The organism is Shinella sp. GW821-FHT10F02, assembly GCF_058809275.1.
In genome coordinates this window covers 110,961-222,859 of the sequence record NZ_JBXASL010000003.1, presented here as the reverse complement: position 1 = coordinate 222,859, position 111,899 = coordinate 110,961, and the positions used below count along the sequence as shown (strand labels likewise).

Here is a 111,899-nt window from a genome sequence, read left to right as displayed (position 1 = left end):
GACATCCACGCGCGCTTTGCAGCACTGCTGGCCGCCGATTTCCCCGATGCCGAAATCCAGCGCGAGGAACTGCCGGACATCGACTGGATCGCCAAATCGCTGGAAGGGCTGAAGCCCGTGCGCGCCGCCCGCTTCGTGGTGCACGGCTCGCATGACCGCGGCAAGGTGCGCGCCGGCGAGATCGCCATCGAGATCGACGCCGGCCAGGCCTTCGGCACCGGCCATCACGGCACCACGGCGGGCTGCCTGGAAGTCATCTCCGACGTGATGCGGTCCCGCAGAGTCAGGCGTGTGCTTGACCTTGGGACAGGCAGCGGCGTGCTGGCGATCGCCGCGCGCAAGCTCGGCCCCGTCCAGGTGCTCGCCACCGACATCGACCCGATCGCCACCCGCGTCGCGCGCGAAAACGTCCGCCTCAATGGCATCGCTTCCGGCATCGCGCTGGAAACCGCGCCGGGCTTCCACTCCACCGCCTTCGGCCGCCACGGCCCCTTCGACCTGATCATCGCCAACATCCTCGCCCGCCCGCTGATGCGCATGGCGCCGCAGCTTGCGGCCCAGCTTGCGCCGGGCGGCGACGTCATCCTGTCGGGCATCTTGGCCTCGCAGCGCTGGAAGGTGCTGGCCGCCTATAATGGTGCCGGCCTGCGCCATGTGCGCACCATCTGGCGCGAAGGCTGGGTGACGATCCATCTCGATCGCCGCTGAAGCGGGAAAAAATAAAGGCGGTGCCAGAGGCACCGCCTATGGACCGGCGAACCGGCCATGCCCGCGAGCTTGAGGAGGAGGAGCGCTCAAGCGGGCCTATGTGTTCCGAGCGCCTTCCCGGAGGAGGGAGGAGGAGTGACCGGCAAGACGCCTGATCGGAACACCTAGCTTTTTGCGATTCGAAGGACTGGAGGAACTTTCACTTCGTTTCGCTTGAAGCGCGTTTTAAGTTCGCTTCGTTGGCGCTGCTTATAATCGATTCAGAAAATCGCGACAGAGCCTTTGTGGAATAGGTGCCATGCGCAAGATGCATAAGTCCAATCCAAGACCTCTTCAAACCACGGCCGGACCCCTCTGACCATGGCTGCGACCATCATCCCGCTCATCGCGCTCGCCATCATCGTCTTCGTGCTCTGGGTCGCGATCCGCGCCACCATCCAGGCCCGCCGCAACCCGCAGGCCATCGAAAGCACGACACGCTCGGAGGAAGACCGCCGCCGCGTTTCGGAATCGCTTCGCGATGCGCTGGACAAAAGGCCGCTCGGTGCGCCGCTGGCCGAGCGCATCTGGCGCAAGCTGATGGCGGAAGAGCCGAACCACGGCGTGATCTACGATTTTCACCGCGATTTCTGCGGCCAGGGCCTCATCCGCACCGAGGGCGGCGTGATGCTGGCGGATGTGCAGGATGGCGGCGTCTATTTCGGCACGCCGATCGCCGAATGGGCGACGGAAGCGGAGTTCGTCGCCTTCTTCGCCCGCCAGTCGGATTTCTCGATGAGCGGCTGGGATGCGGGCGAACCCGTCTTCTTCACCGATGACGACTGGTATCGCAACAACCAGCGCCTCACCCGCGCCGTGCTGGAACGATACCTTTCCCGCCTTTGACGCGGGGGAACGATCGGCTAGATTGCCGGCACGATTCATCGCCTTACCGGAAGTCCCCCATGTTCCAGAGTTTCGACGTCACCTCCACGCCCCAGTATGGCCGCGAACGCGCGGATGCGCTGCGCGCCTCCTTCGACGCGCTCGGCATCGACGGTTTCCTCGTGCCGCGCGCCGACGAATACCAGGGCGAATACGTGCCGGCCTCGGCCGAGCGTCTGTCTTGGCTGACGGGCTTTACCGGCTCGGCCGGCGTCGCCCTTGTCATGCGCGGCCAGGCGATCGTCTTCGTCGACGGACGCTACGTCACCCAGCTTGCCGAACAGGTGGACGGCAGCGTCTTCACCGGCGGCGACCTCGTCGGCGAGCCGCCGCATCTCTGGCTGCAAAACCATGCGCCGAAGGGTTTTCGTCTCGGGATCGACCCGTGGCTGCACACCGGCGCGGACGTGCGCCGGCTGGAAAAGGCGCTCGCCGGCCTCGGCGGCGCGCTCGTCTTCCTGCCGCACAATCCGCTCGACAAGGCCTGGACCGGCCGCCCGGCCGAACCGCTCGGCCGCGTCACCATCCAGGCCATCGACCAGGCCGGCGAACTCGCCCGCGATAAACTCGTGAAGATGGCGGAAGCCACCGCCAAGGCGGGCGCCGACGCACTGGCCGTCACCGACCCCTCCTCCATCGCCTGGATCTTCAACATCCGCGGCAGCGACGTGCCGCACACGCCGCATCCGCTCGCCCGCGCCATCATCCTGGCAGAGGGCCGCCCGCAGCTCTTCCTCGACAAGCGCAAGACCGGCATCGAGCAGGAAGCCTATCTCACCCAGCTCGCCGACCTCGTGGCGCCCTCGCAGTTCGACGAGCGCATCGCGGCACTGGCGGCAGAGGGAAAACGCATCCTCATCGATCCCGACCAGGCGCCCTTCGCGCTCGCCGAGATCGTGCGCGCCAAGGGCGGCACGCTGGTCGAGGCGGTCGATCCCGCCCGCCTGCCCCGCGCCTGCAAGAATGCCGTCGAGCTTCAGGGCTCGGCGCGCGCGCATCTGCAGGACGGTGCGGCCATGGTCGAGTTCCTGGCATGGCTGGACAGCACGACGCCAGGCTCGCAGACCGAAATCGCCGTGACCAAGAAGCTGGAAGAGGTGCGCCGCAATGTCGGCGAGCGCCAGCAGAACCCGCTGAAGGACGTGTCCTTCGACACGATCGCCGGTGCCGGCGCACATGCCGCCATCATGCACTATCGCGTGACGACCGAAACGGACTCGACCCTCGAGCCAGGCACCCTGTTCCTCATCGATTCCGGCGCGCAATATATCAACGGCACCACGGACATCACCCGCACGGTGGCGATCGGCGCGGTGCCGCAGGAACAGAAGCGCTTCTTCACGCTGGTGCTGAAGGGCATGATCGCGATCAGCACGGCACGTTTCCCGAAGGGCTCGCGCGGCTGCGACCTCGATCCCCTCGCCCGCATCGCACTGTGGAAGGCGGGCGCCGATTTCGCCCATGGCACCGGCCACGGCGTCGGCTCCTACCTCTCGGTGCACGAAGGCCCGCAGCGCATCGCGCGGCTTTCGACGCAGGAGCTTCTTGCCGGCATGATCCTGTCGAACGAGCCCGGCTACTACCGCCCCGGCGCCTTCGGCATCCGCATCGAGAACCTGATCCACGTTCTGCCGGCAGCCCCCGTCGAGGGCGGCGATCTCGAAATGCTCAGCTTCGAGACGCTGACCTTCTGCCCGATCGACCGCCGCCTCGTCGTGGCCTCCCTGCTGACGGACGAGGAACTCGCCTGGCTCAACGCCTATCACATCGAGACGCGCGAAAAGCTCCTGCCGCTGTTGTCGGATGACGCGACGAAACGCTGGCTTGAACAGGCGACGGCGGTGATCAGCCGATGACGTGACGCAGAGTCATCACGACGATCCAGCCGATCGCCAGCATCGGCAGTACGGAGAGGCGCAGGCCCACCACCAGCGCGACGAGCAGGGTGAGGCTCACGTCGAGTCCACCCGTTACGGCAGCCGGCGCCACCAGCGTGGTGAGCACGGCCGCCGGAACGGCATTCAGCGCTGCCTCGACGCGCGGCGGGATACGCTTCATGCGCGTGATGAAGACATAACCGCCGATGCGCGTGAGATAGGTCGCGATGGCGCCGGCGGCGATGATCAGCAGCGTCTGCGTGTGAAAGAACGTTTCCATGCTCACGCCTCCCCTTCCACGGTCTCGCCGAGGGGCGCGGCCTCCTTGCCGTCGAGCGGCAGCACGGCCGCAACGAGGATACCGGCCAGCGCCCCGAGGCTGACATGCCAGGGCGAGCCGACAAAATGCAGCGCCAGGATCGAGCCCGCGCCCGAGGCGAGCACCACCGGCAGCCAGTTCGCCCGGCTGCGGAAGCCGAGCACGAGGCCCATGAAATAGATGGGCAGCAGCACGTCGATGCCGATCGCCTTGGGGTCACCAATCAGGTTGCCGAGGAAGCCGCCGATAATGGTGAGGCACAGCCAGGGCACATAGACGCTGAGGCCGAGCACCATCGACCAGATATAGCTGACGCGGATGCCGGAATCCGCCCGCCGCTCGGTTTCGGCGAATTGCGGATCGGTCAGCAGGAACAGCGAGGTCGCCTTCTGCCAGAAGGTGAGATGCCGTATATGCGCGGCGATCGCGGCCGAATAGAGCACATGGCGGAAGTTGACGGCGAAGATCGACAGCACCACCAGCCACGGCGCCACATGATGGTTGAAGAGCTCCACGCCGACGAGCTGGCTCGCCCCGGCATAAAGCGTGGCGCTCATCAGCGCCGCTTCCGCGATCGTCACGCCGTTATCGACGGCGACGGCGCCGAACAGCACGGCGAACGGCGCGGCAGCAATCGCGACGGCACTGCCACGCCGGAAGGCGTCGCGGATTTCTTCTTTCGTGGCGGGGGTCATGGGTCTGCTCTATGTTGCAATGGCGAAGCCATAGAGCAGCAACGGCCCACCCGCAAACCAATATGGCTGATGGACCGTTCAGCGCCGTTGATCATTCAACGCCGTTTTTAGCCCGGCGCTGATGGATGCCGCCTCACTCTCCTCCGTCATCCTCGGGCTTGACCCGAGGATCCACGCCACGAATTCAGGGTGCCGCGGGGTATGGATCCTCGGGTCAAGCCCGAGGATGACGGAGGAGAGATTTTACCAAGCGGCGCTGAGGTCAGCTCTTCTTGAGCTGGAACGTGTGCTCGGGACCGGGGAAGCTGCGCGCCTTCACCTCTTCAGCATAGGTCGCGAAGGCCTCGCTCATGACCGGGGCCAGGTTGGCGAAATGCTTGACGAAGCGCGGCTTGAAATCGGTGAAGATGCCGAGCACGTCATCGACCACCAGCACCTGACCGTCACATTCCGGCGACGCGCCGATGCCGATGGTCGGCGCCTTGACCTTGCCGGTGATTTCGCGCGCCAGCGGCTCCACGGTGCCCTCGATGACGATGGCGAAGGCGCCGGCATCGTCGATGGCCGCGGCATCCCGGCGGATCTTCTCGACTTCCTTGTCATTGCGGCCGAGCGAGCGATAGCCGCCGGTCGTGTTGATGAGCTGTGGCATCAGCCCGACATGGCCGAGCACCGGAATGCCGCGCTGCGTGAGGAAATCCACCGTCTCGGCCATTTCCGCGCCGCCTTCCAGCTTGATCGCCGAACAGCCGGTCTCCTTCAGCACGCGGGCGGCGGTGGCGAAGGCCTGCTCCTTCGACTGCTGGTAGGAGCCGAACGGCAGGTCGACGACGACGCAGGCATTGGACGAGCCGCGCATGACGGCCTGGCCGTGGGCGATCATCATCTCGATCGTCACGCCGACAGTCGAATCCAAGCCGTATAGCACCATGCCGAGGCTGTCGCCGACCAGCATGAAATCGACATGCGGATCCATGAGCTTGGCGACCGGCGTCGTATAGGCGGTGAGGCTGACGATGGGCCGGTCACCCTTGAGGGCGCGGATGTCGGCGGGCGCCAGACGGCGTTTCGCAGTGTGTACGCTCATGTCACGCTACCTTTGCAATTTTCACGTTTTTCGGGTCGATGACCCGGTTGTCGAGAAGTTTCGTGCTCCCGAAGCGCACGAAAAGCAACAAAAGAACCGGCTTTTCACCGATTCCGTCTATATCGGCCAGCGTTTCCGGGTCGCGTAGCGCAACCACTTCAGGCCTGGCCAAGGGTTCGGCGCGCAGGAAGGCGGTGACACCCTCCTCCACCTTCGCCGCATCCGTTTCGCCGGCGGCGATCAGCCGTTCGGCCTCGTCGAGCGCGCGCGGCACGATGGCGGCGGCGGCGCGTTCTTCCGGGGAAAGATAGACATTGCGCGACGAACAGGCGAGCCCGTCGGCCTCGCGCACCGTCGGCACGCCGACCACCTCGACGGGCTGGGCGAGGTCCTCGGCCATGCGGCGGATGATGGTGAGCTGCTGGAAATCCTTCTCGCCGAAATAGGCGCGGTCAGGGCCGGCAATGTTGAAGAGTTTCGTCACGACCGTCGCGACGCCCGCGAAATGGCCGGGGCGCACGGAGCCTTCCAGCTCGGCTCCGAGCTTCGGCACGTCGACCACCGTCTCCATCGGCCGCGGATACATCTCCGCCACGCCGGGCGCGAAGAGATAGTGCACGCCTTCGGCTTCCAGCATCGCCTGGTCGCGGGCGAGATCGCGCGGATAACGCGCCAAATCCTCGTTGGCGCCGAACTGCAGAGGATTGACGAAAATGGTGGCGACGACGATATCGTTTTCGGCGCGCGCCCGGCGGGCAAGCTCCATATGGCCGACATGAAGATAGCCCATGGTGGGCACGAGGCCGATGGTGCGGCCGTCGAGCCGATGCGGCGCAAGGGCCGCGCGCAAATCCGCGATGGTGGTGAACGTCTGCATCGGCGGCTCCTCCTTGCTCTCGCCCTCTCCCGCAGGCGATGCCCCGCGCGGTCTCTTCCGGACCATATTGAGGGGGCGCCGTTTTCTATCTTGTGCAGCGCAAAAAGACAATCGGCAAACACCTTTGCCGGCGATCGGCCGGCCCGCTGGGCAGCGTTGCGTTTTGCGCACTGTACATTTCGGCCAATCGCCGGTAGAGAGCGCACCACATGCCCGTCACGGATGGGCTGAGAGTGCGACGCCAGTCCGTCGCGGAACCCGAATTCCGAAAGACCCTAGATGACAAGTTTTGAAGGCCTCGCTCCGGCGATGGCAAAGGCGTTGGAAAAACGCGGCTACACCACGTTGACGCCCGTCCAGATCGCCGTCTCCGACCCCAAGCTCAGTGACGCCGACGCGCTGGTCTCCGCGCAGACCGGCTCCGGCAAGACCGTGGCCTTCGGCCTGGCGCTCGCGCCCACGCTGCTCGGCGGCGCGGAACGCTTCGAGCGCGCCGCAAGCCCGCTCGCCCTCGTCATCGCGCCGACCCGCGAACTCGCCATGCAGGTCAACCGCGAACTGGACTGGCTCTATGAGATGACCGGCGCCGTGATGGCCTCCTGCGTCGGCGGCATGGACATGCGCACCGAACGCCGCGTGCTCGAGCGCGGCGCGCACATCATCGTCGGCACGCCCGGCCGCCTGCGCGACCACATCACCCGCGGCAACCTCGACTTGAGCGCCATCCGCGCCGTCGTGCTCGACGAGGCCGACGAGATGCTCGACCTCGGTTTCCGCGAAGATCTCGAATTCATCCTCGAAGCAGCACCCGAAGACCGCCGCACGCTGATGTTCTCGGCCACGGTGCCGAAGGAAATCGCCGCCCTTGCGAAAAACTACCAGCGCAATGCGATGCGCATCTCGACCGCCGCCGAGCGCGAGCAGCATGTCGACATCGATTACCGCGCGCTGCTCGTGGCGCCCTCCGACCGCGAGAACGCCATCATCAACGTGCTGCGCTTCTACGACGCGCAGAACGCCATCGTCTTCTGTTCGACGCGCGCTGCGGTGAACCACCTCACCGCCCGCTTCAACAATCGCGGCTTCTCGGTCGTGGCGCTGTCGGGCGAACTCAGCCAGAACGAACGCACCCACGCGCTCCAGGCGATGCGCGACGGCCGCGCTCGCGTCTGCATCGCGACCGACGTCGCGGCCCGTGGCATCGACCTGCCGAACCTCGAACTGGTCATCCATGCGGACCTGCCGACCAATCCGGACACGCTGCTGCACCGCTCGGGCCGCACCGGCCGCGCCGGCCGCAAGGGCGTCAGCGCCCTCATCGTGCCGCTGAGCGCGCGCCGCAAGGCCGAACGCCTGCTCCAGATCGCCAACCTCAAGGCGAACTGGGCAACCCCGCCGTCGGCCGAGGACATCCTGCGCCGTGATGACGAGCGCCTGCTCGCCGACCCGACGCTGACCGACAAGATCGGTGAAGACGAGGTCGAGACCATCGACGCCCTCGTCGCGCGTTACGATGCCAAGCAGCTCGCCGCCGCCGTCGCCCGCTTCTTCAAGGCCGGCCGTTCGGCGCCGGAAGACCTGATCGAGGTCTCGCTCGAACAGCGCAAGCCGCGCGAGCGCGGCAACGACTTCATCCCGGCCGAAACCAAGCGCCCGCGCGACGGTTTCGGCTCCAGCGTCTGGATTTCCGTTTCGGTCGGCCGCAAGCAGCGCGCCGAGCCGCGCTGGCTGATCCCGATGCTTTGCCGCAACGGCAACATCACCAAGAACGAGATCGGCGCGATCAAGATGCAGCCGGAGGAGACCTTCGTGGAACTCTCCGCCGCCGCCGCCGATGGTTTCCTCGGCCATCTCGGCCCGACCAGCATGCTGGAGCGCGGCATTCGCGTGACGAGGCTCGACGGCCAGCCGGACCTCACCCCGCAGCCCTATGAGCGCATGCCGGGCGAGAAGAACCCGCGCTACGACAAGCCGGAGCGCCGCCCCGACTGGAAGCCCAAGGGCGAATTCGACAAGAAGCCGCGTTTCGAGAAGCGCGACGGCGACAAGCCGGCGGGTGCCGCTGCCAAGCCGCACTGGAAGGACCGCGACGGCGACAGCAAGAAGCCGGCAAAACCCTTCGCCGGCGCAAAGCCCTTCAAGGGCAAGCGCGACGAGAAATTCGCCAAGCCGGACGGCGCCCCGCGCAAGCCGAAGGCGAAGAAGCCGGATTACTCCTGACGGCCTTCGGCGGCGCGGAACTATCATGACCGCGCCGCGTTACCCTCGCGCTTTTGCGAGGGGATTTTGAATGGCAGGCGAAGCGGCATCCGCCCGGGACGAGAGAAGTGAATTCAGCCGCTTCGTGACCGGCCTCGGCCGGGGCGTCGCCGGCGCGCTGTTCCTGGCGCTGCCCATGCTGATGACCATGGAAATGTGGTATCTCGGCTTCTATATGGCGCGCGAACGCCTGCTGCTGCTTCTGATCATCAACATTCCCCTGCTCGTGCTGCTTGCCCATCGCATCGGCTTCGAGGAGACCTTCACCTGGCGCGAGGCGGTCCGCGACGCGATCATCGCCTACGGTATCGGCATTCTCACCAGCCTCGTGGTGCTGTCGGCACTCGGCCTGCTGAAAGGCGGCATGCCGGCAAGCGAACTCGTCGGCAAGGTTGCGCTGCAATCGGTGCCGGCCAGCATCGGTGCCATGCTCGGCCGCAGCCAGCTCGGTCATGACGACGACAAGGACAGCGACGACGCGAAGGAAACGCGCTACCCCGCCGAACTCCTGATGATGGGAGCAGGCGCGCTCTTCCTGTCGCTCAACATCGCCCCCACCGACGAGATGATGGTGCTCGCCTACAAGATGACGATCTGGCACGCCATCGTCGTCACCGTCCTCTCCATCGCGCTCATGCACGGCTTCGTCTATGCGGTGTCCTTTACCGGCGGGCACGAACTCTCGCCGGAAACCCCCTGGTGGCACGCCTTCGTGCGCTTCACCTTACCGGGCTACGTCATCGCGCTGTCGATCAGTGTCTTCACGCTGTGGATCTTCGAGCGCCTCGGCGACAGTTCCGCCGTCGAGATCATGCTTTCCGTCATCGTGCTCGGCTTCCCCGCTTCGCTCGGCGCCGCCGCCGCGCGGCTCATCCTGTGAGGCGACCATGACGAAGACTGAAAAGGGCCGCCACCGCGAACGCCACGATCCGCACTGGATCGAATGGGTGACCGGCCTCGTCTCCGCCGTGCTGATCGCCGGCATGCTCGGCTGGCTCGGCTGGGAGGCCTTTACCCGCGAGGCGACGCCGCCGGACCTCTCCATCACCGTGGTGACGACGGAAAAGGCCGCGACTGGCCACCGCGTCACCTTCGACATCTACAACACCGCGACCACCACCGCCGCGGCCGTCACCGTCATCGGCCGGCTGACGGAGGGCGACAGGGTGATCGAGGAAAATCACGTCGTCTTCGACTATGTCGCGGCGGAATCGAAGGCGACCGGCGCCATCCTGTTCCAGGCCGATCCGGCCGGCCGCACGCTCGATATCCGTCCGGCGGGATATACCGATCCGTAAATCAACGACAAGCTGTGGACGGCGGCCGGCAAGGTGGAACCAATTTCGCCCCGATGGATTGAGCAGGAGGCAACCGTCCGTGTCCGCCGACGAGAAAAGGGCATGGCAGATCCCGCAAGGCTCGAACCATGGAAATGCCCCTTCTCATCCTGCTGACGACGCAGGTCCTCCTGCCAGCCTTCTTTCTTTTATGGCTATGGCTGCCGCGCCCGCCCGACAGGCTGGGCTGGATCATGCGCGTGCTCTACGGCGCATCCTATTTCGCCTTCATCGCCGTCATCGGCCGGTGGGATTTTCTGAGCACCACGCTGGCGATCCTGCTGCCGGTCGCCTACGTCGCCTGCGCCGTCCTCTCCTACCAGCGCCTGCGCGGCCGCGCCTGGAACCGCTCGCCCTCGACGATGCGCGCGCACGGCTTTACCGCGGCGATGGCGGTGTTTTTCCTGGCGCTCACCGCCCGCGCGCTGTCGGGCTACGGCTATCAGGATAGCGCCGTGGAGCTCGCCTTCCCCTTCGCCGCCGGCCACTACTATATCGGCCAGGGCGGCAGCGCGACGGCGATCAACAATCACCATGCCGACCAGAGCCAGCGCTTCGCGCTCGACATCGTCGCGCTCAACAGCTTTGGCGCCCGCGCCGACGGGCTGATGCCGAAAGAGCTGTCCGACTACGAGATCTTCGACCGGGAGGTGAAAAGCCCGTGCACCGGCGTCGCCATCTCGATCCATGACGGCGTCGACGACAACCGCATCTTCGAAACCAACACCGAGCAGCCGGCCGGCAACCACGTCATCCTCGCCTGCGGCACGGCGCGCATCCTGCTCGCGCATTTCCGCAAGGGCTCGATTGCGGTCGCGGCCGGTTCCATCGTCAGCGAAGGCGAAACGCTCGGCCGCGTCGGCAATTCCGGCAATTCAACCGAGCCGCACCTGCACATGCACGCCTATCTCGGCGGCACGCTCGACTACAATGCCGGCCAGGGCGTGCCAATGACGTTCGACGGCCGCTTCCTCGTGCGCGGCTCGACCGTCACTGTCCCCCAGAATTAGGATTTGATCCGCTCGAACCAGCCATCCTCGTCGATCACCTCGACATTGAATTCCTTCGCCTTGTCGAGCTTGGAGCCAGCGCCCGGTCCGGCCACCACGAGATCGGTCTTCTTGGAGACCGAGCCCGCCACCTTGGCGCCCAGCCGCTCGGCCATGGCCTTCGCCTCGTCGCGCGTCATCTTCTCCAGCGAGCCGGTGAACACCACCGTCTTGCCGGCAACCGGGCTCGACGTCACCACCACCGCTTCGGCAGCCTCCGGCGTCACCTCCTGCAACAGCCGGCCGATCACGTCGAGATTGCGCGGCTCCTTGTAGAACTCCACCATCGCCCGCGCGACGACCTCGCCGATGCCGTCGATGCTGTTGAGCTCGCTCCAGGCCTCGCCCGAGAGCGAGACGGACGCCGTCATCGCCTCCGCGAAGGCCGCATAGGTGCCGTAGGCGCGCGCGAGAAGCTTGGCATTCGTCTCGCCGACATGGCGGATGCCGAGCGCATAGATGAAGCGGTTGAGGGAAATCGACCGGCGCGCATCGATGGCGTCGTAGAGTTTGCGCACGCTCACCTTGCCGAAGCCGTCGATGTTTTCGAGCTTCGTCAGCGAATCCGCCTGCCGCTTTTCCAGCGTGAAAATATCAGGCGCCGTGCGGATCGTCAGCGACGGGTCTTCCGCTTCGAAGAAGAAGTCGATCTGTTTCGAACCCAGCCCCTCGATGTCGAAGGCGTTGCGTGAAACGAAATGTTTGAGATGCTCCACCGCCTGCGCGCGGCAGACGAACCCGCCGGTGCAGCGCGTGACCGAATCGAGCCGGCCGGTCTTCTCGTTGCGCTCGCGCACGGCATGGCTGCCGCAGACCGGGCAGGTCTTCGGGAATTCATAGGCAACCGCATCCGCCGGCCGCTTTTCCATCACCACGTCCAGCACCTGCGGGATCACGTCGCCAGCACGCTGCACGATGACGGTATCGCCGATACGGATATCGTGCTCCTCGGCGCGGATGCGCTCGCCGTTATTGCCGATGCCCTCGATATAATCGGCATTGTGCAGCGTCGCATTGGTGACGACCACGCCGCCGACCGTGACGGGCGTGAGCCGCGCGACGGGCGTCAGCGCGCCGGTCCGGCCCACCTGGATGTCGATCTTCTCCACGGTCGTGAAGGCCTGCTCGGCCGGAAACTTATGTGCGGTCGCCCAGCGCGGCGAGCGCGAGCGGAAGCCGAGGCGCTCCTGCAGCGCCAGTTCGTCCACCTTGTAGACGACGCCGTCGATGTCGTAGTCGAGATCCGGGCGGGCAAGGCCGATCTCTCGGTAATGCGCGATGATATCGTCGACGCGGGAAAGCCGCTTGGTCATCGGATTGACGGGAAAACCCCAGGATTTCAGCACCTCGATCATGCCGTATTGCGTGTCGGCCGGCATCGCGGACATCTCGCCCCAGGCATAGGCGAAGAAGCGCAGCTTGCGGCTCGCCGTCACCGTGGCATCGAGCTGGCGCAGCGAGCCCGCTGCCGTGTTGCGTGGGTTGACGTAGGTCTGCTTGCCGTCCGCCGCCATCTTCTCGTTCAGCGCCAGGAAGTCGCTCTTGGCCATATAGACTTCGCCGCGCACCTCCACGACGTCAGGCGCGCCGGCCGGCAGGCGGTTGGGGATTTCGCCGATCGTCAGCACGTTGGCCGTGACGTTTTCGCCCGTCGTGCCGTCGCCGCGCGTCGCCGCACTGACCAGCCGACCGTTCTCGTAGCGGATCGACATGGAAAGCCCGTCGATCTTCGGCTCGGCGGTAAAGGCGATCGATTCGTCCGGCAGGCGGCCAAGGAAGCGGTAGACCGAATTGACGAAATCGCGCACGTCCTCGTCGGAAAACGTGTTGTCGAGCGACAGCATCTGGCGGGAATGGGTGATCGGCGCGAAGGTCGGCAGCGGCGCGGAGCCCACCCGGCGCGACGGGCTGTCAGCGCGCACCAGTGCGGGAAACCGCGCCTCGATCTCCTCGTTGCGCCGCTTCAGCGCATCATAGTCGGCGTCCGAAATCTCGGGCGCATCCTGCCCGTGATAGAGCTCGTCATTGCGCGCGATCTCCGCCGCCAGAAAGGCCAGCTCGGCCGCAGCCTCTTCTTCGGTGAGATTCTCGACGGGGGTTTTCGCGTTCGCCATGGCATGCTCCGGATTCTGCCACCGGTTTTAGAGGAAATGGGATGAAAGAAAAGGTGGGAGCGCCGTGAGATACGGCTCTACTGTCCGCTCTTGGCCTACCCCCCTCTGCCCTGCCGGGCATCTCCCCCTCAAGGGGGGAGATTGGATGGGGCGCCGTTTCGTCCTTCTTTGACGATGCAGTGTGAGCAATGTCCCCGCCTCTTGCCGATCTCCGTCCTTGAGGGGGAGATGCCCGGCAGGGCAGAGGGGGGGTGCCTGCTACACCCCACCCGACAATAGCCGGGCCGCTGCTGCCCTCGCCTCGTCGGTCACCGAGGCGCCGGCGAGCATGCGGGCGATTTCTTCCGTGCGGGCGCTGTCGTCCATGCGGGCGACGCGGGTGGCGACGGTCTCGCTGCCCTCGACAGGGCCTTTGGAGATGAGCAGATGCGTCGCGGCGCGGGCGGCGACCTGGGGGGCGTGGGTGACGGAGAGCACCTGCACCGTCGCGGAGAGACGCTTCAGGCGCTGGCCGATCGCGTCTGCGACGGCGCCGCCGACACCGGTGTCGATTTCGTCGAAGACGAGCGTGGGCGCCGAGCCTCGGTCGGCAAGCGCCACCTTCAGCGCCAGCAGGAAACGCGACAGTTCGCCGCCCGACGCGACCTTCATGATCGGGCCGGGACGCGTGCCGGGGTTGGTCTGGACGTGGAACTCGACCGTGTCGATCCCCTCCTCCGCGCCGCCCTCCGGATCGGTGGCGATCTGGACGGTGAAGCGCGCGCGCTCCAGCTTCAGCGCCGGCAGTTCCGCCATCACGGCGGCGGCAAGCGCCTCGGCCGTGTGATGCCGCTTTTCAGAAAGCGAACGGGCGGCGAGCTCGAAGGCGGCGCGCATCTCGGTGAGCCGCGCCTGGAGCTGCACCAGCTTCTCCTCGCCGGCGTCGAGATCGGCCAGATCGGCGATCATCTTCGCCGCAAGCGCCGGCAGGCCGGTGACGGGAACGGAATATTTGCGGGCGGCGGCGCGCAGCGCAAAGAGGCGTTCTTCCGTGCGCTCCAGTTCCTTGGGATCGTATTCCGTCTTGCGCAGCGCCGCCTCGACGGCCATCTGCGCGTCGGAAAGCTGGCCCAGCGCCTGGTCGAGCAGCTCGACGGTTTCTTCCAGCAGGCCCGGCGCCTCGTGGCTCTTGCGCTCCAGCCGGCGCACAAGGGCGGCGATCAGCGGCACGGGCGAGGCATGGCCGTTCAGGAATTCGCTCGCCTCGTTGATGTCGCCGGCAATGCGCTCGGCCTTCATCATGCGGGCGCGCACTTCCGCCAGCGCATCCTCCTCGCCGTCCTGCGGCGAGAGCGCTTCCAGCTCGTCGACGGAGGAGCGCAGGTAATCGGCCTCGCGGGCCGCCGCCTCGACCTTGTCGCGGTGACGCCGCAGCGTGCGCTCGGCCTCCTTCCAGCGGTGATAGAGCGTGCCGACCTCGGTCGCCGCCTCGCCAAGACCGCCGAAGGCGTCGAGCAGCAGGCGGTGCGCGTCCGTATCGACGAGCGCGCGATCGTCGTGCTGGCCGTGGATTTCGACGAGAAGCTGGCCGGCCTGGCGCATGAGCTGCACAGAGACCGGCTGGTCGTTGACATAGGCCTTGGTGCGGCCATCGGCGGATTGCTGGCGGCGGAAGATCAGGTCGCCATCGTCGTCGATGCCGTTGTCGCGCAAAAGCGCCCGGGCGGCATGGGCGTTCGGCACGTCGAACACGGCCGTCACCTGGCCGCGCTCCGTGCCGTGGCGCACCAGCGAACCATCGCCGCGCCCGCCGAGCGCCAGCGAAAGGCTGTCGAGGAGGATGGATTTACCCGCGCCCGTCTCGCCCGTCAGCACGGAGAGACCGGGCTCGAACGCAAGGTCGAGCCGTTCGATCAGGACGATATCGCGGATCGATAGCTGCGCCAGCATGGCCCTGTCATATCTCTTTTGCGTCAGACGCCGAGCAGATTCTTGCCTGCACGCGAAATCCAGGACCCACTGTTTTCACGCGGCTCCAGACCCTTGGACTGAAGCAGCTTGTAGCTGTCGGCATACCACTGGCTATCGGGATAGTTATGGCCGAGCACCGCGGCGGCGGTCTGCGCCTCGGTCTCGACGCCCATTGCATAATAGGTCTCGACGAGACGGGCGAGCGCTTCCTCGATCTGGTTGGTCATCGGGTACTTTTCGACGACCACGCGGAAGCGGCTGGCAGCCGCGATGAATTCCTTGCGTTCAAGATAGTAGCGGCCGACCTGCATTTCCTTGCCGGCGAGCTGGTCGCGGGCGAAACGGATCTTGGTCTGCGCGTCCTCGACATATTCCGAATCGGGGTAGTTCTCGACGACGGCCTGCATGGCTTCCAGCGTCTGCGCGGAGGCGCGCTGGTCCTGCGTCACGCTCGGGATCTGCTTCCAGTAGGCGAGGCCAACGATGTATTGCGCGTAGGCCGCATCCGAGGAACCCGGATAGAGGTTGAGGTAACGCTTGCCGGCGGCGATCGCCTCTTCGTTGCGGCCCTGGCGATAATTCGTGAAGGCCGACATGACGAGCGCCTTGCGCGCCTGTTCGGAGAACGGATGCTGGCGGTCGACGGCCTCGAACTTGCGGCCCGCCTCCGTCACCTTGCCGGCGTTAAGGTTGGCAAGGCCCTGATTGTAGAGCGTATCGGAAGATTCGGTCTCAGCCGAAAGCTTCGTGATGTCGATGTCCGGATCCGACTGGCATGCGGAAAGAGCGACGGAGGATCCCGCCGCGAAAAGCGTAAGATAGACAATGCGCGCCGTCTTCTTCACACCAACAGACCCTGCAACAACCATGTGATAATCCCAGTTCAACGGCGCCCCATGCGGTCAGCCCGACACACGCGCGCCCCGCGTTCTATCTCCAAATGCCTGAAGACCGCAACGCCATGCCGGCGCATTAACGCATTTTTATGGCGGAGGTGTCGGGAAAGCGGCAACCGGAACCGGCCACTGGCTTCAAAGAGACCAGGGGGCGAATTCCGGGGCGTTGACGGCGATCAGTTCGCGCTGTCCGGCGCGCGAGCGCGGGACAGCCGCTTCGACCACTTCATAGGCGGTGCGGTCGCTGAGCAGCGCCTTCAGCGCATAGGCGTTCATCTTGTGGCCGCCGCGATAGGAGCGGTAGCAGCCGATGAACTGTGCGCCGGCAAGTGCGAGGTCGCCCACGGCGTCGAGCGTCTTGTGGCGTACAAACTCGTCCTTGGCGTAGCGCAGGCCCTCGACGTTGATGACCGTGTTGTCGTCGGAGATGACGACGGAATTTTCCAGCGACGAGCCGAGCGCATGGCCGGAGGCCCAGAGCTTTTCCACATCGCGCATGAAGCCGAAGGTGCGGGCGCGCGACAATTCGTTGCGGAAGGTCAGCGGCGTCAGGTCGCCCTTCCAGGCCTGCCGGCCGATCAGCGGGCAGTCGAAATCGATCTCGACTTCGAATCGCGTGCCGTCATAGGGCGAGAACTCGGCCCAGGAGGCGCCTGCCTCGACGCGGACCGGCTTGATGATTCGGATGTAGCGGCGCTTGACCGAAAGCGGGATGAGGCCGACCTGGTCGATCGCATCGATAAAGGGTGCGGAGCTGCCGTCCATAATCGGCATTTCGGCGCCGTGCACCTCGATCAGCACATTGTCGAGGCCAAGCGCATAGAGCGCGGCCATGACGTGCTCGACCGTGGCGATCGACGTCGTCGGCGAGAAGCCGAGAACGGTGCAGAGATCGGTGTTGCCGACCTGCGAGGAGACCGCACGATATTCGCTGACCGTGCCGTCGTCATGCTGGCGCTGGAAGACGATGCCGAAGTCGGCTTCGGCCGGGTTGAAGGTGATCGATACGGCTGCGCCGGAATGGACGCCCGTCCCGGCAATCGTCACCGGGTGGGAAATCGTCGTCTGGAAACCGAGCATACCGATCGTCATGTGCATTCGCCTCGTCTTACTATCGGCTGATTCTTCGCCGACATCTTATTTCACGGCCCAAGGATACCCTTGGCCGGGCGCGTTGCGCCCACCGACAAAGTTCGCCCGAAAGTCTGGAGTGATTTGGTGCGTCCCGGCTTGCGCCGACGATCCGATTCCTGACTGGCCCCTGTGCCCACGCTGAATGTAGTAGGTCCCTCAGTGTCAGACAAATCACTGTTTCTTTCGCTTTGTTACGCTTGCTTCAGCACTCAAGCCCTTGAAGATAAAGCACAATAGAAAATGCCCGGACCTGGATCCGGGCATTCTGTAACACGACCCTGCGGGCGACCTCAGTTCGACTGGCGACGGAGGAACGCCGGGATCTCCAGCTGGTCGTCCTCGCCGAGCGCACGCGGCTGCGGGTTGGCGCGGCCGTGGTCGTCGAGCTGACCGCGACGCGGGGCGTAGAGGCTGGCTTCCGGCGAGAGCGGGCGGCGCTGCTGCTGGGCGGGTGCCGCGGGCTCCTGGGCGGCCTGCGTTTCCTCATGACGGCCGAGCGACGAGGTCAGGCGCTTCAGAAGGCCCATCGGACCACGCTCTTCGTGGTGCGAGGCGACCGGCTGCTGGGCCGAACGGTGGTCCATCTCTGCCTGCACGACCGGCGGAAAATCCTCGATCTTCGGCATGCGCATGGTCTGCGGCTCCTGGCGGATGATCGGAGCAGCAGGCTCGACGCGCTGCTGCATGACCGGAGCCTGCTGCACCGGCTGCTGCTGGACAGGGCGCTGTACCGGCGTTTCGGCCGGGGCGGAGAACAGGCGGTTCTGCAGGCGCGGCTCTTCCTGGATGGAAGCAACCGGCTGCTGCATCTGCGCCGGGCGGCTCACCGGAATGGCAAGCTCGCGTTCGAGGCTCTCTTCCGAGGCGCGGATGGCTTCGGCGATCGGATCGACCATCGGCTGCTGGACGACCGGCTGCTGCATGACGGGCTGCTGGGCGACCGGTTGGGGAGCCGGTGCGACGGCCTGGACCGGAACGGCGGCGGACGGGCGGACTACCGGCTTGCTGAGGTTGCGAAAGTCAGCATTACGTGCAGCCACCTCCGAGGCCGCGCGGTCGATACCGGTTGCAACAACGGAAACGCGGATCAGGCCTTCGAGCTCTTCATCGAAGGTAGCGCCGAGTATGATGTTTGCGTCCGGATCGACTTCCTCGCGGATACGGGTTGCGGCTTCGTCGACTTCGAAGAGGGTAAGGTCACGGCCGCCGGTGATCGAGATCAGCAGGCCCTGCGCGCCCTTCATCGAGGTTTCGTCGAGCAGCGGGTTGGCGATTGCGGCTTCGGCGGCGGCCATGGCGCGGCCTTCGCCCGAAGCTTCGCCCGTGCCCATCATGGCGCGGCCCATCTCGCGCATCACCGAACGGACGTCGGCGAAGTCAAGGTTGATCAGGCCTTCCTTGACCATCAGGTCGGTGATGCAGGCGACGCCCGAATAAAGCACCTGGTCGGCCATCGCGAAGGCGTCGGCGAAGGTGGTCTTGTCGTTGGCGATGCGGAACAGGTTCTGGTTCGGGATGACGATCAGGGTGTCGACCGACTTCTGCAGTTCCTGGATGCCCTCTTCGGCAAGACGCATGCGGCGGCCGCCTTCGAAGTGGAACGGCTTGGTGACGACGCCGACGGTCAGGATGCCCTTGTTGCGGGCGGCCTGGGCGACGACCGGTGCTGCACCCGTACCCGTGCCGCCGCCCATGCCGGCGGTGACGAAGCACATGTGGGTGCCGTTCAGGTGGTCGATGATCTCATCGATGCACTCTTCGGCGGCAGCGCGGCCGACTTCCGGCTGCGAGCCGGCGCCGAGACCTTCGGTCACGGCGACACCCATCTGGATGATCCGCGTCGCCTTGGTCATGGTGAGCGCCTGGGCGTCGGTGTTGGCAACGACGAAATCGACGCCTTCCAGGCCCGCGGTGATCATGTTGTTGACGGCGTTGCCGCCGCCGCCCCCGACGCCGAAGACGGTGATGCGGGGCTTCAGCTCGGTGATGTCCGGCTTCTGGAGCTTGATAGTCATTGCAGTGTTCCTTTCGTTTCCGGCCGCTTCGCCCAGCCGGTCTATTCCCAAAACTCAGATGTCGGTCTTTCCCGGCACTACGCCGCCGGGAAACCCGTCAGAAACTTTCCTTCAGCCACTGGCCCATGCGGGCGATGCGGCCGTTGCCACCCGTGAGCTGCGAGAGCATGCCACCCTGCACAGCGTGTTCTTCCAGTTCCGCCACCTGCGGATAGATCATCAGCCCGACCGCCGTCGAAAAGGCCGGTCCCTTCGCCGCCGTCGGCAGGCCGGACACGCCGAGCGGGCGGCCGATGCGGACGTTGCGGGCGAGGATGCGGCGGGCCACTTCCGGAAGCCCGGTGAGCTGGCTGGCGCCACCCGTCAGCACGATGCGTTTTCCGACGATCGGCGAGAAGCCGGAGCGCTGGATGCGGTCGCGGATGAGCTCGATGGTCTCTTCGATGCGGGCCCGCACGATGCGGGACAGCAGCGCGCGCGGCACATGGGTCGGCTGGTCGCGGTCGTCATCGCCGATCGGCGGGACGGTGACGATATCGCGGTCGTCGCTGGCGTTCGGCAACGCCGAGCCATGCACGACCTTGAGGCGTTCGGCATCCTCGATGCGGGTCGAAAGGCCGCGCGCGAGGTCCGTGGTGACGTGGTGGCCGCCGAGCGAGACCGCGTCTGAATGCACCAGCTTGCCTTCGGCGAACACCGAGATCGTCGTCGTGCCGCCGCCCATGTCGATGCAGGCGCAGCCGAGTTCGACTTCGTCGTCGACGAGCGCCGAAAGGCCGCTCGCATAGGGCGTCGCAACCATGCCCTCGACGGAGAGGTGCGCGCGATTGATGCAGAGTTCGAGGTTCTTCAGCGATGCACGTTCGGCGGTCAGCACATGCATGTCGACGCCGAGCACGTCGCCGAACATGGAGAGCGGATCGCGGATGCCGCGTTCGCCGTCGAGCGAAAAGCCCGTCGGCAGCGAGTGGAGGATAGCGCGGTCCTGGCGCAGCGACTGCTGGCCGGCGACGGCGAGCACCTTGCGCAGGTCGTTCGCGTCGACCTCCTGGCCGCCGAGATCGATCGTCGCGGTGTAGACGTCGCTCTGCAGGCGGCCGGCGGAGACGTTGACGATCAGGCTCTCGATGGTGAGGCCGGCCATGCGCTCGGCCGCATCGACGGCGAGCCGCACGACGCTTTCAGCGGCGTCGAGATCGGTGATGACGCCGTTCTTCACGCCGCGGGATTTCTGGTGGCCGATGCCGATGACTTCGACATTGTGCGTGCGGCCGGGCAGGATCTCGCTCTCGGCGCGCGGCGTCAGCCGGCCGATCATGCAGACGACCTTGGTGGAGCCGATGTCGAGGACCGAAACGACATGCGCCCGCTTGGAGGAAAGCGGCTTCAGGCGCGGCAGGCCAAAATGGGACGAACCGAAAATGCTCATGTGCGCTTCGCTGCCTTCTTCAGGTCCTTTGCCCTCTGCTCGACCGCCGCATTGCGACGTTCCAGCGCCCCTTCCGTCAGACGGACCGTCGTGCGGTCTTCCAACCGCAGGTCGACCGCCGCGATATCCCGCTCCAACAGCCCCTGCTCCGCTTCCAGCGTCGCCAGCACGTCCATGGCGCGCGGCACATTGTGTTCCGGCAGTTTCACGACGATGCCGTTGTCGAGGCGCAGGTCCCAGCGGCGACCGGCAACCCGCACATAGGCCTTCACCCGCGCCTTGATTTCCGGCCAGCTGTCGAACTCGGCGGCGAAATCGGCGGCCGCCGTCTCGGCATCGCGGCCGACGAACAGCGGCAGCGTGGAAAACTTGTTGTCGCGCAGCGGCGCGATCACGCTGCCGTTCTTCTCGATCAGCGACAGGTCGGTGCCGTGCTGCCAGATGGCGAAGGCGTCCCGTTCCTTGAGCGCGATCTCGATGGTGCCCGGATAGACCTTGCGGACCGAGGCATCCTCGACCCAGGGCAATTCGATGAGCTGCTTGCGCGCTTCGTTGACGTCGAGCGCGACCAGCGAGGTCGTGCCGTCGAGGCCGAGGCGCTCCAGGATGTCGATTTCCGAGGTCTCGCTGTTGCCCGAAACCTTGACGTCCTCGATCGCAAAGCCGATCGCCGTCGTCGAAGCCTGGGCGACATCCTGCGAGTGACCGCCGAGCGACATGCCGTAGAGGCCCGTGGCGCCGAGGAAGAGCGCGGTCGCGACGCTGCCGGTGTGGCTGGGGATATAGATGCGGCCGGCCGCGAGGCTGACCAGGAAACGCACGATCCGGCGCAGCGGGCGCGGCAGCACGCGACCGGCTTCCGTATCCGGAAGTCCGACGGGGCGCACCCTGCTCTTCTTGACGCTCAACGCAAACACGACGCGTCCTCCACCATCCACCGCAAGAATTCACCAAAGGAATGGCCGGCATGAACGGCCATTTCGGGCACCAGGGAGGTAGGGGTCATGCCTGGCTGGGTGTTGATCTCCAGCCATACAAGCTCGCCATTCTCGGAGAATCGATCGTCGTAGCGGAAGTCGGAACGGCTGACGCCACGGCACCCGATCGCTTGATGCGCCTTAAGGGAGAGTGTTTGTACTTTTTGGTAAATATTCGGTGAAATTTGCGCCGGGATGACGTGTTTCGAGCCGCCTTTCACATATTTGGAATCATAGTCATAGAAGGCGTGGCCCTGCGGCACCACTTCCGTGACGCCCAGCGCCACACCGCCCATGACGCCGCAGGTGAGCTCGCGGCCATAGATGTAGCGCTCGACCATGACGCTGTCGCCATAGCGCCACTCCGAGGACGTGATGATCTGCGGCGGGTGCGACTGGTCTTCCTTGACCATGACGACGCCGAAGGACGAGCCCTCGCGCACCGGCTTCACCACATAGGGCGGCTTCATCGGGTGGGCGGAGGTGAAATCGAAGCGGTTCATCAGCCGCTGTTCGGCGATCGGAACGCCGGCCGCCTTGGCGATGATCTTCGCCTGCGCCTTGTCCATGGCAAGTGCAGAGGCGAGCACGCCGGAATGGGTATAGGGGATTTCGAGAAATTCGAGGATGCCCTGGATGGTGCCGTCCTCGCCGAAGGGACCGTGCAGCGCATTGAAGGCGACGTCCGGCTTCAGTTCGCCCAGCACGCTTGCAATGTCGTGGCCGACATCGACACGGGTCACCTGGTAGCCCTCGGCCTCAAGCGCGTCGGCGCAGGCGTTGCCCGACGAAAGGCTCACCGGCCGTTCCGACGAAAAACCACCCATCAGCATCGCGACATGCTTCACGCTCATAGAACCCCCAACTTAAGTCCCAACACTGCCCCTCGTCGCTTGTGCGGACCTGATTTGCGTCTGCGATCCGACTCGGCGAACGAGATGGGATCACTAGAGCGTCATTAAGGTTAATGAAGCGTTTACTTTCGTTAACCGGACGCGACCGTGAGAAAATTTTCCTCGGGCCGAATCAAGTCACGCTTCGATTCTCTCTCTGGAATCAGAGAGTTGCGAAGTGTGCAAGAGGATGGCCGAAACCGGGACGCGAGAGCGGCCGGTAAACGCGGCCGCGAAGCCTTGGTAAATAAGGCGGGTGGGCGGACGCACGAAAAGTACGATTTTCCGCTCTTTCGGGCACATTTATTGTTTCATCGACCAGTCGGTTGGCGTATGAGCCCCCTGCTGCCTCCCAAGACGGCAAGGAAAAACAATCAAAAAGGCACCCACGATGAGCGATTCACTCGCATCCGGGTCGCCGACCGCGACGCATGCCAACCGCGCTGGGCTTAACTCCCCGGCGCGTGTTCTCTTTGCAAGCCTGGTCGGAACGACCATCGAATTCTTCGATTTCTACGTCTACGCCACGGCCGCCGTGCTGGTCTTCCCGACGCTGTTCTTCCCGAACAGCGATCCGACGACCGCACTTCTCGCGTCCTTCGCGACCTTCTCCATCGCCTTCTTCGCCCGCCCGCTCGGCGCCATCGTCTTCGGGCATTACGGCGACCGCGTTGGCCGCAAGACGACGCTTGTCGCGGCGCTTCTGACCATGGGCGTCTCGACCGTCATCATCGGCCTGCTGCCGTCCTACGAGACGATCGGCGTTCTGGCGCCGCTGCTGCTGGCACTCTGCCGCTTCGGCCAGGGCTTCGGGCTTGGCGGCGAATGGGGCGGCGCTGTGCTGCTCGCAACCGAAAACGCCCCTCCGGGCAAGCGCAGCTGGTACGGCATGTTCCCGCAGCTCGGCGCGCCGGTCGGCCTGTTCCTCTCCTCCGGCGTCTTCTGGCTGCTGCTGCATGTCATGTCGCAGGAATCGCTGCTCGCCTGGGGCTGGCGCGTGCCCTTCATCGCCTCGATCGTGCTGATCGCCGTCGGCCTCTGGGTGCGCCTGTCGATCACCGAGACGCCGGCCTTCCAGAAGGCCATCGAGAAGCAGGAGCGCGTCGAAGTGCCGGTCGTGGAGCTCTTCCGCAACCACAAGCGCAGCCTCGTGCTCGGCACCTTCGTGGCGCTGGCGACCTTCGTGCTGTTCTATATCGGCTCGGCCTACCTTCTGTCCTACAACATCAAGGTGCTCGGCATCCCCTTCGTCGAGGCACTGGAAATCCAGCTCGTCGGCTCGGTGCTCTTCGGCATCTTCATCCCCATCGCCGGCAAGCTTGCGGAACGGTTCGGCCGCCGCGAAGTGCTGATCGCCACGACGGTCCTGATCGGCATCTTCTCGTTCTTCCTGCCCGGCCTGATGACGAGCGGTGAAACGGCGATCTTCGTCTTCGTGATTCTCGCCATGGCGCTGATGGGCATGACCTACGGCCTGATCGGCACCGCGCTTGCCGCACCCTTCCCCACGAAGGTGCGCTACACCGGCTCCTCGATCACCTTCAACTTCGCCGGCATCTTCGGTGCGTCGCTCGCGCCTTACATCGCGACGTGGCTGCAGGCGAATTACGGCATGACCTATGTCGGCTATTACCTCGGCATCGCGGCACTCATCACGCTCGCCTGCATCCTGCTTTCGGGCAAGGAAGAGGTCTGAGCCTGCGACAATCGAAAAACCCGCCGCGGCACCGCGGCGGGTCTTTTTTTGCCCTGCGATCAGTCGTCTTCGCCGACGATCTTCCAGGCGACCGCGCCGATCACCGCGCCGACGATCGGCGCGAGCCAGAACAGCCACAGCTGCGACAATGCCCCCGTCTCGGCGAAGAGCGCCACGCCCGTGGAACGCGCCGGGTTGACCGAGGTGTTCGTCACCGGGATCGACACGAGATGGATCAGCGTCAGGCCGAGGCCGATGGCGATCGGCGCGAAGCCCACCGGCGCGCGGCCATGCGTCGAGCCGAGGATGATGATGAGGAAGAACGCCGTCAGCACCACTTCGGCAACGAGCGCCGCCGTCAGCGAATAACCGCCCGGCGAAAGCTCGCCGTACCCGTTCGAAGCAAAACCGCCCGCCTGGAAATCGGTCTTGCCGGAGGCGATGAGGTAAAGCACGCCGGCGGCGACGACCGCGCCGACGACCTGCGCCACGATATAGGGCACGAGGCTTGCGGCCGGGAATTTGCCGGCGACCGTCAGGCCCACGGAAACCGCCGGGTTGAAGTGCCCGCCGGAAATGCCGCCGACCGTATAGGCCATGGTGAGAACGGTCAGGCCGAAGGCGAAGGAGACGCCGACATAGCCGATACCGAGGCCCGGGAACGCGGCGGCGAGAACGGCACTGCCGCAGCCGCCGAAGACGAGCCAGAACGTGCCGAGAAATTCGGCAGAAAGTTTTTTAAACATGAAAGCCCCCTATTCCGAGCGCCGCTGGAGCAGCGCCAATCGCGCAACCAACGCGCGATTGGAATAGGTGTCGCTAAACTTCCCTGAACGGAAGCTGAATGAAAATGGAAATCTGCACGATTTCTAATAATCATACAATTCCCGTCATGCGGTCGTTTCTCACTTGCGCTCAACCGTCCTCGCCAACCACCTTCCAGACCACCGCGCCGATGACGGCGCCGAGCATTGGGGCGAGCCAGAACAGCCAAAGCTGCGACAGCGCCGCCGTTTCGGCGAAGAACGCGACGCCCGTCGAGCGGGCCGGGTTCAGCGAGGTGTTGGTGATCGGGATCGAGACGAGGATGATCACCGTCAAACTTAGACCGATGACGACGGGCGCAATGTCCGTCGGCGCACGGCGATGGGTCGAGCCGAGGATGATGAAGAGGAAGAGCGCCATCAGCACCACTTCGGCGACGAAGCCCGCCACCAGCGAATAACCGCCCGGCGAGAGATCGCCATAGCCGTTCGAGGCGAAACCGCCCGGCTGGAAGCTCGCCTTGCCGGACGCGACGAGGTAGAGCACGGCCGCCGCCGCAGTCGCCCCCGCGACCTGCGCCAGGATATAGGGCAGGATGTGGCGGGCAGGAAACTTGCCGGCGACCGCCAGGCCCACGGAAACGGCCGGGTTCATATGCCCGCCGGAAACGCCGCCGATCGCATAGATCATCGCCATCAGCGCAAGGCCGGCGGCAAGCGAAACGCCGAGCAGGCCAGTGCCGACCTCCGGAACCGCGGCAGCCAGCACGCCGCTGCCGCAGCCGCAAAAGATCAGCCAGAACGTGCCGATGAACTCGGCGGAGAGTTTTTTGAACAAGAAATGCCCCCATCCACCCCGCACATGCAGGGCGCGTCGCGCAACGGATGCGCGACCTCACACAGTTTTTGAGACACTTGCCTGATGGGGGAGAGGGAGTGGCGCGACGTCAAAAAAACGCCCGCGAACTCCCCAGCAAGGGTACGACGTATCAGGCCGTTGCGCGGCCCAGGAATTCCTTTACCTCATAGCCCGGCATGAACCTGCCGAGGCGCTTGATTTCCCATTGCAGCAGGATGCCGGAATGCTCCTGCACGCGGCTGCGCACGGTCTCGCCGAGATATTCGAGCTCGTAGCCCGTCGCCTGCCCGGTATTGATCATGAAGTTGCAATGCATCGGCGACATCTGCGCGCCGCCGATCATCATGCCGCGGCAGCCGGCCTCGTCGATCAGCTTCCAGGCGGAATGGCCTTCCGGGTTCTTGAAGGTCGAGCCACCGGTCTTTTCACGGATCGGCTGCACCGTCTCGCGGTGCTGGCGCACCGCATCCATCTTGGCGCGGATCTCGGTCTTGTCACCCGCCTCGCCCTGGAAGACGGCGTGCGTGAAGATCAGGTCGGGGGAGGCTGCGGAATGGCGGTAGGTATAGCCCATATCCGCATTGCTCAGCACATGCTGGTTGCCCTTGCGGTCGACGGCGTGCACCTCGACGACGACATCCTTCGTCTCGCCGCCATTGGCGCCCGCGTTCATGCGCAGCGCGCCGCCGATGGCGCCGGGAATGCCGTAATAGAACTCGAAGCCGGCAAGGCCGTGGTCGAGCGCCATGGCGGCCAGGTTCTTGTCCGGGCAGATGCAGCCTGCCTTGATGCGGTTTTCGCCCGCAAGCTCCACATCGCCGAAACCCTTGGCCGAAAGCCGGATGACGATGCCCGGAATGCCGCCGTCGCGCACCAGCAGGTTCGAGCCGACGCCGATGACGGTGAGCGGAACTTCTTCCGGCACGATCTTCAGGAAGGTGACGAGATCGTCGACATCATGCGGATGGAACATCAGCTCGGCGAGACCGCCGGCGCGGAACCAGGTCACGCGGTCCATCGGTGCATCCGGCGTCAGGCGGCCGCGGACTTGCCCGATCCCCTCGCCCAGCGACGCCAGTAGTTTTGCACCATCCACCTGCTTCATGCCACCTGTCCCGAAATGTCTGCCAGTTCCTTCGGCAGCGCCTGCGCCCAATATGTAATGCTGCCAGCCCCCAAGAGAACCACAAAGTCGCCCGGCTTTGCAATGGTGGCGACGATCGGCGCCAATGCTTCCGGTGATTGCAGGAAGCGGGCATCGCGGTGGCCGCCGGATTTGATGCGCGAAACCAGCTCTTCCGCGCTCACGCCCTCGATCGGATCCTCGCCCGCCGCATAGACCGGCGCGATCATCACGGTGTCGGCATCGTTGAAGCAGCCGGCGAATTCCTCGAACAGGCTCGCCACGCGGCTGTAGCGGTGTGGCTGATGGATCGCGATGATGCGGCCGGCACAGGCCTCGCGCGCGGCGCGCAGCACGGCCTTGATCTCGACCGGATGGTGGCCGTAATCGTCATAGACGCTGACGCCGTTCCAGTTGCCGGTCAGTGTGAAGCGACGCTTGACGCCGCCGAAACTTGCCAGCCCCTTGGCGATCGCCTCCGGCGACATGCCGAGGCGCTGGGCGACGGCAATCGCGGCCGTGGCGTTGGAAACGTTGTGGCGGCCCGGCATCGGCAGGCGCAGATCCTTCAGCGAAATCACCTGCCCCGTGCGGCGGCGGCGGATTTCCACGTCGAAGACCGAGGTCGCGCCGTCCATGCGGATATTGCCGAAGCGCACGTCCGCCTGCGGGTTCTCGCCATAGGTGATGACCTTGCGGTCCTCGATGCGGCTGACCATCGCCTGCACTTCCGGATGGTCGAGGCACATGACGCCGAAACCGTAGAACGGCACGTTCTCGACGAACTGGCGGAAGGCCGCGCGCACGGCATCGAAATTGCCGTAGTGGTCGAGATGTTCCGGGTCGATATTGGTGACGACGGCGATGTCGGCGGGCAGCTTCAGGAAGGTGCCGTCCGATTCGTCGGCCTCGACGACCATCCACTCGCCCTCGCCCATCCGGGCGTTGGTGCCATAGGCATTAATGATGCCGCCATTGATGACCGTCGGGTCGAGCCCGCCGGCTTCGAGCAGCGTCGCGACCATCGAGGTCGTCGTCGTCTTGCCATGCGTGCCGCCGATGGCGATGGCATTGCGGAAGCGCATCAGCTCGGCGAGCATTTCGGCACGGCGCACGACCGGCAGCAGCTTTTCGCGCGCCGCGACGAGTTCCGGATTGTTCTTGCGAATGGCGGTCGAGACGACGACCACTTCGGCTTCGCCGAGATTTTCCGGCTTGTGGCCGACGAAGACCTCGATGCCCTTTTCGCGCAGGCGCTGCACGTTGGCGCTCTCCGCCTGGTCGGAGCCCTGAACCTTGTGGCCGAGATTGTGCAGCACCTCGGCAATGCCGCTCATGCCGATGCCGCCAATGCCGATGAAATGAACGAGCCCTATGCTCTGCGGCATCTTCATGGCCGTTCTCCCTTGAATTGTGCGATCGTCCTGCCGCCCGCAATAGCCTCAACCATCGATGCGAGCAAGCGCGCGGCGTCCGGTTTTCCGGCCTTTCTGGCGCTCTCGGCCATGGCCGTCATGCGGGCCGGGTCATGCATCGCCTTGGTAACGATGCTGGCAAGCCGCTCCGTGGAAAGCTCCGCCTGCGCAATGACCTTCGCACCACCACCCGAAGCAAGGGCCGCCGCATTCGCCGCCTGGTCATGATCCAATGCATAGGGATAGGGCACGAGCACGGCCGGGCGGCCGATGACCGAGACTTCCGAAACCGTCGAGGCGCCCGAGCGGCTGATGATGAGATGCGCCCGCCCGATGCGCGCCGCCATGTCGTTGAAGAAGGGCGAAACGTCCGCCGGAATGCCGAGCTCGGCATAGGTGCGCACGACCTCGTCGCGGTCTTCCGTCCGCGCCTGCTGGGTGATTCTCAGCCGGGCACGGTCGGTGGGTTCCATGGCGGCAATCGCCGAGGGGATGGCCTTGGAGAAGAACTGCGCGCCCTGGCTGCCGCCGAAGACGACGAGACGGAATTCGCCGTCCGTCGAGGGCTCGTAGGGAATGGCCGCGGCTTCAAGCACGGCGGGGCGGACCGGGTTGCCCGTCGTCACCGTCTTGTCGGCATATTGACCGCCGGTCTCCGGCAGGAACCCACCGGCAATCGCCTTGACGCGATTGGCGAGCGCCTTGTTGGCGCGGCCCATCACGGCGTTCTGCTCGTGGATCATCGAGGGGATGCCCATGCCGGTCGCAGCAAGCAGCGGCGGCACGGTGGGATAGCCGCCGAAACCCACGACGACCTTCGGCCTCAACCGCGCCATCAGTTTTCGCGCGGCGCGCATGCCCTTCCACAGCGTGAAGAGCGAGCGGGCGACGCTGATCGGGTTCTTCGAGCCGATCGTCGCGGAGGGCACGACATGGATCGCATCCGCCGGGAACTTCCCCGCAAAGCGCTCCGCGCGGCTGTCGGTCACGAGATGCACCGACCAGCCGCCGGCCTTCAGCTCATGCGCCAGCGCCTCTGCGGGAAAGAGATGACCGCCGGTGCCACCCGCGGCGAGAAGAACGATGCCTTTGTCCATGCAAAACCCTTATTCGGCCGGCGCCACGATGCCACCGCGGAAGAGGCTGCGCTCGGAGGCGCGCTTTTCCGGGCGGTGGCGGGTCAGCGCCAGGATGAAGCCGGCCGTCACGCAGATCGCGATCATCGACGAGCCGCCATAGGAAATCAGCGGCAGCGTCATGCCCTTGGCCGGCAGCAGTTCGAGGTTCACGCCGATATTGATCATCGACTGCGTGCCCATCTGCAAGACGAGACCGGCGACGGCAAAGCGCGTGAAATCGTTGCGTTCCTTGAAGGCATGGTTGAGGCCGCGCATCACCACGAAGGCGAAGATCAGCACGATGACCATGCAGAAGAGGATGCCGAACTCTTCGGCCGCAACGGAGAAGATGAAGTCGGTGTGGCTGTCCGGGATGATGCGCTTGACGGTGCCCTCGCCCGGCCCCTGGCCGAACCAGTCACCGCGAATGATGGCTTCGCGTGCCGTATCCATCTGGAACGTGTCGCCCTCGCCGGTCATGAACTTGTCGATACGGCCCGCGACGTGCGGCAGGAACGTATAGGCCGTCAGAAGCCCGCCGACGGCCGCCCCGCCGAGCACGATGATCCACAGCCAGGGCATGCCGGCCATGAAGAACATGCCGCCCCAGACGGCCGCCGTCAGGATGGTCTGGCCAAGGTCCGGCTGCGCGACGAGCAGGGCCGCGACGATGCCGAAGAGAATGATGGCGAAGAGATTGCCGGGGATTTCCGGCTGGCGGGCATGTTCGGCAAACAGCCAGGCGCAGATGACGACGAAGGCCGGCTTCATGAACTCCGAAGGCTGGATGGAGAAGCTGCCGATGGAAATCCAGCGCCGCGAACCCTTGACCTCGACGCCGAAGAACAGCGCGAGCACCATGGCCGCAAGCGAAATGACGAGGAGGATCATCGCCGCGCGCCGCACCTGGCGCGGCGACATGAAGGAGATGCCGAACATCACGGCGATCGCCGGCAGCAGGAACACCGCATGGCGCTTGACGAAGTGGAAGCTGTCGAGCCCGAGACGCTCGGCCACCGGCGGGCTTGCCGCAAAGGACAGCATGAAGCCGAGGCCCATCAAAAGGATGAAGGCCGCGAGGAAGAACCGGTCAATCGTCCAGAACCAGTCCGCCAATGCACCACGTTCGGCACGACTAACCATGTCTCTTTCCTCTGTTGCAAAACAATTCCAAACGCCGCCGCCGCACACGTTTACGGGAATTGCTTCCGTTCAAACTTCAATAAGCATGGACACACCGGGGAGCGCCGCGACATGTTTCACGAAGGCATCGCCTCTGACTTCAAAGTTCTTGTACTGGTCGAAGCTTGCGCAAGCCGGGGATAGAAGAACGACGACGGGGCCGCTCCCATCCCGCCCGGCATCCGCCGCCGCGCCCTCGACCGCCCGCTCCAGCGTACCGGATATCTCGAACGGCACCGCCTCGCCGAGCGTCGCCGCAAAGGCGGGCGCCGCCTCGCCGATCAGATAGGCCTTAGCGATCTTCGGGAAGAAGTCGCCGAGCGTGGAAATGCCGCCCTCTTTCGGGACACCACCGGCAATCCAGTAGATGCGCTCGAAGCTCGACAGTGCCGGGGCCGCGGCATCGGCATTGGTCGCCTTGGAGTCGTTCACGAACAGCGTGTCGCCCTTGCGCCCGACGGGCTGCATGCGGTGCTTCAGCCCCGGGAACGAGGCAAGGCCGGCGCGGATCTCATCCTCGCTGACACCGACCGCAAGGCAGGCGCCGACGGCAGCGGCGGCGTTCTGGGCATTGTGGGCGCCGCGCAGCGTCTGGATCGGCGAGAGATCGGCGACTTCATGCGTCGCGCCGCCGCGGGCGAGGACCAGACGAGCGCCATCGGCATAGATGCCATCGGCGAGCACGCTGCGCTTGGAAATGCGCACGACCTTGGTGCCGGCCCGCTCGACGCGGTCGGCGATGCGTTCGCAATAGCTGTCGTCGACGCCGATAATCGCGGTCTTGCTGCCGGCGACGAGACGTTCCTTGACGTCGGCATAGTGCTCGATCGAGCCGTGGCGATCGAGATGATCGGGCGTTACGTTGAGCAGGATGCCGGCGGACGGGTTCAGCGTCGGCGCGAGGTCGATCTGGTAGGACGAGCACTCGACCACATAGAAACGGCCGGCCTTCGGCGGATCGAGCGTCAGCACGGCCGTGCCGATATTGCCGCCGAGCTGCGTGTCGCGGCCGCTCGATTTCAGGATATGAGCGATCAGCGCCGTGGTGGTCGACTTGCCGTTCGTGCCGGTAATAGCGATGAAGGGGCAATCCGGCGCATGCGCCCGGCGCTCGCGCACGAAAAGCTCGATGTCGCCGATCACTTCCACGCCGGTGGCGCGCGCGAGATCGGCGCTCCAGTGGGGCTTGGGATGGGTCAGCGGCACGCCGGGCGAGAGCACCAGTGCGGAGATGGTGGTCCAGTCGAGATTGCGCAGGTCACCGGTCTTCACGCCGGCAGCGGCGGCATTCTCGACGCTCGCCGCGCTGTCGTCCCAGGCGGTGACATCCGCGCCGCCGGCGGCGAGCGCCAGCGCCGTCGCAAGGCCGGAGCCGCCGAGCCCGAAAAGCGCGACCGCCTTGCCCTTGAAGGTGGTGACCGGGATCATCGAAGCCTCACCGCAGCTTGAGCGTGGAGAGGCCGACCAGGCCGAGCACCACGGCGATGATCCAGAAGCGCACGACGACCTGGCTTTCCGTCCAGCCCTTCTTCTCGAAATGGTGGTGGATCGGTGCCATGAGGAAGACGCGCTTTCCCGTGAGCTTGAACGAGGCGACCTGGATGATGACCGACAGCGTCTCCATGACGAAGAGGCCGCCGATGATCGCCATGACGATCTCGTGCTTGGTGGCAACCGCCACGGTGCCGATGAGGCCGCCAAGCGCCAGCGACCCGGTATCGCCCATGAAGATGGCGGCGGGCGGCGCGTTGAACCACAGGAAGCCGAGGCCCGCGCCGATGACCGCGCCGAGCACGACGGCAAGTTCCCCCGTGCCGGGCACGAAATGGATCTGCAGGTAGTTCGCGAACACCGCGTTGCCGGCGAGATAGGCAATGACGCCGAAGGAAGCGGCCGAGATCATCACCGGAACCGTGGCGAGGCCGTCGAGGCCGTCCGTCAGGTTCACCGCATTGCCGGCAGCGACGATGACGAAGCCGCCGAACAGCACGAAGAAGATGCCAAGATTGACCATGAAATCCTTGGCGAAGGGGAAGGCGATCGAGGAGCCGAAGGTCGAGCCGGCGGGGCCTGTCGCGAGCGAGGCCCGCATCATGAAATAGGTGGCGGCACCCGCGATGATGAACTCCAGGGCGAGGCGCGCCTTGCCGGAAAAGCCCTTGTCGGTCTGCTTGGTGACCTTCAGGTAGTCGTCGTAGAAGCCGATGGCGCCGAAGCCGAGCGTCACGAGCAGCGTGGCGACCACATAGACGTTGGAGAGATCCGCCCAGAGCAGCGCGCTGCCGACGATGCCGGCGAGGATCATCAGGCCGCCCATGGTGGGGGTGCCGGCCTTCTTGAAGTGGGTCTGCGGCCCGTCGGCGCGGATCGGCTGGCCCTTGCCCTGGCGGATGCGCAGCGAGGCGATGATCATCGGCCCGAACAGGAAGACGATGGTGGCCGAGGTGAACAGCGCAGCGCCCGTCCGGAAGGTAATGTAGCGGAACAGGTTGAACACCTGAACGGTGTCAGCCAGCTCGACGAGCCAAAGCAGCATTGTCACCCTTTCCCCAAAAGGTTCCCCGAATCATCCCGGCGTGACCGGCCGAGATGGGAAAATCACATAAAAAGCGAGGTCCGGCGGACGTCTGCCCGGCCGAACCCCCTCAACTCTCGCGTCCCCTCTCGGAGAACGCCGGATATTTGTCAAGCAGGGCCGCCACGATGCGGCTGAATCCCGTGCCCTTCGACGATTTGACGACCAGAACGTCACCCGCCCGCACTGCGCCAAGCGCGAAGGCGGCGAGGTCGTCGGCGGTGTCGCGATAGTCCCTCTGCACGCCCTCCGGCAGCGCATCCCTCAGCGCCGCCATGTCGGGACCTGCGAGCCAGACATCGCCGATGCCGGCTTCGGCCAGCGGTTCGGCAAGGCCGGCATGGACGGAGGGCGAGTGCTCGCCCATTTCCAGCATGTCGCCGAGCACGGCGATACGTCGCCCGCCCTCATGCGGCTCCGCATCGCGCAAGAGCGCGATTGCGGCGCGCATCGAAGCGGGGTTTGCATTGTAGCTTTCGTCGATCAGCGTGAACCAGCCGCCATCTTTGGCAAGCTGGTAACGGCGCCCGCGACCCTTTTCGGCCTGCATGGTGGCAAGGCCCGCCATCGCCTTCTCGATATCGCCGCCGGTGAGGTGCACGGCGCCGAGCACGGCCACGGCATTTTCGGCGATGTGCCGGCCGGGTGCGCCCATCGGCACTTCCAACGTCTGCCCGCCGATGGCCGCGCGAAGCAGGCCGCCCTCGGCGCTCGGCATGAAATCGAGCAGGCGGAATTCCGCCTTTGGATCGGCGCCGAAACTGTGGATATGCGAAACGCTGGCGGCCTTCGCCGCCTTTTCAAGGAAGGCGAACTGCTCGTTGTCGCGGTTGAGGATGGCATGGCCGCCCGGCACGACGCCTTCGAAGATTTCGGCCTTGGCGGCAGCGATCTCTTCGAGGTCGCGGAAATTGCCGAGATGGGCCGGCGCGATCGTGGTGATCATCGCCACATGCGGGCGCACCATGGCGACCAGCGGGCGGATCTCGTCGGCATGGTTCATGCCGATTTCGAAAATGCCGAAATCCGTGGTTTCCGGCATGCGGGCGAGCGTCAGCGGCACGCCCCAGTGATTGTTGAAGGAGGCAACGGAGGCATGCACGCTGCCGGACGGCGACAGCGCCTGGCGCAGCATCTCCTTGCTGGTCGTCTTGCCGACGGAACCGGTAACGGCGATGATCCGGGCCGCGGTGCGATCGCGCGCAGCGCAGCCGAGATCGACCAGTGCCTGGAGAACGTCCGGCACCACGATCATCGGCGTCACGAGCCGGCCGAGCGCCGGCAGCTTGCCCTCGCTGACGACGAGCAGGGCCGCGCCATTGGCGACGGCGAAACTTGCGAAATCATGGCCGTCGACGCGGTCGCCCTTGATGGCGAAGAAGGCTTCGCCGGCCCCGATCGCGCGGCTGTCGATGGAAATGCCGGTCACGCCCTGCGGCAGGTTGCCGATGGGACGGCCATGCATGGCCGCGACGAGATCAGCGCTGGTCCAGAGCCATTTCACCGGTCGAGCTCCTCCAAGGCCTTGCGCAATTCGGCATGGTCGGAGAATGGCAGCGTCACAGTGCCGACGGTCTGCCCCTCCTCATGCCCCTTGCCCGCGACGATCAGCGTATCGCCCGACTGCAACATGCGCACGGCGCTGCGGATCGCCTCCGCCCGGTCGCCGATCTCGGTGGCGCCCTTGGCGGCGTCCATGATCTCGGCGCGGATGGTGGCCGGCACTTCGGAGCGCGGATTGTCGTCGGTGACGATGACCACGTCGGCCAGCCGCGTGGCGATTTCGCCCATGATCGGCCGCTTGCCCTTGTCGCGGTCGCCACCGCAGCCGAAGACCACGATGACGCGGCCGGTCGTGAAGGGGCGCACGGAGGTCAGCACGTTTTCCAGCGCATCCGGCTTATGGGCGTAGTCGACATAGGCGAGCGCGCCGTTCTTCGCATGGCCGACCAGTTCGAGGCGGCCGGAGGCGCCGATGAGCTTTTCGAGTGCTGCCATCGCGACGGGTGCGGGAACGCCGGTCGACATGGCAAGGCCCGCCGCGACCAATGCGTTCGCCACCTGGAAATCGCCGGCGAGCGGAATGTGCACTTCATAGATATCGTCGCCGACATGCACTTCGGCGGTCTGCTTGTGGCGGAAATGCTCGACGCGCTTCAGCGCCAGATAGTCGCCCTTGCGGCCGACCGTGCGCACGTCGAGCCCGGCCTTGCGCGCGGCATCGGTCGCAACGCCCGACCACTCGTCGTCGGCATAGATGATGGCGGGAAAACCCTTCGGCAGCAGCGTATCGAACAGCCGCATCTTCGAGGCCATGTAGTGCTCGACCGTCGGGTGATAATCCATGTGGTCGCGGCCAAGATTGGTGAAGGCGGCGGCGGCGAGCTTCACGCCATCGAGGCGCGCCTGGTCGAGGCCATGGCTTGAGGCTTCCATCGCGGCATGGGTGACGCCGGCATCGGCCAGTTCGGCGAGCAGCTCATGCAGCGACACCGGATCAGGCGTCGTCAGAGAACCGTAATCGTTGCGGCCGGGGGCCACGACGCCGGTCGTGCCGATCATCGCCGCCGCATGGCCGGCATGCGCCCAGATCTGGCGGGTGAAAGAGGCGACGGAGGTCTTTCCCGCCGTGCCGGTGACGGCGACCATGGTCTCCGGCTGGCGGCCATGGAAACGGGCGGCGGCCAGCGCGAGGAAACGGCGCGGCTCGGCAACGGCAATGACGGGAACGGCGGCTTCGACGGCCGCACCTGTGGACACCACGACGGCAGCGGCACCCCGGGAAACCGCATCGGCAACGAAGGTGCTGCCATCGGCCTTAGTGCCCGAAAGGGCGACGAAGAGGTCGCCCGGCTTCACCTTCCGGCTGTCGCTGGTTATGCCGCTGATGTCTATCGCGGCGGCGGCGCCCAGGTCGTTGGTTTCGGGTCCGGCGAGGTCACTGATCTTCATTGTCTGCTCTGTTGCTTTCCATGGGCCGCCGTTTCGCTTCCGAATCGGCGTCCCGTCTTCTCCATTCAATAAGACACAAGCAAGGCAGACCCGTCCTCACCAAATTTCGGCTTTACACCGAGAAGGGCTGCCGAGCGGCGGATGATCTCGCCGACCATCGGGGCGGCGTTGAGGCCTGCGGTGCGGCCCCCGCCCTCGCCCGTCTGCGGCGCGTCGATGAAGGTCAGGACCACGTATTTCGGGTCGTCGATCGGGAAGGCCGAGAGGAAGGCGTTGAAGTTCTGCGTGTTGGAATACCGCCCGCCGACGACCTTGTTGGCCGTGCCCGTCTTGCCGCCGACATTGAAGCCCGGAACGAGCGCACGGCGGCCGGAACCGTCGTTTGCGTTGAGCTTGAAGAGGTAGCGCATCTGCTCGCCGGTTTCCGGCTTGACGACCACCTTGGCCACCTCGTTCGCCTCTTCGGCGGTGCGCGGCAGGAAGGTCGGGTTGATGAGCAGGCCGCCGTTCATCAGCGCTGCCGCCGCCACCGCCGTCTGCAGCGGCGTCGTCGAGACGCCGTGGCCGAAGGAGATGGTGATCGAGTTGATCTTCTTCCATTCGCGCGGCTGCGACGGCGTCTTCACCTCCGGCAGTTCCGTATCGAGCTTGGTGAGCAAGCCCATGCGGGTCAGGAATTCCTTGTGCCCGGCGATGCCGACGACGTCGGCCATCTTCGCCGTGCCGATGTTCGAGGAATACTGGAAGATTTCCGGCACGGTCAAAACACGGTGCTTTCCGTGGAAGTCCTTGATGGTGAAGCCGCCGATGCGGATCGGCGCGCGCGCGTCAAAACTGTCGGTGAGCTTCACCTTGCCCGAATCGAGCGCCATGGCGGTGGTGAAGCTCTTGAAGGTCGAGCCCATCTCGAACGTGCCGTTCGACATGCGGTTCATCCAGCCGTCCTTGGCGCCCGCGGCCGGGTTGTTCGGGTCGTAATCCGGCACGGAGGCCATGGCGAGGATCTCGCCGGTATGCACGTCCATCACGACGGCGCCGGCAGCCAGCGCCTTGTATTTCTCCATGCCCGTCGCAACCACATCGCGCACGATGGCCTGGACGCGCAGGTCGATCGAAAGCCGCACCGGCTCCAGCTTGGCGTCGCTCGTCATGCCGATGGCGGCAAGGTCGGCGAGACCCTGGCTGTCGATGTAGCGCTCCATGCCGGCAATGCCGCGGTTGTCGATATTGACGTGGCCGACAATGTGCGAGGCGGTGACGCCGCCCGGATAGAATCGGCGCTTTTCCGGCCGGAAGCCGACGCCGGGAATACCGAGGGCAAGAATGCGGCTCTGCTGCTTGGGCGTGAGCTGGCGCTTCAGCCACTGGAAGCGGGATTTCGAGGTGAGCTTGCGGTAGATGCCGCGCCGGTCGAGTTCCGGCAGCACGGTGGCGAGCATTTCGACCGCCTCGTCCGCATCGACGATCTTGTGCGGTTCGGCATAGAGCGAGACGGTGCGGATGTCGGTCGCGAGGATTTCGCCGTTGCGGTCGACGATGTCGGGGCGCGAGGCCATCAGGTGGTCGGCCGGGCCGATCGAGGACACGGTCTCCGGCGAGGCCATGCCATATTGCACCAGGCGCCCGCCGATCACGGCATAGACCATGCCGAAGCAGCAGATGATGACCGCCACGCGGCTGCGGGCCTGCGAGCCCGTGCGCTTGCGCGTGCCCTCGAAGGCCTGGCCGCCATTGCCGCCGGTCCTATTGTTGTTGTTGCCGCCGGCGTTGAAATGCGCCTTGCTCTTGACGTCCATGATGCGGGAAAGAAACGACATCAGTTGGCCACCGATCCGGTTTGGATTGCGTCCGTGGTCTTCTTCTTGGTCTTCTTGCCGTCCTGAGCGACCTTTTCATCCTTCTCCGGCTCCAGCGCCGGCAGTTCGGCCGTCGCCATGGGCAGCTCGCTCGGCTGCGCAAGCTGGGTCGATTCGGTCGGCACGAGCTTCAGGTCGGTCTCGTAGGCTTTCACCAGGCGATTGAGGCGGTTCGGCTGGGTCAGCAGCGCCCAATCGGCCTTCAGCAGGTCGATCGTGTCTTCTTCCAGCTTGATCTCGGCATCGAGCTTGCGCACCTGCTCGAGCTTGTTCTCGGCTTGGTGCTTGATCGAGTAGGTGACGGTGGCTGCTGCGGTCATGACGGCGATCATCACGACATCAAGGGTACGGAACATCACTCAGCTTCCCATCTTCTCAAGGCTGGCAAGGTTGGGCAGGTTGAAAATGGACAGATCATCCGTCCCGGCAGGAGCGCTGGTGCGCTCGCCTGCCCTAAGCTTCGCGGATCTTGCGCGCGGATTGACCGCACTCTCCTCGTCGCTGGCCGCCACCATAGGGCGCCCGACTGGTGCGAAGGTTGCGGCTTTGTCGTGAACTTCGGGCAAATGCCTGGATCCGGCAGCCTTTCCGGCGCGATCCTGGAAGAATTTCTTGACGATCCGGTCTTCCAGCGAGTGGAAGCTGACGACGACGAGGCGTCCGCCCGGCTTCAAGGCACGCTCGGCGGCAAACAGCGCCTCGGCGAGTTCGCCGAGCTCGTCATTGACGAAGACGCGCAGCGCCTGGAAGACGCGCGTCGCCGGATGGATCTTGTCCTTGGCCTTGCGCGGCGTCGTCAGCTCGATGAGGTTCGCAAGCTGGCGCGTCGTGGTGAAAGGTTCTTTTTCGCGTGCCTTCTCGATGGCGCGGGCGATGCGGCCCGCCTGCTTTTCCTCGCCGAGGAAACCGAAGATGCGGATGAGGTCGGAGACCTTGGCCCGGTTGACGACATCGGCCGCCGAAACGCCCGATGCGGACATGCGCATGTCGAGCGGGCCGTTCTTCTGGAAGGAGAAACCGCGTTCGGCCTCGTCGATCTGCATGGAGGAGACGCCGATATCGAGCACGACGCCGTCGAGACCGCCCGCGGGCGCATGGTCTGCAAGCTCGGAAAAACGGGAATGGATGAGGGAAAGCCGTCCGCCCGAAGCTTCTACCAGCGGCTGGCCGCCGGCAATCGCGTTCGGATCGCGGTCGAGCCCGATGACGTTTGCGCCTTCGGCCAGGATGGCGGAGGTGTAGCCGCCGGCACCGAACGTGCCGTCGAGAATGACCTGGCCGGGTTTGGGCGCGAGCGCCGCGATGACCTCGGAGAGAAGAACCGGAATGTGACGGACCGGTCCGTCATCGGCTTCAGTAAAACCTCCGCCAAGATCCGCCGTCATTCCGATTCTCCGTCTTACCCCGAGCCCAGACCTCGCAACCTGAACTCTTCCCGGGCGGCCGCCTGCGTCTCTTCGAATGCTTGCGGTGCCCAGAGCTGAAAATGATCCGCCCGACCGACAAAGGTCACGTCCGTGGTGATGCCCGTATAGTCCCGGATGAAATCCGTGACCGGCAGGCGCCCCTCCGAATCGAGCTTCATGAAGACGCCGCCCCCGTGAATGAGGAGCGACATCCGATTGGCTTTCGGCGAAAAAACATCCTCGCTGGCGATCTGGCGCTCCAAACGATCGAGCAAATCCAGCCCACCGACGCTGATGGCCGGAAAGGTGAAATCCTGAAAGCAGTACAGCTCCCGGATGTCGCGCTGCGACAGAACGGAACGGAATGCCGAGGGGACGGAAACCCTCCCCTTTGCATCGATCCTGTTTGTCGCATTCGACAGGAATCGGTTCATGACACGCTACAGCCGCTTCCCCTACCGGAACGCTGTGCATCCGCCCCGGCATAACCAACACAACACCACGCGCATGGACCAGCCCAGATGCAACGCATTCGCGTCGCACCGTCCCCAGCCGGTTAGCCTCAAAGCTTTGCGATGGTCGGACGCTCATGCGTCCTCGTGCAGTGTGATTTTGGGATACCATGGGACCATATGGGCGTCAATGGGAAGGAACCTCTTTCCCGGTCATCGGACCGTCAAACGTTTATAAGGCGTTAAGTTTAACAAATGGTTAGAAAACGCCGCCCAAGGCCTTGTATTTACACATTCTGAAACACCGGTCGCGTGCGTTTCAACGCGCAGCAAGGCATGCGCGAACCCCAAGGATTTCAGCGCATTAGCACGTCATAAAAAATCATCGTCCGGAGGAGGTTTTTTGCCAGTTGGCCTGTAAGCCGGGTTCTGTATGGCTCCGGCCGAAACCGGAACGTGGCAGCCATTCATCTGGGACCGGACTTGCGCCCGGCCTCTTGCAACCCACCCGGATGACCGGCCCGGAAACGGGCTGAAACGCTTGCGCGCTTCGCGTCATCCCTATTCGGTTTTGCTCCCGGTGGGGTTTGCCTTGCCAGCCCTGTCGCCAGGACCGCGGTGGGCTCTTACCCCACCCTTTCACCCTTACCTTCCGAGGAAGGCGGTTTGCTTTCTGTGGCACTTTCCCTGGGGTCGCCCCCGCCGGACGTTATCCGGCACCGTGTTTCCGTGGAGCCCGGACTTTCCTCACCCTGCGGCCTTTCGGCACTTGCAAGGCGCGGCTGCCCGGCCAACTGGCAGGCGCTGACTAGCCCATGCGGAACGGAAAGACCAGAGAGAAACCGCACTTAGCGGAAATGAACGGCGAAATCCGTCTTGTAGTCCGGCTCGTCCATCCGGCCGCGAATCACGAGATCCGCGCCGATGCGGCCGATCTCGTCGGAGCTTTTCGCCGCCGCCCCGTTGCCGCCCGTCAGAAGCGCCACGCGCTCGCCCCCGACGAAGCCGGCATAGGGATAGCCATGCACCGTGTAGGTCGTGACGCAGGGAACGGAAATCAGCCGCACCGGATCGAGGTCCGGAATGGAACGGGCCAGCAGCCGCTTGAGATGGGCGGCCGCTTCGGAGCCACCCTCGCCGCGGAACCAGTCGCGGATCGCCTGTTCTTCCTCGATCTCGATGTCCGTGGGGTCACCACCGATCTTCAGGTAGGACTGGCCGTCCGGATAGACGATCGGGGGCAGGAAGTAGAAATGCTCCGAGGGGATGGTGCTCTCGTCGATCCAGGACGGCATGTCATTGTAAGCCGCCGCCTGCTCCGGCGAAAGCTGCGCCAGCACGACGGTGCGCGCCTTGATCGTCAGCGCCGGCACCTTCGGCAGCAGCCCCGGTGCACGCGAAAAACCGCCGGTCGCCACCAGCGCGCGCCCGCCCGTCACGACCTCGCCCGACTTCAGCGTGACCGTCGCCCAGTCACCCGCATCGGTCACTGAGACCACATCGTCCAAGATGGAAACGCCGCCCGCCTTCTCGAAGCAGACGATCTGCGCGGCAACAAACTTGCGCGGGTCGATGTAACCGGCCCCCTTCGCCTCGAAGACGCCCGCCGAGGTTTCCGGAAGGTCGAACCAGGGGAAACGCGCCCGCAGTTCCGCGCGGTCGAGCACGGGTGCGTCGAGCCCATGCCGCTTCGCCACCACCTCGACCGAATTGACGAAATCGCCGCCGGCCGGACCGCTGATCAGGCAGCCGGTCTCGCCGTAGAAGGCGATGCCGCTCTCGGCCTCGATCTCGCGGTAGCGCGCAATGGAGCGGTTGGCGAGCAGCGCCCAGTCCGGGTCCTCGTCGATCGTGCGGGTGATGCGGCCGCTGTCGTAATGGCTGGAGAAAACGCCGTCATGGTTTTGCCAGTCGGTCGGCTCGCCCCGGCCGACGAGCGCCACGGAGGCACCTGTTCTGGAAAGGTGCCGCGCTGCCGCAGCCCCCATCATGCCCCTGCCGACGACGACGAAATCGAAATGCCGATCCATGCTGCACCCTCACCTGAATGCTCACGGCATAGCATGCTCGCGGGCCGATTCCAGCCCGCGAAACCTCGCTCGTCGACATTAGTCGATGATGCTCTGGACCTTGCCGCAATAGCGCTTGGAGACCGGGTTCATACGCTTGGCGCCATGGCCGGCATTGTATTTCAGAATCGTGCCGCAGGTCGTGCCGCCGCCAAGCTCATGGGCCATGGCGAGATACTTCATGCCGAACTTGATGTTGGTTTCCGGATCGTAGAGCCCCTTGGCGCCACCGCTATAGCCCATGGCGCGTGCCGTCGCCGGCTTGATCTGCATGAGGCCGATTTCGCCGGCACTGCCGCGCGCCCGCGGGTTGAAATTGCTTTCGACGCGAACGACAGCATGGGCGAGATCCACCGGCACGCCATAGGTCTTCGCATAGGTCTGGATCAGGCTGGAATAGCTCGCCGACTTGAGGTCCGCCGTCAGCGGGTTTTCGGCCTTGGGGTAACCGGTCGTGCTGTTGAAGGTCTTCAGCTTGCCGACGACCACGCCGTCCTTGTCGACGACCGTCGTGCGCTTGGAGCGCTTGCTCACCACTTTGCGGGATTTCGTCTTGCTGGCTACTTTCTGGGATTTCGCCTTGCTGGAAACCTTCTGGGGCTTCGCCTTGCTGCCCGCATCTTCCTTGGCGGAGGGCTGGAAGAGATATTGTTTTTTCGTCGGCCCATGGGTGGCCTCGGCATGCGCCATTCCGGCGGAAAAAACGGACACACAAAAGCAGGCCGCGCTAAGGGCAGCAAGAAGTCTTCTCATCTAGTTTTCGTCTCCAAAAGGCGCAAAGGCAGAGCCCTGGCCGGCGGCATCTCAAGCCGCACAGACCGCGCAAACGTCTCGATCCTCGTTGATAGCGATCAGGCCCTGACCGCATGTTGCGCTGCACTGAACGCAGCCGGAAAAGACATGGCCAATCGGGTCAGGATGTGGCGAAGCGGTAAACTTCTGTTACAGCCTGTAATATTCGAATATTCGGAAAGGCTGTCAGGCGGCCAGCCGCGGCAGGGCGGAAAGCAGCCTGTGCAGCGTGTCGATGGTCGAAAAATCGGCGATGCCATCGACCCGTTCCGGCCGGAAATGGCGCTGGAAAGCGGCGACGTCACCTTCGGTTTTTTCCGAATAAAAACCATTGATTTCAGTGCCATAGCCGTAGAGCGACAGCATCGTCTGCAAGGCTTCGACGGGCTGGCCCGAATCGCCGCGCTGGAAGAAGCGCCCGCCGGCGATCGGCGACGGCGTCACCCAGTGCCCGACACCGGCGGCATGGAGGCGCATCCAGGGGAATTTTTCACCCGGATCAACCTTGCGAATGGGGGCCACATCGCTGTGTGCCAGCACCCGCTCGGGAGCGATTTCCCACCTTCTGCCACAATCGAGACACAGTTCGACGACCGCTTTCACCTGCATTTCGGGGAAATCCGGCAGCCCGCCGGGATGGCCGGCATTGGCGATCTCGATGCCGATGGAGGCCGAATTGATGTCGGCCTCGCCTTTCCAGATGCTCTTGCCCGCGTGCCAGGCGCGGTCCGCCTCGCGCACGAGCTGCTCGACGCGCCCGTCCTCATGCACGAAGTAATGACAGGAGACCTGGCTTTCCGGCGCACGAAGCCACTTCAGCGCGCCGTCTGCCGTTGCCATGCCGGTATAATGCAGGAGGAGGATGTCCGGGGAGCGCCCGCCCGCCCGTTCGCCAAAGTTCGGCGACGGCGCGGCGGTCGCACCGGAATAGTCACATGTGAATGCGCTCATGCAGCGCAGCGTTCCTTCTCGATCGCCTCATAGGCAGCGTTGAGCGCGGCCATGCGGTCGTTCGCGATCTGATGGAACTCGGCCGGCACGCCACGCGCCACCAGCCTATCAGGATGGTTCTCCGAGGCAAGCACCCGGTAGCGCTTGCGGATCTCGGCAAAATCGTCGCTCGGCTTGACGCCCAGCACCTTGTAGGGGTCGCGGCCGCTGACATGGACGTGGCGCGCCGTGATCTGCTCGAAGCGCTCGTCGGCCATGCCGAAGATTTCGGCGACACGGCCAAGGAAGGCCATCTCATTCTCGTGGATCAGCCCATCGGCCTTGGCGATATGGAACAGGCCGTCGACGATGTCTTCCAGGATCGGGCAGTTCTTCTCGCAGGAGACGCAGAGCGCCTTCATCTTCTCCGCATAGGCCTCGTAGCCGGCAACATCCTGGCGCGCGAGGTTATAGAGCCGGGCGACATTGGCCGCCTGGTTGTCGGGATATTTGAAGATGTCCTTGAAGGCATCCACCTCTGCCGTCGTGACGATGCCGTCGGCCTTCGCCATCTTGGCGGAAAGCGCGATCATCGCGATGGAGAAGGCAACCTGCTTGCGCGTTTCCGGATCCCCCTCGAAGAGGGTACGCACGGCTTCCACCACGCCGGACAGCACGTTGCTGGCGGCATCCGAGACCATGCCGACGAGGCGATCCCATACGGCACTGATGAAGCAACTGGGCGAATTCTGGAACATAAGGTGATCTTGATCAGACAATTGCAGGGAAAGCAAGGCACGGAACCCGCATTTCTTGTCCGGATGACGAAATTTTGATGGCCCTCATGAAGTGGAGGCATCGGAAATCCGGCGCTGCGGGATTTTCGCCTGTGGAGCACGAAAGACAATCCGTCATGGAGTGCGGATAAGTTCACCGCGCCGTTTCCCTTGAGTGGGATTCTGCGCTAGACAACGCCCACCCATCCAGACGTGCTGAAGCCGAGGAGGAATTATGGCCAAGCAGAAAGTCGCAATGCTGACCGCCGGCGGGCTCGCGCCCTGCCTGTCGTCCGCCGTCGGAGGCCTCATCGAGCGTTACAGCGACGTCGCACCGGAGATCGAGCTGGTCGCCTATCGCTCGGGCTACCAGGGCGTGCTGCTTGGCGACCGCATCGAAATCACCAAGGACATGCGCGAAAAGGCGCCGCTCTTGCACCGCTACGGCGGCTCGCCGATCGGCAACAGCCGCGTCAAGCTGACCAACGCCGCCGACTGCGTGAAGCGCGGCCTCGTCAAGGAAGGCGAGAATCCGTTGCGCGTGGCCGCCGAACGCCTCGCCAAGGACGGCATCACCATACTGCACACGATCGGCGGCGACGACACCAACACGACGGCCGCCGACCTTGCCGCCTATCTCGGCGCCAACGGCTACAACCTCACCGTCGTCGGCCTGCCGAAGACCGTCGACAATGACGTCGTGCCGATCCGGCAGTCGCTCGGCGCCTGGACGGCGGCCGAAGTCGGTGCCGGCTTCTTCGACCATGTCAGCAACGAACAGAGTGCCGCCCCGAAGACGCTCGTCGTGCATGAAGTGATGGGCCGCCATTGCGGCTGGCTCACCGCCGCCACCGCGCGCGCCTATATCCAGAAGACCGGCGCCAACGAATATGTCGACGGCTTCATGATGAACAAGCAGCTGAAGAACATCGACGGCCTCTACCTGCCGGAGCTGGACTTCAATCTGGAGGCCGAGGCCGAGCGCCTGAAGGCCACCATGGACCGCGCCGGCTTCGTCACGCTCTTCGTTTCGGAAGGCGCCTGCCTCGACGCCATCGTCGCCGAGCGCGAAGCTGCCGGTGAAACCGTCAAGCGCGACGCCTTCGGCCATGTGAAGATCGACACGATCAATGTCGGCAACTGGTTCTCCAAGCAGTTTGCGGCCCTTCTCGGCGCAGAACGCTCCATGGTGCAGAAGTCCGGCTACTACGCCCGCTCGGCACCAGCCAACCGCGACGACCTGCGCCTGATCCAGAGCATGACCGACCTCGCCGTCGAAAGCGCGCTGAACAAGGTCTCCGGCGTCACCGGCCATGACGAAGGCCAGGGCGGGAAGCTCCGCACCATCGAATTCCCGCGCATCAAGGGCGGCAAGCACTTCGACACCTCGGCCAAATGGTTCGGCGACGTCATGGATGTCATCGGTCAGAAGTGGAAGCCGGCGGACTGATGATTGTTCTTGACGCCGAAAGTGCGTGATGGCTTGCTCCCCGGATCGGTACCGATCCGGGGAGTTTTTTATGTCGTTTGAACATTGGCTGGCCTTCGCCGCAGCCTCCGCCGTCATGCTGGCCATTCCAGGCCCGACGATCCTCCTCGTGATCTCCTATGCGCTCGGCCATGGCCGCCGCACGGCGGGCGCCACCGTCGCGGGCGTGGCACTCGGCGATTTCACCGCCATGACCGCCTCCATGCTCGGCCTCGGCGCGCTGCTCGCGACCTCCGCCGCCGTCTTCACCGTGTTGAAATGGGTGGGCGCCGCCTACCTCATCTGGCTCGGCATCAAGCTGTGGCGGGCACCCGTCTCCAGCGGTGCCGAAGGCGAGGCGCCGGCGGAGGAAAAGCCGTTCCGCATCTTCGCCCATGCCTATGTGGTGACGGCGCTGAACCCCAAGAGCATCATCTTCTTCGTGGCCTTCCTGCCGCAGTTCCTCGACCTTACGCAGCCGGTGCTGCCGCAGATGGTGATCTTCGAAATCACCTTCCTCGTGCTCGCCACGCTGAACGCCTTTTCCTACGCCCTGCTCGCCTCCGCCGCCCGCAAGACCATCCGCAAACCATCGGTCCAGAAGGTCGTCAACCGCACCGGCGGCACGCTCTTGATCGGCGCCGGATTGCTCACCGCCGGCCTCAAGCGGGCGACCACCTGAGACGTCGGTAAGCCTACGGGTTGCCGCTTCGCGCCTGATCGGCTATGGACGGGGACGGCCACGGCCGATTGATTTGCAAAACGTGCGGGCGTTCCAGCGCCCGCGCATCCCGGCAAACCGAGAGCGACGACCATGGCTGATACTTCCGTTTCCCGTCCGGCACGCATTGCCACGCTTGCCTGCGCAGGCCTTCTTGTTACGCTTGCCGGCTGCGCCAGCGTCGCCGACGATGCGACCTCGGCGAAAACCGTGTCGCCCACGTCGACCACGGAAATTGCCGCTGCGGACGGCACGACGACCGAAGTTGCCTATGCCGCCCTGCCCGCCGCCAAGCCCGGCACGGAAAACACGGCGCAAGCCCTACCGACGCCGATCATGGTCGCCGTTGCGACCGATGCCGAAGGCGGCGCCGTTCCGGTCTCGGCCCTTACGGAATCGAAATCCATGACGGGTGCCGCCGCCGCGACGGCCGCCCTTGCCGGCAACACGGCGAGCGATGTTCAGCCCATGGACACGGTGATCGGCGTCTCGGTGATGGAGCCGGGCTTCGACAGCGGCGAGCCGGAAGGCCTCGAACAGCTTGTCGCGAGCCGCAAGATCGTGCCGATGGCCAAGCCCGCGCTCATCAGCAACGCCGTGCTGACCACCGAGACCCGTCTCGTCGTGCCGCAGGGCGATCAGCCGTTCAAGAAGTCCGGCACGCCGATCGACGCGATCATCAGCAAATATGCGGCACTCTACGGCATACCGGAATCGCTGCTGCATCGCGTCGTCAAGCGCGAGAGCACCTACAATCCCAAGGCCTATAATCGCGGCCATTACGGGCTGATGCAGATCAAATATGCGACGGCCAAGAGCATGGGCTTCGACGGCCCGGCCGAAGGCCTGTTCGACGCCGAGACGAACATCAAATATGCCGGCAAGTACCTGCGCGGCGCCTGGATGGTCGCGGACGACAAGAACGACGGCGCGGTGCGCCTTTACGCGGCCGGCTATTATTACCACGCCAAGCGCAAGGGCCTGCTCGACGAGACCGGCCTGAGATAAGCCGCTACCGCGCGGCCTTCAGCCAGAACGACATCGGCTTCTCCGTCTCGTTTTCCTCCCCGATATCCTGCCAGGCCAGCATCGTGCGCAAGTCGGCGCGGTGCTCGTAGCCGCGCTTGCTCCAGAATGCATCGAGCGGCACATAGTCCGCCGGGCGCAGCGGATGGTCCTGCGGCCGTTCGACGGCGCAGAAGGTGCACCAGTCGAAGCGGCCGAGGCGGCGCGCATAGGCTTCGCGCTCCTCGAAGAAGCGCACGCCGAGCCCCCTGCCCCGGTAGGTCGAGAGCAGCACCGATTCGCCGAAATAGAAGATCTTTTCCGGAGCGATGCCGGCGGCGATGAACGGCGCTTGAAATACGTCGGACGCATCCGGCATCGGCACGCCGGTCGAGGCGCCGACGATGCGCTCGCCGTCAAGCGCCAGCACGAACAGGCTTTCGGGCGATCTCGCATAGGTCGCGAGATAGGAGGCCTCGTAGTCCTCGTTGCCCTCATAGAGATACGGAAACGCGCGGAAAACGTGCGTGCGCAGCCGCGCGAGGTCCGCGATATGCGGCGTCACGGCTTCTCCCTGGACGATCTTGATCTGCATGATCCGTGAATGTTCCCAAAGGCTTGAACAATGCTATAAGGCGATCTGGTTCCGCCTGACGCCATTGATATGAGGGATGACATGCCAGCAAAAGAGACGATCCGCGCCTATTACGATGCTTTCAACAGGCAGGATATGGAGGCCTTCCTCGATCTCTTGCACGACGACGTCGTCCACGACATCAACCAGGGCGGCCGACAGGTCGGCAAGCAGGCATTTCGCGACTTCATGGCGCATATGAACCGCAGCTACCGCGAGACGCTGACCGACATCGTCATCATGTCGAGCGACGACGGCAAACGCGGTGCGGCGGAATTCGTCGTCAACGGCCAGTATCTCGCCACCGACGAGGGCCTGCCGGAGGCGAACGGTCAGACCTATGTGCTGCCCGCCGGCGCCTTCTTCGAGATCCGCGACGGCAAGGTCGCGCGCATCTCCAACACCTACAATCTCAACGACTGGATCGCTCAGGTCGGCGCCTGAGCGGTTTTCGCATCCAGCACATCGAGGATGCGCTTGATCAGGACCTGGGGCCGATAGCCGCGTTTCGACGGCGTCAGCCCCAGCCGGATCACCGCCAGCTTGCGCGACGGGATGATGGCGGCCGACTGGCCGTCATGGCCGAGTATCCAGAACGTCTCGTCCGGCAGGCCGTAATCCGTGTCGCTTTCCCGGCCCGGCCCCATGGTCCAGGTCTGCATCTGGCTATAGGCACCGCCCGAGGCCTTGGTCGGCGTCGCCATGGCGCCGACGAACCCTGCCGGCAGCAGCCGGCTCCCCTTCCAGACGCCGTCGTTCAAAAGAAACAGCGAGAACCGCGCCCAGTCGCGCGCCGTCGCATACATGTAGGACGAACCGACGAAGATGCCGGTCTCGTCCGGCTCCATCACCGCGCTCGCCATGCCGAGCGGCGCAAACAGCGCCTTTGCCGGGAAGGACAGCGCCTGGCTGCGCCCGCCGAGCGCGCCCATCCACAGGCGTGAGAGCAGCATCGCGGTGCCGCTCGAATAGTTGAACTTTTCGCCCGGGTTGGCCTCCGGCGGCAGCGACAGCACGAAGCGCGTCATGTCCGGCTCCAGGAAGAGCATGCGCGTGACATCGGCGACATCGCCGTAACTCTCGTTGAAGGCGAGCCCGCTTTCCATGGCGAGAAGCTGGGCGAGCGTGATCTGCGAGCGCGCATCCTCCCGCCATTCCGGAAACAGGCCCTTCATCTCCGGCGAAAGCGCCCCGGCCTGCATCAGCCGTCCGACGATCGCCGCATTGACCGACTTGGTCATCGACCAGCCGAGCAGCGGCGTCTTGGCGTCAAAACCGTCACCATAGGCTTCAGCGATGATGCGCCCGTCATGCACCACCACGGTCGCGCGCATGCCCGGCCCGGTGAGGCTCGCATCGGCAAGCAGCGCCGACAGGTCTGCGTCCAGCGTCACCGCCTCGCCGTCCGGCCAGGCCACGGCCGGGTCCGCCGCCGGCAGTTTCGGCAGCGCGATATCGGAAACGGCCTGGTGTGCGGCGCGGAAATCGCCGTCGGGCACGCTGGAGCAGCCGAAGCCCTCGTGCCAGGCGGCATAACCGGGCGCGAAGAGGCCGAGCAGATGGGTCGTCACGGTCTTGCCGGCGAGATCGACGTCCTGCCGCATCAGCTTCAACAGCGGATGGCCGGGCGCCTGCACGTCCTCGGCAAGCACTTGCGACGGATCGCGGCCGGAAACGAAGACGCTGGAGCAGACGATTTTTGCGGCATAACCGGAGCCGACGCTGAGCAGCGCGGGCGGCGATACGATAAGCCAGCTCGCCCCCACCAGGACGACGAGGGCAAGGAGGGAAAGTACCCAAGCGGCCAGCCTGTAGAATCGTCTCATAACGGCCTCTCCTTCCAGTCGCGAGACAAGCAGGATTCCACTGTCATGAAAAGGCTTTTCGCGCTTGTGACAACGTCAGGCCGAACGACGATTTTCCGTGTGTAGAAGGAAGCGCATCACATCCTGCGCGGCCACCGGCCCGGAAATCAGGAAACCCTGTGCCTCGGAAGCACCGCGCTGGCGGATGAAATCGAGCTGGCCTTCCGATTCGATGCCCTCCACCGTGGTCGTCACCTGGAATGTCTGGCCGAGCTTCAGGATGATATCGACCAGGTCGGCGTCCCGCTTGCTCTCCATCATCGCGCGCGCAAAGGAGCGGTCGATCTTCAGCTGGTCGATCGGGAAGGCGCGCAGGTTGTTGATCGAGGAAAAGCCGATGCCGAAATCGTCGAGGGCGACGCGAACGCCATGGTCGCGCAGCTCGCAGAGGCTCTCGCGGATCACCGTCTCGTCGACCGAGAAGACCGATTCCGTCACCTCGATCGTCAGGCGTCCCGGCGCAAGCCCGGCCTCGGCCAGGCACGTCTTCACATAATCGACGAAGGCGCGGTCCTTGAACTGGTCGCCGACGACATTGACGGCGACGCCGGCCGGTGCGGGCCATTTCGCCGCCTCCCGGCAGGCCTCGCGTACCACCCAGTTGCCAAGCGGCAGGATGAGGCCGGTCTTTTCCGCCGCCGGAATGAAAAGGTCCGGCATGATCCGCCCCTTTTCGGGATGCCGCCAGCGCAGCAACGCCTCGAAGGAGCGCACGACGCGGCTCTCGACGCCGACGATCGGCTGGTATTCGAGGAAGAATTCGTCCGCACCCATGGCGCGGGCAAGATCGTGCTCGATGGCCGCGCGTGCCAGGACGGCGGCGGCGAGCGCCGCATCGAAGAAGCGGAAGCCGCTGCCCGGCATATCCTTCGCCTCGTAAAGCGCGACATCGGCGCGCTTCAGAAGCTCTGACATCGAGTTGTCGCCCGCCTCCATATAGGTCACGCCGATACTGCAGCCGCTGGAAACCCGGTGGCGCTTCAGTTCGAACGGGTCCTGGAACAGATCGCAGATCGTGCGGCAGACATTCTCGATCTTGCCCTCGGAGGGCCGCCCAGCGATCGTCACGACGAATTCGTCGCCGCCGAGCCGGTAGACGCGCGCCGTTGCCGAAAGCGCGCGCTGGAGGCGCACGGCAATGGCCGCAAGCAGCGCATCGCCCACGTCGTGGCCGAGGCTGTCATTGACGAATTTGAAACGGTCGAGATCGAGCAGCAGCAGCGCCGGACGGTCGTCCTCGTCGCTGCCCTCCACGACCGCCTGGATATCCCGCTCCAGGCAGAAGCGGTTGGCAAGCCCGGTCAGCCGGTCGTGATAGGCATCGTGCGTCAGCCGCTGCTCGGTCTTGCGGCGCTGGCAGAGTTCGGCGATGAGCGCGGCCTTCGACCGGCCGATCTGGTAGAAGCCGACGCCGAAGAAGACGGGCATCAGCGCCAGCGCGGTGGCGGTCGGGGCGGAAAAGCCGAATAGGCTCGCCTGCGCCTGGTCGCGCAGGACCTGGTCGGCGGCAATGCAGAGGGTTGGCAGAAAGGCTCCGAAAACCGAGCCCGTCAGCGCATAGCGATGCTCGATTCTCGGCAACAAGGTTTTCAACATCATGTAACCCTAAACCGTTGTTATCATGACAACAGGGTGCGTCCGGCCGGGCATCGGCCTGTCGATGTTTCTAGAGGACAAAGAATGACAGAGTGTTAAGGGAGCGTTGGCATTCGCCCCCAAGATTCAACGGGATTCTGTCTCCACGGAACCATGGCCGGTTTCAGACGTTTGAGGCCTTGTTGTCATTCGTGCGTGGGGCTTCGCGCGACTATCGAGTGGGAAGGACCATCAGATGAAATCCATGATCTTCGGTGCCGCCGGCATCCTCGTTTCCGCCGGTGCGCTTCCGGTCTTCGCGGCCGACATGGCCGTTGCCGAACCCCCGATCGAAACACCGATCGTCGAGACGGCCGGCATCTACGATTGGGGCGGCTTCTATGTCGGTGTGAACGGCGGTTACGGCTGGACGAATGCCGATTCGGGCGGCCCGGCGCCTGCCATCGACCAGGACCTCGGCGGCTTCGCGCTGGGCGCCTTCGCCGGCTACAACTTCTTCAACAACGGTTGGGTTTATGGTCTCGAAGCCGACGTCAAACACGACTTCAACAACGAGCGCTTCTCGTCCGGCGGCACGCGCTACGAGGCGGAGACGAACTGGGGCGGATCGGTCCGCGCCCGTCTCGGTTACGCCTTCGACCGCACGCTGATCTACGGCACCGGCGGCTGGGCCTTTACCCGCGCCGAGCTCCGGGACCGCGATGCCGGCGTGACGGAGAAGGACACGGCGCATGGCTGGACGGTCGGCGCCGGCGTCGAGCAGGCCTTCACCGACACGGTGGCGGGCCGCGTCGAGTATCGCTATACCGATTACGGCAATTCCGACATCTTCGATGCGGCAGGCCGCCGGGGCGACCTCGATTCGCATTCGATCATGCTCGGCGTCAGCATGAAGTTCTGACATTGATCCGGGCGGCGGTGTCAGCCGCCGCCCCAGTTTAACGTCCCGCTAACCGTAATTTTACGAAAATACGCGATAGGTCATGGGACCTGCTCGCGCGCTCCCCTTTACGGCCCGCCCCATTCGAGGCAGGATTGGTAAACGCGCGAAACACGGGACCTCCATGCGTCGGCTCATTCTGGCTCTCCTGCCCCTCGCCTTCCTCGCCACGTCCTGTTCCACCACCGACTACGATCTCGTGGCGACGGCCTCCGTGCCGCCGCGCTTCGAGGACAAGGATCCGCAGGATTTTGGCGCCCGCACGCCGCATCGTCATCAGGTGCACGGTATCGACGTTTCGAAGTGGAACGGCGACATCGACTGGCACGCGGTGAAGAAGGGTGGCGTCTCCTTCGCCTTCCTGAAGGCGACCGAAGGCACGGACCGTCTGGACAGCCGGTTCAACGAATACTGGAGCGGTGCCCGCGCCGCAGGCGTCGCGCATGCGCCCTATCACTTCTATTATTTCTGCTCGACGGCGGATGCGCAGGCCGACTGGTTCATCGCCAATGTGCCCAAGCAGGCGGTACAGCTCCCGCCGGTGCTGGATGCCGAATGGAACCCCGCCTCGCCGACCTGCAAGACCCGCCCGCCGGCCGACGAGGTGCGCGTCGCGCTCAAGCGCTTCATGGACCGCCTCGAAGCGCACTACGGCAAGCGGCCGATCATCTACACGACCGTCGACTTCCACCGCGAAAATCTCGTCGGCCATTTCGAGAACTATCCCTTCTGGCTGCGCGCGGTGGCCGAGCATCCGGAAAACATCTATTCGTCGCGCAAGTGGGCGTTCTGGCAATATACCTCGACGGGCGTGGTTCCGGGCATTTCCGGCGACACGGATATCAACGTCTTCGCGGGTTCCGCCAAGAACTGGAACACCTGGGTGGCGACGGTTTCCCGCTGATTCCAGCACAATTGCGTGACAAAAAGCGGCAGCACGCCGAGGTTGCCTTTTTCTTCTTGCTTCCGTCACATTCATCTGAGACAGCCGGGCCAATCTGAGATAGCAGGGCAACGGACCCAAGGAGCATTCAAGATGCGGCAAAACCTGAAGACGATACTCGCGGCAAGCCTCACGGCGCTTCTTCTCGCCGGCGGCGCCCATGCCCAGACGGCGGCAGGCACGGCAGCAGAGCCGGCCGCGGCCTGTGGTGGCGATATCAGCGCCTTCCTTCAGGGCGTGAAGGCCGAGGCGCTGACGCGCGGCGTTTCCGCCGAGATCGCCGACCGCGCGCTTGCCGGTGCCGCGATCGACCCGAAAGTGCTGTCGCGCGACCGCGCCCAGGGCGTCTTCCGCCAGACCTTCCTCGAATTTTCCAAGCGCACGGTTAGCCAGTCGCGCCTCGACATCGGCCGCAAGAAGCTGACGGACCTCTCCTCCGTCTTCGCCCGCTCCGAGCAGGAATTCGGCGTGCCCGGCGCGGTCATCGCAGCCTTCTGGGCAATGGAAACCGACTTTGGCGCCGTGCAGGGCGATTTCAACACCCGCAACGCGCTGGTGACGCTGTCGCATGACTGCCGCCGCCCGGAACTGTTCCGTCCGCAGCTTCTCGCCGCCGTCGAAATGGTCGGTCATGGCGACCTCGACCCGAACGGCACGACGGGCGCCTGGGCCGGCGAAATCGGCCAGGTGCAGATGCTGCCGAAGGACATCATCGAATTCGGCGTGGACGGCGACGGCGACGGCCATATCGACGTCAAGAAGAGCTCGCCGGACGCCATCCTGACGGCTGCGAAATTCATCCAGCACCTCGGCTTCGTGAAGGGCCAGCCCTGGATCCAGGAGGTCTCCGTGCCGGACGTGCTGCCCTTCGAAAAGACCGGCCTGCAGCCGGGCATGAAGGCCGCCGACTGGTTCGCGCTCGGCGTGACGCCGCGCGACGGCGACACCTCCTTCGGCAATCTCGAAGCCTCGCTGGTGATCCCGCAGGGCCGCAAGGGCCCGGCCTTCATCACCTATCCGAACTTCAACATCTATCTCGAATGGAACCAGTCCTTCATCTACACGACGTCAGCCGCCTATTTCGCGACGCGTCTTGCCGGCGCCCCGCCCTATGAGCGCGGCACGCCGGAAGAGGGCCTTTCCGAAGACGGCATGAAGCAGCTCCAGACCAAGCTGCAGGGCCTCGGCCACGACGTCGGCAAGGTCGACGGCATCCTCGGCTCCGGCACGCGCGCCGCGATCCAGAAGGAACAGCTCCGCCTCGGCCTGCCGGCCGATGGCTGGGCGACGCAGGCCCTGCTCTCCGCTCTCTGACGAAATCGGGTGGCCCCGCGCCGCCCGGTATTATAGGACAGGACGAGACCAAGAACGCAGCCCGGTCATGCCGGGCTGTTTCTGTTTTGACGACATGCCCTGGGAGGGGATGATGGAACAGCGCGCCGCCCCGGCAGAAACGGGCATGAGCATCCAGACCTGGGGCCTGCTGGCCCTCCTCGGCATGATCTGGGGCGGCTCCTTCTTCTTTGCCCGCGTGGCCGTCGCCTATATACCGCCGGCGACCCTGGTGCTGCTGCGCGTCGGCATCGCCGCCCTCGCCCTCCATATCTATATTGCCGGCCGTTTCGGCATCTACCCGACGCTGCGCGCCCGCTGGCGTGAATTCCTCCTGCTCGGCCTCATCAACAATGCCGTGCCGCACATGCTGATCTTCCTCGGCCAGACGCAGATCGGCGCCGGCCTTGCCGCGATCTTGAACGCCACGACGCCGATCTTCACCGTGCTCATTGCTAACAAGATGACGGAGGACGAAAAGCTCTCCTCGCAGAAGATCGCCGGCTGCCTCATCGGCCTCGTCGGCACCGCGGTGCTGATCGGTCCGCGCGCGCTGGCCCCCTTCACGGGTGATAGCGGACCGCCGCTCTGGGCCGTCCTCCTGCCGGTGCTCGCCGCCGTCTCCTACGGACTTGCCGCGACCTACGGCAAACGCTTCCGCGGCGTCGCCCCGCCGGTCACGGCCGCCGGCCAGCTTACCGCCTCGACGCTGCTGATGCTGCCGGTCTCCTTCGCGCTCGATACGCCCTGGCAGCTTTCCCTGCCGCCGCTGACCGCCATCCTCGCCGTACTGGCGCTGGCGCTCATCTCGACTGCCTATGGCTACATCCTGTTCTTCCGAATCATGGCGGCGGCCGGCGCGACCAATACGTCGCTCGTCACCCTGCTCGTGCCGCCGAGCGCCATCCTCGCCGGCATGCTCTTCCTGGGGGAGGAACTGACGCCGCTGGGCATGCTTGGCATGGCCCTGGTGCTGTTCGGCCTGGTGGTGCTTGACGGGCGCGTTTTCGCCCGTTTCCGGCGCGCTTGAAAAAGCCGGGAACAAAGCGCGCTGCCGGCCGTTTCATGGCAATCCGCCGGATCGTCGGCCCGACTTGCGCCACAATGGTAAATGCACAATGTCGGCATTCGTCATCTGGTAGGGATTGTGAATTTTTTGTGGCATCCACATTAAGGGAGGAAATTCAGCAGGTTAGCGCTGTGAATAACCGACCGCCATTGGCCGTATGTTGCAGCGCAGCAACAAAACACCTTTCCAACACGCTTTTTTCGGTCGTAATATCAGGCCGCAAACGCAAGGAGGTAAGCCATGGGACTCACACATTCCTTGAATGTTCTGATGATCAGTGCAGCGTTCCTCTTCATCGCAACGATGATCTTCATCTGAAGCGAACCAAGCGCAGTCCGGGAGGTCAGGGACGAAAAATAACAAAAGACCCTGCCGAAACGAATTCATGAAAGATGCATGGCCCCGGAGACGGCGCCATGCATTTTCATTTCAGGCAGTGTTTGACGAATTAGGCCGCAGCGCCGGCCGCGGGCCGGCGGTCGATCTTGGCGAAGCCGACACGGTCGCAGACGGCCGAGACCAGCGTGGCGCGGTTCATCGTATAGAAGTGGAACTCGCCGATGCCGCGGGCGATGAGATCCTCGATCTGCCTGGCCGCAAGGTCGATCGCCACGGGCGCGCGCTCCTGCGGCCGGTCGTCGACCGGCGCCAGCCGATCGGCAAGCCATCCCGGCACCGAGGCGCCGCACATGCCGGCGAATTTCTGCACCTGGGAGAGGTTGTGCACCGGCAGGATGCCCGGCACGACGGGGATCGTGATGCCGGCCTTGCGCACGCGCTCCAGGTAACGCTCGAAATCGTCGTTCTCGAAGAAGAACTGGGTGAGCGCGCGTGTGGCGCCGCCATCCACCTTGCGCTTCAGCATGTCGATATCGGCCGCGACATCCGGGCTCTGCGGGTGTTTTTCCGGATAGGCGGACACCGAGATCTCGAAATCGGCGAGACCGCGCAGGCCGGCGGCGAGCTCCGCGGCATTGGCATAGCCGCCCGGATGTGGATGATAGGCCGTGCCCACGCCGCCCGGCGGATCGCCACGCAGGGCCACGAAGTGCCGGATCCCGACCGCCTGGAAATCGGCGACCACGGCATGCACCTCTTCCTTCGTCGCGCCGACGCAGGTGAGGTGCGAGGCGGCCGGCAGGCCCATCTTCAGAAGCTGGCGCACGGTCGACAGCGTCGGCACCTTGGTGGAGCCGCCGGCGCCGTAGGTCACCGACATGAAACCCGGATCATAGGCCGAAAGCTCGGCGGCCGTTTCCCAGAGCTGGCCTTCGGCCTCCGCCGATTTCGGCGGGAAGAACTCGAAAGACAGGCGGATGTCCTTGCGGGCTGGGCTTAGGGTCGCCGGTTTCATGTCAACTCCTCCTGCGGATCGCGATAGGGTCGGCCGCCCGTACGCGCTGGTCGCGGGCAAGCCAGATGGTAACGGTCAGCGCATCGTTGGCCGAATGCGCGGGGTTGAGGTCGACGACCTGCTCGACGGCGAGCCCCGCCTTCTCCAGCCATTCGGACATCGTCTGGTGCGAAAAGCCGAGGCGGATATGGGCGTGTTCGTCGCGCAGGTGTTCAAGCGCGTGCGGCGCGAGGTCGATGATGGCGAGGCGCCCGCCGGGGGCCAGCATGCGCGCCGCCTCGCCGATCGCCGCCTCGGGCTCGTCGAGGAAGTGCAGCACCTGGTGGATCGTCACGACGTCGAACTCGTCGCGCTCCAGGGGCAGGTTGAAAATGTCGCCGTGGCGGATCGAGGCCTTGGTGATGCCGGCACGGTCGAGATTGGCGCGGGCGACCGCGAGCATGTCGCGGCTGGCATCGACGCCGACGCCGCGTCGGTAAAGCCCCTCGAAGAGCTGGAGGATGCGCCCCGTGCCGGTGCCGAGATCGAGGAAGGCATCGACTGGCTCGGTGCCGATCAACTCGGCGAGCTTCGCCTCGACTTCCGCCTCGCTGACATGCAGGCGGCGCACCGCGTCCCACTCCGCCGCGTTGCGGCTGAAATAGGCCTGCGCCTTGTCGGAGCGGATCTTCTTCAGCGCCCGAAGCCGCTCGTCGTCGCGGGCGAAAACCGCGTCCGCCGGGTCGCTGGCTTCGAGGAGCTGGCGGGCGAGCGCCACGGCGGGGCCACCCTGGCTCAGCCGGAAGAACGCCCAGGCGCCCTCCTGGTAGCGATCGATCAGGGCCGCTTCCGCAAGGAGCTTCAGGTGGCGCGAAATACGCGGCTGGGACTGGCCGAGGATGTCTGTGAGATCCGTCACGGTGAGATCGCCATGCGCGAGCAGCGCGATGAGGCGAAGGCGCGTCGGCTCGCCCGCCGCCTTCAGGATCTCCACGATGTCGTCCAGTCCGAGTTTCTGCATGTCGCCCATGACCAATCCAATCAAGACATAAAGATATGTTTATGTGATTAACCCGCGTCGCGCAAGGGCAAATCCGTGTCGCTGATCTTCCCACCAACGGCCCCAAAGAAAAACCCCGGCAAGCCGGGGTTTCTCAAAGCCTGTGATGGCGTTCGGCTCAGCGCGTCAAGCGCTTGTAGGCCTGGCTGCCGGGATTGAGGGCATCGGGGCCGAGACGGCGGACCTTGTCCTCTTCGTAGTCCTCGAAGTTGCCTTCGAACCATTCGACATGACCGTCGCCTTCGAACGCCAGGATGTGCGTCGCGAGGCGGTCGAGGAACATGCGATCGTGGCTGATGATGATCGCGCAACCGGCAAAGCTCTCAAGCGCGCTTTCCAGCGCACCGAGCGTTTCCGTGTCGAGGTCGTTGGTCGGTTCGTCGAGCAGCAGCACGTTGCCGCCGGCCTTCAGCATCTTGGCAAGGTGCACGCGGTTGCGCTGGCCGCCCGAAAGATTGCCGACCTTCTGCTGCTGGTCGCCGCCCTTAAAGTTGAAGGCACCGCAATAGGCGCGCGAATTCATCTCGAACTTGCCGAGCTTGACGACTTCAGCGCCGCCCGAGATTTCCTCCCAGACCGTCTTGTTGCCGTCGAGCGCGTCGCGGCTCTGGTCGACATAGCCGAGGTGCACGGTATCGCCGATACGGATCGAGCCGCTATCGGGCGTTTCCTGGCCGGTGATCATCTTGAACAGCGTCGACTTGCCGGCGCCGTTCGGGCCGATAATGCCGACGATGCCGCCCGGCGGCAGCTTGATCGACAGGTCGTTGATCAGCGTGCGGCCGTCAAAACCCTTGGTGATGCCTTCCAGCTCGATGACCACGTTGCCGAGACGCTCGGAGACCGGGATGATGATCTGGGCGTCGCCGGGCCGGATGTTTTCCGCCGCATCGACCAGCTGTTCGTAGGCCTTGATACGGGCCTTGGACTTCGCCTGACGCGCCTTCGGGCTGGAAGCGATCCACTCCTGTTCGCGCGACAGCGCCTTCTGGCGGCCGGCTTCTTCGCGGCTTTCCTGCTTCATGCGTTTGGCCTTGGCCTGCAGATAGGCAGAATAGTTGCCTTCGTAGGGAATGCCGCGGCCGCGGTCGAGCTCGAGGATCCAGCCCGTCACGTTGTCGAGGAAGTAGCGATCGTGGGTGATCATCATCACGGCGCCCGGATAGTCGCGCAGGTGCTTTTCCAGCCAGGCGATGGTTTCGGCGTCGAGATGGTTGGTCGGTTCGTCGAGCAGCAGCAGGTCCGGCTGCGACAGGAGCAGGCGGCAGAGCGCGATACGGCGGCGTTCGCCACCCGACAGCAGCGTGACGTCGGAATCCTTCGGCGGGCAGCGCAGCGCTTCCATCGCCATCTCGACCTGCTGTTCCAGGTCCCAGAGGTTCTGGCTGTCGATGATATCCTGGAGCTTGGCGCCCTCGTCCGCCGTCTCGTCGGAATAGTTCATCATCAGCTCGTTGTAGCGGTCGATGATGGCGGTCTTGTCGGCGACGCCGACCATGACGTTCTCGAAGGCGGTCTTGGTCGGGTCGAGATGCGGTTCCTGCTCCAGGTAGCCGACCGTCGCGCCATCGGCGAGCCAGGCTTCACCGGTATATTCCTTGTCCTGGCCGGCGATGATACGCAGCACCGTCGATTTACCGGCGCCGTTCGGGCCGAGGATACCGATCTTGGCATCCGGGTAGAAGGACAGATTGACGTTTTCGAGGATCTTCTTGGCGCCGTAGGACTTGTTGAGCCCCGACATGTGGTAGATGAATTGACGTGCCATGCAAACGTGCTCCGGGTCGGACGAATTTGCCCGCTATGTAGGCGAATTCTCTGCCCGCGGCAATGTAAGAAAGCCGCGTTATCGGTACTTGCGCGCGTGGACCGCCCGTTCGCTCCCGGCGATCAGCCTGCCTGCGCACCCCCCGTGATACCCTCGACGCAGCGCGACTTCGTCGGCGACGCGCCGCCGATCAGCGCTGCCAGCTTGCCGTCGTCCCCGGCAATGCCGATGGTGAGGCCGATCACCACGGTCTTGTCGCCCGTCTTGCGGCAGCTGAGGCGCACCCGCTCCCCGGCACCGGCGCCAAAAGCCTTGTCGAAGGCCGTGCGGACGTCGGCGAGTTTGATGGTCCCGCCCGCCTTTTCCGTGAAGAGCGTGCGCACCGTCGAGGCATTCAGCTGGTCGAGCAGGTCCAGCGACCGGCTGTAATAGGCCTCTGCGGAGGCTGCGACGCAACTGCCGCTTCTCAGCCATTGCTGGCGGTCGAGACCGAGGCGCGCGGCGGGCATGGCGGCGAGCAGGCGCTGCTTGGTGCCGGAAGCGAGCACGATATCCGGCAGCTCCGTCCACTTGCCCTTGCGCGCCCGCTGTTTCAGGTCGGCCTCGATGCCGCAATAGCTCTTGCGCACCTGGAAGAGGCTCACCAGCGAGAATTGCCGGGCGGCCGGCGACGTGGCGGAGAAATCCGCGCAGCCGCGGCTCTTCGGCCGCGCCGCGCAATAGCCGGGCTGCCAGCTGATCGAGAGGACCTCGCGCACCGACTCCCCGGCCGGCACCGACTGGGCGCTCGCGAGACCAGAGCCTGCGAAGAACGACAGACATAGGACGAGAAAGGACAATGCGGCTTTGAAAGTCAGTGCAGCTTGCGTCTTCATGACCGGCCCCTGATGAGAACAAAACAAGATCATATGCAACCAAAAATCCGGAAATTGCAACCCTGAATCGGAAAAATCCCGAAATGCGCGAGGATTTCCAAAAATACACGCCGCATCCCATTGTCTTTGCATGGCAAATCGCGTTGACCTTGCGCAAACGGGAGGAATGGCAGTGTTTTCTGAAGCCGGGACGCTGAAAAGCCCCAGTGGGGCGACGCTGGCGCTGCGCCACGAGCCCGCCCGCGGGGCGGCGCGGGGCATCCTGCTTCTAAGCCACGGCCTTGCCGAACACAGCCTGCGTTATGCGGATTTTGCCGCGCGCATGGCGTCCGAAGGCTTTCAGGTCTACGCCCACGATCATCGCGGCCACGGCTTCACCACGGCACCCGATGCGCCACGCGGGCAGTTTGCGCCGCGGGGTGGCATTGCCCGCGTGATCGAGGATATGCGGGCGGTGCGCGATCATGCAGCAGGCCGCCATCCGGACCTGCCGATCGTGCTGTTCGGCCATTCGATGGGCGGCCTGCTGGCGCTCGCCTTCGCGCAAAACCATGCCGCGGATATCGACGCGCTCGCCGTCTGGAATTCCAACTTCGAACCCGGATTTGCGGGCCGCGTGGCGCAGATCGTGCTGGCGGCGGAGCGCATGCTGAAGGGATCGGACGTGCCGAGCGGCGTCCTGCCGCGCCTCACCTTCGGCGCCTGGGGCAAATCGATCGCCGGCCGTCGGACGGGGTTCGACTGGCTGTCGCACGACGCGGCCGAGGTGGATGCTTATATCGCCGATCCGCTCTGCGGCTTCGACGTCAATGTCTCGATGTGGATCGACATCTTTGCCGTCACCTTCACCGACGCATCCGCGGACGGCCTTGCGCGCCTGCCAAAAGGCTTGCCGATTCATCTTGCCGGCGGCGACGAGGACCCGGCGACCGATTGCGGCCGGGCGACGCTCGCCTTTGCCGAACGACTGAAAAAATCGCGGCTTGAGGACGTTACGACGATCGTCTATCGCGGTCTGCGTCACGAAACACTGAAGGAGAGCCGGGCTCTGCGCGAGCCCGCCATCGACGCCTTCGCCGGCTGGTGCCGGCGGGTGGTGGCGGAACGGCGCCGCGCACCGGAACACGCATGACCACAACAGCCATCACGCCGCTGCGCAACGAGGTCAGCCTCGGGCTCGTCCTCATGGTGCTCTCGGTGCTCATCTCGCCGATCATCGATATTTTCGCAAAACTCGCCGTCACCTCCGTGCCGGCGACCGAGATCACCTTCGTGCGCCTGCTCTTCCAGATGACGGTGCTGGGGCCGATCTGTCTGATGCGCGGCACGCTGTTCGACGTGACCTGGAGGAAGACCGGGCTGCATGCGGCGCGCGGCCTGCTGATGGCCATCACCATGATCACCTTCGTGACACCGCTCGCCGTCATGGAAGTGGCGGATGCGATCGCCATCTTCTTCGTCGAGCCGATCATCCTGACGATCCTCGGCTCGATCGTGCTGAAGGAGACCATCGGCTGGCGGCGCTACACGGCCTGCGGCGTCGGCTTCTTCGGCTCGCTGCTGGTCATCCAGCCGAGCCTGCAGGAGGTCGGCCCGATCGCGCTCCTGCCTGTCGTCTCGGCCTTTTCGCTGGCGCTGTTCTTCCTCCTGACGCGGCTCGTCTCGCAGAAGGAAGACCCCTGGTCGATGCAATTCTATGCAGGGCTTTGGGGCGGCCTGTTCTCCGGACTGCTACTGGTTTTCGGCAGCGCCACCGGCATCGCCTTCCTGACGCCCGTCATGCCGGACATGGCGAACACGCTCTATATCGCAGCGGCCGCCGTCGCGGCCACCATTGCCGGCGTGCTCGGCGTCTATGCCTATCGCGCGGCCCCCGCCTCCACGCTGGCGCCGCTGCAATATCTGGAGATCGTCTCGGCCACCATTCTCGGCTGGTGGGTGTTCGGCGACCTGCCGGATGCCGTGAAATGGCTCGGCATCGCCATCATCATCGCGTCCGGCCTCTATGTCATCTGGCGCGAGCGCAAGCTCAACAAGACGGCGACGATCCCGCCGGTTTCTACGCCCATCTGACTGAGCCGCACGCGAAAAACATCATGTCAGTCTCAGCCGTCATGATGTCCCGCCGGCCCGCGGCTATCGTGCCTGCCGGCTTTTTGTTATCCAGAGCAAAACGGGCGAAAAGCCCGGCGGTCGGCCGTATCGCGGCCGTCGAAGAGGGAGTGCACGATGGAGAAGTCGAACCTGCCGCTTTCCGGCATCCGGGTCATCGAGCTGGCGCGGGTTCTCGCCGGTCCCTGGGCCGGGCAGATGCTGGCCGATCTCGGCGCGGACGTCATCAAGATCGAAAATCCGGACGGCGGCGACGACACGCGCGCCTGGGGTCCGCCCTTCGTGACGGGCAAGGACGGCGAAAACCTGTCGGCCGCCTATTACCACTCCACCAACCGGGGAAAACGCTCGATCGCCGTCGATCTCAGGACCGAGGAAGGCCGGGAGACCGCGCACCGCCTGATCGCGACCGCCGACGTGGTGATCGAGAATTTCAAGGTCGGCGGCCTCGTCAAATACGGGCTCGACTACCGGAGCCTCGCCGAGAAACACCCGAAGCTCGTCTATTGCTCGATCACCGGCTTCGGCCAGGATGGTCCCTATGCCGCGCGCGCCGGCTACGATTATATCGTGCAGGGCATGTCCGGCTTCATGTCGGTGACGGGTGCGCCGGATGGTGAGCCGATGAAGGCGGGCGTAGCGATCGCCGATATCTTCACCGGCATCTATGCCGTCACCGCCATCCAGGCGGCGCTCATCCATGTCATGAAGACCGGCCATGGCCAGCATGTCGACATGGCGCTGCTCGACGTGCAGTCGGCCGTCATGGCGAACCAGAACATGAATTTTCTGGCCTCCGGCACGGCACCCAAACGGCTTGGCAATGCGCATCCCAACATCTCGCCTTACGAGGTCGTGCCGACTTCCGACGGCTATATCATCCTCGCCGTCGGCAATGACGGGCAGTTCCGCAAGCTCTGCGGGCTCCTGAAGCTCGATGGCATGGCCGACGACGAGCGTTTCGCCACCAACCGCGCCCGCGTCGCCAACCGCGACGAGGTTCGCCGCCGCGTTACGGGTGCGACGGCCAATGTCACCAAGGCCGAGCTGCTCGATGCCTGCGAGCGCGAGGGCGTGCCGGCTGGGCCGATCAACTCCATCGCCGAGACCTTCGACGACCCGCAGGTCAAGGCGCGCGGGCTGCGCGTCGACCTGCCGGATGCCGACGGCAACCTCATTCCGGGCGTGCGCACCCCGATCGTCTTTTCCGAGACGCCGCTTGTCTACGACCGGCCGAGCCCGCGGCTTGGCGAACATACCGATGCCGTGATGGCAGAACTGCAATACCTCGAAGCAGGAAAGAAAAGCGCATGAAGACCGGTGGCCAGTTGATCGTCGACGCCCTCGTTGCCAACGGCGTCAAACGCGTCGCCTGCGTGCCGGGCGAAAGCTATCTCGCGGTGCTCGATGCGCTGCATGACACGGATATCGACGTGCTCGTCTGCCGCCAGGAAGGCGGCGCGGCGATGATGGCGGATTGCTGGGGTCGGCTCACCGGCCAGCCCGGCATCTGCATGGTCACCCGCGGCCCCGGCGCCACCAATGCTTCGGCCGGCCTGCACATCGCGCGGCAGGATTCGATCCCGATGATCCTGTTCATCGGCCAGGTGCAGCGCGATGCGCGCGAGCGCGAGGCCTTCCAGGAAGTGGAATACCGCCGCGCCTTCACCGAAGTCGCCAAATGGGTGGCTGACATCGACGATGCGCGGCGCATCCCGGAATTCATCACCCGCGCCTTCGCCGTCGCCACGTCGGGACGGCCCGGCCCGGTCGTGCTGGCGCTGCCGGAGGACATGCTGACCGACGAAGTCGAGACCGTCGAGGCGAGGCCTTACATGCCCGTCGAGGCCCATCCGGGCCGCAGGCAGGTGGAGGAACTGGCGCGGCTTCTGGAGGCGGCAGAACGTCCGCTCGTCATTCTCGGCGGCACGCGCTGGTCCGAGGCCAGCGTTTCAGCCTTCGCCGCCTTTGCCGAGCGCTGGTCGCTGCCGGTCGCCTGTTCGTTCCGCCGGCAGATGCTGTTCGATCACCTGCACCCGAATTATGCCGGCGATTCCGGCATCGGCATCAATCCGGCGCTGGGCAAGGAAATCCGCGAGGCGGATCTCGTCGTGCTGCTCGGCGGGCGCTATTCCGAAATGCCGTCCTCGACCTACAGCCTGATCCAGAGCCCCTACCCGCAGCAGAAGCTGGTGCACGTCTATCCCGATCCGTCCGAGCTCGGCCGCGTCTACCGCCCGGACCTCGCGATCTCCGCCGCGCCCGAGGATTTTGTCGCCGCTCTCGAAGATCTCGCGCCGAAAACCGCGCCCCGCTGGGCGGCGCGTACTGCTGCCATGCACCAGGCCTATCTCGCCTGGTCGACGCCGCCGCAAAGCGGCCCCGGCGATGTGCAGATGGGACCGATCGTCGCCTGGCTGGAGGAGAACACGCCGGAAGACACGATCTTCACCAACGGTGCCGGCAACTATGCCACCTGGGTGCACCGCTTCCACCGGTTCCGCCGGTTTGCGACGCAGGCCGCCCCCACCTCCGGCTCGATGGGCTATGGCCTGCCGGCGGCCGTGGCGGCAAAACGGCTGTTTCCCGAGCGCGAGGTCATCTGCTTTGCCGGCGACGGCTGCTTCCTCATGCACGGCCAGGAATTCGCGACCGCCGTCCGCTATAACCTCCCGATCATCACCGTCGTCGTCAACAACGGCATCTACGGCACGATCCGCATGCACCAGGAGCGGGATTATCCCGGCCGCGTCAGCGCCACGGACCTCACCAATCCGGATTTTGCAGCGCTCGCCGTCGCCTATGGCGGGCATGGCGAGACGGTGGAGAAGACGGAAGAGTTCGCAGCCGCCTTCCTGCGGGCCCGCGCCAGCGGCAAGCCGGCGATCATCGAGGTGAAGCTCGACCCCGAAGCGATCACGCCGACGCGCACGCTGTCGGATATTCGTAGCGGGAAATAACGCTGTATGAGGGGCGTGGACCGCCCCTCACCGTCTCAGCCGCGAATGTGCTGCGTCTGCTCGTAAATCTTCGTGGAGCGCGCGCCAGAGCGGCAATAGCCGAGCATCGGACGGGGCAATTCGTCGAGCGCGTCGACCATGCCGTGCACGGCTTCGGCCGTCACACCCATCGAGCCGACCGGCACATGCGCCACCTCGATGCCGAGTTCCTTCGCGCGCGCGGCGATGGCGGAAAACTCCGGCTGGTCCGGCTGCTCGTGGTCGGGGCGGTGGCAGACGATGGATTTGAACCCCAGGTTGGCGATCGTGTCGAGGTCTTCGACTTCGATCTGGCCGGAGACGGAATATTCGTCGTTGATCGCGCGGATATCCATGGGTGGTTCCTTTTCGAAAATGGGGCGCTCACCGTTTACGCCCGCGGCGCGGGAGCGTCAATCATGCGAAATCTAGCGTGGCGGCGGCACGGGCGCGAAGCGCTTTTGTGTCCGCAATCGCATGGAAACAAAAAGCGTTTTCGCTTTTCGGGCAAATGAAGAAACGCTCTACCGAACCTCGAAGGCCAGCCCGTAACCGACGCTTTCACCGGGCGCGAAATCCGGCGCATCGCCGGCGGCGATCAGTTCTTCGCGCGCGGCAAGGCGATGCGACACCGGCTCGATGCCGAGCACGGCACAGCCCGGCGACTGGTTCCGCCAGACCTGGAGGTAGGGCAAGGTGTCGGTGCGGAAGCGGATATGTACGCTGCGCCCGCCAAGCGCTGCGATCGGGCCGACCGCGATCTCCGCCCAGCCGTGTTTCGCCGTCTCCGCCGCCGGCACGCAGAAGATCTTCATGTCGCCCTCGTCGAACCGCCACGGCAGGCTGCCGCCGGGCAGCATCGCGCCGGTCAGCCGCGTGTTCTCGTCGAAGAGGCCGGTGCCGAAATTGATGTGGTACATGCCGAAGGGCGGCCAGGAGGTCTCGCCGCTGTTGGTGACGACATCCTCCAGCGTGATATGGCCGGTGCCCCGGTCGACGCGCCAGCGGCGGGCGAGATCGGCAGCACCGCCATGCGCAAGCGAGACGGCGACCCGCCCCTCGCACACCAGTTCGCCCTCGTCCTCCTCGATCAGGATGTCGCGCGCCGGGCTGGACGACAGCGAACCGTGCAACGGGTAGCGCCGCCCGTCGGCAGCCCCTTCGATCGGCACCGGATGGCGGATATGATCCGGCCCGCAGGTGAACATGAAACCCGGCAGCGCCTTGTCGATGCGCGGATCGCCATCCGAGGGAACCGCGGAGCCCGGAGCGAGTTCCACCCCATGAAAGACCGCGCTGCCGACATCGAGCGCCGATTGCGGCGTCAGCGCGAGGCGGAACGACTGGTCGGGCGTGTCGGCGGTCAGGGCAAAGGTCATCCGGGGCTCCGGTGAAAGGGACAATGAAAGCGGGCATGCTAGGATCAAAGGCGTCGCGAGGCTATGGGGCGCGCGATCTTTCCGCGGGAACCAACGCGGCCGATCACAAGTTTTTGCCATGCGCGTTGACCTTACGTTCACCATCGATTCAGATTTTCCATATTAAGGTCTGAATTGAAGTGTTCCGTCCGCGCGTTATGTGCAAGCTGGCAGGTCTAGAGTCGTGAATTCTATTTTTAAAACAAGCGTTTCGCTTCTTACTGCGGCATCCGTGCTCGGATTCGCGCTGGCCCCTGCCAATGCGCAGACCTATCTCTCGAACGATACGGTGCTGGTTTCGCCGGAAGGCGACCTGCTCGACTACATTCCCGACGATGCGCGCGTGATGCGCGACAATCGCGGACGCACCGTCTATGTCGACGGCTGGGGCAATATCATCGCCACGGCGCAGTCCGCTGATCGCTATTTCGCCCGCGGCGATTCCCGCCCGCGGCGCGATCGCTACCGCGCGGTGCAGGGCTACCCGGAAACCAACCCCGACTATTTTCCGCCGGCACCCGAATCCGAGTTCGGCGACGAGCTGACGACCAGCTCCGTGCCCGAGATGCGCGAAGCGCTGCCGGGCGATATCGAGCGCCAGGAACTGCCGGATGCCGATTTCGGCGGCTCGCAGCCCCTGCCCGACTTCGACGGCAATGGCGACAACGCGGCCCTGCCGGAAAACGGCGTCGACCCCAATGCGGAATTCGTGCCTGGCCCGAAATTCGAGCCGGCCATCGCCATCGGCAAGATGTCCTCCGCCGAGATCACAGCCCTTCAGGTCTTTCTCGACCGCGAGGGTTTTTCTCCGGGCGTGATCGACGGCAAGAAGGGCTCCAACGTCACCAAGGCGATCGAGGCCTGGCAGAGCGTGTCGGGCGAGACGCTCGACCCGAACAATGCCGACGACATCCTGGAGCGCCTGCGCCTGTCGGGCGGCATGGCGTTCACCACCTACGAGATCACCGCCGCCGATGCCGCCGGCCCCTATGTCGCCGCCATCCCGGAAGACTACGCCCAGAAGGCTGCCCTGCCGCACCTCTCCTTCACGTCGACGACGGAGATGCTGGCGGAAAAGTTCCACATGGACGAGGCCTATCTCAAGGAGATCAATCCGGGCGTCGACTTCACCATCCCCGGAACGATCGTCAAGGTCATCGACACCGGCGTGGCGAAGACCGGCAAGGTGGCGAAGATCCTCGCCGACAAGGGCCGCAAGCAGATTCTCGCCTATGCCGCGGACGGCACGCTGATCGCCGCCTACCCGGCCAGCATCGGCTCCGCCGACACGCCCTCGCCCTCGGGCCTGGTCACGGTCGAGCGCATCGCGCTCAATCCGGGTTACACCTACAATCCGAAGATCAACTTCCAGCAGGGCGAAAACAACAAGGTGCTGACGCTGCAACCCGGCCCGAACGGCCCGGTCGGCACCGTTTGGATCGCGCTGTCGAAGCCGACCTATGGCATCCACGGCACGCCGGAACCCTCGAAGATCGGCAAGACGCAGAGCCACGGCTGCATCCGCATGACCAACTGGGACGCGACCGAGCTCGCCAAGATGACGAGCGCAGGCGTCACGGTGGAATTCGTCGACTGACACACTCCGCGGCATGATCCAAAGCCGGCCCATTGAGCCGGCTTTTGTTTGCGTATTGGAAAGGCGCGGTTCCGCCACGAAGCGAACCGGAAAATGCCTATTTTTGCGGCGAAGCATCCGGCCGTCCTCCGGCTCCCTGACGGGCCGCATTCACGCATTCGGTGTCCCATGCTCGCAAAATTCCGCCCCGCCCTCCTCTGCCTCGCGCTGGCCTGCACCCCGGCCTCCGCCGCCGATCTCATGACCTTCTGGGACAGCCCGCAAAAGGGCGGCAACAGTTTTAATGCCGGCGAGCCGGATGCCGCCTATTTCGAGGCGCTGGCGGCGACGGGCGCCTCCTGGGTGCGCCTCACCTTCAGCAAATGGAAGGGTGAAGGCCGCGATTTTCTCATCGGCAACGCCGATCACTATGAGGGTCTTCCGGTGAAGGATTTGGAGAGGCTGAAGAAAGCACTCGATGCCGCGCATGCCGCCGGGCTCAAGGTCGTGGTGACGCCGCTGAGCCTGCCCGGCGCCCGCTGGAAACAGCAGAACGGCAGAAAATTCGACGACCGGCTATGGTCGGATCCGGCCTTTGCCGACCAGGCCGTCAAATTCTGGGGCGATCTCGCCGGCGCGCTGAAAGATCATCCGGCGATCGCCGCCTATAACCTGCTCAACGAGCCGGCGCCGGAAAAGACGACCGGGCTGGCGGAAAACGCCGCCATGGCGGACATCGCTGCCTGGCAGCAGAAGAACGCCGGCAGCACCCGCGACCTGCCGCAGCTCTATGCGCGCATGATCGAGGCGATCCGCGCCGTCGATCCGGTGACGCCGGTCATGGTGGATGGCGGCTACTATGCCAATCCGCGCGCACTCGCCGCCTGGCCGAAGCGGCTTGCCGACGACAAGGTGCTCTACGCCTTCCACATGTACGAACCCTATGACGCGACCAGCGCGCCGAACATGAAGCGCGAAACGCCGTTCTCCTATCCCGGCATCACGACGGACTATGCCGGCGGCAAGACGACGTGGGACCGCAAGGCCGTCGCACAGCATATCGGCACGGCCTTCGACTGGGCGAAGGCGCAGGGCCTGTCGCCGACGCGTGTGGTTGCCGCCGAATTCGGCTGCATGCGGCTCTGGGCCGATTGCGGCACCTATCTCACCGACGTGATGGACGCGGTGGAGAAAAAAGGCGGTCACTGGGCCTTCTATTCCTTTCGTGAGGACGAATGGGAAGGCATGGACTACGAACTGTCGGCAAAGGTGAAGCCCGGCCAGTTCTACTGGCTGAAGGACCAGGGCAAGGTGGGCAAGCTGCCGCGTGACGGCAAGCTGATGGACCTGCTGAAGGCGCGCATGCAGAAGTAGAGCGGCGCACCACGCCGCTCTGATGCCGATGGTTCAGGCGGCGCGCGTGTAACCGGAGCCCTGCGCCGGCTGGGCGGTACCGCCGGTGCGGAAGGCGCTGAGCTGGGCGGCGATGGACGCCGCCTCCTGCGTCAGCGCCTGGCTGGCGGCATTGGCCTCCTCGACCATGGCGGCATTCTGCTGGGTGATCTGGTCCATGGCGTTGACCGCCTGGTTGACCGCCTGAAGGCCCGTCGCCTGCTCCGCCGTGCTGGAGCGGATGGTGTTGAAGACCGCGCTGACATCCACCACCTGCGACACGATCTGGCGCAGCGACTGGGCGACCTCATTGACCGACCGCACGCCATCCTCGACCTGGCCATGCGACTTGACGATGAGGTTCTGGATGTCCTTGGCGGCATCCGCACAGCGCTGGGCAAGGGCGCGCACTTCCGAGGCAACGACCGCAAAGCCGCGCCCCGCCTCGCCCGCCCGCGCAGCCTCGATGCCGGCATTGAGCGCCAGCAGGTTGGTCTGGAAGGCGATCTCGTCGATCACCTCGACGATATTGGCGATGGCCGAGGACGAGGCCTGGATCTCGCCCATGGCGACGATCGCATGTTCCACCACCTCACCGCCGCGCTGCGCATTGTCGCGCGCAGCCATCACGAGCGCATTCGCCTCGTTGGCGCTCTGTGCGGTCTGGCGCACGGTGGTCGTGACCTGTTCGACAGCCGCCGCCGTCTCCTCAAGGTTCGCCGCCTGCCGCTCCGTGCGCTTGGCGAGATCGTCGGAGGCGGCCGCGATCTCCTGGGCGCTGAGATGGATCGAGCCGGCACCGACGCCGATATTGCCGATCGCCTGTGCCAGCGTCGACATGGCATGGTTGAAGTCGTCGCGCAGTGCCTCATAGGCCTGCGGCAGCGGGCCGCTGATGCGCGCCGTCAGGTCGCCATCGGAAATGCGCTTCAGCGCCGCGCCAAAACTGTCGCCGACGATCTTGCGCTCTTCGGCCACGACCTGCGCCTGCACCGCCTGCTGCTTGGTGACGTCGGACGTATCCATATAGACCGAGATCGAAAGGTCCATGTCGAGGAACATCGCCTTGAGCAGGCTGGAGAACTTTGCGGCGAACTCTTCCGGCGTGATCTCCTGGCGGCTGAAGAGGCCCGGCTTCGGCCAGAGCGACTTCACGGCCTCGGCGAGCAGATGTTCGACGATCAGCGCATAACCGCCGATATACCAGCGCGGCTCCAGCCCGATGCGCGCATGCACATGGCCGATCGTCTGCACCTTGGTAGCATAATCGCCGGTGAAATCGCCGGCGGCGATGTTTGCCCAATGGCCGATCTGCGCCTTCTTGGCGCGGTCGATATGGGCGTCGGAGGAAAACAGGTGGTTGACCTCCGGGCTCTTGCGCACGATCGCGTAGAACTTGTCGAGCGCCGGGCCGAGTTCCTTCTCGATGAAGGGTTTCAGGCTGCGCAGCCGCTTCAGGGCCGGCTCGTCGAGGCCGAGATAATCCAGACGGCGCGCGATGTCGTGGTTCTGGCTGGCGGTCGCAGGGGTCGGCTTCATTCTTGCGGGTATCCTGACGGCTATGGAAATGGAAAAACAATATCCATCGGGGCGGCGATGCCGGTCCCGCGACCCGTCATGGGTCCTGCCGGAGGCGCCGGGCCTCCGCGGATCAAGCTTTCTGTTGCGATATCACTAGGTTAGCCGTGGTAAATTGTTCATTACCAGCGGGCGTGCAATCTTGGGAAACGGCTGCGCAATTGGTCGCAGCCGTTTTTGTCTTTCGTCAAGTCCTGGGATCAGGCCGCCCGCTGGATCGTGCGGAAGAAGCCGCGCTCGGTCGACGTGCGCTTGCGCACCGGCATGAGGCGCAGCACTTCTTCGGCGAAGAGCCGCGCGTTCTCGCGCGCCTTGTCGAGGTTGCTCACCTTGGCCGGGTCCATCGAGTAGAGCGTGCCGCCACAGTCGAAAATGTCGCGGAAAGCCGTGCGCTCGCCGATCGGCGTATCAAGCACGGTAACACCGCGGGCCGACAGCAGCCCCTTGATGGTGGTCATGGCGCGGGTTGTCACCATGGCGTTCATGCGGGTGAGCACGACCGAATGGTTGATGCGGATGCCCGCCTTCTCGTCGAGCTGCTTCAGGAGTTCAAGGATCTGCGCGGCGCCGCGCGCATCCATCGCACAGCCCTGCACCGGGATCATCACATGATCCGACAGGCCGATGGCGGTGGCGACGAGCGCGTCACGCGCACCGGCGAGGTCGATGATGAAATAGTCCGTCGTGTCGCGGTTCTCGCGGATATGGCACTGGATGGAGGCCATCGAGACTTCCGAGATCACGGCGATGTTGCGCTGGCGGCCGGAAATCTCGTGCCAGTGGCTGATCCAGCGCTGCGGGTCGGCGTCGAGAATGGTGACGCGATGGCCCTGGCTTGCAAGCTCCGTTGCAAGGATGAGGGCAGCGGTGGTCTTGCCCGCGCCGCCCTTGGCATTGGCAAATGTGATGACTGGCATGTCTTACCTCAAAAAATGCTGCGAGCTTGGTCATCGCTCTCGTCAGGCGACCCTCATGCAAATGGCGCCCGCTTCCTCAAATCTTTCAAAACATGGTTAACGAAGTGGAAATTTCCGCATCGCGAAGATTAATGAGATGACGGCGCGAATTTGCGGCCTGAAAGGAAAAAGCCCGGAAAACCTGTGGTTTCCGGGCTTTTGTCAATAATTAACGGTAAGAATTGAGGGGTGCCTACCACGCCGCCGCCGACTGTCCATCCGACGCGGCGGCGCGAATCTCCGCCCTCACCCGCGGCTTCCAGCTTTCCTCCGCGCCGACGAGCCGCAGCACGTCGCTGGCAAAGGCCTGCATGTTGGCGACGGCCTTGTCGAGATTGCTGATCCGGCCGCCCTGCATCGAATGGAGCGTGCCGCCAGTCTCGAACATGTCGCGAAACGCGCTGCGCTCGATGATCGGCGTCGAGACCACCGGGATCTTCGCCGCATCCAGCACCGACTTCACATTGCGCAGCGCCCGGGTGGTGACGAGCGGATTGACGCGCGACAGCACGACGGCCCGGTTGATCGGCTTGTGTGCATTGGCGCTGACGAGATCGATGAGTTCGAGCACATGGGCAGCACCCCGGCTGTCCATGGCACAGCCCTGCACGGGCACCAAAACGAGATCGGAAAGCCCAACGGCCAGCGCCACCAGCGCATCGCGCGCGCCGGAAAGATCGATGATGACATGGTGGTGGCTGCTGCGCATGGCCCTGAGCGGGCTGGCAAGATTGGAGGCGGCAACGTTTTCGACGAGCATCAGGCCCTCGCCGAGCCTTGCGGCCCGCGCCCAGGTGGCAGCCAGTTTCAAGTCGTCGCAATCGAGAAGGCAGATGCGTGCGCCACGCTCAACGAGTTCACTCGCCAGCAGCACCGCCGCTGTAGTCTTGCCCGAACCGCCCTTGGCGTTCGCTATGGATATGACCGCCATCACTTTACCGCCGCATCAGACCGTCACGCCGCGCCGGAAAAAGCGGCTCGCAAATCATGACAGTAGAATGACATTTTGATGACAACCGGTGCGCGATGCAATCCGTAATATTGAGGGAGTAGAAATCGGGGCGGCGATCCTGCGACCGCCGCCCTTTTTGATTGTCAGATGCACTCGACGAAGAGGCGCTTTGCGGCGTCCAGCGTCAGTTCCACCGGGTTGCCACCGGCCGTCGGGTCGACGATCGCCATGGCGGACATCTCGTCGATGCGGTCCGTGCCGACGCCGAGCGCCGACAGCTTGTCCGGCACGCCGAGCTCTTCGCGCAGGCGCAGCACATAGTCGAAGAAGCCGTCGAAGCCGCCGGCAATGCCGAGATAGGCGGCAGCGCTTGCGATCTTCGCCTCGATCGCCGGGCGGTTGAAGGTCAGCACCGGCGGCATCACGACGGCATTGGTCATGCCATGGTGCGTGTTGTAGATGGCGCCGACCGGGTGCGACAGCGAGTGGATTGCGCCGAGGCCCTTCTGGAAGGCGACAGCACCCATGGCGGCAGCCGACATCATGTTGGCGCGGGCCTCGATATCCGTGCCGTCCTTGTAGGCGCGCGGCAGGTATTCCTTGACGAGACGCAGGCCTTCAAGCGCGATTCCCTGGCTCATCGGGTGGTAGAACGGCGAGCAATAGGCTTCCAGGCAATGGGCGAACGCGTCCATGCCGGTGCCGGCCGTGACGACCTTCGGCATGCCGACCGTCAGTTCCGGGTCGCAGATCGTCACCGAAGGCAGGAACTTCGGGTGGAAGATCACCTTCTTGGTGTGCGTCTCGGAATTGGTGACGACGGAAGCGCGGCCGACTTCCGAGCCGGTGCCGGCCGTCGTCGGCACGGCGACGATCGGCGCGATGCCGTCGGAATTGGCGCGCGTCCACCAGTCGCCGATATCCTCGAAGTCCCAGACCGGGCGCGTCTGGCCCGACATGAAGGCGACCGCCTTGCCGAGATCGAGGCCGGAGCCGCCGCCGAATGCGACGACGCCGTCATGGCCGCCGTCCTTGAAGGCCTTGACGCCGGCGTCAAGATTCTCGTCGTTCGGATTCGGATCGACATCGGCGAACATCGCGCGGCCGAGGCCGGCGGCGTCCAGGATATCGAGCGCGTTCTGCGTGATCGGCATCGTGGACAGGCCGCGATCGGTGACGAGCAGCGGCTTCTTCATGCCGACCGCCTTGCAATGATCGGCCAGTTCCTTGATGCGCCCTGCCCCGAACTTGATGGCGGTCGGGTAGCTCCAGTTGGCGGTGATGGTCATGCTCTTCAAGCTTTCCTGAAGTGATAGGATTTCGGTCGGGTGAGATTGTGGAAGCCGATGACGGAGAGCGAGCCGCCGCGGCCCGTTTCCTTGACGCCCGTCCAGCAGAGCGCCGGGTCGAGATAGTCGGCGCGGTTCTGGAACACGGTGCCGGTCTCCAGATCGCGGGCGATGCGGGCGGCGCGGTCAGAATCCTTCGTCCACAGCGAGACGGTAAGGCCGTACTTGCAGTCGTTCATCAGCGCGAGCGCCTCTTCGTCGCTCTTCACCTTCATGATGCCGACGGCCGGGCCGAAGGTTTCTTCCGTCATGAACTCCATCGAATGATCGACATCGACGAGCACCTGCGGGGCTACATAGGCGCCACCGTCATCGGCCGGGAAGAGTTTCGGATCGACCAGCGCCTTGGCGCCCTTCGAAACGGCATCGGCAATCTGCGACCGCACGGTCGCAGCAAAACGCTTGTGCGCCATCGGGCCGAGCGTCGTTTCGGGATCGAGCGGGTTGCCAAGCTTGTAGTTCGACACCCAGGCGACCGACTTTTCCACGAAGGCGTCGTAGAGCTTCTCGTTGACGTAGACGCGCTCGATGCCGCAGCAGCACTGGCCGGAATTGTAGGTCGCGCCGTCCATCAGCGTATCGACGGCCGCATCCAGGTCCGCGTCTTCCATGACGTAGCCCGGGTCCTTGCCGCCGAGCTCCAGGCCGACCGGCGTGAAGGTGCCGGCAGCGGCGCGCTCGATGGAGCGGCCGCCTTCGACGGAGCCGGTGAAGTTGATGAAATCGAACGCATTGCCGGCGATCAGCGCCGAGGTCGTGTCATGGTCTAGGAAGACGTTCTGGAAGACATCTTCCGGCACGCCGGCCTCGTTGAAGGCGCGCACGAGCCGCTCGCCAACGAGCAGCGTCTGCGCGGCATGCTTGATGATGACCGTGTTGCCGGCCATCAGCGCCGGGGCGATCGTGTTGATCGCGGTCATGTAGGGATAGTTCCACGGCGCGATGACGAAGACGACGCCATGCGGCTCGCGCTCGATGCGGCGCTCGAAGCGCTCGCTGTTCTCGATGACGATCGGCGCCAGCGACGAGCCGGCGATCTCGGCCACATAGTTGGAGCGTTCGTTGAAGCCCTTGAACTCGCCGCCATAGCGCACCGGGCGGCCCATCTGCCAGGCGATTTCCGGCACGATCTCGTCCGCCATCTCGTTGACGCGGGCGACACCCTTCAGGACAAGCTGGATACGGTCTTCCAGCGGGCGCTTCGCCCAGGATTTCTGCGCCTTCTTTGCGCGGGCGACGACGTCCTGCGCCGCTGCCAGCGGCAGGGACTCACGCTCGGCGTAAACCGAGCCATCCACGGGGGATATGCATTTGATCACAGTCATGATCGACTTCCTGTTGGTTCTTTCGGAATTCTGGTTTTGACGCTCCGGTTGCCCCTCATCCGCCTGCCGGCACCTTCTCCCCGCAAGCGGGGCGAAGGGGTATGCCGCACGGTTTTACCCGACCAATACCCGTCCTCAGGGCACGTCCCCTCTCCCCGCTTGCGGGGAGAGGGTTAGGGTGAGGGGCAATTCCCGAAACGCTTCTACGCTCTCTCGAAGCCCCGCGCCACCTCCCAGTCGGTGATGCGGCGATCGTACTCTTCCTGCTCCCATTCGGCCGCGCGGACATAGTGTTCGATGACGTCGTCGCCGAACGCGTCACGCAGCATCTTGGAATCCTTCAGCGCCGCGGTGGCGCCGCGCAGGGTCTTCGGGATCTCGCGGGCATCCTTGCCGCCATAGGCATCGCCGACGAAGGGTGCTTCCAGCTCCAGCTTCTCCTCGATGCCCGCAATGCCGGCGGCAAGCAGCGCGGCCATTGCGAGATAGGGATTGAGGTCCGAGCCGCCGACGCGGCATTCGATGCGGATGCCCTTGGTGCCCTCGCCGCACAGGCGATAGCCGGCCGTGCGGTTGTCCTTGCTCCAGATCGCCTTGGTCGGCGCGAAAGTGCCGGCGACGAAGCGCTTGTAGGAATTGATGTAAGGCGCGAGGAAATAGGTGATTTCGCTGGCATGCGCCAAGAGGCCCGCCACATAGTTCCGCATCAGCTCCGACATGCCATACTTGGCTTCCTTATCGAAGAACTTCGCTTCCTTGCCGTCCACGCTCCACAGCGACTGGTGGATATGCGACGAGGAGCCCGCGGAATTGTAGTTCCACTTGGCAAGGAAGGTGACGGACTTGCCACGCTGCCAGGCGATTTCCTTGGTGGCGTTCTTGATGATCGAATGCCGGTCGGCCATCGTGACGGCCTCCGCATACCGCACGTTGATCTCTTCCTGGCCGGGCGAGGCCTCGCCCTTGGAATTCTCCACCGGAATACCGGCGCCCTGCAACCCGTTGCGCAGCGCCCGCATCACGTCCTCTTCCTTGGTGGTCTGGAAGATGTGGTAGTCCTCGTTATAGCCCGATGCAGGGCGCAGGTCGCGGTAGCCGCTTTCGCGCGCATCGTCGAAGGTCTGGTCGAAGAGGAAGAATTCGAGCTCGCTCGCCATGAAGGGTTTCAGGCCCATGGCTTCCAGCCGCTTCACCTGCTTCTTGAGGATGGCGCGCGGCGAATGCGGCACTTCCTCATGGGTGTGGTGGTCGAGCACGTCGCAGAGAACCAGCGCCGTGCCTTCGAGCCAGGGCAGCTTGCGCAGCGTCGAGAGGTCCGGCTTCATCGTATAGTCGCCGTAGCCCGCTTCCCAGCTCGTCGACTTGTAGCCGGCAACGGTCTCCATCTCGATGTCGGTGGCGAGCAGGTAGTTGCAGCTATGCGTCTCCTCGAAGGCGCTTTCCACGAAATAGACCGCGTGAAAACGCTTGCCCATGAGACGGCCCTGCATGTCGACGAGGCAGGCGAGAACGGTGTCGATGCGGCCGTCGGCAACATCCTTCTTCAGATCATCGAATGTGTAAGTCATGCTCATGGGATGTCCGATCGTTTGAATGAAAAACGGCCCCGCCGCAAAGGCGCGGGGCCGCTGTTGAAGGTTTGGCTCAGGCTTTCAAGGCAGCCGCCGTGGTCGCAGCAGCCTTTTCGCCGTGCTCCATCGCGAATTCTTCTTCCGGCGAGAGGATCAGGCGATGGCGGCCGACGAAGGCGAAGTAGGCGATGGCGATCGCGAACCACACGGCAACCCAGATCACGCCCTTGGAGAAGTTCGGGTCCTGGACCTGGTAGAGCAGCGTGATGACCGCGATGACGATCGTCAGCACAGCGCCGGGAATGCCGAGCGGCGAGCGGAACGGCCGTTCGATGTTCGGCAGCTTCTTGCGCAGCATGATGAACGAGATCGCCTGCATGATGTAGGAGAACATCGCGCCGAAGACGGCCATGTTGAGCAGAACGCTGCCGATGATGCTGCCGCCCTGTTCGGCGCCGAGCGAGAACCAGATGATCAGCATGACGGCGAGGCCGACGATCGCACCCGTGAGCATCGCCACATGCGGCGTGCGATACTTGGAATGGGTGAGCGAAAGCACGGTCGGGAAGTAGCCGGCGCGCGACAGCGAGTAGACCTGGCGACCCTGTGCGTAAAGGATCGTGTGGAAGCTCGCGATCAGGCCGGTAAGGGCCACGAGGCCGAGGATGACCACGCCGCTGTCGCCGTAGATCGACTTGAAGCCGTCGAGCAGGGGCTCCAGCGAGGTGCTGAGCTGGAAGGCGCCGACGCCCGGAAGCGACGGGTTGAGCAGCACGATCATGAAGGCCGAGACCATCAGCGTGATGATGCCGAGGATGATGCCCTTCGGCATGTCGCGCTTCGGATCGACGGATTCTTCAGCCGCCAGCGGCAGCTGCTCGATGGCGAGGAACAGCCAGACGGCGAAGGGAAGCGTTGCGAGCACGCCCGAGAAGCCGAAGGGGAACCAGTCGCCGCCGCCTTCCGGCAGTTCGACGGCAGCACCGTCCGGGCCGACGCCGATGTTCAGCGCGTAACGCGAGAAGTCCATGTTCGGGATGGCGCTGACCCAGAAGAACACCAGAACCGCGAGCGAAATCAGGGTGATGATCAGCGTCACCTTGAAGGAAAGTTCCAGGCCGAAGATGTTGAGCGCCAGAAACAGCGCGTAGAACAATATCCACAATAAAGGTGAATAGACGGGATCGAGCCCGAGGATCGAGTTCACATAGGCCGTGATGAAGGTCACGATGACGGCCGGCGTGAGCACGTATTCGACGTTTTCGCACAACCCCGTGATGAAGCCGCCCCACGGCCCCATCGCGGTACGCGCGAAGGAATAGGCCGCGCCCGTATGCGGCAGTGCCGGGCTCATCTCAGCAATCGAGAAGGTGAGGCCCAGATACATGATGGCGATGATGATGCCGGCAACCAGCATGCCGCCCCAGCCGCCGGTGGCGAAACCGAAATTCCAGCCGGAAAAATGGCCGGAGACGACCGCGCCGACGCCGAGCGCCCAGAGCGACCACACGCCGGCATAGCGCGAAAGCCCGCGCTTTTCGAAATAGGAGGCGTCAGCGCGCTTGTAGCTGACCCCCGTCTGTGAATTATCCATTACCCTTCTCTCCTGTTTGCCGCCGGCCTGCCGCTGCGTGGCGGAAGGCTCCCGACGTGTGCATTCGGCGAGGCCAGGGCCAATTCCCCGGTCCGCCGCGGTCTCCGCGGACATGCCGCTCCCCGGGTCTTTTTATTGTATGGCGGGCAGGCTCTTGAGGAGCAGTCCCGTCAGATAGTCGGCCACGACCCCTTGGCCGGCTTCGTCTTTTATGAGGTCGTTGCGGACCTCGATCATCACATTGGGCAGGCCGTTTGCGAGGCCGTGCTCTTTCAAAGTATGCGTCACGCCGTCTTCCGGCCCGTAGGGCTCGTTGCGGCGGGTGTCGTAAAGGCTTTTTTCGCCGGCCGCGGCCAGCATGGCATCGGCAAGCCGCGTATCGGCATCGTGCAGGATGCCGATCTCGACGGCACGCGGCTTGCCGAAATAGACCGGCGTGAAACTGTGCATGGTCACGATGACCGGCGGCCGCCCCTCGGCGATCCGGTTTTCAACAAGGCGGCCGAGCCCCTTGCGGAACGGCAGGTAGAGCGCCTCGGTGCGGGCGTCGCGCGCCGCCTGGTCGAGGCCTGCATTGCCCGGCACCTCGAAGACCTCGCTCTTTTCCGGCATGGCGGCCGGCGATTCGGGCGGGCGGTTGCAATCATAGACGAGGCGCGAGAAACGCTGGAAAACCAGCGTCGCGTCAAGGCTTCTCGCCATGAGGCGCGACACGGCGAGCGCGCCGGGATCCCAGGCGATGTGGCTTGCGAGCGCTTCCTCCGTAAGGCCCAGCGTACCGAGCGCCTTCGGAAGCAAGCGGGAGGCATGCTCGCAGACGAGGATCACCCGGCCACGCGCAGCACTGTTTTCAAGGGCGACGGGGTCGCCCTCCTCTCCAGTCAGAATTCCCATCAGGCCTGATCCCCTCGACCGGCTCTTGTCATTTCTGAAGAGAATTCTTCACAGTTTTGTCCATGTCAACGGTCCAATGAAAAAATCTCTTCAAAAAAACATTTGACTTGAATTGTGACAGTGCGTTTTATCTTCAAAAGCCCGGCGAAAGACCGGGCCGCAGGGGAAGAATTTGACGCTTAACCAAGCATCCATGACGGTGTCGGATGTGATCCATGCTCATTTCGCCACGCTCACTCGTGCCGAAAAACAGCTGGCCGCATCGCTGCTCGACAATTATCCCGTCTCCGGCCTCGGTTCCATCACGACGGTCGCGGAAAACGCCGGCGTGTCGACCCCGACGGTCGCCCGCATGGTGCAGAAGCTTGGTTTCCGCGGCTTTCCGGATTTCCAGGCCCGCCTGCACCATGAGCTGGAAGCAACGCTTTCCAGCCCGATCAGCAAACACGACCGCTGGGCGGCCAACGCGCCGGGCACGCATATCCTGAACCGCTTTGCCGATGCGATCATGAACAACCTGCGCCAGACCCTGTCGCAGGTCGAGACCGCCGAGTTCAACGGGGCGAGCGCCCTCCTCGCCGACCGCCAGCGCAGCATCTACATCATCGGCGGGCGCATCACCAAGGCGCTTGCCGACTACCTCTTCACCCATTTGCAGGTCATCCGCCCGCACGTCACCCAGATCGCCTCCAATCCGAGTTCATGGCCGCATTACGTGCTGAACATGAAGGCGGGCGACGTGCTCGTCATCTTCGACATCCGCCGCTACGAGCAGGAAATGGAGACGCTCGGCCGGATCGCCCGCGAGCGAGGCGTCGAGATCGTGCTCTTCACCGACCAGTGGGCCTCGCCCGTCGCCAAGGTCGCCGCGAAGGTTTTTCGCGTCCATATCGAGGCGCCGTCGGCCTGGGATTCGTCTGTCGTGACGCTTTTTATCGTCGAGGCGCTCATCGAAGCGGTGCAGAGTTCGGGCTGGGAAGAGACCAGCGATCGCATGAAGACGCTGGAGGGCCTCTTCGAGGCCAGCCGGCTTTTTCGAAAACCCCGGCCGGAGGTCTCTGGCAAATCCTGACAGGCATACGAAAAAACCGAAACAAAACTGTCACATAAGCTTCATCTGTCGCCAGTATCAGCTTCGCCGAAGTTGACTGACTCACAACAAGGAGAACACCCGTGATGTCACATACGAGACGCCTGCTTTCGCTCTCCACCGCAATGGTGGTTGCGTCCTCCTCGTTTGCCTTTGCCGAGCCGAGCGCCGAGCTCGTCGCCGCCGCCAAGGCCGAAGGCAAGCTGACGACCATCGCGCTTCCGCATTCCTGGTGCGGCTACGGCGACATCATTGCCGGCTTCAAGGCCAAGTACCCGGAAATCACGGTCAACGAACTGAACCCGGACGCAGGCTCGGGCGACGAAATCGAAGCCATCAAGGCCAACAAGGGCAACACCGGCGACCAGGCTCCGGACGTCATCGACGTCGGCCTGTCCTTCGGCCCGTCGTCCAAGGCCGAAGGCCTGATCCAGCCCTACAAGGTCGAAACCTGGGATTCGATCCCGGACAGCGCCAAGGATGCTGACGGCCACTGGTACGGCGACTATTACGGCGTTCTCTCGTTCGTCGTGAACACCGACATCGTCAAGGAAGTTCCGAAGGACTGGAAGGACCTGACCAAGGCCGACTACGCCAACGCCGTAGCACTCGCCGGCGACCCGCGCACGTCGAACCAGGCCGTTCAGGCCGCCTACGCTGCCGGTCTCGCCACCGGTGAAAAGGACGCGGCGAAGATCGGTGAAGCCGGTCTGGCGCTGTTTGCCGAAGTCAACAAGGCCGGCAACTTCGTTCCGGTCATCGGCAAGTCCGCTTCGCTCGCCCAGGGCTCGACCCCGATCGTCATCGCCTGGGACTATAACGGCCTGTCCTGGCGCGACACGCTCGGCGGCAACCCGCCGCTCGAAGTCGTCGTCCCGGCAACCGGCGTCGTCGCCGGCGTCTACGTCCAGGCGATCTCGGCCTTCGCACCGCACCCGAACGCTGCCAAGCTTTGGATGGAATACCTCTATTCCGACGAAGGCCAGCTCGGTTACCTGAAGGGCTATTGCCACCCGATCCGCTTCAACGATCTCGCCAAGAACGGCAAGATCCCGCAGGAAATGCTCGACAAGCTGCCGCCGGCAGAAGCCTATGAAAAGGCTGTCTTCCCGACGCTCGAAGAGCAGGAAGCCGGCAAGGGCGTGATCACCACGAAGTGGGACAGCGTCGTCGGCGCCAACGTCCAGTAACATCGTGCAGATACCCCTTTCCCGCCGTCCGCGGCGGGAAGGGCCTGGCATTCCCGGCTGGTGTGCGTCACGATTGCGCGCCAGCCGTTTCCGTCTGAAATTCTTTTCTCTGAAATTCTTTCCTCGCCTCGCACCCGGGACCCGCCGCCCCTATGAGCACCGCAACCCTGATAGACCGTCGCAAGGTCATCGATTGGCTCGGTATCGCGCCCTTCATGATCTTTGCGCTGATGTTCCTCATCCTGCCGACGCTCTACCTGGTGGCCGGCGCCTTCTTCAACCCGCAGGGCGAATTCACCTTCCAGAACATCAAGGACCTGACGCATCCGACGATCCTTAGCGCCTACTGGATCTCGATCAAGGTATCCGTCGCCTCCTCGCTCGGCGGCGCGCTCATCGGTTTCTTCCTCGCCTGGGCCATCGTGCTCGGCGGGCTGCCGAGCTGGATCCGCTCGGGCATGCTGACCTTCTCCGGCGTCGCCTCCAATTTCGCCGGCGTGCCGCTCGCCTTCGCCTTCATCGCCACGCTCGGCCGCACCGGCCTCGTGACGGTGTTTCTCAACGAGTGGTTCGGCTTCAACCTTTATTCGACCGGCTTCAACCTCCTCTCCTTCTTCGGCCTCACCATCACCTACATGTTCTTCCAGATCCCGCTGATGGTGCTGATCCTGACGCCGGCGCTGGACGGCCTGAAGAAGGAATGGCGCGAAGCTTCCGAAATCCTCGGTGCCTCGAACTGGCAATATTGGCGCCTGGTCGCCTTGCCGATTCTCTGGCCGAGCCTGATGGGCACGACGCTCTTGCTGTTCGCCAATGCCTTCGGCGCCATCGCCACGGCCTATGCGCTGACCGGCTCCTCGCTCAACATCGTGCCGATCCTGCTCTACGCGCAGATCCGCGGCGACGTGCTGCACAATCCAAACCTCGGCTATGCGCTGGCGCTCGGCATGATCGTCATCACCGGCGCCTCCAATATCCTCTACATCTGGCTGCGCTCGCGCGCTGAACGGTGGCAGAAATGAAGTCGTCCCGCCTCCTCGCCTGGATCGCCATCGCCATCGGCGTCATCTATTTCATCGTGCCGCTCATCGGCACCTTCGAATTCTCGTTGCGCATGCGGCGCGGCGAGTACACGTTCGACGCCTACCAGTCGGTGTTTTCCGACCTGCAGTTCCGCGCCACCTTCGGCTATTCCATGCTGATGGCGCTCTTGACGATCGTCTTCGGCATGCTGCTCGTGGTGCCGACCGCCTATTGGGTGCGCCTGCGCCTGCCGCAGATCCGCCCGGTGATCGAGTTCATCACGCTGCTGCCGCTCGTCATCCCGGCCATCGTCATCGTCTTCGGTTACCTGCGCCTCTACAATTCGTCGTCCTGGCTGCCGCTCACCAACACGACCAGCGGCACCAACGTGCTTTTGATGTTCTCCTACATGACGCTGTCGCTGCCCTACATGTACCGGGCGGTCGACACGGCGATGCGCGCCATCGACGTCGCGACCTTGACCGAGGCCGCCGAAAGCCTCGGCGCGAAGTGGCCGACCATCATGTTCCGCTGCATCTTCCCGAATGTCATGAGCGGCGTGCTCTCCGGCGCCTTCATCACCTTCGCCATCGTCATGGGCGAGTTCACCATGGCCGCCCTGCTGAACCGGCCGGCTTTCGGTCCCTATCTCCAGCTCGTCGGCGCCAACAAGGCCTATGAGCCCTCCGCGCTCGCCATCATCGCGTTTGCGATCACGTGGCTGAGCATGGGCTTCCTGCAACTCGTCTCCCGCTTCCAGAAAACCGCGCCGCTCAAGGCCTGAGGATCTCCATGTCGTTTCTCAATCTCAGCAACATCCAGAAGGCCTTCGGCCCGGTGCAGGTCGTCAAGGATTTCAACATGGCCATCGAGAAGGGCGAATTCGTCTCCTTTCTCGGCCCGTCGGGCTGCGGCAAGACGACGGTTCTGCGCATGATCGCCGGCTTCGAGACGCCGACCGGCGGCTCGATCACCGTCAACGGCAAGAGCCAGGCGAACCTGAAGCCCAACCAGCGCAATATCGGCATGGTCTTCCAGGCCTACGCCCTCTTCCCGAACATGAACGTGGCGGAAAACGTCGCCTTCGGCCTCAAGATCGCCGGCAAGCCGAAAGCCGAGATCGACGCGCGCGTCAAGGAAATGCTCGGCCTCATCAAGCTCGACCACCTCGCCGAACGCTACCCTTACCAGATGTCCGGCGGCCAGCAGCAGCGCGTGGCGCTCGCCCGCGCGCTGGCACCAAAGCCGCAGGTGCTGCTGCTCGACGAGCCGCTCTCCGCGCTCGACGCCAAGATCCGCGTGTCGCTGCGCGAAGAAATCCGCATGATCCAGCAGCAGCTCGGCATCACCACGGTCTTCGTCACGCATGACCAGGAAGAGGCGCTGTCGATCTCCGACCGCATCGTCGTCATGAATGCCGGCAAGGCCGACCAGATCGGTAAGCCCGCGGAGATCTACAATCGCCCCGCAACCCGCTTCGTCGCAAACTTCGTCGGCACGCTGAACCTGATCGAGGCCAAGGTCGTCGACCCTGTCGCGAACCGCATCACCATCGGCGACCAGGGCGTGACGCTGCGCGAGCCGCTCGGCAATGTGAAGGTCGGCGACACGGTCTCGCTGGCGCTGCGCCCGGAAGCGGGCTCGACGGCGCCGGATGCCAAGGGCGACACGGCGCTGACCGGCGAGGTCATCTCCTCCAACTTCCTCGGCTCGGTCATCCGCACCCGCATGAAGGTCGGCCCCGCCGTCATCTCCTTCGACATGTTCAACAGCCCCGGCCTCGTGCCGCCGGCCGTCGGCGAGACCGCCACGCTGCGATTCACCGCCGGCGATCTTCTGATCATCCGCGACTGAGCTAGAGCATTTCCAGCCGAAGCGGCATCGCGTCGGCGTCGGATAATGCGGCGAGAACAAAAACCTGGAGCGTTCCCGGTGAACCGGAGTTCACCGGGAACGCTTCAATCATTCTATTTTTCCGCCGCGGCGTGGAAAAATCTGTCGTGATTTGCGTGTTTTCCGTCGCCTCGGGATTTGATCTCCGGGCGACGGCCGGCTAATCTTCCATCGTTCTCAGGGCGGGGTGAAACTCCCCACCGGCGGTATCTGGAGCGATCCAGGAGCCCGCGAGCGCCTTCCGCCCCAAACGGAAGGGTCAGCAGATCCGGTGCGATGCCGGAGCCGACGGTCATAGTCCGGATGGAAGAGGGCAAGCAGGAGGCACCCGGTTTCGGTCGGGTTTCAAACCTCGTGCGTGTTCGCCCAAGGGGATCATTGAAAAATGGCTCAACCCTTGAAAGGCCTAGACATGAATGCGAATGCAACCCCCGTCTCCCGGATCGCCGTCATCCGTGCCCGCTGGCACGCAGGCATCGTCGATCAGGCAGTCGATTCTTTTGTTGCCGAATGGGCAGCACTCGGCGGCCGCGCGGAAGACGTCGACATCATCGACGTGCCCGGCGCACTCGAAATCCCGCTGCACGCCCAGCTCCTCGCCCGCACCGGCCGCTATTCGGCGATCCTCGGCGTGGCGCTCGTCGTTGACGGCGGCATTTACCGCCACGATTTCGTCGCCGGCACCGTGGTCGACGCCATCGTGCGCGTCGGCCTCGACACCAACGTGCCCGTGCTTTCGGCCGTGCTGACGCCGCACAATTTCCAGGAATCCGAAGCCCACATCGCCTTCTTCCGCGACCACTTCGTCCTGAAGGGCAAGGAAGCTGCGAACGCCGCGCGCCAGATCATCGATGCGCGGGCGCAGGTGGCGCTGGCGACCGTTTCCTGAATCGACGTCTCAACGACCGGAATCATTCCGGCAGCTTGAGACGGCAAATCATTGAAAAGACTCGAAGGAGCCCGGCAGCAATGCCGGGCTTTTTTGTTTGTCGGCAAAGCCCCCTCATCCGACCCTTCGGGCCACCTTCTCCCCGCGGGGGAGAAGGGAAGGAAAGGATGCTACGTCTCGTTTTCCCCTTCTCCCCCGCGGGGAGAAGGTGCCGGCAGGCGGATGAGGGGGTGTCCACCACCGTTGCTACGACTGAAGGTTCTTCAAATAGATCGACAGCAACTGGATCTGCGACGAAATCCCGAGCTTGCGGTAGACGTTGCGGCGGTGGACCTTCACCGTGCCGGTGGAAATGTCGAGTTTCAGGCCGATCGATTCCGACGAATGGCCCTGCAACACCAGCTCGATGATCGAGGCCTCCCGGTCCGTGAGGTTGAGCTTGCGCCAGACGCGGTCCGCCTCGCTCACCGGCTCCGCCCGCCGCCCTCGTCCCGGTCCGGCAAAGCGCCCGGCAAGATCGCCCCAGGCACGGCGCACGAAGGCGGCGACGAAGGGTTCGGCGTCGTGGAGCAAGGCAAGCTCCGGCGCCGGGAAGACGCCGGTCTTTTCCCGGCGCATCAGCGACACGACCACCGTCACGCCATCCGCCGTCGGCACGAAGAAACCGAGCTCTTCGGCAAGCCGGGTCTGCGAATAATAGGTGCGAAAATATTCGCTGGAGAAGAACCGGTCCGGCGCCAGCTCCCGCATGCGAAAGACGCCGGCCTTCTCCGCGCGGGTCGTGTGGTAGAACGGATCGAGCAGGTAGGGGCCGGCCTGGTAGAGCGTGACGTAGATGTGGTGGTCATCCGCATCGAAGGTGCTGAACAGGTCGATCGGCCGGGCCTTGTCGCGATAGGCGAAGATGACGATATCGTCGAAGCGCACCAGGGCGCGCATCATGGCGAGCAGGGTTTCGCCGGTCTGCCGGTCGGAAACCTCCGTCTCGCCGGCCCAGCCGGCAAGCGCGCGGAAAAGGCCCGTGAAATCGACTCGCATGGCGCCGACGCTCCTCCGATTCCCCAATGGCGGCCGTTTTTCACCGCTCGTGGGATATACTCCTCCCACAGCCGATTTACGGATAAAATACCTCTCTCGGGGTATATACCGCCCACCGGCGGCTGACTAGCATTCCTCCCGACGGTGGCCAAAGCGGCAGAGATCGCTGAGAGACCAACAACCGCAGGGAACAGACGTGACATCCGCCCCAACGAACGACATCGAGTTCCGTTCGGTGACCAAGCGCTATGGCGCGGTGACCGCGGTCTCCGACATCAATCTCGCCGTGCCCAAGGGCGCCTTCGTCGCCCTTCTCGGGCCGTCCGGCTGCGGCAAGACGACGTGCCTGCGCATGATCGGCGGCTTCGAGCAGCCGACGGAGGGCGAGGTGCTGATCGCCAGCAATGTGGCCAATGGCGTGCCGGCCTATCGCCGCCCGGTCAACATGGTCTTCCAGCAATATGCACTCTTCCCGCATTTCGACGTCGAGCAGAACGTCGCCTACGGGCTGAAGCAACTGCGGCCGAGACTGCCGGCCGCCGAAATCTCCCGCCGTGTCGGCCAGGCGCTGGAAATGGTCCGCCTTTCCGGCTTTTCAAAGCGCCGCATCCATGAAATGTCCGGCGGCCAGCAGCAGCGCGTGGCGCTCGCCCGCGCGCTGGTCAACAAGCCCTCCGTGCTGCTGCTCGACGAGCCGCTCGCCGCCCTCGACAAGAAGCTGCGCACCGCCATGCAGATCGAGCTGCAAACGCTGCAACGCGACCTCGGCATCACCTTCGTGCTCGTCACCCACGACCAGGAGGAAGCGCTGTCGATGAGCGACCTCGTCTGCGTGATGAGCGCCGGTAGCATCCGCCAGCTCGCCACCCCGCAGGAAGTCTATGATCGCCCTGCCGACCTCTTCGTCGCCGATTTCGTCGGCAAGACGAACCGCTTCGAAGGCACGATGGAAGCCGGCGGCATGGTGCGCCTCGGCAATGGTTCGGCGCTCGCCTCCGGGCGGACGGACCTCACCCCCGGCGCTGTCACCGTGGCGCTCCGGCCGGAGGCGATCCGCCTTTCCCGCAATGCGAGCGCCACCACGCTGGAAGGCATCGTCACACACCGCATCTTCCTCGGCTCGGCCGCCGAATATTCCGTCGCCGTCGATGGTCTCGGCGACTTCCTCATCACGGCCGAACGCCAGAGCCAATCAGAAAACGACCTCGTCGCACCGGGCGAGCGGGTCGCAATAAGCTTCGATCCCGGTACAGCGCATATCTTTCCGGCCTGAGGGAAACAGGCCCGTCACGACAACAAGGGAACAGTGTGATGTCCAAATGGTTCAGAGAGAATGCCCCGATCAGTGCCCGTGATCTGACGGAAGAATTCATGCGCCTGAAGCGCGGCTCGGTCACCCGCCGCCACTTCCTCGGCGTCACCGGCCTCGGCCTCGCCGCCGCCGTGCTGGCCCGCCAGCCCGGCCTCTTCACGTCGGAAGCCTATGCGGCAGAAGACCTTGGCTCCGCCATGTCGCTCGCCACCTGGCCGAACTATCACGACCCGGCAACCTTCGAGGCCTTCACCGCCGCGACCGGCGTTGCCGTCGAGGTCAACGTCTTCGGCTCGAACGAGGAGATGCTGGCAAAGCTCCAGGCCGGCGGCACCGGGTGGGACCTGTTCGTGCCCACCAACTACACGATCTCCACCTATGTGAGCCTCGGCCTGATCGACCCGATCGACCTCGCCAAAGTGCCGAATTTCGATCCGAAGACGCAGAACACCCGCTTCACCAACGAAGGCACCGTCGACGGCAAGGTTTTCGCCCTGCCGAAGAACTGGGGCACGACGGGCATCGCGTTCAACTCCGACAAGGTGAAATCGCCGGTCACCAGCTGGAAGGAATTCTTCGAGGTCGCCATGACCGAGGCCGACGGCCGCGCCATGGTGCACGACTACCAGCTCACCACCATCGGCAACGCGCTCGTCTCGCTCGGCTTCTCCTTCAATTCGGTGAAGCCGGAGGAATTGGCCAAGGCCGAGGAACTGCTGATCAAGGTCAAGCCGCACCTCTACGCCATCAACAGCGACTACCAGCCCTCCATGCGCGCCTCGGATGCCTGGATGACCATGTGCTGGACCAATGACGGCGCGCAGCTCAACCGCGACATTCCCGAAATCCAGTTCGTGCTCGGCACGGATGGCGGCGAGATCTGGTCGGATTTCTACGCCGTGCCGACGAGCGCCGCCAACAAGCCGGCCGGCTATGCGCTGCTCAACTTCCTGATGGACCCGCAAAACGCCGTGAAGGAACACGTCGCCAACGGTGCGCCCACCACCGACAGCCGCGTGCTTTCCCTGCTGCCCGCCGAGATCACCGGCAACAAGATCGTCTATCCGGACGAGGCCGCGCTGACCCCGTTGGAATTCGGCGCGGCGGTGACGCTGACCGACCCGGCGCGTGCGGAGCTGATGGCACGGTTCAAGTCGGCTTAGCGGAAAGCCCCTCATCCGGCTGCCGGCACCTTCTCCCCGCAAGCGGGGCGAAGGGATCAGCGGCGCCGTATCATTCCTTTCAAGAGGGAACGGGACGCAGCCACACATTTCCTTCTCCCCGCTTGCGGGGAGAAGGTGGCCGGCAGGCCGGATGAGGGGCAACCCTCTATGCGCAACAGGACTCGAAACAATGCCCCTGACGATGACGACAAAGAGACGGCTGGTGACGACGGCGCTGCTGGCGCCGGCGTCCGTCTGGCTGTTCGTCTTCCTCGTGCTGCCCTTCATCGCCATGATGGTGTTTTCCGTCGGCGAGCGCGGACCGGCGGGCGGTTACCAGGCGGCATTCACCTTCGCGCAATATGCCAACCTGCCGGCCCGGTCCGCCGCCTATTGGAACACGCTGATGCTGGCGCCGGTCGGGGCCTTCGTCTGCCTCATCGTCGCCTATCCGACCGCCTATTACCTCGCCGTAAAGGCGAACCCGCGCTACCGGCTGCTGCTCGTCTCGCTGGTCGTCGTCCCCTTCTGGACGAGCCTGCTGGTGCGCACCTATGCCTGGATGTATATCCTCGGCTCGCGCGGCATTCCCAATCTGCTGGACATGATCGGCATTGCGGACGTGCGCCTCCTCAACACACCCGGCGCGGTCCTGCTCGGCATCGTCTACGGCTACCTGCCGCTGATGATCATGCCGATATATGTCAGCCTCGAAAAGCTCGACCGGCGCCTGCTGGAAGCCTCGGCCGATCTCGGCGCCAAACCCGTCTCGACCTTCTTCTCCGTCACGCTGCCGCTGTCGCTGCCCGGCGTCATGACGGGCGTGGCGCTCGTCACCATCCTGCTGCTCGGCGAATACCTCATCCCGCAGCTACTTGGCGGCGGCAAGGTGTTCTTCATCGGCAATGCGCTGGTCGATCTCTTCCTGCAATCGCGAAACTGGCCGTTCGGCTCGGCGATCGCCGTCACGCTGGTCGCCATCGTCGTGGTGGTGCTGATGGTCGCCATGCGCATCGCCTGGCGCATTTCCGGCACCAGACAGGTGGATCTCGTCTGATGCGCGCGCTGATCACCTCCGTCTACCTCTTCCTCTACGCGCCGATCGCGCTCGTCGTGCTGTTCTCCTTCAATGCGGGACGCAATGCGAGCGAGTTCACCGGTTTCTCCACGGAGTGGTACGGCAAGGCGCTGGCCAACCCGTTCCTCGTCACGGCCCTCCAGAACAGCCTGATCATCGCCGTCGTCAGCGCCACGCTGGCCGCCGTTTTCGGCACGATGGCAGCGCTGGGCCTCGAACGGCTGGGAAGCCGCGCCCGCGCCGTCTTCGATGGCCTGCTGGCCGCCGCGATCGTCGTGCCGGGCGTCGTCATCGGCATCGCGACGCTGGTCGCCCTCGTTGCCGTCTTCGGGGCGATCAATCCGGCCATCGCCGCCATCTGGCCCGGCGAAAAACCTCCGCAGCTCGGCCTCGGCTACGGCTCGATCATCGCCGCGCACGGCCTTTTCACCATGGCGCTCGTCACCATGATCGTGAAGGCGCGCATCGCCACGCTGGGGCGCGATATCGTCGAGGCCTCGGCCGATCTCTACGCAACACCGCTCACCACGTTTCGCCAGATCGTGCTGCCGCAGATCCTGCCGTCGGTGCTCGCCGGCTTCCTGCTTGCCTTCACCTTCTCCTTCGACGATTTTATCGTGGCCTTCTTCGTCGCGGGCTCGAAGACGACGCTGCCGATCTACGTCTTCGCCTCGATCCGTCGCGGCGTGACGCCGGAGGTCAACGCGATCGCCACCATGGTGCTGGTCGCCTCGCTGATGCTTATCCTGATCGCCCGCCTGCTGATGCGGGAGAAAACCAGAAAATCGCCTGCCGGGGAGTGAGACCGATGATCCTGAAGAACCGTGTCGCCATCGTCACCGGAGCGGGCTCCGGCATTGGCCGGGCCGGCGCGCGCATCATGGCGCGCGAAGGTGCCACCGTTTGCGTCGCCGACCTCGACGAGACGCGCGCCGGCGAAACCGTCGATTTCATCAAGGCGGAGGGCGGCAAGGCGGAGGCGGTGATCGTCGACGTCACCGACGACGTGGAGCTGAAGATGGCGGTGGCCGCCGTACTTTCGCGCCACGGCCGCATCGATATCCTGCACAACCACGCCGGTGCGCAGGTGGCCGGCGACCTCGAGAGCGTGCCGCTCGACGGGCTGGATCTCTCGTGGAACCTCAATGTGCGCGCCCACCTGATGGCCGCCCGCCTCGTCATGCCGGCCATGAAGGCGCAGGGCAAGGGCGTCGTCCTCAACACCGCCTCCTCCTCCGGCGTGCTCTACGACCGCGAGATGATCGCCTACACAACGACGAAACACGCCGTCATCGCCATGACCAAGCAGATGGCCGGCGACTATGCGCGCCACGGCGTGCGCGTCAACGCGCTCTGCCCCGGCTGGGTCGATACGCCCTTCAACCGGCCCTTCATCAGCCAGATGGGCGGGCGCGAGGCGATCGAGGCCTATATCAAGGAAAAGGTGCCGATGGGCCGCTGGGCGGATGTGGAGGAGATCGCCGAACCGATCCTCTTCCTCGTCTCCGACCGGTCAAGCTACATGACCGGCCAGATTCTCGTGGTCGACGGCGGCGAGACGGTGACTTAGGCACACTCTTAACGCAATTCCGGACGCAAAACCGCTGCACACTTTTGCTGGAATTGCTTACACCGCCGCGCCCATCGCCCCCTGGTGCACGACGATGCGGGCGTGGTAGCCCACGCGCTTGTAGAGGTCCAGCACATCCTGGTTGATCAGCCGCACGCAGCCCGACGACGTCGCCTTGCCGATCGATGCCCATTCCGGCGAGCCGTGCAGGCGGTAGAGCGTATCCTGACCGTTCTGGAAGATGTAGAGCGCCCGCGCGCCGAGCGGGTTCTTGATGCCCGGATCCATGCCGCCGTTCTCGACGGAATATTTGGCGAGGCTTGGTGTGCGCGCGATCATGTCGGCCGGCACCTTCCAGCGCGGCCAGGGCTGGCGCCAGTGGATGATGCCCTCGCCCTCCCAGGCGAAACCGTCGCGCCCGATGCCGACGCCGTAGCGCATCGCCGTGCCGCCGGGCTCCACCACATAGAGGAAGCGGCCGGGCGTATCGACGACGACCGTGCCGGCCGGCTCGCCGGTCGGATCCTTGACGCGCTGGCGGTAATATTTCGGGTCAATCTGCGTGTAGGGGATGGCCGGGATGACGTGGCCGCCGTCTTCCACTGCGGCGTAGCGCGCCTCCAGTTCCTCCACCGTCGCCGGCACGATGGGATAGCTGACCGTCTTGGGAACCGGTGCGACCTTCACCGATGTCGACGTGGTCGCGCAGCCCGCAAGCGTCGCGGCGGCGCCCAGAACAAACGCGCGGCGCGACAATGAGCAAACCGTAGGCATTCTCGATATGAACTCCAATGGGGAAACGGGTTAGCACCGATGGCTAGCCAAAGCGGGAGCAGGCTGGCAAGAAGCGGAGGCATCACATCTTCGGCATACCCCATCATTGAGGACCGGCAGATGCAAAGCGGCCACGCCCAACGGCAGATCAAGGGAAAACGAGATGGCGCCTGTGGAAATCAATCCCGCTCATGTCCGGGAATTTCCAGACCCCGAAAGCTTCTACCGCTGGCTCGCCGAAAACCACGACACGGCGCCGGAAGTGTGGATCAAGATCCACAAGCGCGGCTCAGGCCTCAAGTCCATCACGGCGGAAGAGGCGATCGAGGCGGTGCTCTGCTGGGGCTGGATCGACGCCATCCGCAAGGGCCTGGACGAAAAAAGCTTCTTCCAGCGCTACTGCCCGCGCGGCCGCAAGAGCGTGTGGAGCAAGAAGAATGTCGACACGGTCGGTCGCCTGGTCGACGAGGGCCGCATGACGGAACACGGGCTGAAGCATGTCGCGGCAGCGAAGGCGGATGGCCGCTGGGACAAGGCCTATGGCAGCGGCAAGGACCTGAAAATCCCGCCGGACCTGCAAGCCGCAATCGACGCGGACGACGCCGCCAAGGACATGCTCAGCAGGCTCACCGAACAGAACCGCTTCGCGCTGGCCTTCCGCATGCACAACATCAAGACGGACGCCGCCCGCAAGCGGAACATCGAGGCCTTCGTGGACATGCTCAAGCGCGGCGAGACGATCTATCCGCAGAAGCAGAAGTAGACCGTCCCGATTATCCGCGGGATTTCATCGGCAATCAGTCGCGGCTGGCCGTTTTTGTACCCGACTGACCGTTCAGCCAGTTGTGCCAATCGCTCTCGCTGCCGGCAAAGACGTTGAGGTCGATCTTCCCCGTTACGCCGTGCGACAGGCCGGACCCCGAATATTGCCAGAACATCCATCGGCGGTTCGGGTAGCGCTTCGAGGGGTGCGCGGCGACCGAGCGCAGCCAGAACGGATGGTTCTTGAGTTCGCCCGACAGGTTGTCCTCATAGAAATCCGGTGCCGTGTAGATGATCGGCCGCTTGCCGTAATGGCGCTCCAGCATGTCGGAGAAGACCTGGATCTTTTCGACATATTGCGCGCGGGTGAGACGCCGCTTGCAGCTCGATTCGCCATTATATTCCGCATCGATCACCGGCGGCAGCGCATCCGGATCCTTCGGCACGTTGCGGATGAACCATTCGGCCTGCGAGCTCGCGACGCGGCACCAGTAGAAGAAGTGGTACGCACCGCGCCGGATGCCAGCTTCCTTGGCCCTGCGCCAGTTCTTCTGGAACATCGGATCGAGATGGTCGCCGCCGTCGGTCGCCTTGATGAAGGCGAAATTGGCGCCCTGCGTGCGCAGCTTCATCCAGTCTATATCGCCCTGCCAGCGCGACACGTCGACGCCGTGCACCTGGTAATGCCGCGGCGCGCGCTTGCCGAAATTAATCGGATGCGCATCACGGAACTGCTGGCTGTAGATGCGCGACCGTTTTTTCGAGCGGCCTTCGGAGGGCGTCTCGACGGCCGTCAGCGCTTCTTCCGGCCGTTCGGAGGGAATTGCCGATTGCTTGGTGACGCTCTCGAAAACGTGGGAATCCGCGCCCGGCCCCGCCCAGGCGAGCATTTCGGCACCTTCCGCCGTCACCTTGCTTTCGCCGACCGCGACTTCCGGAACAGGGTTGCTGGCCTTGGAAACGGAACTCGTGACTTCCGCCGACGGCTTGATCGACAGCGCCGCCGTGGGATTCGAGCTCGACGCACAGCCAGCCATGGAGGCACAGCCGAGGAGGATCGCTGAAAGGATCGAAAGACGCATTGGCACTCGCACGCAAAACTAACCGAAGGCCCGCCCTTTCGACACAGGGACGGAATTACTAACGGAAGATTACCGCGAAATGTTAAATGCGAGGTTTACGGAGGACTCGACATTTCAGGTACTTAGCCCCGGGAGCTGTCACGATCCTTGACGACGCCCTTCACAAAAGCGTGTCCGCGCGGCGAAAGCCGATAGCCGACCGTAAGGCTCTCCGTCAGCCCCAACTTGTAACCCGCAAGAACACATGGCACAGCGTGGGAATATCCGGGATTTAACGGGAACTGGCGGGAAAGCCCCGGAGATGCCGGGGTTTCAGCCGAACTGGCGGCGGAAGGCAGAAAAATCGACGCGCAAGTTCAAATGGCACTTTGCCTCGCTCGGCGAGATTAGATTGTCCGACCGAACCACATGACGCGACCGGCAATATTCAGCTGATCGACCTCGCCAGCCGAAACCTCCTCGGCCGGGTACCTGGGATTATCGCTGATCAGCTGGAGCGAGCCGTTCATGCGGCCATGCACGCGCTTCACCAATACCATATCGCCGTAGACGACGATATAGATGGCGTTGTCCTTGATCCGGTCGATTGACGTGTCGATCAGTAGTACGTCGCCGTCGCGTATCGTCTCCTCCATGCTGTCACCCCGAGCCGTGAGGATACGGGCCCTTTCTGGATTAATACCTCGGCCCTTTAGCCAGCCGCGCTGAAAGGCAAGATATTCTAGGGGATCCTCGGATCCAGCCAGTCGCCCATCGCCAGCGGATGCCTCGATATCCAGTCGTGGGATCAGTGCGAAATTACTCTCCAATGTGCTTTTGGCTTGGATCACAGTGCCACGACCGTCGCCAGTGGCAATTGTGTAGTCCGCACCTGTATCGGTCTCTCCTGGTCGCATTGGTCCCCGATCAGCGATCAGCCAATCAAGGCTGACACCGGCCGTGTCAGCGATCTGCAGTAGCTTATCGAGCCCAGGCATAGACCCGGCGAGATACTTCCGAACCATAGTGTCGCTTATTCCCACCTTCTTTGAGAAGGCGTGAGGTGATTCGAATTCTTCGATCACCTTTTCCAACCGTTCAGCAAATAATCTTTCAACCATAGGATAACTCTGACCCGCCGTCAGGGTTCGAACACTCGCGGAGAAAAGTCCATTTTTCCCGTAATATCAAACCGTTACGTTGAATTCACACTTTTGTTTCCCGCGCTCTAACTCTGACGTGAATAATCACCCTTCGGTGTTGATTTCTTCACCCTTTGGTGGGATTATCCGGTTGCAACATCGTTTGAACGCCGTTTGAACACCGACACCCAAGCCAACCGACCTTTCGCAGAGGTCAGAAAAAACAGGGAGCCATCATGACGACCACTAAAAAGTGGGATCGCCGGGCCATCAAAGACGAACTGCTCCGTCGTAACAAAACGCTGACGGGGATTGCTCGCGATAAGGGCCTGAACGAGAGCGCTTGCCGCCAGGGCATCATCGGAGCAAGCCGCAAAGGTGCCGAGGCTATTGCCGAGGCGCTTGGCGTTCCGTTCCGTGAAATGTTCCCCGATAGCTACACGCTCGGTCGTCACGACGAGGAGGAGACTAGCAGCAAGAAGACGCCGCGCGATAGCGCAAAAGCCCGCCTCGCTGTTGACAATGGCCGGAGCGTTGCATGAGCGCGCTGTCTAAAATCTCGCATGACGTGAACAGCTTTGCGCAGCCCACCAGAGGTAGCCTTCGCGCCGTTGAAATCGCCGCCATCGATGTTTCCCCGAGCCACCGCAAGCCCGATGCAGATTGGGTCACGGCGCTTCGCGAGGACATGGCGCAGATCGGGCAGCAGGATCCAATCAAGGTCGTCGAGTTCGGCGCACGGTTCCACCTCATCAAAGGCCTGCGCCGCATGCTCGCGGTCGAGCAGCTCGGCCTCGTCCACATCGACGCTTTCGTTCAGTCGCCGGCAGAATTCAGTTCCGAGGCTGCGCTCCGGCTTCGGCAGATATCCGCGCAATTTATGAGGCGTGAGCTGTCCGTGCTGGATCGCGCGGTAAACGTCGCGTCCTGGCGGTCCATCTACGAGGCCACCACCGGATTGATACGGCCGGGTCGAAAAGCCATTAGGGTCAAGTTTGACCCTAATTCAGAAGACGCGCTTGACGCCCATGCAGAACTCTTCGCCGGGTCCTTCTCCGAGGCCGCACAGCGTGCCCTCGGGCTGAACAAGGAAGCGGTCAAGCGCTACCTGCGGATCGCGAAAATCGCGGCGCCGGTCCTCGACCGCCTTGCGCTCCATTCTATTGCGGAAAACCAATCAGAGCTGCTGGCGCTGGCGGCAGAGACGGCGGACCGGCAGGCAGCGATTGCTGACCTGCTTTTGTCTCAGCCGGCCGGCGCCAGCAGCGTGGCCGGTGCACTCTACGTCATCGACGGCAAGCTTCCCGAGCCAGCCCTCGCGCCGTGGGAGACCTTCTCCCAACGGTTCACGAAGATGAGGGAGCCCGACCAAGAGCGGTTTTTCGAACTCCACACAGCCGCCATCCAACGGTGGCTGGCTAAGCGGAGCGACTGATGACCCGCAAGCGCGACCCCTTCACGGTCGATCTCTTCCGCGAGTATACGCCGGCCCCTGTTGTCGATCGTTTCGACAATGAGGACGTCAAGGCGTGGTCGCTGGACGGACGACTGGCGAAGGCGGTCGCGCTGACCATGGAAGATAGCGGCAAGACGCGAGAACAGCTGGCTGCCGCGATGTCCGAGGTCACCAAGGTCAACGTCTCCAAGGCCATGCTCGACGCCTATGCGAGCCAAGCCCGCGAGCAGCACTCGATCTCTGCCCTGCGCCTTGCCGCGCTGGTCGCAATCACCGGCGATGCCCGAGCTTTCAACGTGCTTCTTGAAGAGGCCGGGCTGATCGTCGTCCCAAAAAAATACGAGGCACTCCTCCGCCGCGAGCGCGCAAAGGAAATGCGCGACCTGCTGGAGCGCGAGGAGAAGGCCGCCGATGCCGAATGGAGGGCAAGACGTTGATACGAGCCGTTCTCGACCTATCCCGCGACGTTGTCGCATTCGTTGTCATCATCGGGTTTGTCGTTGTTGTGTCGGGCTATGCAACCGAGATGACGACGGCCATCGAGCTTGCGAGGGTCACGCGATGAACGCGCTTTCCGAAAGGGACATCGTCCTTCTGGCCCTGCTGTTCATCACTCTCGTCTGGGCCATCAGCGCGACCCTCGTGGCAACGCATCTCACCGGGCGTCGGAGCATCATCGTCTGGATGATCGACGACATTCGCCGCTCTTTCAGGGGACGAGAATGAGCAAGATCTCCATCATCGGCCAGATCGCCGAGATCAAGCGGGAAATCAAAGATCGTGACCAGCGCTTCGAGCAGCTGATCCGCTCGGGAAAAATGCGCCGCGAAGAAGCGGAAATGCTGATGCAGCGCATCCACGCTGTCCTCACCACTCTTGAGTTTTGCCAGCACCACAAGCCGGCCATCGAAGAATACATGTCGGCAAAAAAGGCAGGCAAAGCATGAAAGTCTGGCTTAACCCGCGCGAGATCGCGGAGCAGCAGCTGCCTGAGCTGCCGAAAACGGAGAGCGCCATCATCCGCCTCGCCAAGCGTGAAGGCTGGAACAATCATCCCTGCTACGTCCGCGTGCGCTCGGCCGTCGGTGGCGGGCTCGAATACGACTACCATATCCTGCCGACGCTGGCGCAGGTTGCCTATGTCCAGCGCCATATGGTTGTCGGCTCGGAGACATCCGGCGCAGATGTACCAGGTACTGTCCCGGCCGCTGTTTCCTTGACGGATCGTGCCGCCCAGGAACGCGATGCACGCCTCGCTGTGCTTGCCGCCTTCGATCGATTTGCCCGTGGTCTTCGGCTTCACCAGCGGGCCTGCATGCAGATCTTTTGCGACCGTTATCAGATGGGCATGATCAAGGTGGACGATTGGGTCAAAGACCTCGTCCCGTCCGTTTCAAAACGTTCGATTGCCCGTTGGCGCAAGGCGAAGGCCGGAGGCGCGGAAAACGAGCTCGGCGTAGATCGTTCGGCCGCGCGCGCTGGCACCGGCCTACTCGATACCGCCAACGGCGGCATGGTCCGGGATTTCGTCCTTGCCTGGATTGCGAGCGGCCCGCACCTGTCGGCCGATACGATCCGTGGCTATTGCAAGGATCGCTTCGGCGATGAGATTTCCGACCGCAACGGCGAAATGAAGCCGCTGCCGCCGCCGCGTACCTTCCAACATTTCATCAAGACCCTGAAGTCGTCTGAGAAGGTCGTGCTCACAAAGATCACGAACCCAGACAAATACAAGTCGGCGATGAAGCTCTCGGGCACCGGGACCTATCGTCATATCAAAGACCCTAATGCGCTGTGGATGATCGACGCCTCTCCGGTGGACGCGCTTTGCATCGACGGCCGCCATTCGCTGTATGCCTGCATCGACATCGCCACGCGGCGGCTCGTCATCACCTTGTCGAAGACGCCGCGCGCCTCCGCCGTGAGCCTCATGATGCGGAAAGCGATCCTCAAATGGGGCGTGGCAAAGGTCATCAAGACGGACAACGGTTCGGATTTCGTGGCGATCTCGATCAAACGGCTGTTCGCCAATCTCGAAATCGATCCTGACGTTTCCGACGCCTACAGCCCGGAGCAAAAGGCGCATGTCGAGCGCGTCATCAAGACCTTTCAGCACGAGGTCGGCCCGCAGCTGCCGGGTTACATCGGGCATTCGGTCGCCGATCGAAAGGAGATCGAGGGACGCAAGTCCTTCGCCCAGCGCCTCGGTGCGGATGAAAAGGAGTTGTTCGAAGTCTCGCTGACCGCCGACCAACTTCAGCGTCATATCGATGACTGGCTTGAGTACAAATACCACGAGCGCGGACATGGAGGGCTGAAAAACCAGTCTCCAAATTCGGTCGCCGCGTCCTCGACGACAAAGATCAGCCGCGTTGATGAGCGCGCGCTGGACGTCCTCTTGATGCCCGTGGCAGGCAAGAACGGCCTGCGCACGATGACGAAGCAGGGCCTCAAGATCGATCACTTCTACTATTTGACCGGCTCGATCATGGTGGGCACGGAGGTGTTCGTGCGGCTCGATCCGATCGACATGGGGAAGGTATACGCCTTTTCGGTCGAGGACGGTCGTTTCCTCGACGTTGCGATTTGCCCGGAACTCTCGGACGTCAATCCCGCCGAGTATGTCCGCGCCCAGAAAGAGGTGCAGGCCGAGCTGGTGCGCGAGCGCGAGCGGCAGATCAAGGCCGATATCCGCGAACTCAAGAAGGGGCCGTCCGGCATCGAGCGGACGATCCGCTTGGCGAAGCGCGAAGCCGCCGAACGTGCGGCGCAGAGCGCAAACGTCATCTCCCTGCCAAAGCGGGAAGAGCAGCACAGCACACCCGCGCTCGTTGCCGCGCTCGAAGTCCATACTGCACAGCGAATTGCACCGGTTGCCGCAAGTGATGCGCAACGCGAGATCGTGCTCGCCGACTTGGCGCCGCACCGTGCGTTCGAAAACGTCACCCCTATCCGCAGCGAACCAACGCCTGCTCACCGCTTCCGCGCCGCGCTCGACATCGAGCAGCGTCACACGGCCGGTGAGCCGGTCGAAGCTGAGCAGCTCATCTGGTTCGGATCGTACCGCGAGAGCGCTGAATACAAGGCGCAGCGGGCAATGTGGGAAGACTTCGGCGATCAGGCGCCGGGACTGCGTACCTGAAACAAAACGCCCCGCTGGCTGCAACCGGCGGGGCGGACGGAAAATCGAACTTGAGGACTTAATAATGAATGCAATGCCCAAACCTGTCAATCCCGGCTTCGGTTCGGTGGCGCCCCTGAAGAACGTCGCCGAATGCCTTGCCGTTGCACAGAAGATCATCGACCGGCCTGCCGGCGTCGACGGCCTCGGCGTGTTCTTTGGCCCTTCCGGTTATGGGAAGTCGAAGGCAAGCCAATACGTCCAGAACAAACACAAGGCCCTTTACATCGAGGTTTTCGACTTCTGGACCCGCAAGGTCCTTGTCGAGAGCATCCTCGCCGAACTTGGCGTCGACCGGCCGAAGGGCTCGATCGCCGACATGATGCGCCAGATCCTGCGCCTCCTGCAGGATGATCCGAACCGGCTCCTCATCGTGGACGAGGCGGATAAGCTCGTCGACAAAGGGTTCATCGAATACATCCGCGACATCTACAAGGGCGCCCGCATCCCCGTGCTCTTGGTCGGGGAGGAAAAGCTTCCGGACAAGCTCAAAGCTTACGAGCGGTGCGAAAACCGCGTGTCGGCTTTCGGGATGGCGAATCCGTGCGATCTTGGTGACGCGCAGGCGCTGGCGAGTATCTATCAGCGCCAGCTTCGGGTCGGTGATGACCTGCTCGCCCATATCGTGAAGGAAACGAACGGCGTCACATCCCGCGTCGTCACGACCCTTGCGGAGGTCGGCCAGTTCGCCAAGACCCATCAGCTTTCAGACATCGCTCTCGAGCAATATCGCGGCGCCATCTTCACCGGCCGCGCGCCGCGCCGGAGGTGAGCATGTCGAAGATCCTTAAACTCACAGTATCCGCCGTCACGCCGCTCCGGCACGGGCTCGACTATGTGTGGAATGCCATTCTCGATCTCACCCGCGAAGGTACCACCTTTACCTTCGGCGACATCAAGGGCCTGTGTGACCAAAGCCACGTTGGCCGGGTGCGGCTTGATCTCACGAAACTGGAGAAGGCAGGCTTTCTTGAACGCTTGCCTGCCGAGCGGGCCAAGGGCGCTCGCCCATACCGCCTCCTCATTCGACAGAGCGACACGCCCCGCCTGCGAACGGATGGCGAGAGTGGAAGCGATGCCGGCCTTCGCATCCAACACATGTGGAATGTCATGCGCCGCGCTCGCAACGGCATTACACCGGCCGACCTGGCAATCGACGCCAGCACCGACACGGTGAAAGTCAGCTATCCCTACGCTGTCCAATACTGCCGTCTGCTTGAGCAGGCCGGCATGTTGAAACGGCAGGCCGCGCCGGAAAGTGGCAACGGGCGGCACATCTACGTGCTCCTCGGTTCGGCCAACACGGGGCCGAAGGCACCGCGCCGGTACAAGTCCACGCTCGTTTTCGACGAGAACCGCGGCCGCATCGTCGGACAAGTCGTGGCAGAGGAGGTCGAGCCATGAACCCGACCTCCCGGCCTATGACCGACTATCTCGGCAAAGCTACCGCAGCCTGGCACGGCGCACCTCCCGATTGGATCGTTGCGCTGGCGGAAGCTTGCGCGAAGTCCAGCCAGAGCGCCATCGCCAAGAAGGTTGGCTATTCCGCGCCGACGATCAGCGCCGTCCTCGGCAACAGCTATCGAGGCGACATGAACCGCGTCGAGACGATGGTTCGCGGCGCCCTGATTGGGGAAACCGTGTTGTGCCCGGCGCTCGGTACGATGCCCAAAAACGAATGCCTCGACTGGCAGGCCAAACCCTACGCGGCAACCTCGTCGCACCGCGTAGCGATGTACCGCGCCTGCCGTGATGGATGCCCTTACAGCCGCAACGCCGCAACTGAGGAGACTGCATCGTGAGCGACTACCTTTCTGAAGAACTGAAGAAAATCTCTCGCCGCCTTGGTGACCACGATCACGAAGGCTTGGTGATGTCCGGGGACGAGGTGGCGAACCTCGCCCGCCGCCTCCGCCACCTTGGCGATGCGGCTGTCCTGCTGGAATGCGAGGTGTCCCGCCATCGGTGGAACATCCGAGCTCGCCAGGAGCGCGAAGCCCGCGAGCAGCTTGAGACCGCGATCGCAACGCCCGGCAGCAACGTGGTGCAATTTCCGAGGTCGGGAACATGACCGCTGCCGTTCTCCCCAACACCAACCAGCCAGAGCGTGCCGATTTCACGCACGTTCAAACCCGCTTCGAAAGGACATCGAGCATGGAAGCAGTCATCCTTGAAGAACGCCCCGACGCCGGCGTCACCATCGTCAACGGCAAGAATTACATGACTGACGCAAAGGGGTCGCTTGTTCCCGTCGAGCTGATCAAGGCCGCAGACAAGCTTGAGGACGAAGTCGTGCGCAAGGTGATCGCGTTTGCCGAAGACATCTCGGCGCAGATCGCCCGGTTCCGGCTGCATTGCATGGACGATCTCGACGGCTTCGACGGTATCCTCGACCAGGAATACGGCGCCAAGAAAGGCGGCGCGAAGGGCAACCGCACCTACCAGTCCTTCGACGGCTTGTTGAAGGTTCAGGTGGCCATCAACGATTTCGAGGACTATGGGCCGCAGCTTCAGACGGCGAAGTCGCTCATCGTCGAATATCTCAACGAAATCACCTCGGAGAGCAGCGCGGAGATCCGCGCCATTATCACCAAGGCCTTCAATACCGATAAGGCCGGCAAGGTCGATCGCTCCGAAATCCAGAAGCTGACTAGGCTCGACATCGACGATCCGCGCTGGAAGGAAGCGATGCGCGCAATCGAGGAGGCCAAACGGGTCAACTACTCCAAGCAGTATATCCGCTTCTATCGCCGCGCCTCCATCAATGATCAGTGGCAGTCGATCACCGTCGACATGGCGAAGGCGTGATGGTGGCTCCGATGGAAATAGCGCTCTCCCTTACTCTTGTCCGCTTCCGCCACAGCACTGAACACCTCATCGAGTGCACTATTGACCTCGGCGGCCTCACAAGACGCCAAGTCGACGCGATCTTCGATGTTGCTTTCGAGGACGCGCGCAAGCGACTGAAAACCTCGCTGGAAGAGCACTTTCAGGATCCCGGTCAGGCAGGTGCGCCATGACCCGCGCCCTCGCCATCGTTCGCGCCGACAAGCTCCGCGCGCAGACCCGCTGCCCGGTCTGCGGTTCCCTCCGGATTGACGTGCTGGGCGCGAAAGGCTCGCCCAGCACGTACACCGTCTTCGATTGCTCGGCCGAATTTCAGGTGGATGGTAACGGCGAGATCATTCCCGCAATCGTCTGCCCGGCAGGGTCCTACCTCGCCGCCTCGAACTTGAACAAGGAAGCACGCGCCGACGCTGCGCGGCAGGCAGGTGCGGCATGAACCGGGAGACGATACGCAAGCGCATCAACGTTCTACGCGAGCGCACCACGGCGCGAGGCTGCACCGAGGCGGAAGCCATGGAGGCGGCAGGTAAGATTGCCGAGCTCATGCGCGAGCACGGCTTGTCCGGAGATGATCTTGAAATGGCGGAAGAGGCCGGCCGCGTAAAAGCGACCGATAAACGCCTTCGCCTACCTGTGTGGGGTCTGATTGCTGGCTGCACCAACACCTGCGCGATCACCCGCAACCTCATATCCGGCCTTCAGGTTGTTTATGTAGGCCGCGAGCCCGGACCTGAAATCGCTGTCTATCTGCTCGACGTTTGCAACAACGCGATCGACGCCGAGCTGGCCCGCTTCCGTCGCGGCGATTTTTATCGCAGCCGCCGGAAGGCTTCGACCAGGCGCAAAGCGGCGCTGGATTTCACTGCCGCGATCGTGCAGCGGCTTTGCCGCCGCCTGGACCAGATGTTTGAGGCGAGCCGTAACCATGCGGATGCGCAGCGGGCGGCCCAGGAGCTGGACCGGCGGTTCCCGTCGACCAAATCTTCGCCTCCAGCGCGCCGGCACAAAGTCACATACGAAAATGCCGCCGCCGAGGGCTGGAATGCCGGTGGCCGTGTTCATCTTTCGCGCGGCGTTCGCGCTGGCTCCGGCGACCCGCTTTTGATTGGGAGGGATTGATGCGCCATTTCCGCGACATCCAGCACATGACGGAGGCCATGGCCGAGGAAGCTGCAAAGGAAGGCTGCACCATCGTCCATCGTGATGGACGCACCTACGCAGTAGTTACGGCCGACTGCGAATGTGGCTGCGAAGCTTTGACTGAGCTGGACCTGACCGCATCGGCGCAAAGCATTTGGGAGAAGCTGGCATGAGTGAACCTGTCACCTGGGCCGAAGCATTCGGCACCTTCGCATTTTTCAGCGGCATCGCACATTGCATATTGGCTTATGGCTATGCGTCCGGACGGAACCGCCGAGGTGGCGAATGATGGCGGTTCAAGGTCCAACCATCGCCACCTCCTGGTGGCCCACCGGCCGTCGCGCATGCCGCATCGGATTGTTCGGGCACGTTATCCTTCGTCTGGAAGAAGCGCGTCGGATCGGTCACGCGAACGGCCAAGGCAATCGTGATTATACCGAGACCCAATATCGCTGGCGTGATGCTAGGGCGACTGATTTCATCTTTCAGGACGGCGCCGCCCCATCGTCGACGGGAGGCAAGCGTGATTGACGTAACTCGCTTGTCCGGACGATTTTACTGTCGGCGCCGAAACACGGCCCGAACTCCGAAGAAAATCGCCAAAATGAAAGCGGCAAGGGCCAATCCCTTTATCAATTCGTCCGCAGGCGTCCAGGTGACACCCTTTTCAGCGCGGACGTGTTGGCCAATAGGGAACCGTAGCACTGCGAAGACGAGCGCAAGCGCAAACGCCCACCTGATTTTAGAGTTGCGAGCGGCGGCAAGTACGACCACCGCGATGCAGACGATAGAGAGGAGCGACCAAGCCCACATCGGGCCGGTAAGCTCAGATAAAAGGGATCGATATCTCTCCACGCGAGCATCCTTATTCGATGCCCATCCCAATAGCGCCTACAGGTTAACGAAGGTTTGGAGACGTTGGCATACCGGAGCCACCACAGACACGGGCGGAGCCGGCCCGGCCGGAGGTGATCATGTCCGGTGAGTTGAAGCCCTTTACCTGCACCTATCGCTTCGAGGGCCGTCCGATCGGCATCACGGTCGAGGCCCGGACCTGGGATGGGGTGTCCGCGCGGCTCCGGGCGATCGGCACGACCGCCGTCGTCAACGGCGAGCAGATTGCCGAGTTCGATGCATTCCCTGGTGCTCGCGTCACCAAGCGCGGCCTGCGTAAGCTACTTCGCCTGATCAGGAGGATCGCTGGATGAGCAGTTCCATCACCGCCATGCACGTCGCCCGTAAGCAGCTCGACCTGGACGAGGATGTCTATCGGGCGAAACTTTTTTCCATCACCGGCAAGTCGTCGGCGAAGGACATGACCGAGGCGGAGCGCCAGAAGGTGCTTGGCGAATTCCGAAAGGTCGGCTTCCAGCCGGCGCCGGGCCGCGCGACCGCGCGCCGCCAGCTTACCGGCAAATACGCCAAGAAGCTTCAGGCGCTCTGGATTGCGGGCTGGAACCTCGGCCTCGTCGCCGATCGCGATGACAAGGCGATGCTCGCTTTCGTCAAGCGTCAGACCGGCCTCGACGACACGCGCTTCCTGCATCATGCGGATGACGGCCGCGCCGCGATCGAGGGGCTGAAGGCTTGGTTGAAGCGGGAAGCCGCCGTGATGTTCGGCAACACCAACGGCTGCGAGTGGCTCGCCAGCGACGGGGCGAAAATCGCCTGGGCGCAGTGGCGGATCATTACACCCGGCGCGAACCTCATGGTGCGTAAGGGTTTCGACCAGGCCGTTTCGGACATCCTCAGCGTCCGCCTGATCTGGCTGGCCGACGTGAAGCCGAAGGACTGGCAGACCGTCATGAATGACTTCGGCGCACGCATCCGCGCGGCGAGAAAGGCCGGTGCGTGATGGTGGCCTATTCTTTCAAGCGCCTATTTGGCCCGCAGATTGTGGCCGGTCTGAAATTCCAGACCGTGCGCGGGCATCGAGCCAGGCATGCTCGACCAGGTGAGTTGGTGCAGCTCTACCAGGACATGCGCACGCGGCACTGCGTGAAGCTCATTCCCGATCCGACCTGCACGCTCGTCTTCCCCATCGTCATATCTTTTGATGCCGCCGGCACGAACGTTGACTGGATCGAGATCGACGGCTGCGCCCTAAACCGCTCCGCCATGGAAGAGTTCGCCTTCAAGGATGGTTTCAGCCCTGACCATGTCGACCTCGGCGGCGAGACAGCGCTGGAGAACTTCGCGCGGTTCTGGAACGCATCGCACGGCAAGCTCGCGCAATTCGAGGGCGTCTTGATCAAGTGGGGGCCGACGCCATGACGAAACCGCCTTTCGTCTCGGATCATGCCATCCTGCGCTACCTCGAACGCGCACATGGTCTCGACATCGAGGCCGTGCGCAATCACATCGCCGGCCGCTGCGCCACCGGCGCCGAGCTTGGCGCGACCACCGTCATCGTCGAGAGCGTGAAATTCGTGCTGGTCGCGGCCGGTGCCGACACGGTGGTGACCACCGTCGTCAAGCGGCACTGGCCGGTCACACCGCGGAGGATCGAAAAGTGAGCCCGGCCGCGCCGCTTCCGCTGTTCGAAACGCAAACGCTGGAGGCGATTAAAGCCGAGCGTGAAGCCATTTTGAAGCAGCTGAAACGGGGCGGCCGGGATGCTCGGTCGCGCATCCACCTTGAGGACAAGGTGCGCAAGCTGACCGCCCAACAAATCGAGATCGAGACCGCGCTCGGAATGGGGAGGCCAAATTGAGCAAGAGCAGCCTTCCCGGCCTACTCGGGGATATCGCTGATATTGCCGGCAACGACGTCGCGCTGGAAATCGCCCGGACCTATGGCGGCACGCGTGTAACCATCCCGCCGCGTGCGGACGAAAACCACTGGCTGACAAAGCTGGTCGGGATTGCCGTTGCCGATCGCATCTGCCGAGGCCTCGCCACGATCGATGCGGACGGCCGGCTGGGCGGCATCCGCAACGAGGTTCTCCCATTAGGCCCGGTCGCTGTTAATAAGCAGGCTCGGCAACGCGCGGCCAAAGCGCTGGAACGAGGCGCGAGCCCCCGCGAAGCTGCCCTTGAGGCAGGCTTGCACGAGCGCACGATATGGCGCATGAAAGCCAAGGACAAAAATCAGGGCGAGCTGTTCTAGCCATTGCCCGCTGACAGTTGTCAGCCACGATTTCCCCCCGACACTCCCCATAGTCCCGCCAGATCGCCGGAACGATTTCCGGTTGTTTTCCGATCTGGGGGCATCTTTCCGTGAGCACAATTTCGTTTGACCAGTGGGTCATCTCCCGCCTGCTCGCCCATGGGGCGTATGCCGGCAAGGTGGACGATGCGCCCGGTCGCAAGATGATCGAGGGCATCCGCCGCTTCCAGACAGCCGAAGGGCTCGAAGTGAACGGCCGTGCCGATGATCCGACCGTTACCGCCCTGCGCCGTTCCTCGGCCGCATCGACCGCCAAGCTGATTATCGCGCCGGAGGCACCCACCGAGCCCGTCTGGATGCGCGAGGCGCGACGCTACCTCGGCCTTCGCGAAATCGTCGGTCGCGGGTCGAATTCCACCATCATGTCGTGGTCCAAGCGTCTCGGCGGATGGGTCCAGAGCTTTTACACGGACGATGACATTCCGTGGTGCGGACTGGCGCTCGCTGCCTGGATCGCCATCACGCTGCCGGAAGAGGCGCTGCCGTCGAACCCGCTCGGCGCGCTCAACTGGAAAACCTTCGGCATCGGCGTCGCCAAGCCGTCCCGCGGCGCGATCCTTGTCTTCAAGCGTACCGGCGGCGGCCATGTGGGTCTCTATGTGGGCGAAGACCAGACGCACTACCACGTCCTCGGTGCCAACCAGAGCAACAGCGTGTCGATCACGCGCATCGAGAAATCGCGCCTGGTGACGATCCGCTATCCGAAGACCGGCGGCAACCCGATCGGCGGCCCCGTTCATCTCTCGGCCAAAGGCGTTCCGGTGACGAGGAACGAGGCATGAAGGCCGGCCCCGCCTACAACACCACGAAGCGCCAGATCTGGCTGTCCTTCCTCCTCGGCTGGCTTGTCATTCTCTTGCTCGTCGTCGGCGGCCTTCGCGGATCTCGCGAAGCCGTGGACCTCGCCGGCATCACCATTCCGTCGATGATCCTGCTCATTGCGGCCATGCTCGGCATCCATCGCTATACGGGGTCGATGGATTTTCGGGCGGCGCAGGATCGAACCCTGCCCGGCTCCGACCCGCCTTACCGTGCTCGCGACGAGCCGACGGGAGAAGTCCAGTGATCGCCGCACTTAAAGGGCGGGCGGCGCAGCTCCTCATCGGGATTGCGCTGCTCGTCTTCGCACTCATCGCCTTCTACGCGATCCTCGGCAGGCTCGACACGATGATCGAGAGGGCGAAGCTGGCGGCGATCGAGAGCCGCGATGCGCACTGGACTGCCCAGATCGAGCGTGGAAACGCCGAAGCCAACCGCCGCATCGCCGACCAGGTGAAAGCGGCGCTGGCTATTGAGACCGAAGCGAATGCCCGCATCCGGGCCGTCGAACACCAACTTGCCAGCCTGGAGACTACGAATGCGGCCCTGCCTGATGGCGATGCTTGCGGCCTCGGCCGTGATCGCGTCCGCCTGCTCCCACACTGAATCGAAGCCGATCGTTCGCACTGTCCGCGAACCGGTCACGGTTCCCGACACCGCTCGCCAGCCGTGCTCTCGCCCCGTCGCCTTGCCCGATCGGGACATGCCCTCTCGGGAAGTCACGACGAAATGGGGCGCCGATCGAGCGGCGCTTCTCACCTGTGAAACACGCCGCGCGTCGGCAGTCGCGGCCGTGGATGCCGCTGGAGTTAGCCGATGACCGATGTTTTGAAAGAGTGGTTCAGCCTAATTGCTCTCATCATCGCGGTGGGCACGTCGGCCTGGAACATCATCTCGTCCGGCTCGAAGAAGACCGCCAGCGAGTTGGCCGAGTTCCGCAAACAAGATGCCGAGGAGAAGCGCGCGCTTCTCGAAGCTGTGCAGGCGCTCGGCCAGCGCACGCAGGCCCTTGAGAGCGACATGAAGCACCTGCCGGATGCCAAGGCGGTTTACGAGCTTCGCCTCGCCCTTGAGACGCTCTCCGGCAAGCTCGGCCGGATGGAGGAAAATCAGCTCGGCATGTCCCGCACGGTTCTCCAGGTGCAGGACTTCCTCATGAAAGGTGCAGCATGACCGACTTCAACGAACATCTGGCCCGAGACGCGCGCCTTGTGATCCTGAAGGAACTGTCGAAGCAGACCGACAACCGTCTGAACGAAAGCCTGCTCCAGAGCGTGCTCGAAACCTTCGGGCATCGCCGTTCGCGTGAGTGGGTGCGCCAGCAGTTGCGCTTCCTTGCCGACCTCAACGCCATCTCTATCTCCGAAGCGGGGACGGTCTTGGTTGCCGAGCTGCGCCGCGCCGGACTGGAGCACGTCGAGCGCCGTTCCATTCTTGAGGGCGTTGCTCGCCCGTCTCTGGTGGCCTGACATGGGCCGCAGCCGCCTTTCCAATATTGAGCTGCTGCCCGAAGAGTGCGCCGAGGTCGTGGCCTGGGCCGCCGCCGAGCTTCAGAACCGCGATCGCACCCAGACCGATATCTACAGCGAGTTCGTGGCGAAGCTCGAAGCCGTACAGCGAGAGCACCGTGGCGAGGTCGAATTCACCATTCCCTCGTTCACGGCCTTCAACCGTTATTCGGTGAAGCTTGCCGTCATGACCCAGCGCATCAACCAGACGCGCGAGATCGCCAGCACGCTGGCGGGCAAGTTCGATGCTGGAGCCTCGGACGATCTCACCTTGATCGCAGCCGAGGCCATCAAGACGTTGATCTTCGAGCTGCTCACCAGTGGCGGCGAGGCCGGCATCGACCCGAAGGGCGCCATGGCGCTGGCGAATGCGCTCAGATCGGCAACGCAGGCACAGGGCATTTCGTCTGCCCGCCGGCTCAAGGTCGAGCAAGAGCTTGCGGCGAAGGCCAGCCAGGCCATCCAGGCCGTCGCAAAGGCGAAGGGTCTTTCCGGCGAGGCCACGCAGGAGATCATGGATCAGTTCCTGGGCATCAAGACATGAGCGGCCCGATCTCGAAAGAGCAGTGGACCGAGGCGCGGCGTCTGTCGATCGACGCCGTGCTGGAACGGATCGAGAAGCGCAGGGCGTTGCTGTCCTACCAGCAGCGCACGGTCTCCCTTCTCGAAAGCACCGGGTGCCAGGTGCTCTTCATCGAGAAGAGCCGGCGCATTGGCCTGACGTGGGGTTTCGCCTCCTATGCCGTCCTGCGCGCAGCCCGCGCTCGCGGGGCCGGCGGCATGGACGTGATGTATATCTCCTATTCGCAGGAGATGACGCGTGAGTTCATCGACGCCTGCGCCATGTGGGCGCGCGCCTTCAACCAGCTCGCAGGTGAGTTGGAGGAATTCGTCTTCGAAGACGAGGACCACGACGGCAAGCGCGCCATCCAGGCGTTCCGCATCAAGTTCGCCTCTGGTTTCGAAGTCGTCGGCCTGTCGTCGGC

General features: G+C 64.1%; 113 protein-coding genes, 1 other RNA gene and 1 riboswitch (2 of these 115 cut by a window edge). Of the genes, 62 read left to right on the top strand and 52 right to left on the bottom strand.

The window, feature by feature from the left end; all coding sequences use genetic code 11:
- The 3 genes from AC1RWL_RS10855 to AC1RWL_RS10845 all read left to right on the top strand — a co-directional run.
- Positions 1-708: the 3' portion of a 50S ribosomal protein L11 methyltransferase gene (locus AC1RWL_RS10855; RefSeq protein ID WP_493094776.1), read on the top strand. It extends 171 nt beyond the left edge of the window; only the last 708 of its 879 coding nucleotides appear in the window; its start codon lies beyond the left edge, outside the window; the stop codon is at positions 706-708.
- A 360-nt stretch (positions 709-1,068) separates the two neighbouring features.
- Positions 1,069-1,593 (top strand): hypothetical protein, encoded by a 525-nt coding sequence (locus AC1RWL_RS10850; protein WP_493094777.1) that lies wholly within the window; start codon positions 1,069-1,071, stop codon positions 1,591-1,593.
- Between the two features lie 59 nt (positions 1,594-1,652).
- Entirely contained in the window at positions 1,653-3,488 is a 1,836-nt protein-coding gene (locus AC1RWL_RS10845; protein WP_493094778.1) for an aminopeptidase P family protein, read from the top strand.
- On the opposite strand, the gene AC1RWL_RS10840 is transcribed toward AC1RWL_RS10845, so the two are convergent.
- The 4 genes from AC1RWL_RS10840 to panC form a co-directional block, all read right to left on the bottom strand.
- A complete protein-coding gene (locus AC1RWL_RS10840) occupies positions 3,478-3,789 on the bottom strand; it encodes an AzlD family protein (RefSeq protein ID WP_256117121.1) in 312 nt (103 codons plus the stop codon). The genes AC1RWL_RS10845 and AC1RWL_RS10840 overlap by 11 nt on opposite strands.
- A 2-nt stretch (positions 3,790-3,791) precedes the next feature.
- Positions 3,792-4,523, bottom strand: a complete 732-nt coding sequence (locus AC1RWL_RS10835; protein ID WP_493094779.1) for an AzlC family ABC transporter permease — start codon at positions 4,521-4,523, stop codon at positions 3,792-3,794.
- Positions 4,524-4,785: 262 nt separating this feature from the next.
- Complete coding sequence (panB, locus tag AC1RWL_RS10830; protein WP_493094780.1) at positions 4,786-5,610, bottom strand: 3-methyl-2-oxobutanoate hydroxymethyltransferase; 825 nt, start codon at positions 5,608-5,610, stop codon at positions 4,786-4,788.
- A gap of 1 nt (position 5,611) precedes the next feature.
- Positions 5,612-6,487 carry a pantoate--beta-alanine ligase gene (panC, locus tag AC1RWL_RS10825; protein ID WP_493094781.1) on the bottom strand — a complete coding sequence of 292 codons (876 nt, stop codon included), beginning with the start codon at positions 6,485-6,487 and terminating at the stop codon, positions 5,612-5,614.
- 279 nt (positions 6,488-6,766) lie between these two features.
- Between panC and AC1RWL_RS10820 the strand changes: the two genes are divergently transcribed.
- From AC1RWL_RS10820 to AC1RWL_RS10805, 4 genes are all read left to right on the top strand, one after another.
- Positions 6,767-8,707, top strand: a complete 1,941-nt coding sequence (locus AC1RWL_RS10820; RefSeq protein WP_493094782.1) for a DEAD/DEAH box helicase — start codon at positions 6,767-6,769, stop codon at positions 8,705-8,707.
- Positions 8,708-8,777: 70 nt separating this feature from the next.
- Complete coding sequence (locus AC1RWL_RS10815) at positions 8,778-9,626, top strand: TIGR02587 family membrane protein (protein ID WP_493094783.1); 849 nt, start codon at positions 8,778-8,780, stop codon at positions 9,624-9,626.
- A gap of 7 nt (positions 9,627-9,633) precedes the next feature.
- Positions 9,634-10,044 carry a TIGR02588 family protein gene (locus tag AC1RWL_RS10810; RefSeq protein ID WP_493094784.1) on the top strand — a complete coding sequence of 137 codons (411 nt, stop codon included), beginning with the start codon at positions 9,634-9,636 and terminating at the stop codon, positions 10,042-10,044.
- Positions 10,045-10,172: 128 nt separating this feature from the next.
- Positions 10,173-11,093, top strand: a complete 921-nt coding sequence (locus AC1RWL_RS10805) for a M23 family metallopeptidase (protein ID WP_493094785.1) — start codon at positions 10,173-10,175, stop codon at positions 11,091-11,093.
- Here AC1RWL_RS10805 and ligA read toward each other — a convergent pair.
- The 8 genes from ligA to AC1RWL_RS10765 form a co-directional block, all read right to left on the bottom strand.
- Positions 11,090-13,246, bottom strand: a complete 2,157-nt coding sequence (gene ligA / locus AC1RWL_RS10800) for an NAD-dependent DNA ligase LigA (protein WP_493094786.1) — start codon at positions 13,244-13,246, stop codon at positions 11,090-11,092. The genes AC1RWL_RS10805 and ligA overlap by 4 nt on opposite strands.
- Positions 13,247-13,504: 258 nt before the next feature.
- Entirely contained in the window at positions 13,505-15,175 is a 1,671-nt protein-coding gene (gene recN, locus AC1RWL_RS10795) for a DNA repair protein RecN (protein WP_493094787.1), read from the bottom strand.
- A 23-nt stretch (positions 15,176-15,198) separates the two neighbouring features.
- Positions 15,199-16,065 (bottom strand): outer membrane protein assembly factor BamD, encoded by an 867-nt coding sequence (locus tag AC1RWL_RS10790; RefSeq protein WP_256117140.1) that lies wholly within the window; start codon positions 16,063-16,065, stop codon positions 15,199-15,201.
- Positions 16,066-16,227: 162 nt separating this feature from the next.
- Positions 16,228-17,184: a UDP-3-O-acyl-N-acetylglucosamine deacetylase gene (gene lpxC / locus AC1RWL_RS10785; RefSeq protein ID WP_256117141.1), complete on the bottom strand. Its 957-nt coding sequence runs from the start codon at positions 17,182-17,184 to the stop codon at positions 16,228-16,230.
- 332 nt (positions 17,185-17,516) lie between these two features.
- Positions 17,517-19,241, bottom strand: coding sequence for a cell division protein FtsZ (ftsZ, locus tag AC1RWL_RS10780; RefSeq protein ID WP_435267963.1), 1,725 nt, complete (start codon positions 19,239-19,241; stop codon positions 17,517-17,519).
- A gap of 97 nt (positions 19,242-19,338) precedes the next feature.
- Positions 19,339-20,670, bottom strand: coding sequence for a cell division protein FtsA (gene ftsA, locus AC1RWL_RS10775; protein ID WP_256117143.1), 1,332 nt, complete (start codon positions 20,668-20,670; stop codon positions 19,339-19,341).
- Positions 20,667-21,587, bottom strand: coding sequence for a cell division protein FtsQ/DivIB (locus AC1RWL_RS10770; protein WP_439616330.1), 921 nt, complete (start codon positions 21,585-21,587; stop codon positions 20,667-20,669). Before AC1RWL_RS10770 ends, ftsA begins: the two co-directional genes overlap by 4 nt.
- A complete protein-coding gene (locus AC1RWL_RS10765; protein WP_435267961.1) occupies positions 21,575-22,501 on the bottom strand; it encodes a D-alanine--D-alanine ligase in 927 nt (308 codons plus the stop codon). Before AC1RWL_RS10765 ends, AC1RWL_RS10770 begins: the two co-directional genes overlap by 13 nt.
- Positions 22,502-22,931: 430 nt before the next feature.
- Here AC1RWL_RS10765 and AC1RWL_RS10760 point away from each other — a divergent pair, with 430 nt between their 5' ends.
- A complete protein-coding gene (locus AC1RWL_RS10760) occupies positions 22,932-24,236 on the top strand; it encodes an MFS transporter (RefSeq protein WP_493094788.1) in 1,305 nt (434 codons plus the stop codon).
- Positions 24,237-24,295: 59 nt separating this feature from the next.
- Here the strand turns inward: AC1RWL_RS10760 and aqpZ (AC1RWL_RS10755) are convergent, their stop codons facing one another.
- From aqpZ (AC1RWL_RS10755) to AC1RWL_RS10665, 19 genes are all read right to left on the bottom strand, one after another.
- Positions 24,296-24,982, bottom strand: a complete 687-nt coding sequence (gene aqpZ, locus AC1RWL_RS10755) for an aquaporin Z (RefSeq protein WP_493094789.1) — start codon at positions 24,980-24,982, stop codon at positions 24,296-24,298.
- Between the two features lie 169 nt (positions 24,983-25,151).
- Positions 25,152-25,838, bottom strand: a complete 687-nt coding sequence (gene aqpZ / locus AC1RWL_RS10750; protein ID WP_493094790.1) for an aquaporin Z — start codon at positions 25,836-25,838, stop codon at positions 25,152-25,154.
- A 151-nt stretch (positions 25,839-25,989) separates the two neighbouring features.
- A complete protein-coding gene (gene murB / locus AC1RWL_RS10745; RefSeq protein WP_256117151.1) occupies positions 25,990-26,964 on the bottom strand; it encodes a UDP-N-acetylmuramate dehydrogenase in 975 nt (324 codons plus the stop codon).
- Positions 26,961-28,376: a UDP-N-acetylmuramate--L-alanine ligase gene (murC, locus tag AC1RWL_RS10740; protein ID WP_435267956.1), complete on the bottom strand. Its 1,416-nt coding sequence runs from the start codon at positions 28,374-28,376 to the stop codon at positions 26,961-26,963. Before murC ends, murB begins: the two co-directional genes overlap by 4 nt.
- On the bottom strand, positions 28,373-29,494 hold the full coding sequence (gene murG, locus AC1RWL_RS10735) for an undecaprenyldiphospho-muramoylpentapeptide beta-N-acetylglucosaminyltransferase (RefSeq protein ID WP_493094791.1): 1,122 nt from the start codon (positions 29,492-29,494) through the stop codon (positions 28,373-28,375). Before murG ends, murC begins: the two co-directional genes overlap by 4 nt.
- 9 nt (positions 29,495-29,503) lie before the next feature.
- Positions 29,504-30,658 (bottom strand): putative lipid II flippase FtsW, encoded by a 1,155-nt coding sequence (ftsW, locus tag AC1RWL_RS10730; protein ID WP_256117154.1) that lies wholly within the window; start codon positions 30,656-30,658, stop codon positions 29,504-29,506.
- 69 nt (positions 30,659-30,727) lie between these two features.
- Positions 30,728-32,125, bottom strand: coding sequence for a UDP-N-acetylmuramoyl-L-alanine--D-glutamate ligase (murD, locus tag AC1RWL_RS10725; RefSeq protein ID WP_493094792.1), 1,398 nt, complete (start codon positions 32,123-32,125; stop codon positions 30,728-30,730).
- 7 nt (positions 32,126-32,132) lie between these two features.
- Positions 32,133-33,233 (bottom strand): phospho-N-acetylmuramoyl-pentapeptide-transferase, encoded by a 1,101-nt coding sequence (gene mraY / locus AC1RWL_RS10720; RefSeq protein ID WP_256117159.1) that lies wholly within the window; start codon positions 33,231-33,233, stop codon positions 32,133-32,135.
- Between the two features lie 109 nt (positions 33,234-33,342).
- Positions 33,343-34,776 carry a UDP-N-acetylmuramoylalanyl-D-glutamyl-2,6-diaminopimelate--D-alanyl-D-alanine ligase gene (locus AC1RWL_RS10715; protein ID WP_493094793.1) on the bottom strand — a complete coding sequence of 478 codons (1,434 nt, stop codon included), beginning with the start codon at positions 34,774-34,776 and terminating at the stop codon, positions 33,343-33,345.
- Entirely contained in the window at positions 34,773-36,224 is a 1,452-nt protein-coding gene (locus tag AC1RWL_RS10710) for a UDP-N-acetylmuramoyl-L-alanyl-D-glutamate--2,6-diaminopimelate ligase (protein WP_493094794.1), read from the bottom strand. The genes AC1RWL_RS10715 and AC1RWL_RS10710 overlap by 4 nt, the downstream gene beginning before the upstream one ends.
- 65 nt (positions 36,225-36,289) lie before the next feature.
- Positions 36,290-38,041: a peptidoglycan D,D-transpeptidase FtsI family protein gene (locus tag AC1RWL_RS10705; protein WP_256117164.1), complete on the bottom strand. Its 1,752-nt coding sequence runs from the start codon at positions 38,039-38,041 to the stop codon at positions 36,290-36,292.
- On the bottom strand, positions 38,041-38,436 hold the full coding sequence (ftsL, locus tag AC1RWL_RS10700; RefSeq protein ID WP_256117165.1) for a cell division protein FtsL: 396 nt from the start codon (positions 38,434-38,436) through the stop codon (positions 38,041-38,043). The genes AC1RWL_RS10705 and ftsL overlap by 1 nt, the downstream gene beginning before the upstream one ends.
- Before the next feature lie 3 nt (positions 38,437-38,439).
- The gene (rsmH, locus tag AC1RWL_RS10695; RefSeq protein ID WP_493094795.1) at positions 38,440-39,465 is read right to left on the bottom strand and encodes a 16S rRNA (cytosine(1402)-N(4))-methyltransferase RsmH; all 1,026 of its coding nucleotides are present in this window, start codon (positions 39,463-39,465) and stop codon (positions 38,440-38,442) included.
- A gap of 14 nt (positions 39,466-39,479) precedes the next feature.
- Positions 39,480-39,920 (bottom strand): division/cell wall cluster transcriptional repressor MraZ, encoded by a 441-nt coding sequence (mraZ, locus tag AC1RWL_RS10690; RefSeq protein WP_256117167.1) that lies wholly within the window; start codon positions 39,918-39,920, stop codon positions 39,480-39,482.
- 420 nt (positions 39,921-40,340) lie between these two features.
- Positions 40,341-40,736, bottom strand: an RNA gene (gene rnpB, locus AC1RWL_RS10685) — RNase P RNA component class A.
- A gap of 50 nt (positions 40,737-40,786) precedes the next feature.
- On the bottom strand, positions 40,787-41,968 hold the full coding sequence (locus AC1RWL_RS10680; RefSeq protein WP_493094796.1) for an FAD-dependent oxidoreductase: 1,182 nt from the start codon (positions 41,966-41,968) through the stop codon (positions 40,787-40,789).
- Positions 41,969-42,046: 78 nt separating this feature from the next.
- Complete coding sequence (locus AC1RWL_RS10675; protein ID WP_493158342.1) at positions 42,047-42,697, bottom strand: lytic transglycosylase domain-containing protein; 651 nt, start codon at positions 42,695-42,697, stop codon at positions 42,047-42,049.
- A gap of 288 nt (positions 42,698-42,985) precedes the next feature.
- Positions 42,986-43,750 (bottom strand): N-acetylmuramoyl-L-alanine amidase, encoded by a 765-nt coding sequence (locus tag AC1RWL_RS10670; protein WP_493094797.1) that lies wholly within the window; start codon positions 43,748-43,750, stop codon positions 42,986-42,988.
- The gene (locus AC1RWL_RS10665) at positions 43,747-44,487 is read right to left on the bottom strand and encodes a molecular chaperone DjiA (RefSeq protein ID WP_256117171.1); all 741 of its coding nucleotides are present in this window, start codon (positions 44,485-44,487) and stop codon (positions 43,747-43,749) included. Before AC1RWL_RS10665 ends, AC1RWL_RS10670 begins: the two co-directional genes overlap by 4 nt.
- Positions 44,488-44,740: 253 nt before the next feature.
- On the opposite strand from AC1RWL_RS10665, the gene AC1RWL_RS10660 reads away from it, so the two are divergent.
- The 3 genes from AC1RWL_RS10660 to AC1RWL_RS10650 all read left to right on the top strand — a co-directional run bounded on the left by AC1RWL_RS10660 (position 44,741) and on the right by AC1RWL_RS10650 (position 47,702).
- Positions 44,741-45,955: a pyrophosphate--fructose-6-phosphate 1-phosphotransferase gene (locus AC1RWL_RS10660; RefSeq protein ID WP_493094798.1), complete on the top strand. Its 1,215-nt coding sequence runs from the start codon at positions 44,741-44,743 to the stop codon at positions 45,953-45,955.
- 70 nt (positions 45,956-46,025) lie between these two features.
- Positions 46,026-46,655 carry a LysE family translocator gene (locus AC1RWL_RS10655; protein WP_493094799.1) on the top strand — a complete coding sequence of 210 codons (630 nt, stop codon included), beginning with the start codon at positions 46,026-46,028 and terminating at the stop codon, positions 46,653-46,655.
- Positions 46,656-46,787: 132 nt separating this feature from the next.
- Entirely contained in the window at positions 46,788-47,702 is a 915-nt protein-coding gene (locus tag AC1RWL_RS10650) for a transglycosylase SLT domain-containing protein (RefSeq protein WP_493094800.1), read from the top strand.
- Positions 47,703-47,706: 4 nt separating this feature from the next.
- On the opposite strand, the gene AC1RWL_RS10645 is transcribed toward AC1RWL_RS10650, so the two are convergent.
- A complete protein-coding gene (locus AC1RWL_RS10645) occupies positions 47,707-48,294 on the bottom strand; it encodes a GNAT family N-acetyltransferase (protein ID WP_493094801.1) in 588 nt (195 codons plus the stop codon).
- 81 nt (positions 48,295-48,375) lie between these two features.
- Between AC1RWL_RS10645 and AC1RWL_RS10640 the strand changes: the two genes are divergently transcribed.
- Complete coding sequence (locus AC1RWL_RS10640; RefSeq protein ID WP_493094802.1) at positions 48,376-48,777, top strand: ketosteroid isomerase-related protein; 402 nt, start codon at positions 48,376-48,378, stop codon at positions 48,775-48,777.
- Here the strand turns inward: AC1RWL_RS10640 and AC1RWL_RS10635 are convergent.
- The gene (locus AC1RWL_RS10635) at positions 48,762-50,159 is read right to left on the bottom strand and encodes a serine hydrolase domain-containing protein (RefSeq protein ID WP_493094803.1); all 1,398 of its coding nucleotides are present in this window, start codon (positions 50,157-50,159) and stop codon (positions 48,762-48,764) included. The genes AC1RWL_RS10640 and AC1RWL_RS10635 overlap by 16 nt on opposite strands.
- Positions 50,160-50,234: 75 nt before the next feature.
- Positions 50,235-51,779 carry a putative bifunctional diguanylate cyclase/phosphodiesterase gene (locus AC1RWL_RS10630; RefSeq protein ID WP_493094804.1) on the bottom strand — a complete coding sequence of 515 codons (1,545 nt, stop codon included), beginning with the start codon at positions 51,777-51,779 and terminating at the stop codon, positions 50,235-50,237.
- A 250-nt stretch (positions 51,780-52,029) separates the two neighbouring features.
- Between AC1RWL_RS10630 and AC1RWL_RS10625 the strand changes: the two genes are divergently transcribed.
- From AC1RWL_RS10625 to AC1RWL_RS10610, 4 genes are all read left to right on the top strand, one after another.
- Positions 52,030-52,695, top strand: coding sequence for an outer membrane protein (locus AC1RWL_RS10625; RefSeq protein ID WP_493094805.1), 666 nt, complete (start codon positions 52,030-52,032; stop codon positions 52,693-52,695).
- Positions 52,696-52,858: 163 nt separating this feature from the next.
- Entirely contained in the window at positions 52,859-53,638 is a 780-nt protein-coding gene (locus AC1RWL_RS10620; protein WP_256117183.1) for a glycoside hydrolase family 25 protein, read from the top strand.
- Positions 53,639-53,770: 132 nt separating this feature from the next.
- Complete coding sequence (locus AC1RWL_RS10615; protein ID WP_493094806.1) at positions 53,771-54,991, top strand: lytic murein transglycosylase; 1,221 nt, start codon at positions 53,771-53,773, stop codon at positions 54,989-54,991.
- A gap of 112 nt (positions 54,992-55,103) precedes the next feature.
- Entirely contained in the window at positions 55,104-56,039 is a 936-nt protein-coding gene (locus AC1RWL_RS10610) for a DMT family transporter (protein WP_493094807.1), read from the top strand.
- Positions 56,040-56,526: 487 nt separating this feature from the next.
- Here AC1RWL_RS10610 and metF read toward each other — a convergent pair whose 3' ends face one another.
- The 4 genes from metF to AC1RWL_RS10590 all read right to left on the bottom strand — a co-directional run bounded on the left by metF (position 56,527) and on the right by AC1RWL_RS10590 (position 61,114).
- Positions 56,527-57,432 (bottom strand): methylenetetrahydrofolate reductase [NAD(P)H], encoded by a 906-nt coding sequence (metF, locus tag AC1RWL_RS10605; protein ID WP_493094808.1) that lies wholly within the window; start codon positions 57,430-57,432, stop codon positions 56,527-56,529.
- Position 57,433: 1 nt separating this feature from the next.
- Positions 57,434-58,441: an ArsR/SmtB family transcription factor gene (locus AC1RWL_RS10600; RefSeq protein WP_439627891.1), complete on the bottom strand. Its 1,008-nt coding sequence runs from the start codon at positions 58,439-58,441 to the stop codon at positions 57,434-57,436.
- A 148-nt stretch (positions 58,442-58,589) separates the two neighbouring features.
- Positions 58,590-60,239, bottom strand: coding sequence for an energy-dependent translational throttle protein EttA (gene ettA / locus AC1RWL_RS10595; RefSeq protein WP_256117193.1), 1,650 nt, complete (start codon positions 60,237-60,239; stop codon positions 58,590-58,592).
- Between the two features lie 122 nt (positions 60,240-60,361).
- On the bottom strand, positions 60,362-61,114 hold the full coding sequence (locus AC1RWL_RS10590) for a ribonuclease T2 family protein (RefSeq protein ID WP_493094809.1): 753 nt from the start codon (positions 61,112-61,114) through the stop codon (positions 60,362-60,364).
- A gap of 172 nt (positions 61,115-61,286) precedes the next feature.
- Between AC1RWL_RS10590 and AC1RWL_RS10585 the strand changes: the two genes are divergently transcribed.
- The 4 genes from AC1RWL_RS10585 to AC1RWL_RS10570 all read left to right on the top strand — a co-directional run bounded on the left by AC1RWL_RS10585 (position 61,287) and on the right by AC1RWL_RS10570 (position 66,186).
- On the top strand, positions 61,287-62,246 hold the full coding sequence (locus tag AC1RWL_RS10585; RefSeq protein WP_493094810.1) for an alpha/beta fold hydrolase: 960 nt from the start codon (positions 61,287-61,289) through the stop codon (positions 62,244-62,246).
- A complete protein-coding gene (locus AC1RWL_RS10580) occupies positions 62,243-63,187 on the top strand; it encodes a DMT family transporter (protein WP_492646932.1) in 945 nt (314 codons plus the stop codon). The genes AC1RWL_RS10585 and AC1RWL_RS10580 overlap by 4 nt, the downstream gene beginning before the upstream one ends.
- 156 nt (positions 63,188-63,343) lie before the next feature.
- Positions 63,344-64,540, top strand: coding sequence for a succinate--glutarate CoA-transferase (gene caiB / locus AC1RWL_RS10575; protein WP_493094811.1), 1,197 nt, complete (start codon positions 63,344-63,346; stop codon positions 64,538-64,540).
- On the top strand, positions 64,537-66,186 hold the full coding sequence (locus AC1RWL_RS10570; protein ID WP_493094812.1) for a thiamine pyrophosphate-binding protein: 1,650 nt from the start codon (positions 64,537-64,539) through the stop codon (positions 66,184-66,186). The genes caiB and AC1RWL_RS10570 overlap by 4 nt, the downstream gene beginning before the upstream one ends.
- A gap of 35 nt (positions 66,187-66,221) precedes the next feature.
- On the opposite strand, the gene AC1RWL_RS10565 is transcribed toward AC1RWL_RS10570, so the two are convergent.
- Both AC1RWL_RS10565 and AC1RWL_RS10560 read right to left on the bottom strand, forming a co-directional pair.
- Positions 66,222-66,560 carry a protein tyrosine phosphatase family protein gene (locus AC1RWL_RS10565; protein ID WP_493094813.1) on the bottom strand — a complete coding sequence of 113 codons (339 nt, stop codon included), beginning with the start codon at positions 66,558-66,560 and terminating at the stop codon, positions 66,222-66,224.
- A 168-nt stretch (positions 66,561-66,728) separates the two neighbouring features.
- On the bottom strand, positions 66,729-67,583 hold the full coding sequence (locus AC1RWL_RS10560; RefSeq protein ID WP_493094814.1) for a DUF4432 family protein: 855 nt from the start codon (positions 67,581-67,583) through the stop codon (positions 66,729-66,731).
- A gap of 271 nt (positions 67,584-67,854) precedes the next feature.
- Here AC1RWL_RS10560 and AC1RWL_RS10555 point away from each other — a divergent pair, with 271 nt between their 5' ends.
- Together AC1RWL_RS10555 and AC1RWL_RS10550 are read left to right on the top strand one after the other, a co-directional pair.
- A complete protein-coding gene (locus AC1RWL_RS10555; protein WP_493094815.1) occupies positions 67,855-69,219 on the top strand; it encodes a L,D-transpeptidase family protein in 1,365 nt (454 codons plus the stop codon).
- Positions 69,220-69,387: 168 nt separating this feature from the next.
- On the top strand, positions 69,388-70,572 hold the full coding sequence (locus AC1RWL_RS10550) for a glycoside hydrolase family 5 protein (RefSeq protein ID WP_493094816.1): 1,185 nt from the start codon (positions 69,388-69,390) through the stop codon (positions 70,570-70,572).
- A gap of 33 nt (positions 70,573-70,605) precedes the next feature.
- Here AC1RWL_RS10550 and AC1RWL_RS10545 read toward each other — a convergent pair whose 3' ends face one another.
- The 8 genes from AC1RWL_RS10545 to AC1RWL_RS10510 form a co-directional block, all read right to left on the bottom strand.
- Entirely contained in the window at positions 70,606-72,129 is a 1,524-nt protein-coding gene (locus AC1RWL_RS10545; protein ID WP_493094817.1) for a methyl-accepting chemotaxis protein, read from the bottom strand.
- Positions 72,130-72,368: 239 nt separating this feature from the next.
- Entirely contained in the window at positions 72,369-73,085 is a 717-nt protein-coding gene (locus tag AC1RWL_RS10540) for an AAA family ATPase (protein WP_439616363.1), read from the bottom strand.
- Between the two features lie 232 nt (positions 73,086-73,317).
- Positions 73,318-74,055, bottom strand: coding sequence for an AAA family ATPase (locus AC1RWL_RS10535; RefSeq protein WP_493094818.1), 738 nt, complete (start codon positions 74,053-74,055; stop codon positions 73,318-73,320).
- A 164-nt stretch (positions 74,056-74,219) separates the two neighbouring features.
- Complete coding sequence (locus AC1RWL_RS10530) at positions 74,220-75,365, bottom strand: iron-containing alcohol dehydrogenase (protein ID WP_493094819.1); 1,146 nt, start codon at positions 75,363-75,365, stop codon at positions 74,220-74,222.
- Between the two features lie 5 nt (positions 75,366-75,370).
- Positions 75,371-76,750, bottom strand: coding sequence for an aldehyde dehydrogenase family protein (locus tag AC1RWL_RS10525; RefSeq protein ID WP_256117211.1), 1,380 nt, complete (start codon positions 76,748-76,750; stop codon positions 75,371-75,373).
- A 203-nt stretch (positions 76,751-76,953) separates the two neighbouring features.
- Complete coding sequence (locus AC1RWL_RS10520) at positions 76,954-78,318, bottom strand: glutamine synthetase family protein (RefSeq protein ID WP_439627978.1); 1,365 nt, start codon at positions 78,316-78,318, stop codon at positions 76,954-76,956.
- Between the two features lie 76 nt (positions 78,319-78,394).
- Complete coding sequence (locus AC1RWL_RS10515; RefSeq protein ID WP_493094820.1) at positions 78,395-79,915, bottom strand: amino acid permease; 1,521 nt, start codon at positions 79,913-79,915, stop codon at positions 78,395-78,397.
- Between the two features lie 132 nt (positions 79,916-80,047).
- A complete protein-coding gene (locus tag AC1RWL_RS10510; RefSeq protein ID WP_493094959.1) occupies positions 80,048-80,812 on the bottom strand; it encodes an N-formylglutamate amidohydrolase in 765 nt (254 codons plus the stop codon).
- Positions 80,813-81,002: 190 nt separating this feature from the next.
- Between AC1RWL_RS10510 and AC1RWL_RS10505 the strand changes: the two genes are divergently transcribed.
- The 6 genes from AC1RWL_RS10505 (at position 81,003) to AC1RWL_RS10480 (ending at position 86,894) form a co-directional block, all read left to right on the top strand.
- Positions 81,003-81,881 carry a MurR/RpiR family transcriptional regulator gene (locus AC1RWL_RS10505; RefSeq protein ID WP_439616439.1) on the top strand — a complete coding sequence of 293 codons (879 nt, stop codon included), beginning with the start codon at positions 81,003-81,005 and terminating at the stop codon, positions 81,879-81,881.
- Positions 81,882-81,985: 104 nt separating this feature from the next.
- Complete coding sequence (locus tag AC1RWL_RS10500; RefSeq protein ID WP_305111293.1) at positions 81,986-83,089, top strand: ABC transporter substrate-binding protein; 1,104 nt, start codon at positions 81,986-81,988, stop codon at positions 83,087-83,089.
- A 152-nt stretch (positions 83,090-83,241) separates the two neighbouring features.
- Entirely contained in the window at positions 83,242-84,111 is an 870-nt protein-coding gene (locus tag AC1RWL_RS10495; protein WP_256117222.1) for an ABC transporter permease, read from the top strand.
- A complete protein-coding gene (locus tag AC1RWL_RS10490; protein ID WP_256117224.1) occupies positions 84,108-84,896 on the top strand; it encodes an ABC transporter permease in 789 nt (262 codons plus the stop codon). The genes AC1RWL_RS10495 and AC1RWL_RS10490 overlap by 4 nt, the downstream gene beginning before the upstream one ends.
- An 8-nt stretch (positions 84,897-84,904) precedes the next feature.
- Complete coding sequence (locus AC1RWL_RS10485; protein ID WP_256117226.1) at positions 84,905-85,966, top strand: ABC transporter ATP-binding protein; 1,062 nt, start codon at positions 84,905-84,907, stop codon at positions 85,964-85,966.
- A gap of 208 nt (positions 85,967-86,174) precedes the next feature.
- Positions 86,175-86,324, top strand: a riboswitch (FMN riboswitch).
- 93 nt (positions 86,325-86,417) lie between these two features.
- Positions 86,418-86,894, top strand: a complete 477-nt coding sequence (locus AC1RWL_RS10480; protein WP_439616366.1) for a 6,7-dimethyl-8-ribityllumazine synthase — start codon at positions 86,418-86,420, stop codon at positions 86,892-86,894.
- Between the two features lie 246 nt (positions 86,895-87,140).
- Here the strand turns inward: AC1RWL_RS10480 and AC1RWL_RS10475 are convergent, their stop codons facing one another.
- Positions 87,141-87,932 (bottom strand): helix-turn-helix transcriptional regulator, encoded by a 792-nt coding sequence (locus tag AC1RWL_RS10475; RefSeq protein WP_493094821.1) that lies wholly within the window; start codon positions 87,930-87,932, stop codon positions 87,141-87,143.
- A 196-nt stretch (positions 87,933-88,128) separates the two neighbouring features.
- Here AC1RWL_RS10475 and AC1RWL_RS10470 point away from each other — a divergent pair, with 196 nt between their 5' ends.
- From AC1RWL_RS10470 to AC1RWL_RS10450, 5 genes are all read left to right on the top strand, one after another.
- Positions 88,129-89,205 (top strand): ABC transporter ATP-binding protein, encoded by a 1,077-nt coding sequence (locus tag AC1RWL_RS10470; RefSeq protein ID WP_493094822.1) that lies wholly within the window; start codon positions 88,129-88,131, stop codon positions 89,203-89,205.
- Between the two features lie 38 nt (positions 89,206-89,243).
- On the top strand, positions 89,244-90,407 hold the full coding sequence (locus tag AC1RWL_RS10465) for a polyamine ABC transporter substrate-binding protein (RefSeq protein WP_439627921.1): 1,164 nt from the start codon (positions 89,244-89,246) through the stop codon (positions 90,405-90,407).
- Positions 90,408-90,609: 202 nt separating this feature from the next.
- Positions 90,610-91,464: an ABC transporter permease gene (locus AC1RWL_RS10460; protein WP_493158339.1), complete on the top strand. Its 855-nt coding sequence runs from the start codon at positions 90,610-90,612 to the stop codon at positions 91,462-91,464.
- Positions 91,464-92,288 (top strand): ABC transporter permease, encoded by an 825-nt coding sequence (locus tag AC1RWL_RS10455; RefSeq protein ID WP_256117232.1) that lies wholly within the window; start codon positions 91,464-91,466, stop codon positions 92,286-92,288. Before AC1RWL_RS10460 ends, AC1RWL_RS10455 begins: the two co-directional genes overlap by 1 nt.
- Before the next feature lie 5 nt (positions 92,289-92,293).
- Positions 92,294-93,055 carry an SDR family NAD(P)-dependent oxidoreductase gene (locus AC1RWL_RS10450; protein WP_493094825.1) on the top strand — a complete coding sequence of 254 codons (762 nt, stop codon included), beginning with the start codon at positions 92,294-92,296 and terminating at the stop codon, positions 93,053-93,055.
- 57 nt (positions 93,056-93,112) lie between these two features.
- Here AC1RWL_RS10450 and AC1RWL_RS10445 read toward each other — a convergent pair whose 3' ends face one another.
- Positions 93,113-93,829 (bottom strand): L,D-transpeptidase, encoded by a 717-nt coding sequence (locus AC1RWL_RS10445; protein WP_493094826.1) that lies wholly within the window; start codon positions 93,827-93,829, stop codon positions 93,113-93,115.
- Positions 93,830-93,992: 163 nt separating this feature from the next.
- Here AC1RWL_RS10445 and AC1RWL_RS10440 point away from each other — a divergent pair, with 163 nt between their 5' ends.
- A complete protein-coding gene (locus AC1RWL_RS10440) occupies positions 93,993-94,592 on the top strand; it encodes a YdeI/OmpD-associated family protein (protein ID WP_493094827.1) in 600 nt (199 codons plus the stop codon).
- A 34-nt stretch (positions 94,593-94,626) separates the two neighbouring features.
- Here AC1RWL_RS10440 and AC1RWL_RS10435 read toward each other — a convergent pair whose 3' ends face one another.
- Both AC1RWL_RS10435 and AC1RWL_RS10430 read right to left on the bottom strand, forming a co-directional pair.
- Positions 94,627-95,673 carry a glycoside hydrolase family 25 protein gene (locus AC1RWL_RS10435; protein WP_439627929.1) on the bottom strand — a complete coding sequence of 349 codons (1,047 nt, stop codon included), beginning with the start codon at positions 95,671-95,673 and terminating at the stop codon, positions 94,627-94,629.
- 386 nt (positions 95,674-96,059) lie between these two features.
- Positions 96,060-96,737: a LexA family transcriptional regulator gene (locus AC1RWL_RS10430; protein WP_493158367.1), complete on the bottom strand. Its 678-nt coding sequence runs from the start codon at positions 96,735-96,737 to the stop codon at positions 96,060-96,062.
- A gap of 293 nt (positions 96,738-97,030) precedes the next feature.
- Here AC1RWL_RS10430 and AC1RWL_RS10425 point away from each other — a divergent pair, with 293 nt between their 5' ends.
- From AC1RWL_RS10425 to AC1RWL_RS10290, 28 genes are all read left to right on the top strand, one after another.
- Complete coding sequence (locus tag AC1RWL_RS10425; protein WP_493094829.1) at positions 97,031-97,336, top strand: helix-turn-helix domain-containing protein; 306 nt, start codon at positions 97,031-97,033, stop codon at positions 97,334-97,336.
- Positions 97,333-98,229 (top strand): ParB/RepB/Spo0J family partition protein, encoded by an 897-nt coding sequence (locus AC1RWL_RS10420; RefSeq protein ID WP_493094830.1) that lies wholly within the window; start codon positions 97,333-97,335, stop codon positions 98,227-98,229. Before AC1RWL_RS10425 ends, AC1RWL_RS10420 begins: the two co-directional genes overlap by 4 nt.
- Entirely contained in the window at positions 98,229-98,687 is a 459-nt protein-coding gene (locus AC1RWL_RS10415) for a hypothetical protein (protein WP_493094831.1), read from the top strand. The genes AC1RWL_RS10420 and AC1RWL_RS10415 overlap by 1 nt, the downstream gene beginning before the upstream one ends.
- A gap of 124 nt (positions 98,688-98,811) precedes the next feature.
- The gene (locus AC1RWL_RS10410) at positions 98,812-98,976 is read left to right on the top strand and encodes a hypothetical protein (RefSeq protein ID WP_493094832.1); all 165 of its coding nucleotides are present in this window, start codon (positions 98,812-98,814) and stop codon (positions 98,974-98,976) included.
- Positions 98,973-99,197 (top strand): hypothetical protein, encoded by a 225-nt coding sequence (locus AC1RWL_RS10405; RefSeq protein ID WP_493094833.1) that lies wholly within the window; start codon positions 98,973-98,975, stop codon positions 99,195-99,197. The genes AC1RWL_RS10410 and AC1RWL_RS10405 overlap by 4 nt, the downstream gene beginning before the upstream one ends.
- Positions 99,194-101,392, top strand: coding sequence for a transposase (locus AC1RWL_RS10400; protein ID WP_493094834.1), 2,199 nt, complete (start codon positions 99,194-99,196; stop codon positions 101,390-101,392). The genes AC1RWL_RS10405 and AC1RWL_RS10400 overlap by 4 nt, the downstream gene beginning before the upstream one ends.
- Before the next feature lie 73 nt (positions 101,393-101,465).
- Positions 101,466-102,203: an AAA family ATPase gene (locus tag AC1RWL_RS10395; protein WP_493158337.1), complete on the top strand. Its 738-nt coding sequence runs from the start codon at positions 101,466-101,468 to the stop codon at positions 102,201-102,203.
- A 2-nt stretch (positions 102,204-102,205) separates the two neighbouring features.
- Positions 102,206-102,835 carry a hypothetical protein gene (locus tag AC1RWL_RS10390; protein WP_493094836.1) on the top strand — a complete coding sequence of 210 codons (630 nt, stop codon included), beginning with the start codon at positions 102,206-102,208 and terminating at the stop codon, positions 102,833-102,835.
- Complete coding sequence (locus AC1RWL_RS10385) at positions 102,832-103,233, top strand: transcriptional regulator (protein ID WP_493094837.1); 402 nt, start codon at positions 102,832-102,834, stop codon at positions 103,231-103,233. Before AC1RWL_RS10390 ends, AC1RWL_RS10385 begins: the two co-directional genes overlap by 4 nt.
- On the top strand, positions 103,230-103,502 hold the full coding sequence (locus AC1RWL_RS10380) for a hypothetical protein (RefSeq protein WP_493094838.1): 273 nt from the start codon (positions 103,230-103,232) through the stop codon (positions 103,500-103,502). Before AC1RWL_RS10385 ends, AC1RWL_RS10380 begins: the two co-directional genes overlap by 4 nt.
- Positions 103,503-103,585: 83 nt before the next feature.
- The gene (locus tag AC1RWL_RS10375) at positions 103,586-104,239 is read left to right on the top strand and encodes a DUF3164 family protein (RefSeq protein ID WP_493094839.1); all 654 of its coding nucleotides are present in this window, start codon (positions 103,586-103,588) and stop codon (positions 104,237-104,239) included.
- Between the two features lie 11 nt (positions 104,240-104,250).
- Positions 104,251-104,451: a hypothetical protein gene (locus tag AC1RWL_RS10370; protein WP_493094840.1), complete on the top strand. Its 201-nt coding sequence runs from the start codon at positions 104,251-104,253 to the stop codon at positions 104,449-104,451.
- The gene (locus tag AC1RWL_RS10365) at positions 104,448-104,714 is read left to right on the top strand and encodes a hypothetical protein (RefSeq protein WP_493094841.1); all 267 of its coding nucleotides are present in this window, start codon (positions 104,448-104,450) and stop codon (positions 104,712-104,714) included. Before AC1RWL_RS10370 ends, AC1RWL_RS10365 begins: the two co-directional genes overlap by 4 nt.
- Positions 104,711-105,397 (top strand): DUF7168 domain-containing protein, encoded by a 687-nt coding sequence (locus AC1RWL_RS10360; RefSeq protein WP_493094842.1) that lies wholly within the window; start codon positions 104,711-104,713, stop codon positions 105,395-105,397. The genes AC1RWL_RS10365 and AC1RWL_RS10360 overlap by 4 nt, the downstream gene beginning before the upstream one ends.
- Positions 105,397-105,591: a hypothetical protein gene (locus tag AC1RWL_RS10355; RefSeq protein ID WP_493094843.1), complete on the top strand. Its 195-nt coding sequence runs from the start codon at positions 105,397-105,399 to the stop codon at positions 105,589-105,591. Before AC1RWL_RS10360 ends, AC1RWL_RS10355 begins: the two co-directional genes overlap by 1 nt.
- An 801-nt stretch (positions 105,592-106,392) precedes the next feature.
- The gene (locus tag AC1RWL_RS10350) at positions 106,393-106,626 is read left to right on the top strand and encodes a hypothetical protein (RefSeq protein WP_493094844.1); all 234 of its coding nucleotides are present in this window, start codon (positions 106,393-106,395) and stop codon (positions 106,624-106,626) included.
- A complete protein-coding gene (locus tag AC1RWL_RS10345) occupies positions 106,623-107,273 on the top strand; it encodes a regulatory protein GemA (protein ID WP_493094845.1) in 651 nt (216 codons plus the stop codon). The genes AC1RWL_RS10350 and AC1RWL_RS10345 overlap by 4 nt, the downstream gene beginning before the upstream one ends.
- 107 nt (positions 107,274-107,380) lie before the next feature.
- Positions 107,381-107,692 (top strand): hypothetical protein, encoded by a 312-nt coding sequence (locus AC1RWL_RS10340; protein ID WP_493094846.1) that lies wholly within the window; start codon positions 107,381-107,383, stop codon positions 107,690-107,692.
- A complete protein-coding gene (locus tag AC1RWL_RS10335) occupies positions 107,689-107,934 on the top strand; it encodes a hypothetical protein (RefSeq protein ID WP_493094847.1) in 246 nt (81 codons plus the stop codon). The genes AC1RWL_RS10340 and AC1RWL_RS10335 overlap by 4 nt, the downstream gene beginning before the upstream one ends.
- Complete coding sequence (locus AC1RWL_RS10330; RefSeq protein ID WP_493094848.1) at positions 107,931-108,131, top strand: hypothetical protein; 201 nt, start codon at positions 107,931-107,933, stop codon at positions 108,129-108,131. Before AC1RWL_RS10335 ends, AC1RWL_RS10330 begins: the two co-directional genes overlap by 4 nt.
- Positions 108,128-108,526, top strand: coding sequence for a hypothetical protein (locus tag AC1RWL_RS10325; protein ID WP_493094849.1), 399 nt, complete (start codon positions 108,128-108,130; stop codon positions 108,524-108,526). The genes AC1RWL_RS10330 and AC1RWL_RS10325 overlap by 4 nt, the downstream gene beginning before the upstream one ends.
- 110 nt (positions 108,527-108,636) lie before the next feature.
- Positions 108,637-109,368, top strand: coding sequence for a TIGR02594 family protein (locus tag AC1RWL_RS10320; RefSeq protein WP_493094850.1), 732 nt, complete (start codon positions 108,637-108,639; stop codon positions 109,366-109,368).
- A complete protein-coding gene (locus AC1RWL_RS10315) occupies positions 109,365-109,652 on the top strand; it encodes an NAD(P)+ transhydrogenase beta chain (protein ID WP_493094851.1) in 288 nt (95 codons plus the stop codon). The genes AC1RWL_RS10320 and AC1RWL_RS10315 overlap by 4 nt, the downstream gene beginning before the upstream one ends.
- The gene (locus AC1RWL_RS10310) at positions 109,649-110,011 is read left to right on the top strand and encodes a hypothetical protein (RefSeq protein WP_493094852.1); all 363 of its coding nucleotides are present in this window, start codon (positions 109,649-109,651) and stop codon (positions 110,009-110,011) included. Before AC1RWL_RS10315 ends, AC1RWL_RS10310 begins: the two co-directional genes overlap by 4 nt.
- A 210-nt stretch (positions 110,012-110,221) precedes the next feature.
- A complete protein-coding gene (locus AC1RWL_RS10305; protein ID WP_493094853.1) occupies positions 110,222-110,578 on the top strand; it encodes a DUF2730 family protein in 357 nt (118 codons plus the stop codon).
- Complete coding sequence (locus AC1RWL_RS10300) at positions 110,575-110,874, top strand: VpaChn25_0724 family phage protein (protein ID WP_493094854.1); 300 nt, start codon at positions 110,575-110,577, stop codon at positions 110,872-110,874. Before AC1RWL_RS10305 ends, AC1RWL_RS10300 begins: the two co-directional genes overlap by 4 nt.
- A 1-nt stretch (position 110,875) precedes the next feature.
- On the top strand, positions 110,876-111,457 hold the full coding sequence (locus AC1RWL_RS10295) for a DUF3486 family protein (protein ID WP_493094855.1): 582 nt from the start codon (positions 110,876-110,878) through the stop codon (positions 111,455-111,457).
- Positions 111,454-111,899: the start of a terminase large subunit domain-containing protein gene (locus AC1RWL_RS10290; protein ID WP_493094856.1), read on the top strand. It continues 1,177 nt past the right edge of the window; 446 of the gene's 1,623 nt are visible here — the first part of the coding sequence; its start codon is at positions 111,454-111,456; its stop codon lies beyond the right edge, outside the window. Before AC1RWL_RS10295 ends, AC1RWL_RS10290 begins: the two co-directional genes overlap by 4 nt.

Excerpts from the sequence above, each read along its gene's own strand:
- AC1RWL_RS10420 (WP_493094830.1), top strand. The coding sequence starts at position 97,333 with ATGAGCGCGCTGTCTAAAATCTCGCATGACGTGAACAGCTTTGCGCAG.
- mraY (WP_256117159.1), bottom strand. The coding sequence starts at position 33,233 with ATGCTGCTTTGGCTCGTCGAGCTGGCTGACACCGTTCAGGTGTTCAAC.
- AC1RWL_RS10345 (WP_493094845.1), top strand. The coding sequence starts at position 106,623 with ATGAGCAGTTCCATCACCGCCATGCACGTCGCCCGTAAGCAGCTCGAC.
- AC1RWL_RS10375 (WP_493094839.1), top strand. The coding sequence starts at position 103,586 with ATGGAAGCAGTCATCCTTGAAGAACGCCCCGACGCCGGCGTCACCATC.
- AC1RWL_RS10710 (WP_493094794.1), bottom strand. The coding sequence starts at position 36,224 with ATGAAGATCAGTGACCTCGCCGGACCCGAAACCAACGACCTGGGCGCC.
- AC1RWL_RS10440 (WP_493094827.1), top strand. The coding sequence starts at position 93,993 with ATGGCGCCTGTGGAAATCAATCCCGCTCATGTCCGGGAATTTCCAGAC.
- ftsA (WP_256117143.1), bottom strand. The coding sequence starts at position 20,670 with ATGAGCATTTTCGGTTCGTCCCATTTTGGCCTGCCGCGCCTGAAGCCG.
- AC1RWL_RS10580 (WP_492646932.1), top strand. The coding sequence starts at position 62,243 with ATGACCACAACAGCCATCACGCCGCTGCGCAACGAGGTCAGCCTCGGG.
- AC1RWL_RS10485 (WP_256117226.1), top strand. The coding sequence starts at position 84,905 with ATGTCGTTTCTCAATCTCAGCAACATCCAGAAGGCCTTCGGCCCGGTG.
- AC1RWL_RS10810 (WP_493094784.1), top strand. The coding sequence starts at position 9,634 with ATGACGAAGACTGAAAAGGGCCGCCACCGCGAACGCCACGATCCGCAC.
- AC1RWL_RS10660 (WP_493094798.1), top strand. The coding sequence starts at position 44,741 with ATGGCCAAGCAGAAAGTCGCAATGCTGACCGCCGGCGGGCTCGCGCCC.
- AC1RWL_RS10370 (WP_493094840.1), top strand. The coding sequence starts at position 104,251 with ATGGAAATAGCGCTCTCCCTTACTCTTGTCCGCTTCCGCCACAGCACT.
- AC1RWL_RS10350 (WP_493094844.1), top strand. The coding sequence starts at position 106,393 with ATGTCCGGTGAGTTGAAGCCCTTTACCTGCACCTATCGCTTCGAGGGC.
- AC1RWL_RS10760 (WP_493094788.1), top strand. The coding sequence starts at position 22,932 with ATGAGCGATTCACTCGCATCCGGGTCGCCGACCGCGACGCATGCCAAC.
- AC1RWL_RS10455 (WP_256117232.1), top strand. The coding sequence starts at position 91,464 with ATGCGCGCGCTGATCACCTCCGTCTACCTCTTCCTCTACGCGCCGATC.
- panC (WP_493094781.1), bottom strand. The coding sequence starts at position 6,487 with ATGCAGACGTTCACCACCATCGCGGATTTGCGCGCGGCCCTTGCGCCG.
- AC1RWL_RS10530 (WP_493094819.1), bottom strand. The coding sequence starts at position 75,365 with ATGACCATCACCGCCAACTGGAGCTACCCGACCGCCATCAAGTTCGGG.
- AC1RWL_RS10425 (WP_493094829.1), top strand. The coding sequence starts at position 97,031 with ATGACGACCACTAAAAAGTGGGATCGCCGGGCCATCAAAGACGAACTG.
- ligA (WP_493094786.1), bottom strand. The coding sequence starts at position 13,246 with ATGGCGAACGCGAAAACCCCCGTCGAGAATCTCACCGAAGAAGAGGCT.
- AC1RWL_RS10550 (WP_493094816.1), top strand. The coding sequence starts at position 69,388 with ATGCTCGCAAAATTCCGCCCCGCCCTCCTCTGCCTCGCGCTGGCCTGC.
- AC1RWL_RS10365 (WP_493094841.1), top strand. The coding sequence starts at position 104,448 with ATGACCCGCGCCCTCGCCATCGTTCGCGCCGACAAGCTCCGCGCGCAG.
- mraZ (WP_256117167.1), bottom strand. The coding sequence starts at position 39,920 with ATGAACCGATTCCTGTCGAATGCGACAAACAGGATCGATGCAAAGGGG.
- AC1RWL_RS10765 (WP_435267961.1), bottom strand. The coding sequence starts at position 22,501 with ATGAGCGTGAAGCATGTCGCGATGCTGATGGGTGGTTTTTCGTCGGAA.
- murB (WP_256117151.1), bottom strand. The coding sequence starts at position 26,964 with ATGAAGCAGGTGGATGGTGCAAAACTACTGGCGTCGCTGGGCGAGGGG.
- AC1RWL_RS10545 (WP_493094817.1), bottom strand. The coding sequence starts at position 72,129 with ATGAAGCCGACCCCTGCGACCGCCAGCCAGAACCACGACATCGCGCGC.
- AC1RWL_RS10815 (WP_493094783.1), top strand. The coding sequence starts at position 8,778 with ATGGCAGGCGAAGCGGCATCCGCCCGGGACGAGAGAAGTGAATTCAGC.
- AC1RWL_RS10640 (WP_493094802.1), top strand. The coding sequence starts at position 48,376 with ATGCCAGCAAAAGAGACGATCCGCGCCTATTACGATGCTTTCAACAGG.
- AC1RWL_RS10355 (WP_493094843.1), top strand. The coding sequence starts at position 105,397 with ATGCGCCATTTCCGCGACATCCAGCACATGACGGAGGCCATGGCCGAG.
- AC1RWL_RS10475 (WP_493094821.1), bottom strand. The coding sequence starts at position 87,932 with ATGCGAGTCGATTTCACGGGCCTTTTCCGCGCGCTTGCCGGCTGGGCC.
- AC1RWL_RS10610 (WP_493094807.1), top strand. The coding sequence starts at position 55,104 with ATGGAACAGCGCGCCGCCCCGGCAGAAACGGGCATGAGCATCCAGACC.
- AC1RWL_RS10835 (WP_493094779.1), bottom strand. The coding sequence starts at position 4,523 with ATGACCCCCGCCACGAAAGAAGAAATCCGCGACGCCTTCCGGCGTGGC.
- AC1RWL_RS10405 (WP_493094833.1), top strand. The coding sequence starts at position 98,973 with ATGAGCAAGATCTCCATCATCGGCCAGATCGCCGAGATCAAGCGGGAA.
- AC1RWL_RS10845 (WP_493094778.1), top strand. The coding sequence starts at position 1,653 with ATGTTCCAGAGTTTCGACGTCACCTCCACGCCCCAGTATGGCCGCGAA.
- AC1RWL_RS10535 (WP_493094818.1), bottom strand. The coding sequence starts at position 74,055 with ATGGCGGTCATATCCATAGCGAACGCCAAGGGCGGTTCGGGCAAGACT.
- AC1RWL_RS10665 (WP_256117171.1), bottom strand. The coding sequence starts at position 44,487 with ATGTTCCAGAATTCGCCCAGTTGCTTCATCAGTGCCGTATGGGATCGC.
- AC1RWL_RS10645 (WP_493094801.1), bottom strand. The coding sequence starts at position 48,294 with ATGCAGATCAAGATCGTCCAGGGAGAAGCCGTGACGCCGCATATCGCG.
- AC1RWL_RS10805 (WP_493094785.1), top strand. The coding sequence starts at position 10,173 with ATGGAAATGCCCCTTCTCATCCTGCTGACGACGCAGGTCCTCCTGCCA.
- AC1RWL_RS10495 (WP_256117222.1), top strand. The coding sequence starts at position 83,242 with ATGAGCACCGCAACCCTGATAGACCGTCGCAAGGTCATCGATTGGCTC.
- caiB (WP_493094811.1), top strand. The coding sequence starts at position 63,344 with ATGGAGAAGTCGAACCTGCCGCTTTCCGGCATCCGGGTCATCGAGCTG.
- AC1RWL_RS10390 (WP_493094836.1), top strand. The coding sequence starts at position 102,206 with ATGTCGAAGATCCTTAAACTCACAGTATCCGCCGTCACGCCGCTCCGG.
- AC1RWL_RS10705 (WP_256117164.1), bottom strand. The coding sequence starts at position 38,041 with ATGTCGTTTCTTTCCCGCATCATGGACGTCAAGAGCAAGGCGCATTTC.
- AC1RWL_RS10435 (WP_439627929.1), bottom strand. The coding sequence starts at position 95,673 with ATGCGTCTTTCGATCCTTTCAGCGATCCTCCTCGGCTGTGCCTCCATG.
- AC1RWL_RS10450 (WP_493094825.1), top strand. The coding sequence starts at position 92,294 with ATGATCCTGAAGAACCGTGTCGCCATCGTCACCGGAGCGGGCTCCGGC.
- lpxC (WP_256117141.1), bottom strand. The coding sequence starts at position 17,184 with ATGACGATCGGTATGCTCGGTTTCCAGACGACGATTTCCCACCCGGTG.
- ftsZ (WP_435267963.1), bottom strand. The coding sequence starts at position 19,241 with ATGACTATCAAGCTCCAGAAGCCGGACATCACCGAGCTGAAGCCCCGC.
- AC1RWL_RS10415 (WP_493094831.1), top strand. The coding sequence starts at position 98,229 with ATGACCCGCAAGCGCGACCCCTTCACGGTCGATCTCTTCCGCGAGTAT.
- murC (WP_435267956.1), bottom strand. The coding sequence starts at position 28,376 with ATGAAGATGCCGCAGAGCATAGGGCTCGTTCATTTCATCGGCATTGGC.
- panB (WP_493094780.1), bottom strand. The coding sequence starts at position 5,610 with ATGAGCGTACACACTGCGAAACGCCGTCTGGCGCCCGCCGACATCCGC.
- recN (WP_493094787.1), bottom strand. The coding sequence starts at position 15,175 with ATGCTGGCGCAGCTATCGATCCGCGATATCGTCCTGATCGAACGGCTC.
- AC1RWL_RS10465 (WP_439627921.1), top strand. The coding sequence starts at position 89,244 with ATGTCCAAATGGTTCAGAGAGAATGCCCCGATCAGTGCCCGTGATCTG.
- AC1RWL_RS10615 (WP_493094806.1), top strand. The coding sequence starts at position 53,771 with ATGCGGCAAAACCTGAAGACGATACTCGCGGCAAGCCTCACGGCGCTT.
- AC1RWL_RS10505 (WP_439616439.1), top strand. The coding sequence starts at position 81,003 with ATGACGGTGTCGGATGTGATCCATGCTCATTTCGCCACGCTCACTCGT.
- metF (WP_493094808.1), bottom strand. The coding sequence starts at position 57,432 with ATGAAACCGGCGACCCTAAGCCCAGCCCGCAAGGACATCCGCCTGTCT.
- aqpZ (WP_493094789.1), bottom strand. The coding sequence starts at position 24,982 with ATGTTTAAAAAACTTTCTGCCGAATTTCTCGGCACGTTCTGGCTCGTC.
- AC1RWL_RS10515 (WP_493094820.1), bottom strand. The coding sequence starts at position 79,915 with ATGGATAATTCACAGACGGGGGTCAGCTACAAGCGCGCTGACGCCTCC.
- rsmH (WP_493094795.1), bottom strand. The coding sequence starts at position 39,465 with ATGACGGCGGATCTTGGCGGAGGTTTTACTGAAGCCGATGACGGACCG.
- AC1RWL_RS10525 (WP_256117211.1), bottom strand. The coding sequence starts at position 76,750 with ATGACTGTGATCAAATGCATATCCCCCGTGGATGGCTCGGTTTACGCC.
- AC1RWL_RS10315 (WP_493094851.1), top strand. The coding sequence starts at position 109,365 with ATGAAGGCCGGCCCCGCCTACAACACCACGAAGCGCCAGATCTGGCTG.
- AC1RWL_RS10675 (WP_493158342.1), bottom strand. The coding sequence starts at position 42,697 with ATGGCGCATGCCGAGGCCACCCATGGGCCGACGAAAAAACAATATCTC.
- AC1RWL_RS10850 (WP_493094777.1), top strand. The coding sequence starts at position 1,069 with ATGGCTGCGACCATCATCCCGCTCATCGCGCTCGCCATCATCGTCTTC.
- AC1RWL_RS10540 (WP_439616363.1), bottom strand. The coding sequence starts at position 73,085 with ATGCCAGTCATCACATTTGCCAATGCCAAGGGCGGCGCGGGCAAGACC.
- murG (WP_493094791.1), bottom strand. The coding sequence starts at position 29,494 with ATGGACAAAGGCATCGTTCTTCTCGCCGCGGGTGGCACCGGCGGTCAT.
- ettA (WP_256117193.1), bottom strand. The coding sequence starts at position 60,239 with ATGGCACGTCAATTCATCTACCACATGTCGGGGCTCAACAAGTCCTAC.
- AC1RWL_RS10305 (WP_493094853.1), top strand. The coding sequence starts at position 110,222 with ATGACCGATGTTTTGAAAGAGTGGTTCAGCCTAATTGCTCTCATCATC.
- AC1RWL_RS10570 (WP_493094812.1), top strand. The coding sequence starts at position 64,537 with ATGAAGACCGGTGGCCAGTTGATCGTCGACGCCCTCGTTGCCAACGGC.
- AC1RWL_RS10480 (WP_439616366.1), top strand. The coding sequence starts at position 86,418 with ATGAATGCGAATGCAACCCCCGTCTCCCGGATCGCCGTCATCCGTGCC.
- murD (WP_493094792.1), bottom strand. The coding sequence starts at position 32,125 with ATGATCCCGGTCACCACCTTCAAGGGCAAGGCGGTCGCGCTTTTCGGG.
- AC1RWL_RS10625 (WP_493094805.1), top strand. The coding sequence starts at position 52,030 with ATGAAATCCATGATCTTCGGTGCCGCCGGCATCCTCGTTTCCGCCGGT.
- AC1RWL_RS10680 (WP_493094796.1), bottom strand. The coding sequence starts at position 41,968 with ATGGATCGGCATTTCGATTTCGTCGTCGTCGGCAGGGGCATGATGGGG.
- AC1RWL_RS10840 (WP_256117121.1), bottom strand. The coding sequence starts at position 3,789 with ATGGAAACGTTCTTTCACACGCAGACGCTGCTGATCATCGCCGCCGGC.
- AC1RWL_RS10565 (WP_493094813.1), bottom strand. The coding sequence starts at position 66,560 with ATGGATATCCGCGCGATCAACGACGAATATTCCGTCTCCGGCCAGATC.
- AC1RWL_RS10650 (WP_493094800.1), top strand. The coding sequence starts at position 46,788 with ATGGCTGATACTTCCGTTTCCCGTCCGGCACGCATTGCCACGCTTGCC.
- AC1RWL_RS10460 (WP_493158339.1), top strand. The coding sequence starts at position 90,610 with ATGACGACAAAGAGACGGCTGGTGACGACGGCGCTGCTGGCGCCGGCG.
- AC1RWL_RS10820 (WP_493094782.1), top strand. The coding sequence starts at position 6,767 with ATGACAAGTTTTGAAGGCCTCGCTCCGGCGATGGCAAAGGCGTTGGAA.
- ftsL (WP_256117165.1), bottom strand. The coding sequence starts at position 38,436 with ATGTTCCGTACCCTTGATGTCGTGATGATCGCCGTCATGACCGCAGCA.
- AC1RWL_RS10500 (WP_305111293.1), top strand. The coding sequence starts at position 81,986 with ATGTCACATACGAGACGCCTGCTTTCGCTCTCCACCGCAATGGTGGTT.
- AC1RWL_RS10635 (WP_493094803.1), bottom strand. The coding sequence starts at position 50,159 with ATGAGACGATTCTACAGGCTGGCCGCTTGGGTACTTTCCCTCCTTGCC.
- AC1RWL_RS10590 (WP_493094809.1), bottom strand. The coding sequence starts at position 61,114 with ATGAAGACGCAAGCTGCACTGACTTTCAAAGCCGCATTGTCCTTTCTC.
- AC1RWL_RS10670 (WP_493094797.1), bottom strand. The coding sequence starts at position 43,750 with ATGAGCGCATTCACATGTGACTATTCCGGTGCGACCGCCGCGCCGTCG.
- AC1RWL_RS10295 (WP_493094855.1), top strand. The coding sequence starts at position 110,876 with ATGGGCCGCAGCCGCCTTTCCAATATTGAGCTGCTGCCCGAAGAGTGC.
- AC1RWL_RS10300 (WP_493094854.1), top strand. The coding sequence starts at position 110,575 with ATGACCGACTTCAACGAACATCTGGCCCGAGACGCGCGCCTTGTGATC.
- AC1RWL_RS10790 (WP_256117140.1), bottom strand. The coding sequence starts at position 16,065 with ATGGTTGTTGCAGGGTCTGTTGGTGTGAAGAAGACGGCGCGCATTGTC.
- AC1RWL_RS10445 (WP_493094826.1), bottom strand. The coding sequence starts at position 93,829 with ATGCCTACGGTTTGCTCATTGTCGCGCCGCGCGTTTGTTCTGGGCGCC.
- ftsW (WP_256117154.1), bottom strand. The coding sequence starts at position 30,658 with ATGGTTAGTCGTGCCGAACGTGGTGCATTGGCGGACTGGTTCTGGACG.
- AC1RWL_RS10410 (WP_493094832.1), top strand. The coding sequence starts at position 98,812 with ATGAACGCGCTTTCCGAAAGGGACATCGTCCTTCTGGCCCTGCTGTTC.
- AC1RWL_RS10600 (WP_439627891.1), bottom strand. The coding sequence starts at position 58,441 with ATGGGCGACATGCAGAAACTCGGACTGGACGACATCGTGGAGATCCTG.
- AC1RWL_RS10400 (WP_493094834.1), top strand. The coding sequence starts at position 99,194 with ATGAAAGTCTGGCTTAACCCGCGCGAGATCGCGGAGCAGCAGCTGCCT.
- AC1RWL_RS10335 (WP_493094847.1), top strand. The coding sequence starts at position 107,689 with ATGACGAAACCGCCTTTCGTCTCGGATCATGCCATCCTGCGCTACCTC.
- AC1RWL_RS10360 (WP_493094842.1), top strand. The coding sequence starts at position 104,711 with ATGAACCGGGAGACGATACGCAAGCGCATCAACGTTCTACGCGAGCGC.
- AC1RWL_RS10385 (WP_493094837.1), top strand. The coding sequence starts at position 102,832 with ATGAACCCGACCTCCCGGCCTATGACCGACTATCTCGGCAAAGCTACC.
- AC1RWL_RS10655 (WP_493094799.1), top strand. The coding sequence starts at position 46,026 with ATGTCGTTTGAACATTGGCTGGCCTTCGCCGCAGCCTCCGCCGTCATG.
- AC1RWL_RS10395 (WP_493158337.1), top strand. The coding sequence starts at position 101,466 with ATGCCCAAACCTGTCAATCCCGGCTTCGGTTCGGTGGCGCCCCTGAAG.
- AC1RWL_RS10560 (WP_493094814.1), bottom strand. The coding sequence starts at position 67,583 with ATGACCTTTGCCCTGACCGCCGACACGCCCGACCAGTCGTTCCGCCTC.
- AC1RWL_RS10490 (WP_256117224.1), top strand. The coding sequence starts at position 84,108 with ATGAAGTCGTCCCGCCTCCTCGCCTGGATCGCCATCGCCATCGGCGTC.
- AC1RWL_RS10520 (WP_439627978.1), bottom strand. The coding sequence starts at position 78,318 with ATGACTTACACATTCGATGATCTGAAGAAGGATGTTGCCGACGGCCGC.
- AC1RWL_RS10620 (WP_256117183.1), top strand. The coding sequence starts at position 52,859 with ATGCGTCGGCTCATTCTGGCTCTCCTGCCCCTCGCCTTCCTCGCCACG.